97 protein-coding genes and 2 pseudogenes (2 of these 99 cut by a window edge) are annotated in these 115,343 nt (G+C 58.2%); 43 read left to right on the forward strand and 56 right to left on the reverse strand.

The window, feature by feature from the left end; all coding sequences use genetic code 11:
- Positions 1-35 carry the final stretch of an acyl-CoA dehydrogenase gene (locus QRN61_RS15835; RefSeq protein ID WP_150370538.1) on the forward strand. 1,093 nt of this gene lie to the left of the window's left edge, so only the last 35 of its 1,128 coding nucleotides appear in the window; the start codon falls outside the window, past its left edge; the stop codon is at positions 33-35.
- A gap of 15 nt (positions 36-50) precedes the next feature.
- The gene (locus tag QRN61_RS15840) at positions 51-824 is read left to right on the forward strand and encodes an enoyl-CoA hydratase (protein ID WP_097089717.1); all 774 of its coding nucleotides are present in this window, start codon (positions 51-53) and stop codon (positions 822-824) included.
- 106 nt (positions 825-930) lie between these two features.
- Here QRN61_RS15840 and QRN61_RS15845 read toward each other — a convergent pair whose 3' ends face one another.
- The 14 genes from QRN61_RS15845 to arnB form a co-directional block, all read right to left on the reverse strand.
- Positions 931-2,082, reverse strand: a complete 1,152-nt coding sequence (locus tag QRN61_RS15845) for an acyl-CoA dehydrogenase family protein (protein WP_150370539.1) — start codon at positions 2,080-2,082, stop codon at positions 931-933.
- A 3-nt stretch (positions 2,083-2,085) separates the two neighbouring features.
- Complete coding sequence (locus QRN61_RS15850; RefSeq protein WP_150370540.1) at positions 2,086-3,192, reverse strand: enoyl-CoA hydratase/isomerase family protein; 1,107 nt, start codon at positions 3,190-3,192, stop codon at positions 2,086-2,088.
- A 254-nt stretch (positions 3,193-3,446) separates the two neighbouring features.
- Positions 3,447-4,136: an HPP family protein gene (locus tag QRN61_RS15855; RefSeq protein ID WP_150370541.1), complete on the reverse strand. Its 690-nt coding sequence runs from the start codon at positions 4,134-4,136 to the stop codon at positions 3,447-3,449.
- Between the two features lie 154 nt (positions 4,137-4,290).
- Entirely contained in the window at positions 4,291-5,469 is a 1,179-nt protein-coding gene (locus QRN61_RS15860) for an MFS transporter (RefSeq protein WP_027611958.1), read from the reverse strand.
- Positions 5,470-5,611: 142 nt separating this feature from the next.
- Positions 5,612-6,130 carry a GNAT family N-acetyltransferase gene (locus QRN61_RS15865; RefSeq protein ID WP_115990575.1) on the reverse strand — a complete coding sequence of 173 codons (519 nt, stop codon included), beginning with the start codon at positions 6,128-6,130 and terminating at the stop codon, positions 5,612-5,614.
- A gap of 80 nt (positions 6,131-6,210) precedes the next feature.
- Entirely contained in the window at positions 6,211-7,809 is a 1,599-nt protein-coding gene (locus QRN61_RS15870) for an ArnT family glycosyltransferase (RefSeq protein WP_150370542.1), read from the reverse strand.
- A complete protein-coding gene (locus QRN61_RS15875) occupies positions 7,806-9,185 on the reverse strand; it encodes a UDP-glucose dehydrogenase family protein (RefSeq protein ID WP_097089726.1) in 1,380 nt (459 codons plus the stop codon). Before QRN61_RS15875 ends, QRN61_RS15870 begins: the two co-directional genes overlap by 4 nt.
- The gene (arnF, locus tag QRN61_RS15880) at positions 9,182-9,595 is read right to left on the reverse strand and encodes a 4-amino-4-deoxy-L-arabinose-phosphoundecaprenol flippase subunit ArnF (protein ID WP_150370543.1); all 414 of its coding nucleotides are present in this window, start codon (positions 9,593-9,595) and stop codon (positions 9,182-9,184) included. The genes QRN61_RS15875 and arnF overlap by 4 nt, the downstream gene beginning before the upstream one ends.
- The gene (gene arnE / locus QRN61_RS15885) at positions 9,592-9,936 is read right to left on the reverse strand and encodes a 4-amino-4-deoxy-L-arabinose-phosphoundecaprenol flippase subunit ArnE (RefSeq protein ID WP_027611953.1); all 345 of its coding nucleotides are present in this window, start codon (positions 9,934-9,936) and stop codon (positions 9,592-9,594) included. Before arnE ends, arnF begins: the two co-directional genes overlap by 4 nt.
- A complete protein-coding gene (gene arnT, locus QRN61_RS15890) occupies positions 9,933-11,582 on the reverse strand; it encodes a lipid IV(A) 4-amino-4-deoxy-L-arabinosyltransferase (protein WP_096796056.1) in 1,650 nt (549 codons plus the stop codon). Before arnT (QRN61_RS15890) ends, arnE begins: the two co-directional genes overlap by 4 nt.
- Positions 11,579-12,463: a 4-deoxy-4-formamido-L-arabinose-phosphoundecaprenol deformylase gene (gene arnD / locus QRN61_RS15895; RefSeq protein WP_150370544.1), complete on the reverse strand. Its 885-nt coding sequence runs from the start codon at positions 12,461-12,463 to the stop codon at positions 11,579-11,581. Before arnD ends, arnT (QRN61_RS15890) begins: the two co-directional genes overlap by 4 nt.
- Complete coding sequence (arnA, locus tag QRN61_RS15900) at positions 12,463-14,454, reverse strand: bifunctional UDP-4-amino-4-deoxy-L-arabinose formyltransferase/UDP-glucuronic acid oxidase ArnA (RefSeq protein WP_150370545.1); 1,992 nt, start codon at positions 14,452-14,454, stop codon at positions 12,463-12,465. Before arnA ends, arnD begins: the two co-directional genes overlap by 1 nt.
- A complete protein-coding gene (gene arnC / locus QRN61_RS15905) occupies positions 14,451-15,482 on the reverse strand; it encodes an undecaprenyl-phosphate 4-deoxy-4-formamido-L-arabinose transferase (protein WP_123586304.1) in 1,032 nt (343 codons plus the stop codon). Before arnC ends, arnA begins: the two co-directional genes overlap by 4 nt.
- On the reverse strand, positions 15,479-16,627 hold the full coding sequence (gene arnB / locus QRN61_RS15910; protein WP_103367174.1) for a UDP-4-amino-4-deoxy-L-arabinose aminotransferase: 1,149 nt from the start codon (positions 16,625-16,627) through the stop codon (positions 15,479-15,481). The genes arnC and arnB overlap by 4 nt, the downstream gene beginning before the upstream one ends.
- A 439-nt stretch (positions 16,628-17,066) precedes the next feature.
- Here arnB and QRN61_RS15915 point away from each other — a divergent pair, with 439 nt between their 5' ends.
- Positions 17,067-17,957, forward strand: a complete 891-nt coding sequence (locus QRN61_RS15915) for a site-specific integrase (protein ID WP_027611947.1) — start codon at positions 17,067-17,069, stop codon at positions 17,955-17,957.
- On the opposite strand, the gene QRN61_RS15920 is transcribed toward QRN61_RS15915, so the two are convergent.
- The 6 genes from QRN61_RS15920 to pmrG all read right to left on the reverse strand — a co-directional run bounded on the left by QRN61_RS15920 (position 17,958) and on the right by pmrG (position 25,883).
- The gene (locus tag QRN61_RS15920) at positions 17,958-19,016 is read right to left on the reverse strand and encodes an ABC transporter ATP-binding protein (protein ID WP_150370546.1); all 1,059 of its coding nucleotides are present in this window, start codon (positions 19,014-19,016) and stop codon (positions 17,958-17,960) included. It lies immediately after the preceding gene.
- Positions 19,013-20,608, reverse strand: a complete 1,596-nt coding sequence (locus QRN61_RS15925; protein ID WP_285374140.1) for an ABC transporter permease — start codon at positions 20,606-20,608, stop codon at positions 19,013-19,015. The genes QRN61_RS15920 and QRN61_RS15925 overlap by 4 nt, the downstream gene beginning before the upstream one ends.
- Positions 20,609-20,611: 3 nt before the next feature.
- Positions 20,612-21,625 (reverse strand): iron ABC transporter substrate-binding protein, encoded by a 1,014-nt coding sequence (locus QRN61_RS15930; RefSeq protein ID WP_285374141.1) that lies wholly within the window; start codon positions 21,623-21,625, stop codon positions 20,612-20,614.
- Positions 21,626-21,811: 186 nt separating this feature from the next.
- Complete coding sequence (locus tag QRN61_RS15935) at positions 21,812-23,329, reverse strand: ArnT family glycosyltransferase (protein ID WP_285374142.1); 1,518 nt, start codon at positions 23,327-23,329, stop codon at positions 21,812-21,814.
- Positions 23,326-25,047, reverse strand: a complete 1,722-nt coding sequence (arnT, locus tag QRN61_RS15940) for a lipid IV(A) 4-amino-4-deoxy-L-arabinosyltransferase (RefSeq protein ID WP_285374143.1) — start codon at positions 25,045-25,047, stop codon at positions 23,326-23,328. Before arnT (QRN61_RS15940) ends, QRN61_RS15935 begins: the two co-directional genes overlap by 4 nt.
- A gap of 293 nt (positions 25,048-25,340) precedes the next feature.
- Positions 25,341-25,883 (reverse strand): lipopolysaccharide core heptose(II)-phosphate phosphatase PmrG, encoded by a 543-nt coding sequence (pmrG, locus tag QRN61_RS15945; RefSeq protein WP_285374144.1) that lies wholly within the window; start codon positions 25,881-25,883, stop codon positions 25,341-25,343.
- Between the two features lie 451 nt (positions 25,884-26,334).
- On the opposite strand from pmrG, the gene QRN61_RS15950 reads away from it, so the two are divergent.
- Entirely contained in the window at positions 26,335-27,645 is a 1,311-nt protein-coding gene (locus tag QRN61_RS15950; RefSeq protein ID WP_285374145.1) for a sensor histidine kinase, read from the forward strand.
- On the opposite strand, the gene QRN61_RS15955 is transcribed toward QRN61_RS15950, so the two are convergent.
- The 5 genes from QRN61_RS15955 to QRN61_RS15975 form a co-directional block, all read right to left on the reverse strand.
- Positions 27,603-28,154: a PqiC family protein gene (locus QRN61_RS15955; RefSeq protein WP_285374146.1), complete on the reverse strand. Its 552-nt coding sequence runs from the start codon at positions 28,152-28,154 to the stop codon at positions 27,603-27,605. The genes QRN61_RS15950 and QRN61_RS15955 overlap by 43 nt on opposite strands.
- Before the next feature lie 16 nt (positions 28,155-28,170).
- Positions 28,171-29,826 (reverse strand): PqiB family protein, encoded by a 1,656-nt coding sequence (locus tag QRN61_RS15960; protein ID WP_285374147.1) that lies wholly within the window; start codon positions 29,824-29,826, stop codon positions 28,171-28,173.
- 118 nt (positions 29,827-29,944) lie between these two features.
- Entirely contained in the window at positions 29,945-31,246 is a 1,302-nt protein-coding gene (locus QRN61_RS15965; protein ID WP_285374148.1) for an NAD(P)/FAD-dependent oxidoreductase, read from the reverse strand.
- Positions 31,243-32,331 (reverse strand): polyamine ABC transporter substrate-binding protein, encoded by a 1,089-nt coding sequence (locus tag QRN61_RS15970; protein ID WP_115989802.1) that lies wholly within the window; start codon positions 32,329-32,331, stop codon positions 31,243-31,245. Before QRN61_RS15970 ends, QRN61_RS15965 begins: the two co-directional genes overlap by 4 nt.
- A gap of 156 nt (positions 32,332-32,487) precedes the next feature.
- A complete protein-coding gene (locus tag QRN61_RS15975; RefSeq protein WP_027611935.1) occupies positions 32,488-33,846 on the reverse strand; it encodes a glutamine synthetase family protein in 1,359 nt (452 codons plus the stop codon).
- 161 nt (positions 33,847-34,007) lie between these two features.
- Here QRN61_RS15975 and QRN61_RS15980 point away from each other — a divergent pair, with 161 nt between their 5' ends.
- The 5 genes from QRN61_RS15980 (at position 34,008) to QRN61_RS16000 (ending at position 39,590) form a co-directional block, all read left to right on the forward strand.
- Positions 34,008-34,904, forward strand: coding sequence for a helix-turn-helix domain-containing protein (locus tag QRN61_RS15980; protein ID WP_285374149.1), 897 nt, complete (start codon positions 34,008-34,010; stop codon positions 34,902-34,904).
- A 94-nt stretch (positions 34,905-34,998) separates the two neighbouring features.
- Complete coding sequence (locus QRN61_RS15985; protein WP_210557110.1) at positions 34,999-35,508, forward strand: sigma-70 family RNA polymerase sigma factor; 510 nt, start codon at positions 34,999-35,001, stop codon at positions 35,506-35,508.
- Entirely contained in the window at positions 35,508-36,470 is a 963-nt protein-coding gene (locus QRN61_RS15990; RefSeq protein ID WP_285374150.1) for a FecR domain-containing protein, read from the forward strand. The genes QRN61_RS15985 and QRN61_RS15990 overlap by 1 nt, the downstream gene beginning before the upstream one ends.
- Positions 36,471-36,537: 67 nt before the next feature.
- Entirely contained in the window at positions 36,538-38,940 is a 2,403-nt protein-coding gene (locus QRN61_RS15995) for a TonB-dependent receptor (RefSeq protein ID WP_150370554.1), read from the forward strand.
- Between the two features lie 134 nt (positions 38,941-39,074).
- Positions 39,075-39,590: a cupin domain-containing protein gene (locus QRN61_RS16000; protein ID WP_285374151.1), complete on the forward strand. Its 516-nt coding sequence runs from the start codon at positions 39,075-39,077 to the stop codon at positions 39,588-39,590.
- A gap of 259 nt (positions 39,591-39,849) precedes the next feature.
- Here QRN61_RS16000 and QRN61_RS16005 read toward each other — a convergent pair.
- Positions 39,850-40,094, reverse strand: a pseudogene (locus QRN61_RS16005) (IS3 family transposase); the annotation flags it as partial.
- 1,173 nt (positions 40,095-41,267) lie between these two features.
- Between QRN61_RS16005 and QRN61_RS16010 the strand changes: the two are divergent.
- The 4 genes from QRN61_RS16010 to QRN61_RS16025 all read left to right on the forward strand — a co-directional run bounded on the left by QRN61_RS16010 (position 41,268) and on the right by QRN61_RS16025 (position 48,436).
- Positions 41,268-42,308, forward strand: a complete 1,041-nt coding sequence (locus tag QRN61_RS16010; protein ID WP_285374152.1) for a fimbrial protein — start codon at positions 41,268-41,270, stop codon at positions 42,306-42,308.
- A 452-nt stretch (positions 42,309-42,760) separates the two neighbouring features.
- Entirely contained in the window at positions 42,761-43,885 is a 1,125-nt protein-coding gene (locus QRN61_RS16015; protein ID WP_285374153.1) for an efflux RND transporter periplasmic adaptor subunit, read from the forward strand.
- A gap of 17 nt (positions 43,886-43,902) precedes the next feature.
- The gene (locus tag QRN61_RS16020) at positions 43,903-47,013 is read left to right on the forward strand and encodes an efflux RND transporter permease subunit (RefSeq protein WP_285374154.1); all 3,111 of its coding nucleotides are present in this window, start codon (positions 43,903-43,905) and stop codon (positions 47,011-47,013) included.
- Positions 47,014-47,029: 16 nt separating this feature from the next.
- A complete protein-coding gene (locus QRN61_RS16025) occupies positions 47,030-48,436 on the forward strand; it encodes an efflux transporter outer membrane subunit (RefSeq protein ID WP_285374155.1) in 1,407 nt (468 codons plus the stop codon).
- A 263-nt stretch (positions 48,437-48,699) separates the two neighbouring features.
- Here the strand turns inward: QRN61_RS16025 and QRN61_RS16030 are convergent, their stop codons facing one another.
- The 5 genes from QRN61_RS16030 to QRN61_RS16050 all read right to left on the reverse strand — a co-directional run bounded on the left by QRN61_RS16030 (position 48,700) and on the right by QRN61_RS16050 (position 55,142).
- Entirely contained in the window at positions 48,700-49,329 is a 630-nt protein-coding gene (locus QRN61_RS16030; RefSeq protein ID WP_285374362.1) for a response regulator transcription factor, read from the reverse strand.
- Between the two features lie 167 nt (positions 49,330-49,496).
- Positions 49,497-51,920, reverse strand: coding sequence for a fimbria/pilus outer membrane usher protein (locus tag QRN61_RS16035; RefSeq protein WP_285374363.1), 2,424 nt, complete (start codon positions 51,918-51,920; stop codon positions 49,497-49,499).
- 151 nt (positions 51,921-52,071) lie between these two features.
- Positions 52,072-52,791, reverse strand: a complete 720-nt coding sequence (locus tag QRN61_RS16040) for a fimbrial biogenesis chaperone (RefSeq protein ID WP_285374156.1) — start codon at positions 52,789-52,791, stop codon at positions 52,072-52,074.
- Positions 52,792-52,843: 52 nt separating this feature from the next.
- A complete protein-coding gene (locus QRN61_RS16045) occupies positions 52,844-53,434 on the reverse strand; it encodes a fimbrial protein (RefSeq protein WP_285374157.1) in 591 nt (196 codons plus the stop codon).
- Between the two features lie 232 nt (positions 53,435-53,666).
- Positions 53,667-55,142, reverse strand: coding sequence for an aldehyde dehydrogenase family protein (locus QRN61_RS16050; protein ID WP_285374158.1), 1,476 nt, complete (start codon positions 55,140-55,142; stop codon positions 53,667-53,669).
- Between the two features lie 84 nt (positions 55,143-55,226).
- Between QRN61_RS16050 and QRN61_RS16055 the strand changes: the two genes are divergently transcribed.
- Complete coding sequence (locus QRN61_RS16055; RefSeq protein ID WP_285374159.1) at positions 55,227-56,147, forward strand: AraC family transcriptional regulator; 921 nt, start codon at positions 55,227-55,229, stop codon at positions 56,145-56,147.
- Here QRN61_RS16055 and QRN61_RS16060 read toward each other — a convergent pair.
- The 4 genes from QRN61_RS16060 to QRN61_RS16075 all read right to left on the reverse strand — a co-directional run bounded on the left by QRN61_RS16060 (position 56,144) and on the right by QRN61_RS16075 (position 60,528).
- A complete protein-coding gene (locus QRN61_RS16060; RefSeq protein WP_285374160.1) occupies positions 56,144-56,893 on the reverse strand; it encodes an SDR family NAD(P)-dependent oxidoreductase in 750 nt (249 codons plus the stop codon). The genes QRN61_RS16055 and QRN61_RS16060 overlap by 4 nt on opposite strands.
- A gap of 140 nt (positions 56,894-57,033) precedes the next feature.
- A complete protein-coding gene (locus QRN61_RS16065) occupies positions 57,034-58,878 on the reverse strand; it encodes a GldG family protein (RefSeq protein WP_285374161.1) in 1,845 nt (614 codons plus the stop codon).
- 4 nt (positions 58,879-58,882) lie between these two features.
- Positions 58,883-59,608, reverse strand: coding sequence for an ABC transporter permease subunit (locus QRN61_RS16070; protein WP_285374162.1), 726 nt, complete (start codon positions 59,606-59,608; stop codon positions 58,883-58,885).
- A complete protein-coding gene (locus QRN61_RS16075; protein ID WP_285374163.1) occupies positions 59,605-60,528 on the reverse strand; it encodes an ABC transporter ATP-binding protein in 924 nt (307 codons plus the stop codon). Before QRN61_RS16075 ends, QRN61_RS16070 begins: the two co-directional genes overlap by 4 nt.
- Positions 60,529-60,773: 245 nt before the next feature.
- Between QRN61_RS16075 and QRN61_RS16080 the strand changes: the two genes are divergently transcribed.
- The gene (locus QRN61_RS16080) at positions 60,774-61,721 is read left to right on the forward strand and encodes a hypothetical protein (protein WP_285374164.1); all 948 of its coding nucleotides are present in this window, start codon (positions 60,774-60,776) and stop codon (positions 61,719-61,721) included.
- A gap of 37 nt (positions 61,722-61,758) precedes the next feature.
- Here QRN61_RS16080 and QRN61_RS16085 read toward each other — a convergent pair whose 3' ends face one another.
- On the reverse strand, positions 61,759-64,947 hold the full coding sequence (locus tag QRN61_RS16085; RefSeq protein ID WP_285374165.1) for an ATP-binding protein: 3,189 nt from the start codon (positions 64,945-64,947) through the stop codon (positions 61,759-61,761).
- Positions 64,948-65,181: 234 nt separating this feature from the next.
- Here QRN61_RS16085 and QRN61_RS16090 point away from each other — a divergent pair, with 234 nt between their 5' ends.
- From QRN61_RS16090 to QRN61_RS16110, 5 genes are all read left to right on the forward strand, one after another.
- Entirely contained in the window at positions 65,182-66,048 is an 867-nt protein-coding gene (locus QRN61_RS16090; RefSeq protein ID WP_285374166.1) for an EAL domain-containing protein, read from the forward strand.
- 39 nt (positions 66,049-66,087) lie between these two features.
- Complete coding sequence (locus QRN61_RS16095; RefSeq protein WP_285374167.1) at positions 66,088-69,717, forward strand: transporter substrate-binding domain-containing protein; 3,630 nt, start codon at positions 66,088-66,090, stop codon at positions 69,715-69,717.
- A gap of 71 nt (positions 69,718-69,788) precedes the next feature.
- Positions 69,789-69,941, forward strand: coding sequence for a hypothetical protein (locus QRN61_RS16100; RefSeq protein ID WP_285374168.1), 153 nt, complete (start codon positions 69,789-69,791; stop codon positions 69,939-69,941).
- 21 nt (positions 69,942-69,962) lie between these two features.
- Positions 69,963-70,208, forward strand: a complete 246-nt coding sequence (locus tag QRN61_RS16105) for a LysE family transporter (protein ID WP_285374364.1) — start codon at positions 69,963-69,965, stop codon at positions 70,206-70,208.
- A gap of 92 nt (positions 70,209-70,300) precedes the next feature.
- Entirely contained in the window at positions 70,301-70,789 is a 489-nt protein-coding gene (locus QRN61_RS16110) for a hypothetical protein (protein ID WP_285374169.1), read from the forward strand.
- A gap of 293 nt (positions 70,790-71,082) precedes the next feature.
- Here QRN61_RS16110 and QRN61_RS16115 read toward each other — a convergent pair whose 3' ends face one another.
- Positions 71,083-72,027 carry an alpha/beta hydrolase gene (locus QRN61_RS16115; protein WP_285374170.1) on the reverse strand — a complete coding sequence of 315 codons (945 nt, stop codon included), beginning with the start codon at positions 72,025-72,027 and terminating at the stop codon, positions 71,083-71,085.
- Positions 72,028-72,166: 139 nt separating this feature from the next.
- On the opposite strand from QRN61_RS16115, the gene QRN61_RS16120 reads away from it, so the two are divergent.
- Complete coding sequence (locus QRN61_RS16120) at positions 72,167-73,060, forward strand: LysR family transcriptional regulator (RefSeq protein ID WP_285374171.1); 894 nt, start codon at positions 72,167-72,169, stop codon at positions 73,058-73,060.
- A gap of 154 nt (positions 73,061-73,214) precedes the next feature.
- Here QRN61_RS16120 and QRN61_RS16125 read toward each other — a convergent pair.
- The 9 genes and pseudogenes from QRN61_RS16125 to QRN61_RS16165 all read right to left on the reverse strand — a co-directional run bounded on the left by QRN61_RS16125 (position 73,215) and on the right by QRN61_RS16165 (position 80,591).
- Positions 73,215-74,089 (reverse strand): annotated as a pseudogene (locus tag QRN61_RS16125) (DNA-binding protein).
- Between the two features lie 509 nt (positions 74,090-74,598).
- Complete coding sequence (locus QRN61_RS16130; RefSeq protein ID WP_285374172.1) at positions 74,599-75,210, reverse strand: dTMP kinase; 612 nt, start codon at positions 75,208-75,210, stop codon at positions 74,599-74,601.
- A gap of 95 nt (positions 75,211-75,305) precedes the next feature.
- Positions 75,306-75,770, reverse strand: coding sequence for an SRPBCC family protein (locus tag QRN61_RS16135; RefSeq protein ID WP_285374173.1), 465 nt, complete (start codon positions 75,768-75,770; stop codon positions 75,306-75,308).
- Positions 75,771-75,873: 103 nt separating this feature from the next.
- Positions 75,874-76,260, reverse strand: a complete 387-nt coding sequence (locus tag QRN61_RS16140; RefSeq protein WP_096796037.1) for a nuclear transport factor 2 family protein — start codon at positions 76,258-76,260, stop codon at positions 75,874-75,876.
- Positions 76,261-76,319: 59 nt separating this feature from the next.
- Positions 76,320-76,700 carry a nuclear transport factor 2 family protein gene (locus tag QRN61_RS16145; RefSeq protein WP_027611809.1) on the reverse strand — a complete coding sequence of 127 codons (381 nt, stop codon included), beginning with the start codon at positions 76,698-76,700 and terminating at the stop codon, positions 76,320-76,322.
- 69 nt (positions 76,701-76,769) lie between these two features.
- Positions 76,770-77,513 (reverse strand): SDR family oxidoreductase, encoded by a 744-nt coding sequence (locus QRN61_RS16150; protein WP_027611808.1) that lies wholly within the window; start codon positions 77,511-77,513, stop codon positions 76,770-76,772.
- 32 nt (positions 77,514-77,545) lie between these two features.
- Entirely contained in the window at positions 77,546-78,649 is a 1,104-nt protein-coding gene (locus QRN61_RS16155) for an alkene reductase (protein WP_027611807.1), read from the reverse strand.
- 119 nt (positions 78,650-78,768) lie between these two features.
- Positions 78,769-80,052 (reverse strand): cation:dicarboxylate symporter family transporter, encoded by a 1,284-nt coding sequence (locus QRN61_RS16160; protein WP_097089773.1) that lies wholly within the window; start codon positions 80,050-80,052, stop codon positions 78,769-78,771.
- A gap of 113 nt (positions 80,053-80,165) precedes the next feature.
- Positions 80,166-80,591, reverse strand: a complete 426-nt coding sequence (locus QRN61_RS16165; protein WP_039762906.1) for a VOC family protein — start codon at positions 80,589-80,591, stop codon at positions 80,166-80,168.
- 154 nt (positions 80,592-80,745) lie between these two features.
- Here QRN61_RS16165 and QRN61_RS16170 point away from each other — a divergent pair, with 154 nt between their 5' ends.
- The gene (locus QRN61_RS16170; protein ID WP_139053987.1) at positions 80,746-81,624 is read left to right on the forward strand and encodes a LysR family transcriptional regulator; all 879 of its coding nucleotides are present in this window, start codon (positions 80,746-80,748) and stop codon (positions 81,622-81,624) included.
- Between the two features lie 176 nt (positions 81,625-81,800).
- Here the strand turns inward: QRN61_RS16170 and QRN61_RS16175 are convergent, their stop codons facing one another.
- A complete protein-coding gene (locus QRN61_RS16175) occupies positions 81,801-82,652 on the reverse strand; it encodes an SDR family oxidoreductase (protein WP_285374174.1) in 852 nt (283 codons plus the stop codon).
- 99 nt (positions 82,653-82,751) lie between these two features.
- Between QRN61_RS16175 and QRN61_RS16180 the strand changes: the two genes are divergently transcribed.
- Positions 82,752-83,177 (forward strand): winged helix-turn-helix transcriptional regulator, encoded by a 426-nt coding sequence (locus QRN61_RS16180; RefSeq protein ID WP_285374175.1) that lies wholly within the window; start codon positions 82,752-82,754, stop codon positions 83,175-83,177.
- A 37-nt stretch (positions 83,178-83,214) separates the two neighbouring features.
- On the opposite strand, the gene QRN61_RS16185 is transcribed toward QRN61_RS16180, so the two are convergent.
- Positions 83,215-84,150: an AraC-like ligand-binding domain-containing protein gene (locus QRN61_RS16185; RefSeq protein ID WP_027611804.1), complete on the reverse strand. Its 936-nt coding sequence runs from the start codon at positions 84,148-84,150 to the stop codon at positions 83,215-83,217.
- 563 nt (positions 84,151-84,713) lie between these two features.
- On the opposite strand from QRN61_RS16185, the gene oxdA reads away from it, so the two are divergent.
- From oxdA to QRN61_RS16225, 8 genes are all read left to right on the forward strand, one after another.
- Complete coding sequence (gene oxdA, locus QRN61_RS16190) at positions 84,714-85,769, forward strand: aliphatic aldoxime dehydratase (RefSeq protein ID WP_285374176.1); 1,056 nt, start codon at positions 84,714-84,716, stop codon at positions 85,767-85,769.
- Between the two features lie 87 nt (positions 85,770-85,856).
- Positions 85,857-86,723, forward strand: coding sequence for a transporter (locus QRN61_RS16195; protein WP_247267499.1), 867 nt, complete (start codon positions 85,857-85,859; stop codon positions 86,721-86,723).
- 80 nt (positions 86,724-86,803) lie between these two features.
- Positions 86,804-87,328 carry a group I truncated hemoglobin gene (locus QRN61_RS16200; RefSeq protein WP_097089780.1) on the forward strand — a complete coding sequence of 175 codons (525 nt, stop codon included), beginning with the start codon at positions 86,804-86,806 and terminating at the stop codon, positions 87,326-87,328.
- A 215-nt stretch (positions 87,329-87,543) separates the two neighbouring features.
- Positions 87,544-89,058: an amidase gene (locus QRN61_RS16205; RefSeq protein ID WP_103367106.1), complete on the forward strand. Its 1,515-nt coding sequence runs from the start codon at positions 87,544-87,546 to the stop codon at positions 89,056-89,058.
- Positions 89,059-89,107: 49 nt separating this feature from the next.
- On the forward strand, positions 89,108-89,740 hold the full coding sequence (nthA, locus tag QRN61_RS16210) for a nitrile hydratase subunit alpha (RefSeq protein WP_115989790.1): 633 nt from the start codon (positions 89,108-89,110) through the stop codon (positions 89,738-89,740).
- A gap of 19 nt (positions 89,741-89,759) precedes the next feature.
- Positions 89,760-90,413 (forward strand): nitrile hydratase subunit beta, encoded by a 654-nt coding sequence (gene nthB / locus QRN61_RS16215; protein WP_103367104.1) that lies wholly within the window; start codon positions 89,760-89,762, stop codon positions 90,411-90,413.
- The gene (locus QRN61_RS16220) at positions 90,410-90,850 is read left to right on the forward strand and encodes a nitrile hydratase accessory protein (protein ID WP_285374177.1); all 441 of its coding nucleotides are present in this window, start codon (positions 90,410-90,412) and stop codon (positions 90,848-90,850) included. Before nthB ends, QRN61_RS16220 begins: the two co-directional genes overlap by 4 nt.
- A gap of 57 nt (positions 90,851-90,907) precedes the next feature.
- Complete coding sequence (locus QRN61_RS16225; RefSeq protein ID WP_285374178.1) at positions 90,908-91,585, forward strand: energy-coupling factor ABC transporter permease; 678 nt, start codon at positions 90,908-90,910, stop codon at positions 91,583-91,585.
- Between the two features lie 122 nt (positions 91,586-91,707).
- Here QRN61_RS16225 and QRN61_RS16230 read toward each other — a convergent pair whose 3' ends face one another.
- Together QRN61_RS16230 and QRN61_RS16235 are read right to left on the reverse strand one after the other, a co-directional pair.
- Complete coding sequence (locus QRN61_RS16230) at positions 91,708-94,764, reverse strand: efflux RND transporter permease subunit (RefSeq protein ID WP_285374179.1); 3,057 nt, start codon at positions 94,762-94,764, stop codon at positions 91,708-91,710.
- Positions 94,761-95,870 carry an efflux RND transporter periplasmic adaptor subunit gene (locus tag QRN61_RS16235; protein WP_115989786.1) on the reverse strand — a complete coding sequence of 370 codons (1,110 nt, stop codon included), beginning with the start codon at positions 95,868-95,870 and terminating at the stop codon, positions 94,761-94,763. Before QRN61_RS16235 ends, QRN61_RS16230 begins: the two co-directional genes overlap by 4 nt.
- Positions 95,871-96,040: 170 nt before the next feature.
- On the opposite strand from QRN61_RS16235, the gene QRN61_RS16240 reads away from it, so the two are divergent.
- Positions 96,041-97,501: an efflux transporter outer membrane subunit gene (locus tag QRN61_RS16240; RefSeq protein ID WP_285374180.1), complete on the forward strand. Its 1,461-nt coding sequence runs from the start codon at positions 96,041-96,043 to the stop codon at positions 97,499-97,501.
- 240 nt (positions 97,502-97,741) lie between these two features.
- On the opposite strand, the gene QRN61_RS16245 is transcribed toward QRN61_RS16240, so the two are convergent.
- From QRN61_RS16245 to curR, 4 genes are all read right to left on the reverse strand, one after another.
- The gene (locus QRN61_RS16245) at positions 97,742-99,013 is read right to left on the reverse strand and encodes an OmpP1/FadL family transporter (RefSeq protein WP_150370617.1); all 1,272 of its coding nucleotides are present in this window, start codon (positions 99,011-99,013) and stop codon (positions 97,742-97,744) included.
- Between the two features lie 197 nt (positions 99,014-99,210).
- A complete protein-coding gene (locus tag QRN61_RS16250) occupies positions 99,211-99,837 on the reverse strand; it encodes a TetR/AcrR family transcriptional regulator (protein WP_096796019.1) in 627 nt (208 codons plus the stop codon).
- Positions 99,838-99,929: 92 nt separating this feature from the next.
- A complete protein-coding gene (locus tag QRN61_RS16255) occupies positions 99,930-100,589 on the reverse strand; it encodes a carbonic anhydrase (protein ID WP_027611791.1) in 660 nt (219 codons plus the stop codon).
- A gap of 67 nt (positions 100,590-100,656) precedes the next feature.
- Positions 100,657-101,241: a TetR family transcriptional repressor CurR gene (gene curR / locus QRN61_RS16260; RefSeq protein ID WP_097089858.1), complete on the reverse strand. Its 585-nt coding sequence runs from the start codon at positions 101,239-101,241 to the stop codon at positions 100,657-100,659.
- 196 nt (positions 101,242-101,437) lie between these two features.
- Between curR and QRN61_RS16265 the strand changes: the two genes are divergently transcribed.
- The 11 genes from QRN61_RS16265 (at position 101,438) to QRN61_RS16315 (ending at position 114,601) form a co-directional block, all read left to right on the forward strand.
- Positions 101,438-102,115 (forward strand): type 1 glutamine amidotransferase domain-containing protein, encoded by a 678-nt coding sequence (locus QRN61_RS16265; RefSeq protein ID WP_103367097.1) that lies wholly within the window; start codon positions 101,438-101,440, stop codon positions 102,113-102,115.
- A gap of 96 nt (positions 102,116-102,211) precedes the next feature.
- The gene (locus QRN61_RS16270) at positions 102,212-103,336 is read left to right on the forward strand and encodes an alkene reductase (protein ID WP_285374181.1); all 1,125 of its coding nucleotides are present in this window, start codon (positions 102,212-102,214) and stop codon (positions 103,334-103,336) included.
- A gap of 241 nt (positions 103,337-103,577) precedes the next feature.
- Positions 103,578-104,138 (forward strand): GTP cyclohydrolase I FolE, encoded by a 561-nt coding sequence (folE, locus tag QRN61_RS16275; protein ID WP_097089804.1) that lies wholly within the window; start codon positions 103,578-103,580, stop codon positions 104,136-104,138.
- A gap of 106 nt (positions 104,139-104,244) precedes the next feature.
- Positions 104,245-104,787 (forward strand): DUF3833 domain-containing protein, encoded by a 543-nt coding sequence (locus QRN61_RS16280; protein ID WP_285374182.1) that lies wholly within the window; start codon positions 104,245-104,247, stop codon positions 104,785-104,787.
- Positions 104,788-104,819: 32 nt separating this feature from the next.
- On the forward strand, positions 104,820-105,125 hold the full coding sequence (locus tag QRN61_RS16285) for a DUF6482 family protein (protein ID WP_027611785.1): 306 nt from the start codon (positions 104,820-104,822) through the stop codon (positions 105,123-105,125).
- Positions 105,126-105,139: 14 nt separating this feature from the next.
- On the forward strand, positions 105,140-106,678 hold the full coding sequence (locus tag QRN61_RS16290; RefSeq protein ID WP_285374183.1) for a cryptochrome/photolyase family protein: 1,539 nt from the start codon (positions 105,140-105,142) through the stop codon (positions 106,676-106,678).
- A 159-nt stretch (positions 106,679-106,837) separates the two neighbouring features.
- Complete coding sequence (locus QRN61_RS16295; protein ID WP_285374184.1) at positions 106,838-109,027, forward strand: ATP-binding protein; 2,190 nt, start codon at positions 106,838-106,840, stop codon at positions 109,025-109,027.
- Positions 109,028-109,086: 59 nt separating this feature from the next.
- On the forward strand, positions 109,087-109,530 hold the full coding sequence (gene tspO / locus QRN61_RS16300) for a tryptophan-rich sensory protein TspO (RefSeq protein WP_027611782.1): 444 nt from the start codon (positions 109,087-109,089) through the stop codon (positions 109,528-109,530).
- A gap of 206 nt (positions 109,531-109,736) precedes the next feature.
- Positions 109,737-112,142: a glucose/quinate/shikimate family membrane-bound PQQ-dependent dehydrogenase gene (locus QRN61_RS16305; protein ID WP_285374185.1), complete on the forward strand. Its 2,406-nt coding sequence runs from the start codon at positions 109,737-109,739 to the stop codon at positions 112,140-112,142.
- A 105-nt stretch (positions 112,143-112,247) separates the two neighbouring features.
- The gene (locus tag QRN61_RS16310; protein WP_285374186.1) at positions 112,248-113,534 is read left to right on the forward strand and encodes a carbohydrate porin; all 1,287 of its coding nucleotides are present in this window, start codon (positions 112,248-112,250) and stop codon (positions 113,532-113,534) included.
- Positions 113,535-113,698: 164 nt separating this feature from the next.
- Complete coding sequence (locus QRN61_RS16315; RefSeq protein ID WP_285374187.1) at positions 113,699-114,601, forward strand: bestrophin family protein; 903 nt, start codon at positions 113,699-113,701, stop codon at positions 114,599-114,601.
- Between the two features lie 50 nt (positions 114,602-114,651).
- On the opposite strand, the gene QRN61_RS16320 is transcribed toward QRN61_RS16315, so the two are convergent.
- Together QRN61_RS16320 and QRN61_RS16325 are read right to left on the reverse strand one after the other, a co-directional pair.
- Complete coding sequence (locus tag QRN61_RS16320; RefSeq protein WP_103367089.1) at positions 114,652-114,894, reverse strand: hypothetical protein; 243 nt, start codon at positions 114,892-114,894, stop codon at positions 114,652-114,654.
- Between the two features lie 151 nt (positions 114,895-115,045).
- Positions 115,046-115,343: the 3' portion of a LysR family transcriptional regulator gene (locus QRN61_RS16325; protein WP_096796010.1), read on the reverse strand. The gene runs 641 nt beyond the window's last position; the window shows 298 of its 939 coding nt (coding positions 642-939); its start codon lies beyond the right edge, outside the window; it ends in the stop codon at positions 115,046-115,048.

Below are 115,343 nucleotides of genomic sequence, written 5' to 3' on the forward strand. Positions count from 1 at the left end.
ACATTCAGCGCATGGTTATTTCGCGCAATCTCTGACAAGGAATCTTGCCCATGACTTACGAAACGATTCTGCTGGAAAACCACGGCCGCGTCGGCCTGATCACCCTCAACCGCCCGCAGGCGCTGAATGCCCTGAACGCGCAACTGGTCAGCGAAGTGAATCATGCCCTCGACGGCCTGGAAGCGGATGCGAACATTGGTTGCATCGTCATCACCGGTTCGAAGAAAGCCTTCGCCGCCGGTGCCGACATCAAGGAAATGGCCGAGCTGACCTACCCGCAGATCTACATGGATGATCTGTTCAGCGACAGCGACCGCGTGGCTAACCGGCGCAAGCCGATCATCGCTGCGGTCAACGGCTTTGCCCTCGGCGGCGGCTGTGAACTGGCGTTGATGTGCGACTTCATCCTGGCCGGTGACAACGCCAAATTCGGTCAGCCGGAAATCAACCTCGGCGTGCTCCCAGGCATGGGCGGCACCCAGCGCCTGACCCGCGCCGTGGGCAAAGCCAAGGCCATGGAAATGTGCCTCAGCGGGCGGATGATCGATGCGGTGGAAGCCGAACGCTGCGGCATCGTTGCGCGGATCGTGCCGAGTGATGAACTGCTCGACGAGGCGCTGAAAGTCGCCGCGGTGATCGCCAGCAAGTCGTTGCCGATTGCGATGATGGTCAAGGAAAGCGTCAACCGTGCGTTTGAGGTCAACCTGACTGAAGGCGTGCGCTTCGAGCGCCGGGTGTTCCATGCGGCGTTTGCCACGCAGGATCAGAAGGAAGGCATGGCGGCGTTTGTGGCCAAGCGTGCGCCGGAATTTCAGGGCAAATAATGCGCTGAGCTGACTAACGCCTTCGCGAGCAAGCCCGCTCCCACATGGGATTTGTGTACGACGCAGATCCAATGTGGGAGCGGGCTTGCTCGCGAAGCTTTTGGCGTTACAACTGATAGTTCTTCAATTCCCGGGCAATCACCATCCGCTGAATCTCGCTCGAGCCTTCATAGATCTGGGTAATCCGTGCATCGCGGTAGTACTTCTCGACCGGATAGTCCTCCAGATACCCATACCCGCCATGAATCTGAATCGCCGAGGAGCAGACCTTTTCGGCCATTTCCGAGGCGAACAGTTTGGCCTGTGATGCCTCCGACAGGCACGGTTTGCCCGCCGTGCGCAGGCGCGCCGCGTGCAGGATCATCAAGCGCGCCGCGTTGATTTGCATGTGCATGTCGGCCAGCAGGTTGGCGATGCTCTGGTGTTCGTTGATCGGCTTGCCGAACTGGATGCGATCGCGGGAATACACCAGCGCCGCCTCAAACGCGGCCCGGGCGATGCCCAAGGCTTGCGCGGCGATGCCGATGCGGCCGCCTTCGAGGTTGGACAGGGCAATCGCCAGACCCTTGCCGCGCTCGCCGAGCAGATTGGCCTCGGGAATGCTGCAGTTGTTCAGGGTCACCGCGCAGGTGTCGGAGGCGCGAATCCCCATTTTGTGTTCGGTGCGATCGACGATGAAACCCGCAGTACCGGTGGGCACCAGGAACGCGGAAATGCCTTTCTTGCCCAGATCCGGATCGGTCACCGCAAACACGATCGCCAGTTTCGCCCGTTTGCCATTGCTGACGAATTGCTTGGCGCCGTTGATCACCCACTGGCCGTCGCGCAGTTCGGCGCGGGTGCGCAGGTTGTGCGCTTCGGAGCCGGCCTGCGGTTCGGTGAGGCAGAAGCAGCCAATCGTCTGGCCACTGGCGAGATCCGCCAGCCAGGTCTTTTTCTGTTCTTCGCTGCCGTAATTCATCACCGGCCCGCAGCCCACCGAGTTGTGGATGCTCATGAACGCACCGGTGGCGCCGTCACCGGCAGAGATTTCTTCCACCGCCAGCGCATAGGCCACGTAATCGACGTAAGTGCCGCCCCATTCCTCGGGCACCACCATGCCGAGCAGACCGAGTTCGCCCATCTTTGCCACCAGCGCGTCGTCGATCCAGCCGGCCTTTTCCCAGGCTTGCGCATGCGGTGCGATTTCGCCACGGGCAAAGTCCCGGGCCATGTCGCGGATCATCACTTGTTCTTCAGTCAGTTCGAGATCGTGCATGGCTCAGCTCCCGCTCTCAGTAAAACCGTGAAAGAAACTCGCGACATGCCCGGCGTCCAGCGCAGCAAGGGTCGGCGGGTTCCAGCGTGGTGTCTTGTCTTTGTCGATCAGCAGGGCGCGCACGCCCTCGATCAGGTCGCCGCGTTCGAACCACTGGCGATCCAGATGCAGTTCGAGGGCGAAACAGTGTTCCAGGCTCAGGTGCCGACCGCGACGGAGCATTTCCAGGGTCACGGCCATCGCCAGTGGCGAGCGGGTCTCCAGCAGGTCAGCGGTGCTCGTCGCCCACTCATGGCTGTCGGCGACGGTGACTGCGCGCAGTTGCTCGACAATGCTCGGCACGTCCGGCAGGGCGAAGAAATGGTCGATGGCCGGGCGCAGTTTCTCCAGCGGCGCATCGGCGAGGGTTTGCACGCCGTTTTTCGCCAGCAGGCCCTGCAGATCCTTGAGCGGCGTGTCGCGCCATTCCAGATGATCGAGTTGTTCGTCGAGGCTCGGCAATTTGCTGCTGTCGACAAACCAGTCGGCCAGCCCGCAGTACAACGCATCGGCCGCGCGAATCTGCACGCCGCTGACGCCTAGATAGATCCCCAGTTCACCAGGAATCCGCGAGAGGAAATAGCTGCCGCCGACATCGGGGAAATAACCGATCGCCACTTCCGGCATCGCCAGCCGGCTCTTTTCGGTGACCACCCGCAGATCGGCACCTTGGACAAGGCCCATGCCGCCGCCGAGGACGAAACCGTCCATCAAGGCCAGCACCGGTTTGCGGTAATGATGAAGCGTCAGGTCGAGGGCGTATTCCTCGACGAAGAAATCTTCGTGCAGCGTGTCGCCGCTTTTGAAGCTGTCGTACAGCGAACGGATATCGCCACCGGCGCAGAACGCCTTCTCACCGGCACCGCGCAGCACCACGGCGTGCACGCTGGCGTCAGTCGCCCAGGCATCGAGTTGCTGCTGCAACTGACGAACCATGTCGAGGGTGATGGCGTTGAGACCGGCGGGGCGGTTGAGGGTCAGGTGACCGATGTGATTGCGAACCTCGGCCAGCACTTCGTCTGGCGTGGCATCCATGGACGGCGTCCGCGGGGATGAAGCCTGAGCAGTCATCACTAACTCCCTGCTTTTATTGTCTTTATTCGAGAAGCTCGCGCGCGAGCGTTGACGGATCGTAACAGTGCAAATTTGCCGTGTACAACGGGGATATGTGCAGGGGGAGTTTGCGTTTTTGCAGCAGGTTGAGGATTGCTTTCGTGGCGAGGGAGCTTGCTCCCGCCGGGCTGCGAAGCGGCCCGACACGGCGAGTTTACGACTGCTGCGCAGCCGAGCGGGAGCAAGCTCCCTCGCCACAGAGATTCAGGTGCTTAACGGGTGAAAACTTCACCGATGCTGCGGCGTTTGGCGTGCAGCTCGCTGGCGTGGATCAGTTGTTCGAGGTCTTCGGGAGTGACGTCGATAAACGCTTCCATGTCGGCCAATGCCAGTTTCAAGTCCTCGGCGGTAATTGATTGGCTGTCGACGGGAGCCTGCGGCGGCGCTGGCTCGGCCGGGCGTTTCGGATAGCGGATGCGCGTCAGGTTGTTGTAGGCCAGCGCGCTGAGCAGCATGCAGGCGGCGGCGAGCATCACCGGTTCCATGGCTTTCCAGTCCATGGCGATGGTGGCCGGATCGGCCAGCACCAGCGTCAGCGCCAAGGCGCCGGCCGGTGGATGCAGGCAACGCAGCCAACACATCAGGATCAGTGCCATGCCCGCCGCCAGGCAGGCGCTGCCGAGGGTTCGGCCGAGGACGTGGGCCACCAGCAGCGCGACCACGCTGGCGCACAGGTAGCCGCCGATGATCGACCAGGGTTGCGCGAGGGCGCCCGATGAGACGGCAAACAGCAACACCGCTGAAGCGCCCAACGGCCCGATCAGGTGATACGCGACCTCAATGCCGAACACCTGACTGCACGCCCAGACGCTGAACAAGGTGCCCAGCGCCATGCCGATGGCGGCGCGGCTCCATTCGGTGGGGCGGGTGTTGATGGCGGCGGGCAACCAGCGAGCGAGCATGTGAATCGGGTCCTTGCAGTAAATTCGGGGCAAAAAAAAGGACTTGTCCGTTTCGGAAAGTCCTCGAAGCGTTCCAACTATTGGGGGAGGAACGCGCACAGTGTGCCGTGCAAAGTCGATGCTGACAAATTCATATAAATGCTGCTTCAGTGCATTATTTTTGAATTGTCGCCACGCGGCGTCCACTGACAAAACACAGATACCCACCCAGCCCCGCCAGAGCGCTCAGGGCGTAGAACATGCTCGGCGCCGGCGTGTGCATCAGCAGGAACCCGCACATCACCGGACTCAGCGCACCGCCCAGTGCCGCGAGGTTCTGCGCGCCGTAGTAACTGCCGCGCAGCTCTTCGGGAGCGAGGGTGTCGACGAAGAGGAAATCCGCCGGGTAAATGATCATCTCGCCGAGGGTGAAGATGAACATCGCCACGCACCAGCCGACCAGACTGTCGGCCATGCTGAAACCGATCAGGCCAACGATGAACAACGCGGTGCCGCCGGCAATCCAGAACCGCAGGTGCTCACGCTTGAGAAAGCGCCCGATCTGGTATTGCAGCAGGATCACCGTGATCGCGTTGCAGGCGAGCAGGGCGGCCATGGTGTCGAGGGTCTGCTCTTGCGTGTGGGTCACCAGCAGATACTGCGACAGGTACAGGGTGAAGCGCCCGTGAACCAGGGTGCTGAGCAGGCAGCCGAGGGTGAACAGGATCATCGTGCGGTCGTTTTTCAGGATGATCAGGGTGTTCAGGAAACTCTGTGGGGGGCTGGCCTGCGACTCCGGACTGGCCTCACGGGACACGCCCAGCAGCAGAAAAACGCTGCCAGCGGCAATCAGCCCCGCGACGATAAATGGCGCTGAAGGCTGAACCCCGGCAATCACCACGCCGATCATCGGGCCGACGGCGTAGCCGATATTCGTCAGCGTGTAGTTCAGCGAAAACGCCTTGACCCGCTGGCCGACCGGCAGGTTTTCACTGAGCATCGCTTTGGAACAGATCAGGAACAGCGCCGACGCCGTTTCACTGATGATCAGCACCAGCGTGACCAGATACAGATTCTGCGCGAAGGTCAGCAGCATCAGGCCGACACCGCTGGAAAGCATGGTCAGGATCAATAGTTGGCGCTTGTCGAGTCGATCGATGATGTAGCCGCCGTACAGCGACAACAGCGTGGCACTGAACACGGCGATGCCCAACAGCAGACCGACATCCTGTGGGTTGAGGCCCAGTTTGTTGCTGAGAAACAAGGTCAGCAGCGGGCTGATCAGGGCACGGCTGATGACGATGCTCAGCGAAGTGATCATCAGTCGGCGGATCAGGCGGGAGTAGGTGGCCACGGCAGTGCAAATGTCCTTATTTTTATGATGAGAAACCTTGTGGGAGCGAGCCTGCTCGCGAATACCGAGTGTCAGGCGCCAACCCAGTTGACTGACAGGACGCTATCGCGAGCAGGCTCGCTCCTACAAGGGATTTGTCCTGTCAGGGCAATATCAGGTGCATGGCGCAGCGTCGCTCGGCGGCAAAGCCATGCTCGATTTCTTTCTGCAGAGCATCGAGCAAATGCGCTGCGTGCTCACCGGGTGCGACTTCCACAAACCCCATCCGCTGATAAAACGGCGCATTCCACGGCACGTCGCGAAACGTGGTCAGGGTCACGGCGCGCATTTGCTCACGGCGGGCATGTTCAATCGTGGCCAGCAGCAGTTGACGGCCCACGCCTTGACCCTGAAACGCGAGGCTGACCGACAGTTCTTCAATGTGCAGTTGGTTGTCGAAATCCAGCGCGCGGATAAACCCTGCGAGTTGCGCCGAGGTGTTTTCGGCGACCCAGACGTAGGCATTGTCGATGGCTTGGCGGTGTTGCGCGGCGCTTGCCACGTCGGTGTCGGCAAGCCAGGCGAGGGTCGGATCTGTGCGAAACAGCTCGGCGGCCGAGCGTTCGATGGCGGGGAGGGCGGCGGCATCATTCTGCCGCGCCCGGCGTACAACAAAACTCATGGTAAACAGTCCCTGTAGAAGCTGCCGCAGGCTGCGATCTTTTTCCTGAAAGCGCAAAAGATCGCAGCCTCAATCAGTTCCTACAAGGGCTTCAGATACAACAGCACGTAATCGTTCTTGTCGAAACGCCCGGTCAGCACCGGTTGCAGGCTGGCCAGCGAGGTACCTTGCAGCGATTGCAGGTCCTTGCTGTCCATTATCAGCCAGGCCGGGGCTTTGAGGGCTTCGAGTTGCTGCACCGTTTCGGTGAACTGCGGTTGCAGATCCTGCTCGACGTTGACCATGAACTTGATCGCCTTGGCGTCTTTGCCCATGCCGTGCAGCACCAGCGGGGCCGGGTTCTGCTGCACCTGCGCGAAGGCAGCACGACTGAACGCCTGCGTGTCGTACAGACGTCGCTCCACCGGTTCGAACACCGCGGCATACACCGTCCACAAGGCTAACACCGAGCACAGCGCCAACACTTCGGCGCGCCGGCGCGGCATCAACAGGCGCGACAGTGCGAGCAATTGCAGAACGCCGAGTACGATCAGCACCAGAGTGATGCCGTCGAGTTGCTCGGGAAAGCGGCGTTTGGCAACCAGCAGGGCCACCATCAACAGCCCCGGCGTCACCAGCCAGATACATTGAATCACCCCACGCAATACACGGAACACCCGACCGTGCAGCACCTGAAACGGGTATGCGGCGATGATCGCCGCCATCGGCAACATCGGCAGCAGGTAACGCGCCTTCTTCGCCTGTGGAATCGACAAGCCGACCATGACGATCAGCCCGGCGGCGGCGCAATATTGCACCAGACGCAACGCTGGCCCGCGCTGATGCGGTTTGCTCAGCCAGGTCGCGGCCAACGCCAGGATCGCCAGCGGATACGCCAGTGCGTAATTGCCCATCGAGCTGGTGAAGTAATACAGCGAACCGCTGACGCCTTCGCTGCCGTCCATGCGCCCCATGAACTGCATACGAATCACGTCTTGCAGGAAGGCTTCGCCACCGCTGAGTTTCGCCAGCCACAACAGCAGGCTGACACACGCTGCGAGTAACACAGAAGCGATCACGCCGAACACGAAGAGGCGTTTCCACTCACGGTTGAGCAGGTAGTAACTGCAGAGCATGCCGGTCGGTACCACCAGGCCGATAGGCCCGCGAATCCCGAAGCCCAGCAACAACAGGACAAAGATCAGCGGCCAGCGCCGGCGCGAGCCGAAGTGGTCGTGCGCATAGCCCAGATAAAACACCGACAGCGCCACGGCGGCGAGCATCAGGTCTTGCGACACCGCGCGCACTTCGGTGACGAAGGTGCTGGTGAGCATCAACAGCGCGATGCTGATCAGGGCCCAGCGCTGCGAATGCACCGCCAGCAAGCGATACATCAACGTCACGATCACGCCGCCGGCAATCGCGCTCGGCAGCCATGCCGTCAGGGTGTTGACCGCGCCGAAGGGCAAAGACAACAACCAGATGAACAGCGTCGAAAGCGCCGAATAGTCGGCGTACGGCTCACCGTAAGTGGTCGGGAATACCGTTGGCCCGTGTCGCAACATTTCCTGGGCAAACAGTACGAAACGTGAATCGAAGCCAATGGGAGCCTGTCCGTAAACCCCGGCGATGAACAGCAACAGCGCCAGCAGCCCTGCGATCAGGGACTGCCGGCGGATGACAGGCGACAACGTGATCAAGCGACGTCCGCTTTGTCAGACCATTGCTGCAGCGGCATCGGCAGTTTGCGCGAGTCGCCACGGCCGATCGGGAAGTACTTGAAGCCGTTGCGTGCCAGACGCTCGGCGTCGTACAGGTTGCGGCCGTCGAAGATCACCGGGGCTTTCAGGCGTTGCTCGATCAGGTCGAAGTCCGGCGCCTTGAACTGCTGCCATTCGGTGCAGATGATCAGCGCATCGGAACCCGCCAGCACCGATTCCGGGGTGCCCATCAGCATCAGTTTTTCTTCGTTCGGATACAGATGCTGGGTTTCCTGCATCGCTTCCGGGTCGAACGCGCGAACGCTGGCGCCAGCAGCGAACAACGAATCGAGCAGGACACGGCTCGGCGCGTCGCGCATGTCGTCGGTGTTTGGCTTGAACGCCAGGCCCCACAGGGCAAAGGTCTTGCCGCGCAGGTCACCCTTGTAGAACGCGTTGATACGGTCGAACAGCTTGTGCTTCTGCCGCTCGTTGATCGCCTCGACCGCTTGCAGCAGGTCACTGGAGCAGTGTGCCTGCTCGGCGCTGTGGATCAGCGCGCGCATGTCTTTCGGGAAGCACGAGCCACCATAACCGCAGCCCGGGTAGATGAAGTGGTAACCGATGCGCGTGTCGGCACCGATGCCCTGACGCACCGACTCGATGTCGGCGCCCAGGTGTTCGGCCAGTTCGGCAATCTGGTTGATGAAGCTGATCTTGGTCGCCAGCATGCAGTTGGCGGCGTATTTGGTCAGCTCGGCGCTGCGCAGGTCCATGAACATGATGCGGTCATGGTTGCGGTTGAACGGCGAGTACAGGTCGCGCATCACATCTTGCACTTCGTCACCTTCGCAGCCGATGACGATGCGGTCCGGACGACGGCAGTCGGACACCGCCGAACCTTCCTTGAGGAATTCCGGGTTGGAGACGATATCGAACTGCAGCTCACGACCGGCCTTGTCCAGCGCGGCCTGAATGTGCGCACGCAGGGTGTCGCCGGTGCCGACCGGTACGGTGGATTTCTCCACCAGGATCAGCGGCTGCTCACGATGGCGCGCCACGGCGTCACCCACCGACAGCACGTATTTCAGATCGGCCGAACCGTCTTCACTGGACGGTGTGCCCACGGCGATGAACGCAACGCGACCGTGTTGTACGGCGAGTTTTTCATCGGAAGTGAAATGCAGGCGGCCGGAGTCCAGGCCTTCGCGCACCAAGCTCGACAGGCCCGGTTCGAAGATGCTGACGTGACCCTGGCGCAGCAGTTCGACTTTCTTCTGATCGATGTCCATGCACACGACGTCGTGACCGACTTCGGCCAACACGGCGGCCTGCACCAGGCCAACATAACCGCTACCAAATACTGTGATTTTCATGGAGCACTCCTGAATTCGGGCGCACGAGACGGACGAGTGTTAATAGTGATGACCCCGAGCATGACCAGTGCCACGCCCAGCGATTTAGTGAAACTGAACGATTCGTTGAACAGCGGCAGACTGGCCGCCAGCAGGTACACCAGCGCGTAGCTGATGCTCAATAGTGAATAAGCCCGGCCCAGCGGCAGATCGCGCAAGGCCGCGAGCCAGCAGAGCATCGACAGGGCGTAGGCGAAAATCGCCGCCACCACCACGGCCAGTGCCGACAGATCGACACTGCCGGTGCTCAGCGCCGTCAGCCATTGTTCCGGTTGTGGCAGGCGCGTCATGCTCCAGCGCATGCCCAGTTGGGCGCCACTGACCAGCATTACGCTGCCCAGAGCAAAACCGATTCCACGCGCCTGTTTCATGACTGTTGCCCCAGCAAAACCACGCCGCCGATCACCAGCGCCACGCCCAGCCAATGCTGGCGGTCGATGGGCTCGCGAAAGACGAAGCGGGCAATCAGGGTGATCAGCACGAAGTTGAGGCTGAGCATCGGGTAAGCGATGCCCACTTCAAGACGTTGCAACACCAGCAGCCAGACCAGCAGCCCGCTGCCGAGAGCAAACAGCGCCAGCCACAACCATGGCGAACGCAGTTTGTCGGCCCAGGACGAATCAACGCCGCGCCAGCTCTCCACGGCGAATTTCTGCGCGACTTGCCCCAGGCACGTCAGCAGACACGCCGTCAGTAACAGCAACCAACTCATGACGGATCCTTGGGCAGCACCATGATCACCAGATTGCCCGACTCATAACGGGTACCGTCCTTGGGCAGCAGGTCCAGCTCTTCGAGCTCGTCCTGACCCTTGACACGCATCAGCACGCCGACCGAGCCGCTGCGGCGCGCTTCACGTACCCATTGTTGAACGTTGTCCTTGGTGAGTCGGCGCTCGGCGCCTTCCGGGTAGGACAGACCGTATTTGAGTTCGCCGACCGTGTTGTACAGCGCGACCTCTGGTTGTTTCATGCGCCAGGCCAGCGCTGCCGCCGCACCCAGATCATTGCTCAGCAGATGCGTGGCGCCGGACAGCTCGGTGACGTGGTGCCGGATGAACTGATCCGGGGTTTTGTTGGCCACCACCGACTTGGGCAACGCCGCCGGCAGGATCCCGGCCAGCAACAGACTGCCCAGCGCCGGTGCCGCCCAGCACTGCAACGGCAGGAACGCTTGCGCCAGGTTGGCGATGATCCAGCCGATCAGGGCGATGAACACCAGTACCAGGCTGTGCAGTTCGTGGTCGTACACCGGTTTGTTCAATTGCAGGTAAACCAGTGCGATCAGCGTGACCACACCCAGCAACAGGTTCAGCAGGCCGTTGATACCCAGCGCCCGACCTTGTTCCAGACGCAGACGATCAGCCAGCGCATTGCCCAGCAGCAGTGCCAATGGCAACAGGCACGGCAGAATGTAGGTCGGCAGCTTGCCGTTGCTCAGGCTGAAAAAGCCCAGCGGCAGCCACAACCACAACAACAGAAAGACCATGTTCGGCTGGGCCCGGGTTTGCCAGGCTTGCTTGAACGCGGTCGGCAACAGGCCAACCCACGGCAGACTGAACGCCACCAGCAGCGGCAGGTAGAACCACCACGGTGCATCGTGCTGCGCATCGTCACCGGCAAAGCGGCGGATGTGTTCGTGCCAGAAGAAGAACCGCCAGTAATCCGGTTCCTGTGCGTGCACCGCCAGCGCCCACGGCAAGCTGACGATGATCGCGATGGCGATCGCCACCGGGCCGAACACCAGCAGTTCGCGCCAGCGTTTTTGCCAAAGCATCCACGGCAACGCGATCAGTACCGGCAGCAACCAGGCGAGAAAGCCCTTGGTCATGAAACCCATGCCGCAGGCCAGCCCCAGCAGCGCCCAGGCGCCCAGACGGTGCCCGGTGCTTTTGCTGTCGAGCGCAAACCACAGCGCCACCAGGCTCAGGTTGACCCAGAAGGTGAATTGCGGATCGAGGTTGGCGTACCCGGCCTGACCGGCGACGACTGTAAAGCTCATGTAGAGCAGGGCGCAGATGAAGCTCTTGCGCGGATCGTTCCATAACCTGCGCGCGACCAGGTAGGCCAGCAGCACACTCAAAGCCGTGCTGAGGGCCGAGGCGAAGCGTACGCCGAACAGGTTTTGTCCGAACAGTTCCTGGCCGATGGCGATCATCCAGTAGCCGGCAATCGGTTTCTCGAAATACCGCAGCCCCATGAAATGCGGCGACACCCAGTTGCCACTGAGCAGCATGTCCTGGCTGATCTGTGCGTAACGGGTTTCGTCGGGGATCCACAGGCCATGGGTGCTCAACGGCAACAGATAGGCCAGCAGACAGAGGCCGACCAACAGTGGCAGTGCCCAGCGTCTGGTCATGCGCCTTGCACTCCCAGCCAGCCTTCACGGCCTTCGAGCACACCGCGTTGCACGCGGCCCACGGGCAGGGTGTTGAAAAACTCGGGCAACAAGTCGCCCAAGGGTTTGAAGTCAATGTGGCGCTGGCGTGCATCGGCCAGCAATTGACGAAAGTCCTGAGCCATCAGAATCCCTTCTACTTCGGCATGAATGGTGTAGACGTTAAGTGCTTGCGACTGGAACCGGTCGAGGATAAAGGAGTTGAAGTCCTTCGCCGCCACGTGCGGGCCGACGACTTCGTCGAAGGTCGGCAGGTCCACCGGAATCTGCGGAGTCCCCAGCGAACCGTCCGCCAGCAGCGGACGGAACAGGCTCTGCCCGCGACAATCGCTGTTGTAGCGAAAGCCGAAGGCCTGTTTGGCCTCGATCACGCGCTCGTCCGCACGCCAACCGGCGGCGGCCGAACACTGGATCTTTTCGCCGAGGATGTCGCTCAACGTGTCGACGCCCTGACGAATCTGTTCGATCAGTTGGGCATCGCTCCAACGCCCAGCGTTGGCCTGCCAGCCATGGTGATCCCAGGCGTGCAGGCCGACTTCGTGACCGGCGTCCCGGGCCTGACGCATCAGGTGCCCGAGATCACGGCCAATCGGTTTGCCGGGCCAGGCAGTGCCGGCCAGCAAAATGTCCCAGCCGTAGAGGCCGGCAGCGTTGGAGCGCAGCATTTTCCAGAGGAACTGCGGGCGGATCAGGCGCCACAGATGCCGACCCATGTTGTCCGGGCCGACACTGAAGAAAAACGTTGCCTTGACCTGCGCCTCGTCGAGCATCTCCAGCAGCCGCGGCACACCCTCTCGGGTGCCACGGTAGGTGTCGACATCGATACGAAGACCTGCCTGCATTACTTCTTGTCCGCGATTTCGAGCATGGCTTCACGCAGGAAGAAGTCCAGGGTGTTGCCGATGGTCTCGCGCATTTCCACGGTCGGCTCCCAGTTCAGCAGGCGCTTGGCGTTGGCGATGCTTGGCTTGCGGTGTTCCACGTCCTGGTAACCGGCACCGTAGAACGCCTTGCTTTCCACGTCGCGGAAACCGGCGAACGGCGGGAAGTTGTGGCGCAGCGGGTGCGCTTCGAACTGACGCAACAGCTCTTCGCCCAGTTGACGGATGCTGGCTTCGTTGTCCGGGTTGCCGATGTTGATGATCTGGCCGTTGCACACGTCGTTGTCGTTGTCGATGATGCGCGCCAGTGCCTCGACGCCGTCAGCGATGTCGGTGAAGCAACGCTTCTGCTCGCCACCGTCGAACAGACGGATCGGCGTGCCTTCCACCAGGTTGAGGATCAGTTGGGTGATGGCGCGGGAGCTGCCGATACGGGCCGAATCCAGACGGTCCAGACGCGGGCCCATCCAGTTGAACGGACGGAACAGGGTGAAGTTCAGGCCCTTGGCGCCGTAAGCCCAGATCACGCGGTCCAGCAGTTGTTTGGAGACCGAGTAGATCCAGCGCTGCTTGTTGATCGGGCCAACGATCAGGTTCGAGCTGTCTTCGTCGAAGTTCTTGTCCTGGCACATGCCATAGACTTCCGAAGTCGACGGGAAAATCACGCGCTTGTTGTACTTGACGCAGTAGCGAACCAGTTTCAGGTTCTCTTCGAAGTCCAGCTCGAATACGCGCAGCGGGTTGCGGGTGTATTCGATCGGGGTGGCGATGGCCACCAGCGGCAGGACCACGTCGCACTTCTTGATGTGGTACTCGATCCACTCGGAGTGAATGCTGATGTCGCCTTCGACGAAGTGGAAGTTCGGGTGGCTGCGCAGACGGTCGATGGCGTCGGAGCCAATGTCCAGACCGTAGACTTCGTAGCGGTCGTCACGCAGCAGGCGCTCGGACAGGTGGTTACCGATGAAGCCGTTGACACCGAGGATCAGCACACGAGTGCGACGTGGCGCACGACCGGATTCGGCGCCGCGCAGCAGCGAGCCATCGACCAGACCCAGTTCATTGGCCAGTTGCGGGCCGCTGAGGTACAGGCCGTTGTCGTTGCGCTGACCGGCGTTGATCACCAGCGAGTCCTGACCGCAGGCAATGCGCAGCGGATCGACGCTGATCACGCGGCCTGGCGCCTGGCCTTCGTTGCCCTTGACGACTTCAGCGCTCCAGACGATCAGTTTGTGTTCGCCCACGGCGCAGAACGCGCCCGGGTAAGGACGGGTGACGGCGCGCACCAGGTTGAACAGTTCTTCCGCCGGTTTGGCCCAGACCAGTTTGCCGTCCGCCGGGGTGCGACGACCGAACACGGTGGCTTTCGATTCGTCCTGTGGGGTTTCAGTGATCTTGCCTTGCAGCATGTTCGGCAGGGTGTCGCGCAGCAGATCGCTCGCGGCGGTGCGCAGTTTGGCGTGCAGGGTCAGGCCGGTGTCGCTGCGGTCGATGGCAACGCGCTGCTGGGCAACGATGGCGCCGGCATCAGCGCGCTTGACCATGCGGTGCAGGGTAACGCCGGTTTCGGTTTCGCCGTTGACCAGCACCCAGTTCGCCGGAGCGCGGCCGCGATAGCGTGGCAGCAGCGAACCGTGCAGGTTGAACGCGCCTTTTTTGGCCAGGGCCAGCAGTGGTTCGCTCAGCAGATTGCGGTAGTAGAAGGAGAAAATGTACTCCGGGTCCAGCTTGGCGATGCGCTCGATCCACAGCGGGTGGTTGGCGTCTTCCGGGGCGTGCACCGGGATGCCTTTGTTGGCGCACAGCTGTGCAACCGAGGCATAGAACGCGTTTTCTTTCGGATCATCGGCGTGAGTGAACACTGCTGAAATGTCATAGCCGCTGTTGAGCAGGGCTTCAATGCCGGCGCAGCCAATATCGTGGTAAGCGAAGACAACAGTTTTTGCACTCATGAGAGAACCTGATCGGAAGTGGAAGAAGTAGCGGTAGAAGAAAGACCATCAACGGTGACGGCAGGGGCCGGAGCGGCCGGCTGGCTGCGCAACACCTTTTCGATGAAGAAACGTGGACGGGCGCGCACATCGCTGTACATGCGGCCGAGGTATTCACCCAGCAGGCCCATGCCGATGAATTGGCCACCGGTGAACACGAACAGCACGGCGAACAGCACGAACATGCCGTCACCGGCCCAACCGGCACCGAAGGCCAGACGCAAGACAATCAACGCAATCGCGAACAGCACGCCCAAGCCGGCCATGGCGAAGCCGACGATGCTCAGCAAGCGCAGCGGGGTGGTGGTCATGCAGGTGACCAGATCGAACATCAGGTTGATCAGGCGCATTGGGCTGTATTTCGAGTCGCCGTGTTCACGCTCGGCGTGGGCCACGACGATTTCGGTGGTGTGACGGGCGAAGCTGTTGGCCAGGATCGGGATGAACGTGCTGCGTTCGCGGCAGGCGAGCATCGCGTCGATGATGGTGCGGCGGTAGGCGCGCAGCATGCAGCCGTAGTCGCTCATGGCGACGCCGGTGGAGCGTTGCACGGCGAGGTTGATCAGCTTCGACGGGTAGCGGCGCAGCGCCGAGTCCTGACGATTGCCGCGCACGGTGCCGACCACGTCGTAACCTTTTTCGGCCTCGGCCACCAGCCGGGGGATTTCTTCCGGCGGGTTCTGCAGATCGGCGTCGAGGGTGATCACCACGTCGCCCTTGCACTGTTCGAAACCGGCCATGATCGCGGCGTGCTGACCATAGTTGCGGTTGAGAATGACCGCCACGAACGGGCTGTTTTCACGCCCGGCGGCTTCTTCGAGCATGTTCGCCGATTCGTCGCGGCTGCCGTCGTCGACCAGCACGATTTCAAAATCGTGGTGCAATTGGCGGCAGGCCGCCTCGGTACGACGCAGCAGCTCGGGCAGGCTTTCCTGTTCGTTGTAGACCGGGATGACGATCGACACGCTACGGATTGGATAAGGTTTCACAGGCGTTTTTCCATGATTTGAGCGATGGCACCGACCACCCGGTCAAGGTCTTGACCGGTCATGTCGGGGAACAGCGGAATCGAGCACAGCCGCGCCGAGTTCCATTCGGTGTTGGGCAGGTACAGGTCGGGGTCACGCTGGCGATACCAGGTGTGCAGGTGGGTGGCGATGAAATGGATACCGGTGCCGATGCCCTGATCCTGCAACGCCTTCATGAAGGCTTCGCGATCCATGCCGCAACGCTCGCTGTCGATGCGCAGGATGAACAGGTGCCAGGCGTGTTGCTGGGCATAGGCGGGCAGGGCCAGCGGTTGCACCGGCAGGCCTTCGAACTTTTGCAGGTAGCTGGTGGCCAGCTCGGTGCGCCGGGCGTTGATTTCGTCCAGACGTTGCAGCTGCACCAGGGCAATCGCGGCGTTGATGTCGGCCAGGTTGTACTTGAAGCCCGGTTCCATCACTTGCGCCTGCGGCTTGCGGCCACCGGTCAGACGGTCATAGGCGTCAACGCCCAGGCCGTGGAATTTGAGCATGCGCACGCGGCTGGCGAGGGCTTCGTCGTCGGTGACGAACATCGCGCCTTCGGCACAAGTCATGTTCTTGATCGCATGGAACGAGAAGATCGCCGTGCCTTGCGAACCGACGTGGCGCCCCTTGTAGCGGGTGCCGGCGGCGTGGGCGGCGTCTTCGATGACCGGGATGCCGTGCTTGTCGGCCAGGGCATACAGCGGATCGAGATCGAATGCAGCGCCGGCATAGTGCACCGGAATGATTGCCTTGGTTCGCGGGGTGATGGCCGCTTCGATGCGCGCAGCGTCGGTCATCAGCGTGTCCCGGTCGACATCGACAAACACCGGTTTGGCGCCCAGCAGGGAGATCATGTTGGCGGTCGAGACCCAGGTCTGCGACGGGGTGATGACTTCGTCGCCCGGGCCGATGCCCAGCGCCAGCAGCGTGATGTGCATGCCGCCGGTGGCCGAAGACAAGGCCACCGCGTGTTTGCAACCCACGTACTGCGCAAACTGCTCTTCGAGTGCCTGGTTTTTCGGCCCCGTGGTGATCCAGCCCGAGCGCAACACCTGCTCGACAGCGGCAATTTCCTCATCGCCAATACTTGGGCGGGAGAAGGGGAGAAACGCCTGACTCATGGGCACCTCATTACAAAAAAAATAAAGGATGGATTCACGCGGTTATTGGATCCAGCCTCAGCGTAGACACAGAAAAGCGCTCTTGCATCAATAACTTGGCAAAAAAAGCATGACGTCGGGGATTTATTGACTTTTCACGATTTGCCCGGCAGGTTGGGGCATAGCCACTACCGAACCTATGGGAATTAAGGTTATGCCGGTTTTTGTGAAAGGAACATGAAAAACCGGTTGGCGAATCGTTTATCTGTCACTTATACAGCCGCTGTTCAGGCTTCTGCCGTCCATCGCAGTTTTTTGTCGGACAGTGCCGCTCAAGTACCTTCTTTACTTCAAGTACATTGCATTTGTTAGTTGTTGTAGTGCTGTACGTTTTTTACTCAAGGTTTAACGTTTGATTGATTTAGTTGCTGCAACCCCCGACGCTCCAAAAACCAACCCGATGAGCCTGTACCTCGCGCGTTTGGCGCCCTCCAGCCAACTGACCATGCGCTATGTGCTGCAAGATGCGGCCGATCGCCTGGGCTTTGAAGACATGAATGTCGAAGAGATTCCCTGGCATGCCTTGCAACCGGAAGATGTTGTAGCGCTGGTCGCTGCATTACGCGCAGACAACTACGCACCGAACACTTCTTCGTTGTATGTGAATGCGGTGCGCGGGGTGATGAATGAGGCCTGGCGCATGAGTCTGATCAGCCAGGAACATCTTTTGAAGATGCGCTCGGTCAAGGGCATCGCCGGCACGCGGCTGTCTCAGGGGCGCAATCTCAAGCGCACGCTGATTCACGAATTGATGGAAGTCTGCGCCGCCGACCCACGCCCGCAGGGCCTGCGTGATGCAGCAATCATCGCGCTGCTGTACGGCACCGGTATGCGCAAGTCGGAATCGGTGGATCTGGACCTGAATCAGGTCGACTTCAGCGAGCGCAGCCTGTGCGTCACCGCCAAGGGCAACAAGCAGTTGATCAAGTACGCGCCGGCATGGGCGTTCAGCAAGCTCGACGCGTGGCTCGAACTGCGCCGTTCACAGCTCAAGGAAGGCGAGAGCGACGATGCCTTCCTGTTCAACCGCATTCGCCGTGGCAGCCACATCACCCGCGAGCGCATCACCAAGCATGCGATCTACTACATCGCTCGCCAGCGCGGCACGCAGGTCGGGGTGAAGATCATGCCCCACGATTTCCGTCGCTCGTTCATCACTCGGGTGATCGAGGAGCACGACCTGTCGATCGCGCAGAAACTGGCGCATCACAGCAACATCCAGACCACCGCCAACTACGATGTGCGCGATGACAACGAGCGGCGGCGGGCGGTGGATCGCTTCGATCTCTGATCAGTTCAGGCCAAACACATGCGCCGCACCGAGTACCGACAGCTGCACCGCGCTGCCGGCGGGCGGCGCGTGCATGCCGGAGCTGCGCACCAGAATCGAACGGGGCGGATCCTGAGTCGCGGATGAGCTCAGTTCAACCGTCAGGGTGCAGGTGTTGCCGGCAAAATCGCGGTCGGTGACCAGCGCAGGGCAGCTTTGACCGTCAGACGCCACCTCGGCGATCTGCAATTGTTCAGGACGCAGCATGATCTGTGCAGCGCCGCTGAAGCCGTTGCTGTTCACCGCCACCGAACCCAGATCGCAATGCGCCCAACCCGCCTCGATTCGCGCGGGCAGGACCACCGCTTCGCCGAGAAAGTGCGCGGTCTGTTCATCCTCCGGATAGCGGTAGAGATCCATCGGATGCCCGGACTGCACCAGCCGGCCGCTGCGCATCACCGCCAATTGATCGGCAAACGACAACGCTTCACTCTGGTCGTGGGTCACCAGGATGGTAGTGACGCCGGCGTCTTCGAGCAGGCGTGCGACCATTTTGCGCATGGCACTGCGCAAACCGGTGTCGAGGGCGGAAAACGGCTCGTCCAGCAGCATCAGCCGTGGCTGTTGCGCCAGTGCACGGGCCAGCGAGACCCGCTGTTGCTGGCCACCGGACAATTCGTGGGGCCAACGGTTGGCCATGTTGGCGTCGAGGGCGACGCTGTCCATCAACTCAAGGATGCGCTGGGTGCGGGCCGCACCGGTCAGGGCCAGGCCGAAACCGATGTTCGCCGCCACCGTCATGTGCGGGAATAACGCGCCGTCCTGCGGGACGTAGCCGATCTGCCGTTGATAGGCCGGCACTGCGTGGCTGCGGTCGACCAGCGTCTGGCCGTTGAGCGTAATGCTGCCGCTGTCGGGAAACTCGAAGCCGGCGATCATCCGCAACAGCGTGGTCTTGCCGGAACCGGAGGGGCCGACGATCACCGTGCGGCTGCCGGTCGGCACGTTGAGGCTGACGTCGTCGAGCGCCTTCTGCGCGCCGAAGGTTTTACTGAGGTTGAGCAGTTCGAGAGCGTTCATCGGCCAGCGGTACGCCTGGATTGGTGATAGAGAATGGCCGTCAGCGGCAGTGAAAGCAGGATCATCAAGAACGCGTAGGGCGCGGCGGCGGCGTAATCGATTTCGCTGGTCATCGCCCAGAAACCGGTGGCGAGGGTGCGTGTGCCGTTGGGCGCGAGCAGCAGGGTTGCGGTCAGTTCATTGGTGATTGCCAGGAACACCAGTGCCGCACCTGCCGCCGCGCCGGGGGCCGCCAGGCGTACGGTGATCAGCCACAATGCGCGTATCGGCGAGCGGCCAAGGCTTTGCGCGATGTTTTCCAGCTCGACCGGGGCCTGTGCGAAACCGGCGCGCAGGCTGACCAGCGCCCGGGGCAGGAACATCAGCAGATAGGCCAAGAGCACCGTGATGGTGGTCTGGTAGATCGGCCGGGCGAAATGGATGGTCACGGTGACCAACGCCAGCGCAACGACAATGCCGGGCAGGGAGCTGGTGATGTAGTTGCAGCCTTCCAGCAAGCGCTGCAGTTTGCCCGGCGAGCGGATCGACAGCCACGCGATGGGAATCGCCGCGACACTGGTCAGCAATGCGCCGGCCACTCCGTAAGACAAGGTTTGCAGCAGCGCCGGCAGCAACTCGTCACCTTGCCAGACCTGCACACCACCGGCCACCAGCCAGCGGCACAGCGTGAGCAACGGCACACCGAGCGCGAGCAGGCAGGTCAAGGTTTGCAGCAATAAAGCCAGGGTTGTCACGCCTCGGCCCAGTTGCACGCTGCGCTGGTCCCGGGCGCTGCCGGAACCGACTCGCGCATAGCGGGCGTTGCCACGTGCGGCAGATTCGGCGGTGAGCATCGCCAGACAGCACAGCGCCAGAACGCCAGCGAGCATGTTGGCCGCCGGGCCGTTAAACGTCGATTTGAACTGATCGAAGATCGCCGTGGTGAAGGTGTCGAAACGGATCATCGCGTACAAGCCGTACTCGGCCAGCAAATGCAGACCGACCAACAACGCGCCACCGCAGATTGCCAGGCGCAATTGCGGCAACACCACCCGAAAGAACACCGCCCACGGCTTGAGTCCCAAGGATTGCGCGACGTCTTCAATCGCCGGATCGAGACGGCGCAAGGTCGCGGCAATCGGCAAATACAGAAACGGGAAATAGGCGATCACCGACACCAGCACACCGGCCGGCAGACCGTGGATCGACGGAATCAGGCTGACCCACGCATAACTGTGGACGAACGCCGGCACGGCCAGCGGAGCCACCGCCAGCACTGACCACAGGCGTCGGCCGGGCAGGTTGCTGCGTTCGGTCAGCCAGGCCAGGGTGGTTCCGAGCAGGATGCACAGCGGCAGGGTGATCAGCACCAGCAGCACGGTGTTGATCAGCAATTCGCCGACCCGCGGGCGAAAGATCAGGGCTTCGATGGTCGCCCAGCCGGTGTACCACGCCACGCCGATCACGAACGCAATCGGCAGCAGGGACAACAACGACACCAGCACCGCCGAGCTCACCACCCACGAACTGCCACGCCCGGCCAGCGTGCGGGGCGGGTGAAGGAGGCTGGCGGCGGCCGTCGCAACGGCCGGTGCAGGCAAGGTTTCGGGCATCACTCAGAGCAATCCGGCCTGGGTCATCAACTCGACGGCTTTTTTGCTGTCGAGGGTCGACGCATCGACTTTCGGCGCGTCGAGGGTTTTCAGCGGAGTCAGCTTCGGATTGGACGGCGCGTCTTTACCCACGGCGTATTCGAAGGAGGTGCCGGTTTCGAGAACTTCCTGACCTTCCTTGCTGGTGATGTATTTGACGAACTTCTGCGCTTCATCCTGATGCTTGCTCGAGGCCAGCACGCCAGCGCCGGAGGTGCTGACGAACGCGCCCGGATCCTGATGTTTGAAGTAGTACAGCTTGGTGTTTTTGCTGTTTTCGCCGGTCTTGGACTGATCAACGAAGCTGTAATAGTGATAGATCACGCCGCTGTCGATCTGTCCGGCGTTCACCGCTTTGAGCACCGCACTGTTGCCGCGATAGATCGTGGCGTTGGTCTTCATGCCCTTGAGCCATTCCAGGGTGGCAGCTTCACCTTTCTGTTGCAGGACGGCGGCGACGATCGCCTGGAAGTCCGCGCCAGCCGGGGAGGCGGCCCAACGGCCTTTCCAGGCCGGGGTGGCGAGGTCGAGCAGGGATTTGGGCAAGTCCTTTTCAGTCAGTTTGCTTGGGTTGTAGACGAACACGGTGGAGCGGGCGGCGATGCCGACCCAATTGCCGTGGGCCGGACGGTAGGCGGAATCGACTTGCTCAAGGGTTGTCGGCGCCAACGGGGCGAACAGTTTGGCGTTGTCCACCAGCACCATCGCCGGCGAGTTCTCGGTGAGGAATACGTCTGCCGGCGAGGCGGCGCCTTCCTGCACGAGCTGGTTGCCCATCTCGGTGTCATCGCCGTTGCGAATGGTCACCGGAATGCCGGTTTCCTCGGTGAAGCCGGCCACCCAGGACTTGGTCAGCGTTTCATGCTGCGCGTTGTAGACCACCAGACCCACCGAATCGGCGGCAAAAGCCTGCCCGGTGCCGAGCAACGCAGTGGCCAGCAATGCGCGCTTGAAGAAGGATGGAAGGCGTGGATTCATTCGGGCAGCTCCTGTTTTCAGACGTTATGAGCAAACCCTCGCAGGAAACAATGCGAACGATTTGCAAGTGTCGAGTCGCGGCAATGTAGGGTGGCAAATGAGAAAAAAACGTCAAAGAAGCCGTTAATACTTGTCATTGCCATTCAAATTTACCGCGACTCTCTCCTTTTGTCTTAACGTCATTGCTCAGGAGTGGGGAATGTAAGCCACGCTCTGGTCTGCGCGTCCGTGGAATACCTGTTCGCCACGGGTCGGGGTGGTGGTGATGACCTGATGATCAGCCTTCAGCGCATCGAGTGGCACGGCGTCACCGGAACGGTATTGCGCCACGAAGATCGTGCGTTGCGGATCCCAGTGTTCGCCGCTGGTGCGTTGCAGCCAGGCGATCAGCGTCGCTGTGTCGCCATTGTGCGGGAAGTCCTCGATCGTTTCCGGCACGTAGTAGAACGGTGCACCACCGGTTTGCAGATACATCGGTACTTTGTTGTCGACCTCGATCATGACCATGCGCCATTGATTCAACGGTGCCTGCTGACTGGCCTGTTCGCGTACCTGTTCGCCGAAGCGGATGACACCGCCGCCGCTGTTGGTCCACGGGTAGAGCACACCCAGTACCGCAGCGAGCAACACAGTAGTGACAGCGAAGCCGATCTTCAGCCCACGGCCTTCGCTGTTGCGGGCGGCCATGCGCCGGGTCACCCACCAGGCACCCAGCAATTGCGCGAAGGGCACCAGCGGCAACACGTAATAGCTGCGGCGACTGCCACTGGCGGTGAAGAACAGCATCAGCAGCGCGAGCCCTTGAATCAGCCAGCGGGTATCCGGTTCGATGTGCTTCCAGTTGCGCGCGGCCACCCACAAGGCGATCAACCAGCACGGTGCCCAGGGCAGGGTGTAAACCGGCAGGTAGATCAAGTAGGTGTAAATCGGCCCGAACTGATCGAACGGCTGGAAAAACCGCACGACGTTTTCACGCAGCACCAGGCCGAGGCCGCTCTGTTCGTAGTTGGGCGCACCGTAGAGGTGAGACAACAGGAACGGCGTCATGTAAAACGCGCCGGCGATCAAGAGCGCGCCGAACAGTCGCAGGTTCAGGTGACGTTTCCAGCGGTGTTCGCTGAGCAGGTGCGGCAGCAGCACCAGCCCCGGCAGGATGAAACCGATCAGGCCTTTGAACAGCGAGGTCAGCGACAGCAAGCCGAAAAACACCACATAGCGCCAGAAGCGGGTGTCATCCGGGCCGCGCCAGTACCACCAGACGGCCGCCAGCACGCCGCAGACGGTGAGAATGTCGGCGGTGGCGACTCGCGCCCAGAACACGAAATAGAAGGTGGTCGCCAGCATCCAGCCGGCGATCAGCCCGGTGCCTTTGCGGAAAAGTTGCTCGCCGAGCAGGTACACCAGCCACACGCTGAACCACGCGGAAATCACCGATGACAGGCGCAACGACCAATGCCCCAGTCCGCCGGTGAACCAGGAGGTCGCGGTGATCAGCCAGTACGACAGCAGCGGTTTGTCGTAATAAGGACTGCCCTTGAGATAGGGGTCGAAATAATCGCCGCTTTGCAGCATCTGCAAGGCGATGTTGGCCCAGCGGGTTTCCGGCCCCCACAGCTCGCGACTGCCCAGGCCGAGCAATAACAGCAGGGCAGTCGCCGTCAGCAGGAGCAGCAACGCGCCCCGGTCTTTTTTGTCTGCGGTCATGGTTTGCTCTGGGCAAAGATAAAGATTTCCAGGTTGCCGCGCCGGAAGTGCTGACCATCGATCGGCAGCAGCTCCAGTTGTTGCTCGTCAGAGGTGCTGTTGACGCGCATCACCACGCCCACCGAGCCTTTTTTGCGCGCTGCGGTCATCCATTCGCCTACGCCGTCGAGGCTGACCTTGCGTGACGCCATGGCCGGGTCATCGAGGCCGTACTTGAGCTCGCCAACGGTGTTGAACAGGTCGACTTGCGGGCGGCGCAAACGCCATGACAATGCGGAAGCGGCTCCCAGGTCGTTACTCAGCAACGAGCTGGTTTCGCTCAGTTGCTGCTGATGTTCGGCAATGAACTGATCCGGCATCTTGCTGTTGACGATGGTCGCCGGCATCGCGGCCGGCAGCAATGCGACGAGCAGGCCGATGCCCAACGCCGGCATTGCCCACAGCGTCAGCGGGCGCAAGGCTTGCAGCGATCCGGCAATCAGCCAGCCGAGCAGCACGATATAGCCCAGCGACAGGCTGAACATTTCGGTGTGTTCGTAAATTTCACGGGTCGCTTGCAGATAGATCAGCGCGACCAGAGCGGCAATGGCCAGCACCACGTTGACCACACCGTTGATGCGCAAGACACGGCCGTTCTGGCGTTCGAGCCAGCCCATCAGAGTGTGCCCCATCAGCAAGGCCAAGGGCAGCAGGCACGGCATGATGTAGGTCGGCAATTTGCCGCTGCTCGCGCTGAAAAAAGCCAGCGGCAGCAGGAACCACAAGGCGAGGAAGGCGATTTTCGGATCACGCTTTTCGCGCCAGGTACGCAGCAGCGTCGAAGGCAACAGCAGTGCCCACGGCAAGGTGGCCGCAAACAGCAGCGGCAGGTAGAACCACCATGGTCGTGCGTGCTGTGCGTCTTCACCGGCGGCGAAGCGGCGGATGTGTTCGTGCCAGAAGAAGAACCGCCAGAAATCCGGTTCACGCGCATGCACGGCCAGTGCCCATGGCACGCTGACCAGCGCGGCCACCGCCACGGCAACCAGTCCATAACGCACCAGTTCACCGAAGCGCCGTTGCCAGATCATGTAGGGCAGGGCGATCAGCACCGGCAGCATCAGGGCGAGGAAACCTTTGGTCATCAGGCCCATGCCGCAGGCAAATCCCAACAAAGCCCAGCCGCCCAGACGCGCGCGCGGGGTGCTGCTGTCGATGGCAAACCAGATCGCCACCAGACTCAGGTTGACCCACAAGGTGAACTGCGGATCGAGGTTGGCATAGCCGGCTTGTCCTGCGATCAGGCCGAAGCTCATATAAAGGAGGGCGCACGCGGCGCTGATTCGCGGGTTGTTCCACAGGCGCCGGGCCAACAGGTAGGCCAGCCACACGCTAACCCCGGAGCTGAGTGCCGAGGCGATGCGCACGCCGAACAGGTTTTCACCGAAAATCGCCTGGCCGATAGCGATCATCCAGTAGCCGGCAATCGGTTTTTCGAAGTAGCGAATGCCCATGAAGTGCGGCGCCACCCAGTTGCCGCTCTGCAGCATTTCCTGGCTGATCTGCCCATAACGGGTTTCATCGGGAATCCACAGACCGTGAGTCATCAGCGGCAGCAGATAAAACACCACGAATGCCAGCACCAGACCGGGTATCGCAAAGCGTTCGATCAGGGAGCTCTGGTGGAGGCGCGGCAAATTCAGCGCTGCATGGTGCAGCGATTTGTTCTCAGACGTCATGACTGGACCTTGGTGCAGTACAAAGTGTGCGTTTCAGTGACGGCCCGGCAATTTCCGTAGCAGGCGCGGCACTGGGTTGAATGAATGCAGAGGCGAGCACGGCCGATGGGCGTGTCCTGCATTCAGAGAACGGGTCTGCTTCCAGCGTTAAGTTCTCCTCGAGAAGACAAGCTTTAAAATTAATTTTTTCCAGTTCGGGAAAGTAAAAAACATTTCTTATTACAAATTTCATACACGCCAATACCTGTGCCAGAGCATTGGCCGAGCCGTTTGTTCTCGACTAAGTTTGATGATTACTTGGCCAATCGTTGCCAGCCTTCGGGATTCATGAGGCCAATTACTTCAAGTTTTCCTTGCGCATCTATCCGGGCCAAAACAGTGCTGCCATATTCGGCGGCGACCGCGCGCGGGTAACCGGTCTGCCGTTCGAAATCGGCAATGCAGCCGCTGTGGGTTACCAGAATCATGTTCTGTCCCGGGGTCTTGTGCGCCACCAATTCATTGCGCATCGTCGGGCCACAGGTTTCCAGCCATTCCGCCGCCACGGCATCGTGGCCGAGCATGTAATGCGCAGTCTGCAGGGTGCGCGTCAACGGGCTGCTGAAGAACTGGGTCTTTTCCAGGCCCAGTTGCGTAAAGCCACGGCCTACCTGGGCTGCAGCAATGCTGCCAGCCTGGGTGATACCGTCTGCCGGCCCCAGACAGGGATTGGTCGAGCGGTCGCAACGTTCGGTGTGGCGAACCAGTGCGACGACCTCACCGGCCTGCCAGGCCTTCACCCATTCCTGGGTAGCCGACGCACTCGCATAGCGCAGGTTGGCGGGCGAACGTTGCATCCAGACGAAGCCGCAAATCAGTGTAATCAACAGCAAACCGACAGCAATGATTGCCCAGGTGCGCGGACGAGACAGATCCCATCGCCTGGACGCTGATTGTACGTGTACTAATTCAACCACGACGTTGCCCCTTGTCATTCCCGAGTTCCACTCAGTACACGCGCAGTGCAACGTAAGCTCCAGGAGGTTAGTTACTTTACGGTGGTCTACTTGAATGGCTGCTGAACACTACGTTCAGAGTCGTGGCGGAGCAGTGAAGAACATGTGAAAAATTTGCGAGGTCCGGCGTGTGTTAACTAAAACGGCTATTTGATAAACAAACTCAAATACCCGTTTTGTTTGCTTTAAACACTTAACAACAACGCCGGGCAAGGCGAAGCTGCGAATATTGGTCAACGTCTTCGCGCCGCCCCTTGCAGCCCTGACATCAGCCCTGGAGTCATTGAACCGGATGGACCTCAAGCAAAGCCTCGCCAATCGGATTGTGATTGTGTTCGCCTTGATGAGCGCGGTGGTGGCCGGTGTCTTCGCGATGGGCATTGTGGCCACGGTGCATGTCGTCGAGCACAAGCTGACCATGACCGCCCTCAGCGGTGGACTGCGCCGGTTGTTGGCGATGGACGACATCAATCAATGGCGCCACGAGCCGGAAAAGAGTGAGCTGTTTTTTTTCGAGAACGGTCCGGGGCCCATGGCACTGACGCCGCAATTGGCAGCACTGCCCCAGGGGTTTCAGGAGATCACCTTCAACGGTGACGATTTCTACGCGATGGTCGAGGCGGTCGGTGGCCGCAAATATGTGCTGTTGCGCAATCAGGAAAGCTTCGAACAGCGTGAACACCTGCTGTTCGTGGTGGTGATAGTCGGGTTCATCCTCAGTGTCATGCTGGCCGTCGCGCTCGGCAGGTTGTTGGCGCGGCAGGTCATGGCGCCGGTGATTCGCCTGGCAGGGCAGGTGCGGCATCGTGATCAGTTGATCGCGTTGGCGCCGGCCCTGCATCCGGACTACGCCGATGATGAAGTAGGGGAGCTGGCCCTGTCTTTCGACCAGACACTCGGCCGGTTACGCGAAACCCTGAATCGGGAAAAGCTCTTCACCAGCGACGTCAGCCACGAACTGCGCACACCGTTGATGATTCTGGCCAGCTCCTGCGAGCTGTTGCTGGCCAACCCTTCGCTGGATCCGCGTTCCACTCAGCAGGTCAAACGCATTGCCCGGGCCAGCGCTGAAATGCGCCAACTGGTCGAAACCTTCTTGATGCTGGCGCGCAAGCCGGAAGAGCTTGGCACCGAATCCACTTGCACACTCAAATCGATCGCCGACGCCCAGGTGGAAATCTGGGGGCGACTGATTCGTGAAAAGGGTCTGGAATTCATCTACGAGCCGCAACTGGCGGGCACCACGCGTTATGACCTGACGTTCTTGCAGTCGGTCATGGGCAATCTGTTGCGCAACGCCTGGCACTACACCGATCAGGGCTTTGTAAGGTTGACCCTGCTCAAGGACAGCTTCGTGGTCGAGGACAGCGGCATCGGTATTCCGGAGGAGAAACGTCACGCGATGTTCCAGCCATTCGTGCGCGGTGACGAGCAGCGCGGTGAAGGCCTTGGGTTGGGATTGTCGCTGGTGCAGCGGATCTGCAGCCATCAGCGCTGGCAGGTTCAGTTGGTGACTCGCGAACCCAACGGCTGCCGCTTCACCGTCACGCTGTCGGCGGCTCAGGAGGCCGACGGGCAGACGCGAGAATTACCCGCCGCTTGATTGATCAATGCAGCCAGGCGTTTGACGTTGTTCTGTTGCGCGGCCACCAGGTCGTCGATGCTCGGGCCGGACGGAGTTTGCAAGGTTGAATGGCAGGTCAGCAGAGCATTGTCCGCCGCACCGCTGGGACGCAGGCGCCATTTGACGTCGATCAGTCCGTACTGGCCGGGGATCGAGTCGAAACGCTGCACATCGATGCGCACCGAGACGTTGCCGCGACTGCCGGTATTGCTCAGTTGATCGTTCAAGGCACTGCGCAGCTCATCCGCCAGACTCGCTCCCCACCACTGGGTTTCCAGAATCGCCAGGCCATTGTTGCCCTGACGGATGACGATTTGCGGGCGGTCAACTTGCGGCGGCACGCTGATCCCCTCGATCGGAATCTGCGCGCCCGAGCGGGACGCCGGCAGTTGCACCGGGGTCAGGGTGTGAAAGTTGATCGGCTCGCTGCGGCAGGCGCCCAGCAGCATGAACGCAGCGAGCACGGTGATCTTCAGCGGTAAAGCCATGGGGGAGCTCCTGTGCTCAATTGCGCGGCGGTCCTTTCAGATCCAGCGGCGCCGCGTTGTCGGGACGACCGCGAATCAGCGATTCCGGATGGCGACCGAGATAATCCGACAGCTCACGCAGCGAACGCGACATGCGCCCGAGTTCGTCGAGGGTCTCGGTGAGTTTCTCGCGCTGTGGCGAATCTTCGGCCAGGGTCGAGCTGGCGGACTGCAAGGTCTTGCTGACGTCGGCCAGGGTGGTCTGCACGCTTGGCAGGGTTTTCGCGTTGAACTGGGTCAGGCCTTTGCGCAGCTCGACGAGGTTGCTGTCGAGGTTGCCGGCAATCCGTTCGACCGGCAGTTTGTTGAGCTTGTCGACCACCGCTTCGAGTTTTTCCTGCAACTGTTCGAGGCTGCCGGGCACGGTTGGCAAGACCACCGGCCGAGCCGTCGCGTCGAACGCAACTTTCTCGGCTTTCGGGAAGAAGTCCAGCGCAATGTACAACTGCCCGGTCAGCAGGTTGCCGCTGCGGGCTTGGGCGCGCAGACCATTGTCGACGAAGGTGCCGAGCAAACGAATGCCGGCGGCTTCGTCGTCGGGGTCATGCTTGAATTCGGTGAGCATTTTCTTGTAGGCCTGACCGAGGCGCTGCGGGTAAATGACGATGCCGACGTTCAGCGGGAAGCTGCGTTTCTTCGCGTCGAAATCGAGATTGATGCCGACCACCCGGCCAATTTCCATGCCGAGAAATTCCACCGGCGCATCGACCTTGAGCCCGCGCAAGGACTGCTCGAAACGCAGCACCATGTATTGCGCCTTGCCGTTGGGCGGGGCGAGGGCGGCCTGCTGATCGGCGAACAGTTCGAAATCCTTGTCGTCGGCGGCGGCAACGTCGTTGGGGCTGTAATCCGGGGCGCGGAAGGCAATGCCGCCGACCAGCATGGTCGATAGCGATTCGGTTTTCACCGCAAAGCCGTTGGCGCCGACATTGATGTCGATACCGCTGGCGTTCCAGAACCGGGTGTTTTCGGTGACGAACGCGTCGTTCGGCGAATGGATGAACACCTCTATGTCCACGCCTTTGCCCTCGGGATTGAGGGTGTAAGTAACCACCTGACCGACCGGAATCTTGCGGTAGTAAACCGGCGAACCAATGTCCAGCGAGCCGAGATCCGGCGCGTGCAGCATGAAGCGCTTGCCTGGTTCGCCGTAGGTGATCGGCGGTGGATTTTCCAGGCCCTTGAAGTGTTTGGCGCGGCTGTCGGACTGGCCGATGTCGGCGCCGATGTAGTCGCCGGAGAGCAGGGTGTCGATGCCCGACACACCACCAGCGCCGATGCGCGGGCGCACGACCCAGAAGTGTGAGTCTTCGCGGGTAAAGGTTTCGGCCTGCTTGGCCAGTTTGATCGTGGCGTCGACGCTCTTCTGATCGCCGCTCAACTCGACGTCAGTCACCTGACCGATCACCACATTGCGGTATTTGACCTCGGTCTTGTTGGCGGTCAGGCCGCTGCCGGTCTTGAAGTTGACGACGATGGTCGGGCCTTCCTGCATCAGGTTGTGCACCACCAGCGAAATACCGACCAGCACCGCGACGATCGGCACGATCCACACCAGTGAAATACCGAAGCGACGCGTCTTGATCGGCGCTTGGCCCGGTGCTCGTGGCTCATCGGCGGCTGACGACTTCATCCATGTCCTCCTCGGTTTGGTGGATGCTGAGCGTCAGGAACGCAAAAGCACTTCATCAATATAGAAGTGCTTGGCGATAGAGCAAATAAGCGAGGAGATGGTTACGTGGTAGATGCGCTCAGCCGAGGATTTCACGCAGGCGATACCAGAACATGCCCAGTGCCAGCAGCGGCGAACGCAAGGCCGGGCCGCCGGGGAAGGTCATGTGCGGTACCGCGCTGAACACGTCCATGCCCTGACTGTGGCCGGCGTGAATCGCTTCGCCCAGCAGCTTGGCGCACCAGTGCGTGACGTTGAGGCCGTGCCCGGAGTAACCCTGAGCGTAGAACACGTTCGGCTGCTGCTTGAGCCGGCCGACCTGCGGGAAACGGTTGGCGGTGATGCCGATCTTGCCACCCCATTGATAGTCGATGCGCACGTCCGCCAGTTGCGGGAAGACCTTGAGCATCTTCGGGCGCATGTAGGCGGCGATATCCGCCGGATCGCGCCCGGAATAATGACAGGCGCCGCCGAACAGCAGGCGTCGATCCGCCGAGAGCCGGTAGTAATCGAGGCCGACTTTCTGGTCGCACAACGCGAGGTTGTGCGGGATCAATTGCGCGGCACGCTCCTCGGACAGCGGCTCGGTGGCGATGATGTAACTGCCGGCGGGCAGGACCTTGCCGCTGAGTTGCTGTTCGAGTTCATCCAGATGCGCGTTGCAACCGAGCACCATACTGCCGGCGCGAACGCTGCCGGTGGCGCAGCGCACTTCAACGGTTTCGCCATGAATGATCTGCAGCACCGGGCTTTGCTCGAAGATTCGCACACCGAGGGACGCCGCCAGACGCGCTTCGCCTTGCACCAGATCCAGCGGGTGCAGATGACCGGACCCCATGTCGATCAGACCACCCGCGTAGCCGTCGGCGTTGACCACTTGCTGACGGACCTGCTCCGGGCCGACCAGACGGGTTTCATGTCGATAGCCAAGTTCGCCAAGGCTGACTTGCTCCTCCTTGAACGCAGCGAATTGCGCCGGAGTGTTGGCCAGCTCGCAGAAGCCCCAGCGCAGGTCGCACTCGATGGCGTTCTCGGTGATGCGCTGGCGCACCAGTTCCACCGAGTCGATCCCGGCGCGCTGCAAGTAACGCACGCCGTCATTGCCGACATAGCGGGCAAAGCTTTCGACCTCGTGACCGATGCCGCGAATCAACTGACCGCCGTTGCGCCCGCTGGCGCCCCAGCCAATGCGTCGGGCTTCAATCAACACCACCGACAGCCCGCGCTGCGCCAGTTCAATCGCGGTGTTGACCCCGGTGAAGCCGCCGCCGATCACGCAGACATCGGCGCTGAGATCACCGTCGAGTGCCGGCCAGGGCGTACTGGCCCGGGCCGAAGCTGCGTAATAGGAGCGGGCGTGTTCTTTGCTGTACTGATTCATTTGTTCGACTTCACTTTGCTCCAGGACCGGGTCATCAGACGCATGATCGACTGGGGCGGGGTAGAGGAGATGTAGAGCTTGTCCAGCACCGCCTGGGACGGGTAGACCTCGGGATTGTTCACCAGCGCCTGATCCATGTACTGCTTGGCGGCCGGGTTCGGGTTGGCGTAACCGACCGAAGCGCTGACCTTGGCAATCACTTGCGGATCGAGCAGGTAATTGATGAAGGCGTGGGCTTCCTTGGTGTTGCTGGCGTCGGCCGGGATCGCCAGCAAATCGAACCACAGGTTGGCGCCTTCCTTCGGAATCGCGTAAGCGATATTCACCCCGTTCTTGGCTTCCTTGGCGCGGTTGGCCGCCTGGAATACGTCGCCGGAGTAACCGAAGGCTACGCAGATATCGCCATTGGCCAGATCGGAAACGTATTTCGAGGAGTGGAAATAGGTGATGTACGGGCGAATGCTCAGCAGTTTCGCTTCGGCCTTTTTATAGTCTTCCGGGTTTTCGCTGCGTGGGTCCATGCCCATGTAGTTGAGGATCGCCGGAAACACTTCGTCCGCCGAGTCCATCATCGACACGCCACACTGGGTGAGTTTCTTCAGGTTTTCCGGCTCGAACAGCACGGCCCAGGAATCGATGTGATCGATGCCGAGCACAGCCTTGACCTTGTCGACGTTGTAGCCGATGCCGTTGGTGCCCCACAGGTAGGGGACCGAATGCTGGTTGCCCGGGTCGTTCTTTTCGAGTAGTTCAAGCAGCTTGGGATCGAGATTCTTCCAGTTTGGTAGCTGCTCGCGATCGAGTTTGAGGAACGCCCCGGCCTTCACCTGACGCGCGAGGAAGTGGTTGGACGGCACCACCACGTCGTAGCCGGTACGGCCGGCGAGCAGCTTGCCCTCCAGGGTTTCATTGGAGTCGAAAACGTCGTAGATCACCTTGATCCCGGTCTTGGCCTGGAAGTCGGCGAGGGTGGTTTCACCGATGTAGTCGGTCCAGTTGTAGACGCTGACCTGTGGCTGGGCCAGGGCTGCGGTGCTGCACAACAGCGCCAGTACGGCGGGAACCATGGATTTCAATAGACGCATATCGACACCTCTTGGAATTATTGGAGTTTTTCGGGTGAGCACGCCCCCTTGTGGGAGCTGGCTTGCCAGCGATAGCGGTGGGTCAGTCGATAGTGATGTCGACTGTGCCGACGTAATCGCTGGCAAGCCAGCTCCCACAGGGTTTGTGGGTGTTGGTCAGACGCTCAGCAGCAGGAACTCGCGCTCCCAGGAGCTGATCACGCGCTTGAAGTTTTCATGCTCGGCGCGTTTGACTGCGACGTAGCCGCGCACGAACTTGTTGCCCAGGTAACGCGCAACGGTGTCGCACTCTTCCATTTGCGTCAGCGCGTCTTCGATGGTGATCGGCAGGCGCAGGTTACGGCGTTCGTAGGCGCGGCCCTCGACGGCGGCACTCGGTTCGATGCCTTCGACCATGCCGATGTAGCCACACAGCAGGCTCGCGGCGATCGCCAGATACGGGTTGGCATCGGCGCCCGGGAGGCGGTTTTCCACGCGCATGGATTCCGGCCCGGAGGTCGGCACACGCAGGCCGACGGTGCGGTTTTCTTCGCCCCACTCGACGTTGACCGGTGCCGAAGTGTCCGGCAGGAAGCGGCGGAACGAGTTCACGTTCGGCGCGAACATCGGCAGCACTTTCGGGATGTACTTCTGCAGGCCGCCGATGTGATGGCGGAACAGCTCGCTCATTGTGCCGTCGGCATTGGCGAAGATCGGCTTGCCGGTGGCGATCTCCACGACGCTCTGGTGCAGGTGCATGGCGCTGCCGGGTTCGTCGCCAATCGGCTTGGCCATGAACGTGGCAGTGACGTTGTGCTTGAGCGCCGCTTCGCGCAGGGTGCGTTTGAACACGGTGATCTGGTCGGCCAGATCCAGTGCGTCGCCGTGACGGAAGTTGATTTCCATCTGGGCCGGGCCGTCTTCGTGGATCAGTGTGTCCAGATCCAGACCTTGCAGCTCGCACCAGTCGTAGACGTCTTCGAACAGCGGATCGAATTCGTTGGCGGCATCGATCGAGAACGATTGCCGACCGCTTTCAGCACGGCCCGAACGGCCCAGCGGCGCCTTGAGTGGCAGGTCCGGGTCTTCGCAGCGCTGGGTCAGGTAGAACTCCATTTCCGGCGCCACGATCGGCTTCCAGCCCTTGTCGGTGTACAGCTGCAGAACTTTCTTCAGCACGTTGCGCGGCGACAGTTCGATCGGGTTGCCGAACTTGTCGAAGGTGTCGTGGATGACGATGGCGGTCGGCTCGATCGCCCATGGAATCACATACACGGCGTCGCTCACCGGTTTGCAGACCATGTCGATGTCGGCCGGGTCGAGCAGGTCGTAGTAGATGTCGTCGTCGACAAAATCCCCGGTTACCGTTTGCAGCAGCACACTTTCCGGCAGGCGCATGCCTCGCTCATGCAGGAACTTGTTGGTCGGTGCGATCTTGCCGCGGGCGATGCCGGTCAGGTCGCTGACCACACATTCAACTTCGGTAATCTTGTGATCTTTCAGCCACGTGAACAGCTGATCGAAAGGGGCATTCATAAAGACCTCGTTATTGGTTTTATAGACGCCGGGGAGGGCGGGTTTCATCTTCCGCCCCTTCCCCTGTGGCGCGTTGACGACTATCTTGGGCGTGCCTTGCCGTTCCATCTATCCACTTTAAGCAGCACCAAAGCGCACCAAAAGAGTGCGCAAGGTCTCCCATGACAACGTGTAATCCGCTTCAGGTTCAGGCTTTCAATACCGCTGATGTCAGCGAACAGATCCGCGCCACGCCGGGTTGGGTCCAGCATTACCAGCAGATGTCTCCCGGACATTTCGCCGGGCAGATCCGCTATCTGGACCTGGAGGGTGTGCAGGTCTACGAAGAACAGATGAACACCCGCGTCGAGCAGACATTCAGCGCGCCGTCGGGTGCCTTGGCGTTCTGTTTCGATCGCAGCGATAACGCGCTGTATCTGCTCAACGAAGACAGCCGCAACATCTGGATCACCCCGGAGAACTACCAGGAAATCGCCGTGGTGTTCGGCCCGGAATTCGTCCGTCAGCACGGTCTGGATGTGGCGAGACTCGAAGGATTGTTCATGGCGCCGCTTAACTGCGGGCAGAACGCCTTGTTCAGTCGCTGGTTAAGCTCAACTCTCACGAAGTTGTCGCAAGCTATTGATCCGTTTGATAAAGACTCACTGACTCAGCAGTTACTCGAAGACTGCCTGTTCATCCTCGATAACGCACACACCCGTCTTGATCGCGGCGGATTACAGCGGCGTAGCGAAGAACGGATGATCATGAAGCGAGTAGGGGAGTGGGCGGCGGATTCGCCGGAAGACACCGTCAATCTGCTCGAACTGTCGAAGGTCGCAGGGGTGCCGTTGCGGCAATTACAGCAGGCGTTCAAGGCCTACACCGGGATGACCCCGAGTCACTGGCTACGCCTGCGTCGACTGAACAGTGCACACCGCGAATTGCTCAGGCGCCGGCCCACGGAAACCACTGTGGCCGAGGTGGCGATGCACTGGTCGTTCTGGCATCTGGGGCGTTTTTCCAGCAGTTATCGGGCACTGTTCAAAGAGCTGCCGAGCGAGACGCTGAAACGCTAGAGATTGCCGTCACGGGCAAAAAGATCTTGTGTCCCAAGCGAAGTTAAATAGAATCAGTCTCATTTGAATCTAACTTCGCGCAGGGTCTCTTGAGATGATTGAAGCCGCCACGCCATCCGAGCAGAGCCTGCACGCGCTGTACCGCGATCACCGAGGCTGGCTGGAAACCTGGCTGCGTCGACGCATGGGCAACGCGTGGGATGCGGCTGATCTGAGCCAGGACACCTTCATGCGCGTGCTGTGCAGCGCGCAACCGATTGCCGACATGCGTGAGCCCCGCGCCTATCTGCTGACCGTGGGCAAACGTCTGCTGAGCAACTTCTACACCCGCCGCAGTCTGGAAAAAGCCTACCTCGAAGCCCTCGCGCAACTGCCGGAGGAGTGCGTGCCATCGCCCGAGCAGCGTTGGCTGCTGCTGGAAACCCTGCAAGCGCTGGATGAGTTGCTCGATGGTTTGCCCCGAGCGGTACGTCGGGCGTTTTTGTGGAGTCAGCTTGAAGGCCTCGGTTACCGCGAAATCGCCGAGCGCCTGCAAGTGTCCGAGCGCACCGTCAAACGTTACATGGCGCAGGCCTACGAGCATTGTCTGCTGGTGGAGCTTTGATGCGCGTAGCCCCCAGCGATGAAGCCCGCGAAGTCGCCCGCGCCGCCGCGCACTGGCTGGCGTTGATTGAGTCCGGCGAAGCGGGCGCTGACGATCATGCGCAATTGCAGGTCTGGCGCAACAGCGATAGCCGGCATGAACACGCGTGGCAGAAAATCCAGCGCTTGCGCGAACGGTTTTCCGCTCTGCCTTCTGCGTTAGCCATGGCTACGCTGGATCGTCCGGATCCTGCGCGTCGGGCCGCGCTGAAACGCGCGCTCGGCATCGCGGCACTGGTGCCGGCGGCCTGGCTGCTCAGTCGGCAACTGCCGCTGGATGTCTGGCGCGCGGATTTGCAGACGGGCACCGGTGAACGCAAAAAATTGCCGCTCGCCGATGGCAGTTCGTTGCAGCTCAATACCGACAGTGCCGTCAATATGGATCTTGCTGCCGGTCAGCTCACGCTGGTGCGGGGAGAGATGGCCCTTGATGTACCAGGCAACTTAGCGCTGATCATCAATCTGCCGTTCGGGCGGATCATCGTCAGTCACAGCGAGATTTGCGTGCGTCTCAATGAGCGTGACTGCAATGTGTCGGTGGTCCGTGGCTCGGTGCAGTTGCAACCGTCAAACGGGCCAGCGCTGATCCTCAATCAGGGCCAGCAGATCAGGCTGCAGGCGTCTGGTGCGGGTGTTGTCCGAGCGTTTGACGCCTCGATGCCGAGCTGGCGCGACGGTGTATTGATGGCGCAGAACCAGCCACTGGGGGATTTTCTGCGCGAATTAAGCCGTTACCGCCCTGGCGTGCTGCGCTGGGATCCGGAGCTGGAGGCGTTGCGCATCACCGGCAGTTTTCGCCTGGATAACACCGATCAAGTGCTCTCGCTGTTGGCGGCCAGCCTGCCGATCGAAGTGCAGAAACGCACGCGCTTTTGGGTCTCTCTCGTTCCGCGAAAATTATCCCAGTCCAAAAAAACAGTCTGAGACCTGTCCCTTTTTTTCGCCTCGCTGGTCATTCCAGGCAAGTGAACCAAATCGAGAGCTTTTTCCTATGCCTGCAGTATTTCCAGGTCGTTTGCGTCCGTTGTTGCAGTTGAGCCTTTTGTTGAGCCTGAGTGCCAGCCCCCTGTTGATCCCCAGCAGTTGGGCGGAAAGCGCCGACCGCCGCGGTTATCAGGTGCCGGCCGGCAGCCTGGGTGCTGCGCTGACCCGTTTTGCCGGACTGGCCGGGGTCAATCTGTCGGTAGATCCTGCCCTGGTCAGCGGGCGGAACAGCAATGGTTTGTCGGGTGAGTTCGGCGTGGAGGAGGGCTTCACCCGGTTGTTGCTGGGGTCCGGTCTACAGCTGCAACCGGCGGGCGAACGTGCTTACACAGTCATTCCGGCGCCAGACGGCGGTAGTCTGGAACTGGCACCTACTTCGATTCTTGGATCGACGGGTAGCACGGATTCCGAGGTTTTTGCCGGTGGGCAGGTGGCGCGCCGTGGTTCGCAAGGACTGCTGGGTTCCAGGGATTTCATGGAGACCCCGTTCAGCATGACCACATACACCAGCGAAACGGTGAAAAACCAGCAGGCCCGCACTCTGGGCGATCTGATCGCCAGCGATCCCTCGGTGCGTGCGACCAACCCGGCAGGCGGCCGTTATGAGCAATTCACCATCCGCGGTTTCAGCCTGTTCAACAGTGATGTTTCCTACAACGGGCTCTACGGGGTTCTGCCCACTTACACGATCGACATGGAAATGGCCGATCGCGTCGACATCCTCAAGGGCCCGAGCCAACTGATCAACGGGATTTCGCCGCGGGGCAGTGTAGGAGGGGGGATCAACGTGGTGCCCAAGCGCGCCGGCGATCAGCCGAATACATCGCTGACGGCCAGTTACGCCTCGAACAATCAGCTCGGCGGCGCCGTCGATATCGGTCGTCGGTTTGGTGAGGACAACCAGTTCGGCCTGCGTTTCAACGGCGTCAAACAATCGGGTGACACTGAATGGGATCACCAGAGCGTCGATCGCGACATGGCCGTGCTGGGCCTGGATTTTCGTGGTGAGCGCCTGCGGCTTTCCACCGATATCGGTCACACCGAGCGCGATACCGATGCGCCGCAAGAACGTGTGCAGGTCGGTGCAAACGCTAAAGTTCCGGATGCTGATGATGTGCGCGACAACTACGCGCAACCCTGGAGCCAGGCGCGAACCAAAGATACGTTTGGCACGCTCAATGGCGAGTTCGACGTCAGCGATTCGGTCATGTTGTATGGCGGCGTCGGCGCACGTAAAAGTAATCACGATTTCCTTCGGCATGCGGTGTCGGTGACCAACGACGCCGGCGATTTCAGCGTTCAACCGCGGGATTTCACCCGTGACGAAAATGTCCGGACCGCCACGGCGGGTGTACGCAACTGGTTCCACACCGGACCGGTCAGCCACGAGGTCAACCTGGCGGCCAGTTACTTCTACATGGATTTCGAAAATGGTGGCGCGCGGTATGCAGCAGGGCGCAGCAATCTGTATGACCCGGTGGAAACCGCAAAGCCGCGCACGCCAACACGCTACGACGCCAGGGTCTACACGGAAAACCGCTTCAGCGGCGTCGCACTGTCCGATACGCTGGGGTTCTTCGATGATCGCCTGTTGCTGACCCTGGGCGCCCGCTGGCAAAGGGTTCAAGTCGACGACTGGAGCGGTGATGTGAAGGGCGACACAGCCTATGACGAAGAAAAACTCTCGCCATCGGGCGGCATTCTGTTCAAGGCGACGGACAAGCTCTCGCTCTACGCCAACTACATGGAAGGCCTCAGCCAAGGGAAAATTGCGCCATCGACGTCGATCAACGAGGATGAAATCTTCCCGCCTTTTATCAGCCGACAAGTCGAAGTCGGGGCCAAATATGACGCGGGTTCGTATGCGCTTACAGCGTCTGTGTTCCGGATCAAACAGCCTGCTTATGAAACCAACGCCTCGACACGAGTCTTCGGCCCGAACGGCAAACGACAAAACGATGGTGTGGAATTGAGTGTGTTCGGCGAACCGTTCAAAGGGTTTCGATTGCTCGGCGGCGTGATGTACATCGACAGCGAACTGACCCAGACCACCAATGGAACCTTTGACGGTAACCGCGCGCCCGCGACCCCTAAATACAACGTCAATCTCGGCGCAGAGTGGGATGTACCCAATGTGCAGGGGCTGACGCTGACAGGCCGTGGAATCTATTCGAGTTCGCAGTATCTGGATCAGTCCAACCAGAAGGAAATCGACTCATGGGAGCGATTCGACGTGGGGACGCGCTACGCCTTTAAACTGGACGACAAGACCATCACCGTACGCGCCAATGTCGAGAACGTATTGGATAAACGCTATTGGAGTTCGGCGGGCGCATCAGATGACAGCGAACCCGGTTTGACGCTTTCGACGCCACGGACTTATCTGCTATCGGCAACGGTGGATTTCTGAATTGCTTTCTTGAATAAAAGGGTCGCTTAAAAGAAGGGTAAAATCTTCTAAATTCAGCGATCTTCTGTTAACTACACTAAATAGCCGTTTAGTAGAGCTATCGTAAAATACGCCGCCATCCACCGGAGCAGAGCATGTCTCAACGCACAGTAAACGCACAGGCCTTGATTCAGGCGCTGGATCTGCAATCTCACGTGGAAGGCGGTTACTTTCGCAGAACCTATCAGGCCGATCATAGAGAGATGCTCGATACCGTCGGTGGCCCACGGTACCTGATGACATCGATTTACTACCTGTTGACCGAGCAATCACCAGTGGGCCAGTTTCATTTCAATCATTCCGACATTGTGCATTTTTTCCATCTGGGCGATCCCATCGAGTACAGCATGATCCATGCTGACGGCTCGCTGGAAACGCTGGTAATGGGCAACGACATTCTGGCGGGACAGCATCTGCAAATGCACGTGCCTGGCGGAATCTGGAAAGCTTCGCGACTGCTCGAGGGAGAACATGGATTTGGATTGGTCAGCGAAGCGGTGTCGCCGGGATTTGATTTTGCGGATATGGAGATGGGTGATCGACGCAAACTGATTGCGCAATTTCCACAGCACCGAATGCTGATTGAAAAACTGACGCGGAATGCTGATTGAAGGTCGCCAATTGCAGGCAAGGCCGAGGTTTTGAAAAGAGGACTCAGGGTAAAACTCTGGATTGAAATCTGGCGTGCAACCGGGCTAATCCAGAAACATCTTGTTACGTGTAATGTATATTATGTTAAACCACGTATTACGCTACGCGCCTTCCTGCACAAACGTCTGTCTCACTCCAACAATCTCTCCAGCACCCTATAGATCTCACTCGCGACTGCGGAAAATCGATACTTTTCCCACGAAACTCTTAGCCAACCGGTCAATTAATCCCGGACACGAAGTTAAGTTTTTTCTCGGTCTGAGCTGGGCCCGTCCGTTGTTGAATTGGTGCGGTCTAATTCAGTTGCACTGATGCATCAGCTAATGACGGATATCGCGGTGCGCCTCTTGAGCTTTCATGTAGCCCACCGTCAGTATCCATTCATTTTTCGAGCTGCGAAACACACGCTCTATCGGCGAGTTATGCCAGCAATTTCCACTATGGGCTTTGCTTTGGCGCATGCGTGCGCCTGCATTGTCTTGATCCGTCACGAGGTGACCGAATCACAGCTGATTTTAAAGATTTTCTTTATAATTTGATTCCACAACTTGACTACTTTTAGTCAAACGCTGTCAAGTAATGCTCGATAAACTCACGTAACTCCCCTCGCCGTAGTGGTTTTTGCAAAATGCCCCGAAGCGGAATTTTATGGGTTTTCGCCCAAAGTAAGAGGCTTTGGCGTTGTCGGGAGTTTGCATCAGCGATAGCGATTATCGTGGCAACTGACCGGTATTTTGTAATCGCTTGCAGAGAATGCGCATCGACTTCGGAATCTAGCGCGTCGTAAAGCAGATACTCATAACGTCTACCCTCATCCAACAATGCCATTACCTCGCTAACTTGGTTGCATAAGCTGAGGGTGTAAAAACCCAATTTGTTGAGTGCGTCTGCGTAAACGAATAGCGAACTCGAATTTTTGCTGAGTATGACAACCTTTCCCCTGCTCGTGCGCACTGACTGCTCCTCAAAAAAAGGAAAGAAATTAGCGCCCGCCGAAGCATCTGCCTATCAGACGAGTCTTATTTTTGTCCAGATTCATCTGATTGGTTGCAAACACAGGAAACAGGAACAATACACCCTAACTTACATCCCCTCGCCTTTAATTGAAATCAGGGTAGCTTTCGGCTTCCACAAGTCTGGTCGATGTGGCAGCGCGCGCATTAGGTTTGCGATAATCCGCGCCTCACCCTCCTCCCCGCATCATTTGATGGTGGCGGCCTCAATTCGGATTTAAAAGCACCTCCTGAGCCGACATATTTTCAACAATTTATGCAGTTTCCCAGGCGGTAAGCAGAGAAATTTGGTCTCGCCACTGTAATCAATCGTGGAAATTCCACCTATTATGGGGGGCGTTTGCTTGCGTAACATAGATTCAATACGTCATGTAGGGAAAATCCTACAGCTCCAATAGAATTCTCTGTGTGGGTAGAAGGATTCTGGCGGTTGGTGGCAAGTGTGGATCAAGTAAAATTATTTTTTGAATTTGCTTACCCTGCGCGCATTTTCTTGGCAACTTCCGCGATGGTTGTCGCTTGCTTGCAGCACGACAGCAAATTCGGCACGAGTGAGACCTCAAAGCTGAATAGAGGTTTTTCTATAACATTGAGACCATTTCTTAAGGGTGGATTGGGCTGATAATGCATATACCCAGTGTTAACAAAGTAAAATTACAATTTTTGCTCCTATTGTTCTTTTCGCTTTTTTGTTTATGCAGTGAGGTGCAGGCTACCGAGTGTACGTATAATAGTTCCCAAGTAAGTTTACCGCCAATAGTGGGATTCGCTACAGGCGACGGTTCTGGAAAAATTATTTCTAAAAATTGGCACGAGGTGTTTACGCCGATCGCACTTGATTGCGTAACCAGTCCGACCGCAAAGGAAAGCCTTCAAAGTATCATAAGAAGTACTGCGACAGATACTGGGAAGCGCATTACATTTGAAGGCAAGAGCTATATAGCATATGCAACTGGACATCCTAAAATCGGCGTTATTGCAGAGGTTGGGGATGTTACCCCGTACACACCTCTAACTAGCTCATTTCAAGTAATCGCCGAGGTAGTTAGAGCGAGCGGGACGCGGTTTACTTTAGGGTCAAAAGTTAGAGTTCGGCTTGTGGCGTTAGATTATTTACCGCCGGGATCATATGTTTTGTCTGGAATTCCGAATCTCTCCTGGCACGGCGTCAGAAATAAAGTCACCCAAACTTATATTGGGGCTGGCGTTGTTTCTGTTTCAGGCTCTAACGTTTTGGTTGAAAACAAGGCGTGCGAACTCAAGACCCCAGGAACTGTAATTCTGCCGAAGATAGACATGAGCCGAATTAGTTATTCGCAGGGGGTTGATTTCAACATGACTTTAATTTGTGCTGGTGCTGGCTATCCTTTCATGGTGAGTTATGAGATGAGCGATGTTGGAAACTTGAAAAATTCTACAAGCATATTGACCCCAGGGGGAGGGGCTGGAATGGCCAAAGGGATCGCGCTGAAGATATATGACGATTCAAAAGAGGTGTCACTTTCTCCTCCTGCGAGTTTAATTAATGTGCGTACTTTTGGCAATATTCCCGAAGAAGGCGGGACTGTCACAAAAAACATGAAAGTTCGCTATGTTACTACTACAGCTACAGCCATGCCTGGTCGAGTTACTGGAGGGGTTACCATAACGCTGTCTTATAAGTAATATTTCACCCTCCCCTTCGATGACTTGGAGTTAAATCAAAAACGCTATATGGCTTATCTCAGGCCGCATTATGGCTATATAAAGCAATGACACGGCTTGCCAGCAGTCTAATTCGTTGAACTGCGCTGACCTTGTGGCCGCAAATCGAAGCGGCATCTTGAGTGATTTATACGCCTTGCCAATATGTCAGAGACCATTCATGGGCCTTTATGGACGTTTGCGAAAGAACCTTGGGGTTTGGCGCATGGAGCCTGCCAACCCTCGCCCGTTATCATTTTATCGTCATTTCAAACCCTCCACCGAGTGAGCGATATCGGCTTGCCTCAAGCGGTTAACAAGGGATCCGGAGGACTGGGCGCTCTGTCCCACATTCTGATTCTTCATCGAAACGATCCGGTTATTCCTCGCCTTTGAGTGAGGGATATTTCTGCAAATCAAGATAAGTAAAACATATGAATAGAACACTCAAACGATGGGCGGGTGGCACTGTGCTGCTGGCGTGTGGCAGTGCCCTTTCCGTCACCATACTTTGTGCGAACTCGAACATTGCACAGGGCGAAACGCAAACTGTAAGCCCGGCGATAAAAGTTGCAGTAGCGATGGTCTCCCAGGATGAGCAAGTCGACATGCTCAGTGGCATTGGCGAGCTTGAAGCCACTCGTCAGGTCAAGGTAACCGCCGAATTAAGCGGGCGCGTTACGGCCATCAGTTTTCGTGCCGGAGATGTTGTCAAAGCGGGCCAGGTCTTGGTCCAGCTCAACGACGCTCCGGAACGAGGTGAGCTGGCGCGCCTGAAAGCGCAGTCAATCAATGCCAAATTGCGCCTGCAACGTACGCAACACCTGGTTCCTCAAAAGGCCGCTACACAGGAGCAGCTTGATCAAGCGCAGGCTGATTACCAGGTAATTCAGGGCGATATCACCCGTGTTACTGCACAAATCGATCAAAAACGAATCAAGGTCCCCTTTTCGGGCGTGCTGGGTGTGCGCACGGTCAACCTTGGTGAGTTTGTCCACTCAGGTACGGCGCTGGTTTCTCTGACCGACGCCGACACTCTGTTTGCCAATGTAACCCTGCCAGAGCGTGACATCGCGAAGTTGAAACCCGGTCAGGCCATGCAGGTTGCTGTTGATGCCTATCCCGGTCGTACCTTCTTCGGCAGGGTCAGCGCTCTTGAGCCACGTATCGACCCAGGTACAAGAACGATGCTGGTGCAGGCCACGATCCCAAACTCAGAAAAACTGCTGACGCCCGGCATGTACGTGAAAGCCAGCATCGTATTGCCAACCCCTGAACGAGCCCTGAGCGTTCCGGAAACCGCCGTGAGTTACAACACCTATGGCGACTTCGTCTATGCCGTGGAAGGTAACGATGAAAAAACGCTAAGTGCACGCTTGGTTCAGGTCAAGACCGGTCAACGTTCGCACGGGCGTGCCGTACTGCTTGACGGGGTCAAGGCCGGAGACCGGGTCGTGACTTCCGGTCAATTGCGCCTGAGCAATGGCGCTCACGTCGAAATCATCTCTCAGGACAGCGTGTCGCTCGAAACGGCACCCAAAACTGACGTAGATAAGTAACAGGCGAACTAACTGTCATGAAGTTTACTGATCTTTTTGTCCGGCGCCCGGTATTGGCGCTGGTGGTGAGCACCCTGGTTCTATTACTAGGGTTGCTTGCCGTCAATCAATTACCCGTTCGGCAATATCCGCTCACTGAGAGCGCCACACTGACCATCACCACTCAGTACCCGGGCGCCTCGCCGCAGTTGATGCAAGGGTTCGTGACTCAGGCGATCGCGCAGTCGGTGGCCACTGTCGAAGACGTTGATTACATGATGTCGACCTCGACTCAGGGCCGCAGCGTGATCGTCGTGCGGATGAAGCTCAATGCCGACTCGAACAAGGCAATGACGCAAGTGATGGCCAAGGTCAACGAGGTCAAGTACCGGCTGCCGGCCGAGGCCTATGACCCGGTCATCGTGAAGTCTTCCGGAGAGGCGACTGCTGTTGCTTACGTCGGATTTTCTAGCCCGACCCTATCAACTGCGGCGTTGTCGGATTACGTGACACGTGTGGTGCAGCCGCAGCTTTCGTCCATTGAAGGTGTCGGCAGCATCGACCTCAATGGTGGGCAGAAGATGGCCATGCGGATCTGGCTGGACGCCAACCGCATGGCCGCTCACGACATTTCGGGCGCCGATGTCGCGCAAGCGCTGCGTGATAACAACGTACAGGCGGCCCCGGGCCAAGCCAAGGGGCTTTACGTCGTCTCCGACATTCAAGTCAACACCGACCTGGTCAGTGTGAGTGAATTTCGCGATCTGGTGGTCAAGTCCACGCCCGTTGGTATTGTTCGTTTGAACGATATTGCCACCGTCGAGCTGGGCGCAGCCGCCACGGACACCAGCGCCACCATGGATGGCGTCAACGCGGTGTTCTTCGGACTGAACGCGGCCCCGAATGCCAACCCTCTGGTGATCGTCAAAAAGCTTAACGAACTGCTGCCGGGTATCCGTCAAAGTCTACCGGCCGACGTCAAAGTCGCCGTGCCTTTCGAACTGGCGCGTTTTATCAAGGCCTCTATTGACGAAGTATTGGGGACGCTGCTGGAGGCGATCATCATAGTCGTGGTGGTGATCTTCCTGGCGTTGGGATCTGTGCGTGCGGTCATCATTCCGGTCATTACCATTCCGCTGTCGATGCTCGGTGCCGCGGCATTCATGGCGATGTTCGGTTTCAGTATCAATCTGTTGACGCTGTTGGCCATGGTCCTGGCGATAGGTCTGGTGGTGGACGACGCCATTATTGTGGTGGAAAACGTTCATCGGCATATCGAAGAGGGACACTCCCCTGCCCGTGCTGCTTTGATTGGTGCACGCGAAGTGGCAGCGCCGGTGATTGCCATGACATTGACACTGGCCGCAGTCTACGCGCCGATCGGCCTGATGGGCGGTCTGACGGGCTCGCTGTTCAAGGAGTTCGCGTTCACGCTGGCAGGCTCAGTAATGGTGTCGGGTCTTATCGCCTTGACGCTGTCGCCGGTCATGAGTTCGTTTTTGCTCGACAGCAAAATGAGCGAAGGTTGGATGGCCCGTCGCGCAGAGCAATTTTTTCACCATCTGGGTGAGGCTTATTGCCGTGTGCTGGATATTTCCCTGCACCAACGATGGATCACCTGCATCGTTGCCTTGGTCGTGATCTTGAGCGTGCCGGTGCTGTACAGCCACACCAAAAGCGAACTCGCACCGCTTGAGGACCAGTCCACCGTACTGACCGCGATCAAGTCCCCACAGAATGCCAGCATCGACTACGTCGAAAAGTTCGGTCAGAAGTGGAACGAGGTAATGGTCACCCTGCCGGAGCAAAGCAACCTTTGGTTGATCAACGGGATCAATGGAGTTTCCAACAGCATCGGCGGCGTGAACTTCGTCGAGTGGGAGAAGCGCGAACGCAATGCCGATCAGATCCAACTCGACATGCAAAGCCGCGCCAACGACATTGAGGGCAGCAACGTTTTTGCCTTCCAGCTGCCATCGCTGCCCGGTTCCACGGGGGGCTTGCCGGTACAGATGGTGCTCAAGAGTGCCAGCGACTACAAAGTCGTTTACGAAGCCATGGAAGAGCTGAAAAGCGCCGCTCGAAAAAGTGGCCTGTTCATGGTCGTGGACAGTGATTTGGACTACAACAACTCCGTCATCCGCATCAAGGTAGACCGATCCAAGGCTAACAGCCTGGGTGTGACCATGAAAGCCATCGGCGACACGCTGGCCGTACTGGTGGGTGAAAACTACGTCAACCGCTTCGCAATGGATGGTCGCTCCTATGATGTTATTCCGCAGAGCTTGCGTAATGAGCGTCTGTCGCCTGAAGCGCTGTCGCGTTTTTACGTGACCAGTGCCAGCGGCGGACAAGTACCGCTGTCCAACTTGGTGGAAGTCTCGACAGGTGTCGAACCGAACCAGTTGACGCAATTCAACCAGTTGAACTCCGCGATTCTGCAAGCGATTCCCAAACCAGGCGTGAGCATGGGGGAAGCTGTGCAGTTTCTTGAAGAACAGACCAGCAAACTGGCCCCTGGATTTACCTGCGACTGGCTGTCGGACTCACGTCAGTACCATCAGGAAGGTGCCGCGTTGTACATGGCATTTTTGTTCGCCATCATCGTGATCTACCTGGTGCTGGCGGCGCAGTACGAAAGTCTGCGCGATCCACTGATCATCCTGATCAGTGTGCCGATGTCTGTCTGTGGTGCGTTGATTCCTCTTGCCCTGGGCATGGCCACGATGAACATCTACACCCAGATCGGCCTGGTGACGTTGATTGGACTGATCAGCAAGCACGGCATCCTTATGGTCGAGTTTGCCAATGAAATCCAGATTAAAGAAGGCCTGGATCGTAGCGCCGCAATTCTGCAGTCGGCGAGGCTGCGTCTGCGACCGATCCTGATGACCACCGCAGCCATGGTGACCGGTCTGATCCCGCTGCTGTTCGCCTCGGGTGCCGGGGCGCACAGTCGCTACGACCTGGGGCTGGTGATTGTCGTGGGTATGCTGGTAGGGACTGCCTTCACCTTGCTGGTCTTGCCGACCATATATTCCCTTATTGCCGTGGACCATCGTGCTGCGGCCAACAACCCCCGCACGCTTGAATTGGCAAGTACCGCCGAGGTGCCGACCAGCGCAAACCCGGGAGCCGATCATGCTTGATCGAGGAACCTTTCCCATGCGTATGCTTTATCTCCTGCTGTGCCCGGCCGTGATGGCCGGATGCACCGTAGGTCCTGACTATAAACCGGTCAGCAACAAGCCGATCACCCTTACACAGCAGTTGCCCTCGCAGCTGTACTCTGCAGATCGTCTGCAACAGGACTGGTGGCGCCAATTCAAGGACAGTCAACTAGACGCCTTGATCGAGCAGGCACTGGCCAGCAACTACGACATCCGAATTGCGCAAACCCGAATGAGCGAAGCGCGTGCGATGCTCGATGAGCGCGAACTCGACAAGTGGCCGACGGTGACCGCCGGTGCAGACTATTCACGCAGCATGTCCCAGGTCAACGCCGGCCCTATTGGTGAGCGGAACCTCAGCAAAACCTACAGCGCGGGGCTGGATGCGCAGTGGGAAATCGACCTGTTTGGCCGATTGAAACGACTAACGCAAGCTGCTGAGGCTCGCAGCGAGGCGGTCGCGGACGATACGCTGCAAGTGCGTATCGTGGTGGTCGCAGAAGTGGCCAATAACTACTTCCAATGGTACGGCGCTCAGCAACAATTGAGTGTGGTGCGTGCCAACCTGGCCAACCAGGACGCGGCCGTGACGGTGGTGCGTAGTATGGTCGAACACGGTCGCGGTAATCCCGACGAACTGGAAAGCGCAGAAGCATTGCGAGCGAGCATCATGGCGTCTCTGGCGCCGCTGCAAACACGCAGCGACTTGGCGCGCTTTCGTCTGGCGGTGTTGGCCGGTGTACGCCCTGATCAATTGGTAGCGCTGGAAAAAGCGACTCCTCTGCCGCCACTGGGCACGCGTTTGCCCATCGGTGACATCGGCGATCTTCTGCGCCGTCGACCCGATGTGGCGAGCGCTGAGCGCACGTTGGCAGCGACCAACGCCGACGTGGGCGCGATCACCGCCGAACTCTACCCTCGCATCGACCTGGGTGGTTTTCTGGGTTTTGTTGCCTTGCGCGGCGGCGATTGGGGGCGTGGCAGCAGTCGAGCGTTCAGCGTCGTACCATCGGTCAGTTGGCCGGCGCTGCACCTGGCAAGCGTGAAAGCACGACAACGAGCCGCTCAGGCCCACTACCAAGGTGCTCAGGCACAGTATGAGTTGGTCGCCTTGCGTGCCATCGAAGAGATTGAAGCGGCGTTGACCACTTACAGCCAATCGCAGGAGCGGCTTCGCCATCTAGCCGAGTCCGCTGAGCACAGTACGCAGGCTGCTTCGCTGGCCGGCATTCGCTATAAAGCGGGACAAGCATCGTATCTGGTAGAACTTGACGCGCGGCGTAACTTGTTCGCCTATCAGGATGCCCTCGCCCAGGCTGACACCGCGACGTTCCTCGATGTGGTGTCGTTGTACAAGGCACTGGGCGGTGGCTGGCAGGCTCCGCAACCTGCCAGCAACTGAGACCTGCGCCAGAATTGCCATTTCTAACTTTTCCATTAACCGCCAAAAAAACGTGTACGACGCCTTGTTCGGCGTCGTACACGGGGGCTGAGAGTATCAAAAATGGGAGTTCGCTTCCCCAACCTGCCTTTCACTGAATGTTGGCACTGAGCGCGCGATCTATCCGCGCAAGGCAAGTAGCTGACTGAAGCTTGGGGGCGTTTGTGGAGGTTGAACTACAGCTGTTACGTAGCCATAAAAAGCACGCATTGCGCGTGCTCCTGTCACACCAAGCCGTTACGCTTGGCGAGTTCTCCGAGGGCAATCAGGTTTTCCACGCTCAGCTTGCGCTGCAGGCGAACGCGATACGTGCTGACGGTCTTGTGATTGATCATCAATTCATCGGCGATGTCTTGATTACCCATTCCTCGTGCCAACAACTTCAGCACTGTGATTTCACGATCCGACAATTGTGCGATCAATAGAGCCTCCTGGCTCGCTGCCTGGTTATTGTCGCGAAGTTGATGAATGGTGTTGGCGGGGAAATAGCTGTACCCGGACAGCACGGCTTTCACCGCGCTAACCAGATCATCGAGGCTTTCATCCTTGCACACGAAACCCGCCGCCCCCGCCTGCAAAGAGCGCATGGCGAAGTTGCGGGTGTCACCGGAGGTAAGGATCAATACGCGAGTGGAAATGCCGATAGCCTTTAAGTGAGCAATCACTGCGAGGCCGTCCATTTTAGGAATACTCAGGTCTAGAATAACCAGATCCGGGAGAAGTTTGCGGATACGATCGACGGCATCGACGCCATTGTCGACTTCCGCCACGATTGTATATCCCTCTCCTTCGAGCATTACACGAACCGCCATCCGCATCAGTGGATGATCGTCGACTATAACTATACTACCCATTGTCGAATATCCTTCGATATTAATATTGGCAATTGGTGCGGACTGCCTTGAAGAATACACTGATTTCACAAATGGCGCTGCGATACAGGCGTCAGTCATATACCAACGTTATGAGTACAGATCAATTATGCGCTGCAAAAGCAGTGAAAAATACTCTACGGCGCTGGCTAATTAATGCATTTTTCATCAAATTTTTCATACATCAGATCTTTATTCGCCTTCGGCACATCATATAAAACATCGCAACTTCCCTTGCTCCACTTGACATTGAAGGCTCCCTTGTCAGGTATTCCGAATACCAATAAGCGAGAGGCGTTATCGACACTACCAAGCAATCGCCCATTTTCTCCGTAGGCCTGTGCGCCGAATGGCAGCTTCTGGCCATCCCCCAGGCGCAAGTCGAATTGGATTCGACGGCCGGATTCTGCTTCGAATCGGCGCTTGACCACTGCGCCCCGCGTTGGCACAACCTGGCCGGAGGTTTCGGCAATTTCAATCCCGCTACCAAACGTCGAAGTTTCCAGGTTGATCCAGTTGTAGCGATAGGGCTGGGCGAACGGGACGACGGCATAACCCTTGCTGTCAGTGCGCACTGCGTTGGTGGAATCGACGCCAATACCTTCGGTATTCGGCACTTCAACCAATGCAAATGTCTCGCCCACCGGCTGTCCGAAGGTCACCCCCCCGCCGTGCACTACTACCGAACCAGATGCGCCAAGGTCCAAGTGCTTGTTGTCGCGGCCTTGCCCAAAGTTGCCACCCACTTTCGCCGTTGGTGTGTCCCAGTTGAGACCCACACTGGTGGAGCGCCCCGCTGTTTTGCTTTGGCTGGCCTGGGCCGAATAGTTCAGAGTGTTATGTTCATTCAGGCTGCCGGACAGACCGGTTTGAATGGACGAGTCCCCTTGATTCGATGCGGTAATGTTTGAGTACATGCGCTGCGTGCCACGGCTGCCGCCAAACGGAATGCTGATAGACGCCGTCATCTGGTTGTCAGCGCCCTGATGGCTGCCCTGTTGTTCGGTGCGGGAAACGGCGAAGCTGTAACTAATATCCGAATAATTGCTACCGTAACCGAACTGCCAACGTCGCGTACTGCCCTGCCGATTCCAGTAACTGGTTTCGCCCAGACTCAAGAACAGCGACCCACGTCCCGACAGAGACTGGTTGACATTCATGTCGAACCGGCTCTTCTGTCGCCCGTAATTGCGTGCGCCAACCTGCTTTTGATCTTCGACATGCTGGCTTAAGGTGCGATAGGACTCTGTGGAGTAACGGTAACCGACCATCGTAAACGTGGTATCGGTCTGGCTCAGTGTCTTGGAATACAGAAACCGCGCACTCTGACCGACATCCTTGCGCCCTGCCTGGTTCTGAGAACTGCTGTTGGTCACGTCGAACGACAACCCGCCCCAAGGGGAGTTGACGCCTACCCCGAGGTTCAACGCTTTGTAGTCGGCCGCTGCGATCAGACCGCTGTAGCCGGTAAAGTTATCGGTGGCACCGTAAACCAGAGTGCCCTGGGTGAACTTGGGCGCAGCCTTACCGTCAGCCTGATACTCACCCGCCGCCAGGCTGTATCGCATGGAGCCTCGGCGCGCCATGACCGGCAGGTAGGAATAGGCCTGTGAATACTGACGCTCACGCCCATCCGCTTCAATGATTTTGATGGTCAGGTCGCCGTTCGAACCACTGGGGTAGATGTCAGCAATCTCGAACGCCCCCGCCGGCACGGTCGTGGAGTAGATGACGTAGTTGTTCTGGCTGATCTCGACCGTCGCGTTGGTCTCGGCGATACCTCGTACAACCGGTGCGAAGCCCACCTCATCATCCGTCAGCATGCCCAGTTCCGAGTGAATCTGTGCACCACGAAAACGCACACTGTCGAAAATATCGCCTTGGGTAAAGAGCTCACCTGCCGCCAGCTTTCCTTTCAAGCTGCGGACATCACGCTCAACGTAGGTGCGGTTGCTGCTGAATTTTTCACGCACGCCCGTTGACCCGGAGATCGACGACTCGTTACGAAATCGCCATGCCCCAACGTTGAAGCCATTCCGCAAACCCACATAACGATAGTCATTGCTATAGCCGCTGCTGATATTGCGGCTGAAGTTGGTCTGGTAGTTGGTATAGAAGGCCGTCACCCCGTCATCCCACAACGAAGGGTCGACATAGCCTCGGGACTGATGGCGGATATAGGCTTGCGGCATGCTGATCTGCAAGGCCAACGCAGTCACATCAAACTCGACATTGGCACCGGGAACCATGGCGGCTACATCAATAACCGTAGCGTCATCACTTTTCGCCGGAATCAGTTTTTCTTTCGCGAGACGGTCGATGTCCACGCCAATGGCTTTAAGCACGCCCAGTTGAACAACAGGCACGACTTCACCACTTTTACCAGTGGTGGAAAACTCAATGCTTTGGCGCAATATCAACGTCTGATTGAGATACACGTCAACATTATAATTTCCCGGAGCCACGGAACTGCCCTGTTCAAAGTATTTCAACTCGACGGCAGCACCCTGCTTACTTAGGAAAGAGCTATTAAACTCTACCGAATAGGCAGCCGTAGGCACGAAAACTCCCATCAAAATTAAACTTGACGACCCCAGGCCTCCGAGGGTAGTGACGGCACGTTGATCCCATGAACGAAACATCCGTATGTATTCCCGCTTCACAACTCAAACATTAGCGACTTAGAGGCAATGAACGGCAGCCGATAAGACGTGCTGATCAAAATCAACCAGATACTTTCATTGTGTGTTGCTTTGGTGCGCCGTAATCATCGAGCGAGTTGAATTCAACAACTGCTTCGGTTTGGGAAAAGGAGGCACTTCCCCCCGTTACCAGAAACTTGTCTTGTCCACCCGGCGCGAGCATCTTTGATTGCACCGCATAAGTCTTGCCTGCAAGTTTCAAAGATACCGAGCCAAAAGAAACGTGGTACTCAGATGGGTTGTTTGCCAGTAGCCAAAGTTTTCCACCCTCGCCAACCATTCTCCACTTCAGGTGATTGACTGACTCTTCCTGGGTACCCGACAAGCCTGCAGGACGATAAAAAAGCTTGATGCGCTGACGCACAGCTATTTGCAGCGTGTTCTCCTCTTCCGACATTTGCGGAATTTCCTGAACGCTGAGCCAGAACACCGATTCTTTATCCGAAGGAAGCCCTTGGCCAGAGTAGAAAATTCGCAAACTTTGCTGCTTCTTGGCCCCCAGTCGACTAAGTGCCGGGGTCAAGGCAAATGGTACTTCCTGATCGGAAGACGATGCGTCGGGGTCCACCCAAGACTGCACCATGATGTCTTTGTCACCATCATTTTTGACCATGATGGACGTTTCCTTGAGTTTCTGCGGATATATAATTCGCGTCCCACCCAAAGTAATACCGGCACTGGAGACGCCGCTGAAAAGCATAGCGAGTCCCGCCAGCGCACATGTCGCAATCGGCATTTTCATATTAAAAACCCTTAAGTTGGAGAGGTACTTTCGCACCTCATCCAGATGAAAATTATTCGTAAGTCAAGGTAAACGGCAATTCGCCGTTCGCTGTACCTGGAGTAATCGCTTCTTCGTTAGCCATATATGCCGCACGCATATTCAGGTTGGCTGTGTACTTGAAATCAGGATCGGTACCGGCTTTCACCAGCGCCGCGTTAAAAGTACCGTTACCCGCAAGATTGATCAGATTGTTGCTGCTGTCGTACAGAGCTATACCAACGCCTTTGGCAGTGCCCGTGGTTTTCAACAGATTGTTGTTTTTGGTGTCTACACCGGAACCGGAACTAGGGTCGAATTGAACTTTTACGGTGGTTAGACCGGTAGCAGTATTACCGCAATCAAGATTGATATTGATCGCAGTACCCGCCACGATTCCTGTAGGTGCACCGTTCAAAGAGTCGATACTGACTTTGCCCAGTTTGACGTCAATAACCTGTTTGCCTTTTCCGCCGGTTACAGAGGTGCCCGCACCTTGAGTTGCGCTGCAGGAGGCCGCAGTAATTTCACCAGTAAACTTGATGGTGCCATCCGAGGCCAATGCCGAAGTTGCGAACATGCCAACAATGGATGAAGCAAGAAGATGTCTGAGTGCAGTAGACACGAGTGGATTCCTTTATTTGTACGTTCGAGAGCAGATGAATTAACTCTTGCAGCAAGAGCCAGAACGACTGTCGCATATCCAGTTTCGTCGCCCAATTGCAGAAATCCGCCTACCCGTACTGATAAATCCACGAACACTGTAGGAATATTCCTACGCAACTCGTCGATTTTTGTTTGCACTGTTCAAAAAAAAACCGCCTTCCGAAGGAAAGCGGTTTTTGTTCAGCGATTATTCAGAGAGGTGAAAACCAGATATCAGGCAGTTCTGCCTGTACGGTAATGGTTTTGATCTGAGTGTAAGCATTTAGTGCTTCGCGGCAGAACTCTCGGCCGATGCCACTGTTTTTATAGCCACCAAACGCGGTACCGTCCGTAATGTTTGAATAGCGATTGATCCAAACGGATCCGGCCTCCAGACGCGATGCAGTCTCCATCGCGTGTTTCAAGTTGCTGGTATAGATACCGGAAGCCAATCCGTATTCCGTGCCATTGGCCTGGGCGATCATGGTTTCATAGTCGTCCCAAATGATCAGGGACAACACCGGGCCAAAAATTTCTTCCTGGCAGATTCTCATCTCATTACGGGCGAGCAGTATCGTCGGTTGAATGAAGTAACCGTGTTCACACCCCGCCACCACTGCCCGAGCCCCCCCCACAAGTAGTTCGGCGCCCTCCTCCTGCCCCAGTTTGATGTAGTCCAGCACGCGCTCGCCCTGACGCGCATTGACCAGGCAACTGACGCGCGAGTCCTCGGCCAGCGGTGAACCGATTTTCACACGCCTGAATGAAGCGATCAGTTTCTCGCTAAAAACGTCGGCAATGTCCGCATGAACAAATAAGCGAGTGCCGGCCAGGCAGGATTGTCCATTGTTATGAATGGCGGCAAACGTCGCGTTGTCGATCACCGCATCAATGTCCTCAATATCAGGGAACACGATATTGGCACTCTTGCCACCGAGTTCGAGTGTTGATGGCACAAGCCGTTTGGCGGCAACGCCGGCAATGATTCTGCCGACTTCGGTGCTGCCGGTGAACGACAGTTTTCTGACCAGCGGGTGCTCGCTCAGTGCCGCACCCACTACCTCTCCCAGGCCTGTGACCATATTCATCACGCCGGCCGGGAAAATCTTGTTGATCAGCTTGGCCAGCTCGAGCGTCGACAACGTGGCGTTTTCATCAGGCTTCAATACAACGGTATTGCCTGCCACCAATGCCGGAGCAAGTTTAAACGCTGCCATGATGGCAGGCGCATTCCAGGGAATGATCTGACCGCACACACCCAACGGCTCACGCCGGGCGATGGCGTAACCGCCTTCGATTTCGCGTCCGGAGTCTTCATAGGCCATCACCACCGAAGCGAAGTAGCGATAGTGGCGTACAGCTGTCAGATAATCTTTGCGCACTTCGCTGACGCACCGACCGACATCAAGCGCATCGATGATTGCGAGGCGTTCGCTGTTGCGCTCGATTTCATCCGCCAACAGATTGATCAGTCGGGCGCGCTGCTGCTGACCCAGATTGCGCCAGGCCGGGAAAGCGTTTTGAGCAGCAGCCACTGCGCGATCTACATCCGATTCCGTGCAATATCGAATGTAAGCCAAGTTATTGCCAGTTGCGGGGTCGACTGCGGCAAAACAAAATTCTTTTCCGCCTGTTTCTAACACTCCATTAATAAGAGGGCCGTAAGTTTTATCAAGCTCTACTTTCATTTAAACCTCATCGCTTTGCGTAACAAGCGGATAAATCATGATATAAATTCGCCAATACTTTATTCATCGTCCAAAAGGCTGCGTATGGATCCTCTTTCCGACGTCTTATCTTTATTGAGAATTCGTAACTATCATTCCGCCTCACTTTCATTGGGCGGCGACTGGGCTTTTAACTTCCCTATCAGAGAAGGCATCAAATTCACTGCAGTGGTTAAAGGCAACTGCTGGTTACAGGTCGAAGGTGAGCCGACACCCCAAAAACTTCTCCAAGGTGACTGCTTTTTGATGACACGCGGCGTGCCTTTCACTCTGTACAGCGACCTTTCGCAACCGGTTCTCGATTCGGATGGCTATTTTCTAACCCTGGCAGCGGATGAACTTGCCCTCAATCATGGCGGCGATGACGTTCAACTGGTCGGTGGCCGCTTTGACTTCACGGGGATACCCACCCAATTACTCCTCGGCACCTTGCCCTCTCTGGTTCATGTACAAGGTAACGAGCCTCAGGCGTCAATTCTGCGCTGGGCACTGGAGCGCTTTACCTCCGAACTGCATCATCAGCGTCCGGGCCGGTCGCTGATGAATGAGCACTTGGCGCACATCATGCTCGTCGAAGTCCTGCGTACCCATCTGGCAACGCTGAACAGCAGCGGTATCGGCTGGTTTTTCGGCCTGGCCGATCGCAATCTCAGCCTTGCATTGGGCGCGATGCACGGTAACCCTTCGCACCGCTGGACTGTTCAGGACCTTGCGCAGTTGGCCAACATGTCGCGCTCGGCGTTTGCGCTTCGCTTCAAGCAAGTAGTTGGCAGCGCGCCAATGGAATACCTGACCCACTGGCGGATGTTGCTTGCCAGTGATCGCCTGAAGAATTCCAGCGACTCGGTATCGACCATCGCCTTTTCCTTGGGTTATGAATCCGAGAGTGCTTTCAGTACCGCTTTCAAGCGTGTGATGGCTCAATCGCCACGCCATTACATGCGCGGGCATTCAACTCCGGATTAGTGCAGTCCACCACCGATGATCAGCAGTTCGCCAGTGATCCAGCTGGCGTCTTCCGAAGCAAGAAACGCAACGGCAGGAGCAATGTCTTCAGGCTGGCCGATGCGGCCCAGCGGCGTGATGGCTTCGATTTTTTTCCGAAATTCATCTTCGAAAAAACCGCTGGCATGAACGCCTTCGGTCACGACCAGGCCCGGGTTAACGGAGTTGACCCGGATCTTTTTCGGCCCGAGTTCATTGGCGAGGGTCTTGGTAATCGCGTCAACTGCGCTTTTCGACGCGGTATAAACCGTCGAATTGGCAGGCGTGAACGAAGTCACACTGGAGCTGATGTTGACGATACTGCCGCCCTGAGGATTGAACACCGCTACAGCCTCCTGGGTGCAGCGGATCAAACCCAATACGTTCAAGTTGAACTGCCGGTGGAACTCTTCTTCGGTGATTTGCGCCAGAGCGCCTGTGGCATAGACACCGGCATTATTGACCAGGATATCGAGATGGCCGTGTTCATGAACAATGGACTTGAACAACGCCTTCAGTTCCAGCGGATCGGCGACGTCAGCCTTGATTGCAGAAGCTCGTCCGCCTGTTTCAAGGATCTGTGCGACAACCCGATCTGCTTCTTCCTGGCTACGGGTGTAATTGACAATGACGGTTGCACCGTCGCCGGCCAACTGTTTGGCGACGGCCGCGCCAATGCCTTTGGACGAGCCGGTGACCAGCGCGATTTTCTTGTGCAGTTTTTTCATGATGAATGATCCTCTCTGGCGTCGATCAGATGGTGCAGGAGAGCAACTCTCGCCTGACTGAATCCAGCTTATGGACGTTGGCCTGATCCAGTAATAGTTGGCACTCCAGAATAGTTTTGCCATCGTCCAGACTTTAGATCTCAGGTCTTTTTGCGCGTCCTGACATGCCAGCGCCACAGGACAAATGAAAGAAACAGAAACGAGATCAACAACGGCACCAGCACAATGTTGATCAACCGCAACACCTTCCCCAACCGCTCTACTTGGGTATTGAGCTGCAGCGCCACTTCGCGCATTTGCTGCTCAAGTGAGGTTTTTTCGGCTGTGAACCTGTCGACTGCCTGCTTTTGTTCGGCCGTCAAAGGCAGGTTCGGATCACGCCCCTCGGCAAGTAACGTCAACTGTCTTTCAGTCGAGTCCAGCGCCTGCTGCAAGTTGCTGTTCATCTGCCGGAAACGTGTCTGCGCCTGCTGTTTCAATTGTTCAATCACGGTGAATGTACGGCTGTAGTGACCGCGAGAGCGCAGGCTGATCAACGCGTCCGAACCGGACAGGCTATCGAGTGCATTGAGTACGAAGGCCGCGTTGTCAGCCCAGGGTTCCACCGCAAGGTGTTCACCTTGTGACTCGACATCGGCCCACAGGTTGTTGCTCAGCAGATCGGTGTCCGCTACGACAACGACATTGATCTGATCGCTATGAGTAAGGGCTTTGTCGTCCGGTTGATGCACAAATGCCGATTCGGCAGCTCCTTGAATCCGTACGGCAATCATGTGGGCTTCTGCTGAGGGGACGAAGGACCTGGCCAGCTCGGCTGGGTCCTTAAGGTGGTCGAGAATCGAGGTCTCGACCAGCATGGTTTGCTGCGAACTGTGCAGCAGCGGCGTGAGTGTGGTTTTCGCTTCTTGCACGGCATTGAGAATGCCGCTAGTGGACAGGGTAATACTACCGAGACCCGCAGTGATGACATCCTCAGGGTTTATAGCGCCGGATGTCAGCTTCAGGGCCGTTGGTTGCCATACGGGCTCAGCCCCCCCCTGTTGCAGCAAGACGAACTGACCGAATTCGCCATCGCCCAGTATTCGTCCCGGCAAAAGCCGCACGCCCCAGGCTTTGAGCAAGGGCGTCAGATCCGAAGATTTGTCCTTGCTGGGGATACCGAAATACTGGTCACCACGATCCCATTCGCTATAAGGATCCACGAACACCAACAGCCGCCCGCCCCGCAGCACGAACTGGTCGACTGCTCGCAGCGTGGATTGCGCGAGATGCTTGGGATGAACCAGCATCAAGACCTTCAGGTCCTCGGGGATTTGCTCTGTTTGCGGCGCCAGTTCCTGAACCTCGAAGACTTTGCGAATTTCCTGCGCGATCAACCATGGCGCCTGACGCTTGCGAGTCTGAGAATTGAAACCGCCCATCAGCGGCAGTGTCGAAATCAGACCGATTGATGGACGTTGTGGCCGCGCCAGCGATTGCAGGAGACGACTGACATCGTACTCAAGGAACGATTGCTGATTGAGCACAAACATCGGAATGCTGGCGTGATGATTCTGCCCGTCGACCATGGCCAGACCAAAGAACACCGGGGCAGTGCCGGCGCCAAAGTCCAGCGGTTCCAAGCCCAACTCGGTAGCCTTCACCTCCTGCTCAGAAAAAGCGACCGGGTCGATGACGTGCAGCCGTAAACGTTCATCCGATACGCGTTGATACTCCTGCAGCAATGCTTCGACCCGTGCGGCGTAGCTGCGCAACACCACAATGTCCTTCGCCGCCTGGCTGGAGAAATACAGATAGAGATCGACCGGTTCCTTGAGATCCTGAATGATCTGACGGCTGCCGGCACTGAGGGTGTACAAACTCCGTTCGGTGAGGTCCAGGCGCATGTCCGACAGGCGCGGCGCGATGTCCAGGTTGATCAACCCGAATAACCCTGCGATCAGCGCAAGCCACAGACACGTAGAGACGAAGCGGTTGAACACCATGGCATCAGGTCGCCTTCTTCAGTTCGACCGTCAGTACGGTAATGGCCAGCCAAGCGATGATCTGGCTGATGAAATACAGTAGATCTCTCGGCTCGATCACACCTTGAGTGAGGCCACCGAAATGCGCCATGACACTCATGGACGCCACACGATCCAGCCAGTACACCGACACCCATTCGCGAAACAGGTCGAGAATCACGGAGGAGCCACAGGCGATAAAAAACAGACACACCGCAGCCCCCAGCAGAAACGCAAGCAGCGGACTTTTGGTCAACGCCGACGTGCAACCGCAGATCGCTAGAAAACTCCCCGCCAACAAGGCGCTAGCCAGGTAGCCACAAAGAATGGCCCCGTTGTCCGGTGCGCCCAGGTAATTGACCGTCAGGACCAACGGGAACGTCAGTAAAAGCCCGGCAATGGCGATGACCCACGACGCGAAAAACTTGGCCAAAACCGCACCGGGCACACTCACAGGCAGCGACATCAACAATTCAATGGAGCCTGATTTGCGCTCTTCTGCCCACAGGCGCATGCCCAGTGCAGGCAGCAGCAAAATATACAGCCACGGCAAGTAATCGAAAAAAGGATTCAGATCGGCTTGATTACGCTCAAAAAATCCGCCGCTGTAAAACGTGCAGATACCGCTGAGCAACAAAAAAGCAACCAGATAGATGTACGCCGTCGCGGTGCCGCAGGCACTGCGCAGCTCACGGTTGAACACCGCCCTCATGGTCGGCTCTCCCGCGTCAGTGAGCGGAACACTTCACTCAAAGAGCCGCGTTCGATTTCCTGACGAAAGACGTTCCAGCCTTTTGCATTAATCAGACTGTTGATCTGCGGAACAATCACCTGACCGGGGCGAGCCAGCACCCTCACACTATTGGTGACATGATCCCTCTCGACTCCTGCAACCCCGGGAAGAACGGCCAGAGACATCAGGTCCAGTGGTTGTTTGGCGAACAATGTCACGGCTTGGTGATAGCGCGATCGGCTCTCCAGTTCTTGCGGTGTGCTGTCGGCCAGCAACTTGCCTTTGTTGAGTACCAACGCCCGACTGCACAAGCTTGTGACCTCCTCCAGAACATGCGTCGAAATGAGCACGACCTTGTTCCGGGCCAGTTCCTTGATCTGCTCACGCACCCGGTGCTTTTGATTTGGATCGAGCCCGTCAGTAGGCTCATCGAGAATCAGGACAATAGGGTCGTGCAGAAGGGCCTGGGCAAGTCCTACACGGCGCTGAAACCCCTTGGACAGGTGTTCAATAACCTGCCCATACACTTCCATTAGTTCAAACCGTTCCAGCATGGCCGTCACGCGCTGCTTCTTTTCACGTCCACTGTAACCGCGCATATCAGCAATGAAACCCAGGAAACCCTGCACCGTCATTTCGCTGTAGCATGCATTACCCTCGGGGACATAACCGATCAGCCGCTGGACATGCCGTGTGTGACGGCGAATGTCCAGGCCGCACACTTTTGCGGCTCCTGACGTCGGCGAGACAAACCCGGTCAGCATCCGCAACGTGGTGGATTTACCCGCTCCGTTGGGCCCCAACAAACCAAGTACCTCTCCCGCTTTTACGTGAAACGACAATTCGTCCACAGCAACGGTACCGCAGAACCTTTTGGTCAATCTGGCTAGTTCGATCATGACTTCCACAACAGTTGAAGAACTTGTTTCACCGTGGGCCGCGGTCCACCAGTGACGATGAGAAGTACGATAACCGCACGCAAACGGCTATAGAACAGCGCATCTGTTGAATCCGAAAAGTCTTAGGCTCATGACGATTTATCGTTGGCCAATTACGGATTATCTGACAGGGTCAAAGAGGCAAGCTGCGTATTCTGCGAGTCAGTTGATCGGCCCCGATCATCATTGCGGAGTCATGTGAACCGATGCTATTGCGAACGATAGAAGTGCCTGATGCCCAGGGTGAGCTGCACAATGCCCCACTGCTTTGCGGTTTTCTGGCGACTCATAACGATCAAATGTTTCTGCTCTACAGCCTGAATGAAAAGCTGCATGACGATTTGGTCCGGGTGTACCTGACGGCCATCGAGAAGGACGCTGACAGCGTCAGAATGTGCAGCGCGACGGCCGATGACTTCAAATGTGCCGCCCAAGCGCTTAAGAGCGTTCTTCGTGATGCCAACTCAAGTGACGGGCAGCAGACCGACGATTCCTATCGCATCGTCGACCTCAGTAAAGCCGACTTCACCTGCACCCCCACACCCACCCATCATAGTTTGAAAATCAGCGAGGCCTGGTTGCTGAGGTTGTTGGAATTCAGCCCCAGCGGCGTGGTAAACGATGGTGATCGGCCTGTAACCGTCGATACACCCGCCGTTGCGGTACAGGCAGTCAAGGCAGAACTCAATCTGAGCCTGCAGGGTACGGAATATGGCCTGGCCACCCCGACGGCAAGCCCTTACCAAAGGCCCCACCTCGAAGCCATGCAATCGTTGCTCGACAAACTTTCTCCAACGTCCAGGTCGAGCAATATTTCAGCCGACAGACCGGCACCCTCGACCCAATTGACGGCCGTAGCAGCGGTCAGTGCCGAAGCCATACAAAGTGAATTGCAAGCGATGCCCGAAGAACAAAATATCCGCGCGCGCGCAGATCAGAATCTCAAGACCCTGCTGGCCAACGTCCAGGCGCACACTGCAACCCTGCTTGGGAAGTACGCCCGACTCGAACAGCAGCAGCGTCAACAAGAGCAAAAGGAGCGCGAGTTATCGCTACGCGAATCGTCAGTCCTTCAGCGGGAGCAGGAGCTGATGGAAGGGATTACCGCGCTGCTCGCGGCTGAAGAGCAACTGAACAGCCTGATCAATGCCTGATTGGCGGGCAGTATGAAGCCCGGTGAGACCTGGCCTGTCAGCTCCGGGATTGTATGCCCTGCGCCTTCAGCGCGGCCTCGAGGCGCTCGATAAAACCGCTGATGGCCGTGGTCATGACGCTTTGCTCAGTATCGTGAATCGCGGCTTCCAGCGATTTGCTCGACGCTATCAGGGATCTCGACCGGGTCACTGCCAGCGCGCTGCGAATACGGTGCAGCAAGTGCGTAATGGCGGCCGTATCGTAGCTCTGTGTCGCCCTTTGCAAGTCGTCCAGATCTTGGCGAATGATTTGCGCGAACAACGTGCGCATCTGGTCGGGTATCTGCAACTGATCCACTTCAGGAACCGTCTCACGCTCCTGAGCGGCAGGCTGCCCGGCCAGCTCCTTCAGACAGAAATACAGCCCCTCGATCGAAACGGGCTTGCTCAACCAATTGTTCATCCCCACCCGAATACAGTGCTCGCCCTCCTCGCGCAAGGCGTTGGCAGTCACTCCGATGATGGAGAGTTGAAGATCAAGCTTGCGCACTTCTTCAGCCAGGGCATAGCCGTCCATGACCGGCATGTTGACGTCGGTCAGCAGCACGTCGAATTCCTGTTTTTCCAGTTGTTCGAGAGCTTCCCGCCCGTTGGGCGATACAGTCACCGTGCAGCCGATATTCTCCAATTGTTCTCGCATTAACGTCTGATTGACCGGGTTGTCTTCAGCCAGCAGCACTCGCAGTCCCAAATCCCGGTTCGCAGGCTGATGCGCATACGGATCGGCCTGGGGTATTTCACCGGTGATCGCCATTGATACGGCTTCAAGGATCGCCATGACGCTGTGTTGATTGACCAGTATGTCTTTACCGATGCATTCGGGCACCAGGTGAAAATCATGCCGGGCAAACACGGTCGCCGCAGACCATTCAGGTTGCAGCCCACTCTGCGACATCACCTCCACCACGGCGTCTGGGGTTTGATCCTGTGGGTCATCCTGAATCGATGTGTAGGCACCGTTATGTTCCAGCCAAGCGCACAACGCGTCGGTCAGTTCGGGGAACGGGCTGCGCACCTCAACCAGTTTGCCGACCAGATGCTTAAAACGCGGACGGCTGTCCTGCCCTTCAATCCCGTCGACCCACACCGACAGACTGAAGACGCTGCCTTGGCCCGGAGTGCTCTGAAGTGACAGTGTGGCCCCCATCAATTGGCAGAGTTTCAGGCAGATGGATAACCCCAGTCCCGCCCCCTTGAGCGCATGACGCTGATGGTTCACCTGATAGAACGGCTCAAACAAACGATCCTGCTGAGCCTGCGAAATACCGGGGCCGGTGTCTTCGACTTGCCATATCAGTTGCCAGCGGCCATCCGCGCAGGCGTCGCCACGAAGATAGACGCCGATGTGCCCACTGTCAGTGAACTTGATTGCATTGTTCAACAGGTTTGCCATGATCTGCCGCAAGTGAACGGCGTCACCTTTCAATCGTGCAGGCAAGCCCGGGTCGATACAGCAGTAAAGCGCGATACCTTTTTTTTCCGCAATGTCGGAGAAACTGCGCACCAGCCCTTCAAGTGTGAACAATGGGTCAAATTCAGCGGATTCCAGCAGCAATTGCCCCGATTCGATCCGGGACATGTCCAGAACATCGCTGATGATGCTCAGCAGCAGATCGGACGAACTGTCGATGGTGTCCAGGTAAGCGCGCTGCCGTGGGGTCAGCTCCGTCATTCCGAGCAACTCAAGCGTTCCCAGCACCCCGTACAACGGGGTTCTGATTTCGTGACTGACGTTGGCAACGAAGCGACTTTTCTCTTCATTGGCAGCATTCGCCGCCTGGCGGGCGAGCACCAGCGTAGCGGACGCTTCACGGTGTGCGGTGATGTCAGTGAAGGTGCACAACAGGACTCGTTCATCCTGGAAGTGAGTGGGCGCGTAACGTACGTGCAGAGCGCGCTCCGCAATGATCAGGCACCCTTCCCCTTCCTGGGGCTCGCCAGTATCGAACAACGGCCAGTGCTGCAGCAGTCTGGGGATGTCAGGCGCAGCCCCCAGCCATTCAGTGAACAAGCCGTTACAGGTCAACCTTTCATTGCCTTTGAGAACGCACAACGCCAGCGGCACGGTCTGCAACAAAGAGTGGTTGAAATCATGATTGTGGCGCAGTTCGCTGTACTCGCTGCGTGCCGGGATCACAATACGCCTGCGATACCAACTGGTGAGCCACCAGCCACCGAGTACGCAAGATGCAAGCAAACCCAGCAGCCCCGAAAGTTGCCATCTCGCGTTCCCGATCAACTGCGCGAAGCTGACGCGATACAGTGCCTGCCAACTGAGCAGTGCACCGGAACTGCGTTTTATGACCAGCCCGGAAGACGTGAGGTGAAAGCCATCTTCGTACGCCAATATTTCCGAATCGTCAGCACCGAGCAGCAGACTTCTGCCAGGCGCCATCAGATCAATGGAGTCGAAGCTCAGCGCATCGAAAAACTGGCGCTCGATACGCACACCCGCATCATCGGGGTCAAACAGGTTCACGAGTGTCGCGGCGATCAGGTTTCTGGACGGCTGCGAGACACCTTTTCCTGACTCGTGGAAGGGAACGGATACATAAGCGACCAGTTGTTCGGTGTCAGGTTCGCGGTCAGCCTCGGTAGCGGCCCAATGGACAAAAAGATCTCTATCCCTGGAAGGGTGTTTGATGAGCGTCTGTTGCACTTGGCGCAGGGCGGTACCGGCATCACGGGGTGCAGCCGGTCCATTGCCCGGCGCGGCTTCGATAGCAGGTAGCGCAATATTGATTTGCTGATCGGGGTCGAACACAAACATCTGTGGCGAGTGGGCGGAAGATTGGCGCCAGAAATCACTGTAGACATCCGCCACGCTCATGCCAACGGCGATCGCCTGATCGACCCGCGAAGCCTCGTCGTACTGGTGTTTCACGATCAGGGAAAAAGGCAGCGCAGACGGCGAAGACTGTGCAGTGTAAATCACCAAACCATTGCTTTCCTGTCTTGCGACCGGAGGGTCTGCCATGTCTTTATGGGGGGGGGTGTAGTGAGGCGTGGTACTGGCACTGATGGCCCGAAGGAGGAATACTTCCTGATCGTAGGCTCGTCCGACAAAATTCAGAAAATGGTAATTCGCTTTCACTAGTTCGCCGCGAAAAACTTTGTAGGTAACCCAATAACCGGTCGCCACAAAAAACACCCCTAGCAGCAGTGACAGGGTCAAGCCGAAGTGCATGCGCAAGGACACTTTGGCCAGTCGGCCCACAGTTGATAGGTGAAGAGGCATAAAGTCCGTGAGGTATTTATTTCGGGAAACATCAGGGGCAACATTGAGGCTTTGTGCGGCCCTTGGCACTGAACAAAAATCATAGCATGTAGGATTAGTCCTACATTGCAGATAGATCTTACTGATTATGCGCAGCAGACGGAGGCTTCATTCTAGGCGGGATTGAATGACTCCGAGGCGAACATGCCCAGCACCTCCCTGACAACTCCCAAAAACGCCGTAATTCACTGCATTTCCCCCAGCAACCAGATGCGTACCGCTCAGCGTATGGCGGCTGTTTCAGACGTGCGTATGTCGGAAGACATGGTCCGTCGAGCACTGCCCAACAAGGAGTTTTTGCCCTTCTATCAGCCCAAGGTATGCATCGACACGCACGAACTGGTCGGTGTAGAGGTACTGGCACGCTGGAAACATCCCACACTGGGGCTGATTTCACCCGCGCAGTTCCTGCCGGTAATGGAAAGGCTGGGGTTGCTGGACGAGCTGTTCAGTCAGCTGTTGGATCAGGCTTTGCGACAACGCCTTGCCCTGCTGGCCCTGGATGTGGAAATCAACTTGGCCTTCAACGTCCACCCTGTTCAATTGCAAAACGCAGATTTCACCCAGTGCATTCAGAAGTCCCTGAGTCGTCAAGGGTGCCCGGCACGTGCAATCACCATTGAGCTCCTCGAAACAGGTTTGATCACGCCCGACGGCCAGTGTTTCAAGAATCTTCTGCAACTACGCTTGATGGGCTGTGGCCTTTCGATGGACGATTTTGGCAGCGGTTTTTCTTCATTGCAGCGGTTATGTGAACTGCCCTTCAGTGAGATCAAACTGGATGCCTCCTTTCTTCGACAAATCAACAGTAATCATAAGACCCGCACCATCATTGCCAATACCATCAATCTTGCCAAAGCCATGGGAATAAAACTCGTGATTGAGGGTGTGGAAGAACTTGATCAGGTTCGTCAACTCAAGGAAATGGGCTGCAGCGTGGCACAGGGTTTCTTCTTCGCCCGCCCCATGTCTGCGGAGCAGTTTGTCCGCTATTGCCTGTGCGGACAGTAATTACTCAAAGAGTTTTCCAACAAAATGATTAATTGAATCATGCCTGTCAGAAGCAGCTTCTCTCGTGTGCTTTGTTTTCTACTTATCTTCCCTTCTTTCGGTATGACTGGCAGCGCTAATGCGGACTCGACCATCAGGCCAACTCTACTGCACCTAAACAGTCAACTGGCGCCAGAACCCCTGCGTCTTAATCTCACAGAATCGGACTGGGCCTGGCTGCGCGAGAAGAAGCATCTGACCGTGGGTGTGATTGCTAAATCTGCGTTGCCGTTCGAGGTGGTTTACAGCAATGGAAACTACGAAGGCATCAGTGCCGATGTCGTAGCCATGCTCAAACAGCAGTTGAGCATCGAAATCAGTGTCAAGCCGTTCTCCAGTCGTGAGGACGCGCTCGATGCGTTGAAAAAACATCAGGTCGACCTGATAAGCCGGGCTGGTGAATACGCGAGTGTGGCAGGAACTACCCAGCTCAGTTTGCCCTACGCGCATAACGTGCCAGCGCTGTATCGCCGTCAGAACGATGACCGTCAGACTCCCCATAAGCTGCGAGATTTGCACGTCGCAGTGGTCGGTGATTATTTGCCAGCAGAAATATTGGCCAGCCTCTTTCCGCAAGCACACATCATTAGCTACCCAAACGATGTCCAAGCCATGGCCGCCGTAGCCTTTCAAGATGTCGACCTGTACTTGGGCGATTCTTTGACTGCTCATTACTTGATAAACAACAGCTTCTTCAGTTATCTGAAGTTTGCGCGCTTCGTCAAAATCGAATCGCAGGGTTATGGCTTTGCCTTGCGCTCCGACGACCACCGCCTAATGCATATCCTCAACACTACGATGAACGCTATCGGCACGACTAGACTTGAGCGAATCGTCAAACGCTGGATCGGTTGCGGCAATATCATGCCGCAAGAGCAAGTGATACTGACTACACAGGAAAAGCGCTGGTTGGCGCAGCATCCTGTTGCACGCCTGATGATCAACGATGACATGGCCCCTTCAGCCTTTTTTGATGTCGAGGGACATTTCAATGGCGTCATTTCTGACTTATTTGAGGTCATCACCCAGCGCACCGGTCTGCGATTTGAAGTCCAGCGCGTCTCTGGCTTTCAGGAGATTCAGGACGCTTTGCGCGAAGGACAGACCGACCTAGCAATTTTGAGCCCGAGTCCTGCGCGCCAAACAGAGTTTAGGTTCACCCACCCTTTCGCCAACAGCTCATTCAGCCTGGTGACATCCACTCGCAGACAGGGCCTAACCAGCCTCACCGCACTGTCCGGGAAGCGACTGGCTATCACTCGCGGTCATGTAATGATGGATATTCTTCGCCGAGATTACCCCGCCATCACTCTGTTGACGCCCCCCAACAATCTCGACGCGATGCGCATGGTCGCCAGCGGCGAAGCGGATGCTGCATTAATGGCGCTCTCAATGGCCCGTTACTACACCGCTCGCCTTTACGAAAAGGAATTGAGGGTTTCCGGCATTCTGGACGACGAGATGGCCACCGCCAGCTTCGCCATGCGCCGCGGTGACCTCGAACTGCACTCCATCATTGACAAAGCATTGCTGAGCCTTTCACCCGATGAGTTGAATGCGATCTCCAGCCGATGGCGGGCGAACGCGGCCATGAGTGGGCAAACGTGGCGCGATTATCGTCGCGTCATCATGGAAATAGTCAGTCTGGCACTGCTGGTGTTGTTTGTTTCTGTGGTGCGTATCTTTCAGCTTCGCCGTCAGATCCAGCGACGACGCACCGCCGAAAAAGCGCTTAACGATCAACTGGAGTTTTTGCAGACGCTGAATCACGCCATGCCGGTTCCGGTCTATGTTCGCGATGATCAGGGACGTTTGCTGTCATGCAGCAGCCGCTACGAGCACATCATGAATGTAAGCGAAGCGCAGTTGCTGGGCAAAACTGCCCTGCAGATGCCGACCGAACATTTTGAGGTCGCGCAGGCGCTGCATAACAGCTACCTGCGAGCCATGGAGACCGGGCAAGCCATCGAACAACGTTACGAGGTGATTATTGCGGACAGGCCGCAGATCATCGATCACTGGATCCAGCCGTTCCGGGACTCTTCCGGCAGCATCAAGGGCGTCATCTGTGGCTGGCAGGATGTGACCGAACACCATCAACTGGTCGACGACCTCAAACGTGCGAAGGAACGGGCCGATGAGGCCAGCCGTGCGAAGACACAGTTTCTTGCAACCATGAGTCATGAAATCCGCACGCCGATGAGCGCTGTCATCGGCACTCTTGAACTGGCATTGAAACGCGCCGATCAGGGTGTGCTGGATCGTTACCACATAGACCTGGCATACACCTCGGCGAAAAACCTGCTGGAGTTACTGGGCAATACGCTGGACATCGTGCGGATCGAATCGGGCCATCTGAGTATCAGCCTGCGTCGCTGTACCCTGAAGGAAATGGTCGAGCCAGTGGCAAGGGTATTCGATGGGCTCGCACGGCAGAAAAACCTCGAACTGTTGCTTGACATCGATGCCGGAGCCACTCGGGAGGTGCTGATTGACCCATTGAGGTTCAAACAGGTGCTGTCCAATCTGGTCAGCAATGCAATCAAGTTCACTCATCAGGGCCAGGTTGCGATCAAAGTCAGCACATCGGTAGAAGGGCCACACCTGATGGGCGCGCACTTGCAGGTAACCGACACAGGCATTGGTGTCTCCGATGAAGATCTCAGTCTGCTGTTCCGGCCGTTCGCTCAGGTTGCACAATCAACCTTGAATACGCTGGGCGGCAGCGGGCTGGGGCTGGTGGTGTCGCGCTCTCTTTGCGAAATGATGGGGGGACGGCTGGAGATGCAAAGTACCTTGGGCCGTGGCACCACGGTGGATATCACCCTCATGCTCAAAGTACTGGATCCGGTTCCGTTACGCGAAGCCCCCCCACCCGATTCGCTCGAAAACGACGTCGTTCAACGTGCACGAATCCTGATCGCTGACGACAACAGTCTCAATCGTCAAATGCTGCACGCACAGTTGGAATTTCTCGGACACACTGTGACAGAAGCGTGTAACGGCCTGGAAGCCCTCGAACGCTGGCGTCAGCAAGGCTTCGATTGCCTGATCACCGATTACCATATGCCATTGATGGACGGTGTCGACCTGACTTTGGCGATACGTCACGAAGAACGGTTGCGCAACGCGAAACCGTTGATGATCCTCGGCCTGACCGCAGATGCGCAGCGTGAAGAGGTTGAGCGATGCATCAACGCCGGCATGCGGGATTGCCTGATCAAACCGGCGGGGCTGGATGTGTTGCAGGATTGTCTCGCACCACTGCTGACAGGCAGGCGCGAAAAAAAAACTTCCTCTGTAACGGTTGAGCAAGCGCGGTTCGACACCCTGTCGCCACTTATCGATATTGGGGTGAGCGATCCGGACATCATGAAACAACTGTTGGCCGAGATTTCCAGGAGTAACCAACACGACCTCATCGAACTGAGTGGTCTGCTTGAGAGTCCGGACGAGGTCGAACTCTCTCGATTGCTGCATCGCATCAATGGCACCGCGGCACTGATGAGAAATCATTACCTGGCGGAACTTTGTAAAGGGAAAACGCCGGGAGGTCCTGCGAACATGCTGGAGCGGGCAAGAATGGTCGAGCAAGAACTGCAACGGATTCAGAACAAATTGAAATTGTGATCGGTATTGAACCAGAACTTGCTGGCCATTTTCCCTTATGCAGAGTGTTTTCAAACTGGAGGATTCTCCCGATGGATATTTCGACACTCCTTATCTACACCGTTGCCGCCAGCGCGGTGATGACGGTACCAGGTCCGTCCCTGCTGCTGGCGCTCAACAACGGCGCAACGCATGCCATGCGTGTCGCAGCGTTCGGAATCGCTGAGTGGCGCTTTCGGATCTGATCCTCATTGCAGCGGTCGGCTGTGGCCTGGGGGCATTGCTGCAGGCATCCGAGCAGGTCCGGCCTGGTCAAATGGCTCGATGCGGCCTATCTGCTTTATCTGGCCTGGGTAATTTGGCGCACGCCGACGCGGGCGTTGCAATATGCCCCGTGCACAGCAGTGGCCAGTGGTCGCAGCACATTTATGCGAGCACTTCTAGTGGGGTTGTCGAACCCAAAAGGGGCTGTTGTTCTTCTCGGCGTTCTTGCCGCAATTCATTCCCCCTGACGAACCTGTCGTCAATCAATACATGATTTTAGCGCTGATCAGCGCGGCAATCGATTGCGTGATTATGTCCGTTTACGCAGTCGGCGGACCTCATGCTATGGGCACTTACCGACATCGTCCTGAAGACAATCTACCTGCGACGACACTTCGAGCTGCTGGACGACGCAGGCCTGGAATACAACCTACTTGCTAGCCTTTTCAAGGGGCGGGATACCCCGACAATTCAGTCAGGGTCTTCTATTCGGGACATGACGGCTGCAGAACAGGCAGATGCCGAGTCACTAATCCGCAACAACCATATCGCCGAATTTAATTACATTGCCCTAGTGGCTGAGGTGAAGGACGTTGAGGTCATCAAGGCCAAGTTTTACACGACCGTTGTGGGTTATGAAAAAATCCAGCTGTTCAGGCTGATCAATGATGAGCACGACGACAGCGTCATCCGGAAATTTATCAACGAGTCCTATCACATCGAGAATGAGTACGTGATGCAGCTCAACCCGCATAAATTCGAGAGCATTCCGGAATATGTCATCGAGGAGTGTGTCGCGCTGCTTACGCCCGCTCCCACCGTTGCGTAAGTCAGTACCACGGATCTGATCCCAACTGACACTTGGGGGCTTTTTGACCAGACGGGAATCCCACAGAATTCGGAGATCTTACCGTTCGATTTGTTCCGAATTCTGTAGCCTCTCCCTCGTTGCTTGCATTGAAGCTGAAACCGTACCCAAAGCTATAAAGGCCCCGTTTCCTTCGGGTCGACTGCTGCCCTTCACGAGAGACAGCAATCGGCCAGAAGCAGACGACCAATGCCGCGTGACCGACTTTTACGCTCATGCACACGCCGCGGAAAAGCGGCGGGTGCATAAGTCCATCAGACGGCCAAGTGCGTCTTAAAGAACGGCACGACCTTTTCCAGCGCCTTCGCGGTGGCTTCCGGCTGGTCATACAACTCGTAGTGTGAGGTATCCGGCAGCACGAGCAGTTCCTTGGCTTTCGATGCCGCGCGGCCGTAAATTTCCTGGCCGTCGCGATAGGCGCCGAAACCGCCAGGTCTGTCGCCGATCACGACTAACAACGGCTGGGTCAGTAACATTTCGGCAAGGTGGAACGCATCCCAATCCAGTGCGGCCGCTCGACGCGAGAATAGAAAGCTCGTCAGTCCGTGAGCGGCTTGGCCCCGCGACGTCTTGTAGTAATCGGTGGCCTCCAGGACATCAATGTCCGTGACACCTGCCTGCTTGGCCGCGTCTACCGAAGGCGGCAGCACGTCATCCACACGTGACTTGCTGCCACGCGCTTCGATGGTTCTCTGTAGGGCGATAGCCTCCAGCGTACCGATAGGATCATAGCCACCGAAGCCCTCGCGGCTCATTCTTCCGAAATTGACTCCGGTAATCGAAACCACCGCCTTTATCCGGCGTTCGGACTTCGCCGCGCTGATGGAATAGCCGCCACCACCGCACACGCCCAGCACGCCGATGTGATTGGCATCCACGTAGGGCAGCGTGACTAGGTAATCGGTCACTTGGCGGAAGTCCTCCACTCGCTGGCCCGGATCTTCGATGAGGCGTGGCTCGCCGCCGCTCGCGCCCTGGTAGCTGGCATCGAAGGCGATCACCACGAACCCCTCCTTCGCAAGCGCGGCGCCGTACACGTTGCCCGAAGTCTGCTCCTTGCAACTGCCGATGGGGTGCGCGCTGATGATGGCCGGATATTGTTTTGTCTTGTCAAAACCCGGTGGGAAATGGATGTTCGCGACGATGTCCCAGGCCATGCCCGGATTGCGGATGTTGACGGTTTCAATGGCGTTGGCCATGGCTGACTCCTCGTAGAGTTGTCGATGGATTCGTGATTTCACGCGCTCGCCGGTTGTCGGCGTGACGCACACGATAGGACTTAGCCAATCTGTTGATAATCCGTCAAAATACGAATTCCATCATAAGGCTGACTAATCAATGAACGGGCGTCGACTGCAAGATCTAGTGGCCTTCCTTGCAGTGGCCGAGGAGGCCAGCTTCACGCGCGCCGCGGCGCGTCTGGGCATCTCGCAATCGGCGCTGAGTCAGGTCATCCGCGGGCTGGAGGAAAGACTTGGCCTACGGCTGTTCGCGCGCACCACGCGCAGCGTTTCGCCCACCCCGGCCGGCGAACGGCTCCTGGCTCTGATCGGCCCGTCAATGGGTCAGATCGAGTCCGGGCTGGAGCAGATCACTGCACTCCGAGACAAGCCCGCCGGGACGATTCGCCTGACCGCTGACGAGTATGCAGTACACAGCGTGCTGCAACCGGCGATTGCGCGCTTCCTGCCGGAGTATCCGGACATTCGCATCGAACTGACCATTGACTATGGCCTTAGCGACATTGTCAGCGGACGCTTTGATGCCGGCGTTCGTCGCGGCGGCCTGGTGGCGAGGGATATGATCGCGGTGCGGATCAGTGGTCCGCATCCGATGGCTGTGGTCGGTGCACCGGCGTATTTTGCCCGGAAGCCGCCGCCCAGACATCCACACGACCTCACCGAGCATTCCTGTATCAACCTGCGCTTGCCCACACACGGCGAACACTTCGCTTGGTTATTCGCCAAAGCGGGAAAGGAGCAGCGCGTGAAAGTGGAAGGTTCATTGGTCACGAACAGCATCGCCTCCGTACGTGATGCTGCTATGGCCGGACTCGGCCTCGCCTACCTACCGCAGGCGTACTTCCGCGAATCGCTGGAATCCGGAGATCTGGTCGAAGTTCTAGGGAGCTGGCGTAAAACCTTCGAGCCTTACCATCTTTATTACCCAAGCCGCCGCCACGCTTCGCCCGCGTTTTCATTGCTTGTCGATGTGTTGCGCCACAAGGAATAGCGGCGATTTGCGGTGTACGCTTTGGGTTGAAAGCTGCCGCTTGGGAACGACAGCTTTTGGCCGGTGGCGGTCGTTTGTGAGCGTCCGCTTTTGGCCGGTGGCGGTCGCTTGCCAACGTCCGCTTCCGATAGCTGCCATTTGGGGCGCAGGTGAATTAAGCCTTGGGATCATGTAATGGGGTACGTTTTCTAACTCGTGGTTTGCGCTTCGCCTCGGGCAACTGGCGCATATGGCTCAGTTGCTGCTCCAATGTTTCTGCTCGAGCCAGCTGCGCTGCGGCAAGTTGCTGAGCTTGGCTGAGCTGGGTTTGGAGCGACTCAAGTCGTCGCACCGATTGTTCGACTTGCCGCCCAGCATCCTCGAGCCGGACTGCCATGGCTTTGCTCTCCTCCCTCGCGCGGTCTACCTCACGGTGCGCACGATTCTCTACCCACGCAGATAGCTGTCTTGGTCGGCACGATCCTGTTCATGTTTTTGTCGCAACGCCTGCAGTTCTTGCTGAAGTGCCTGGTTTTGCTGCTGGGTATCGTGCCGTTCGAGCAACAACACGTCACGATGCTGCTGCAGCTCCTCAATCTGCGTCTGCCGTTGAACCAGCAACAGTTCCAAGTCAGCTAACCGGGATTCGGCCGCCTGACGCCCAGTCACGGCCTCTATCACCTGTTGCCGCGCCTTTGCCGAGTCCTGACGCGCTTGATCCTCGACCAGTGCGAGTCGTTCGCGCTCAACTTCCAGCACTTGGCGTTGCTCAGCCAGGCCCTGTTCGGCCGCACCTTGCGCCAGTCGGATAGCTTGCTGCCATACGGCAACGAAGGCATGCGAGACCTCACCCGGTAATGCCGGCAGTCGCGTTTCTCCATTCAGGCGTTCAGACAAACGCGCCCACCATATATCCAGAAGCCCTCCGACCCGCGTTGGACTACCTTGACCCAGTTCCAGGCGCACCCGCTCGACTGTTGGCCGCTCACCGCGGGCCAAGACTGCATCCGCCGCCGCGAATACTTCATTTTCTGGCACCCCTACTGCCATGGCCTGCCTCCGCGTATATTAGGTCTGATAATTAAATGTTATCCGTGCCAAATGCTGCAGACGAGGCTCGCCGCGGTTCGATCGTGCCCTGCTGCTGGTCTGGAGCGACGGCGCCGCTCGGAAGCGATCAGCCTGACGGTCGAGGACATGCGCCGATTGAATGCCAGAACCTAGATGTACGTCCCCGACTGGACCAAGACCGAGACCGGCCAAAGCCTCGATGACGCAGAACTTCACCTCGTGGGTTTCGAGAAGATGGCGAGCGCCTTAAAAATCGCGCTCCATGGTGACCTGAGCCAACCGTTCCGGAGGTCATGACGACGAGGCTGAGGCGAACGGTGAAACAAGGCCTGTGTACACCATACGATGAACAATCACGTTAATTGTCAGAGCATTGAGCCAGTAATCCAAGGCACGTGAACTGCTTGTGAACTTCTGACATCGCCCACTTGTTAAACCACGTATTACGCTACGCGCCTCCTGCACCAACATCTGTATCACTCCAACACTCACCCCAGCACCCTATAAATCTCAGAAACCACCTGCATCGTAGCGTCTTCGATTGTTCCCTCATTACGGCACAGAACCCAACCGTGCTCCTTGACCGCTTGCTCGAACATCTCCGTACATGCCACATGCTCTGCGTACTTCTGAATCACAGTGCCGCCCAATCCTCGCGATCTCGTTGCAGCCCTTGCCCATGAAATGTCCGGGTCGGTGACGACGCCAACATGCAGGTCAGGCACGCGCACATCTCGATCCAGGTTCAACTGGAGAATCTCGGCAAACGGGATAGATCGGCGAAACGCGGCATCTGACGGATACCAGCGATCGATCAGGATGATGCTGTCCAGCGGCTGCTGCGTCAGTACGTGTCGGGAAATCCAGCGCCGACTATCAGCCAGGCGCTGGCACACAGCCCATTCCAGATCCTGAGAAGGATTTCTGGCAAGCGTGTTGATCAGGGCCATGGTTTCACCCCGGAAAGGATCGCTTTTTCTCTCGCAAAGCCGGATGACTTTCTTGTTGCCGGCTCTCAGCACTTTCGTAACGGCCTCCAACAGTGTGGTTTTACCGGTGCCTTTGGGCCCATCCAGAGAAACAAACAGCGGACGATTCATTGTTCACATAACGATGGATTTACGGAGGGGCACTGTAACCGCATTCCTGGCATTCCAATGGCTGAATTGTCATTTCCAATGGCATGGCCCTGCCCTCACCCTACTTCACCGCCCTCCTCAGCTTGTTGCTGGAGAAATGACTGGAGACTGTTGTGGCCGTCTACGATCAGTCCTCTAACAAGCGACTCATGGTGTTCGGCAGTAGTGAGATCTTGCAGATCGAAGCTTGCAGACCAACGGATGAACGTCTTTGACTGTCCAGTCAGCGAGGCTAATTGAACAGTAGCTACATAGTTGTCCAACGGTAACGGAGCCTCCTCGAAGCGATAAGACAGCATCGTATTGCGATCATCGACCGACAAAAGACGCTCCCTGACCACCGCACCGTCGACCAACGTGAGTTTGCGAATACAGCCAACCAATCCATCGGGCTGGTTGTCCTCAATGCTGCTTTCCAAAATGGAGGGATGCCATTTACCAATCTCACCAAACCTCTTCAACACGCTCCAGACGTGCGCTATATCGCCGTCCAGAACAGCGGAGAACTCAACCATCGACATCGTGTACACCCTCAAAATCAACTATTTTGGAACCTGACCTCTGCGCACGTCAGAGGTGGATGAAATCCGGTCCCGGTATGGATCAACCGGGATCGGAAGACGCTCAACCTTCGAACTGGTGATAAACCTTGGCAATGACCTTCCAGGCCCCGTCGATTTTGATCAGGGTCAGGTAATCGTTGTAATCAGCGCCGATTGCATCCTGTTCCATATCGACACGAACCACGGCGGTGGTTGGCGTGATCGCCAGTACGTCGAGTCGGGTGATGATGTTCGGGGCATCGCCGTTCTTCTCTACGAAATCAAACAGATTCCTGATCGGGCCGCCCAGCAGTTCACCATTGGTGAATCCGTACATCACAGCGTCTTTATGGAACGCCTGCGCAACGCTCTGTGCACTGCCCACACGCAGCCCTTCAACATACTGATTGGCAATAGCGATGACAGCGTTGTACTCAGCGGTGGGTACTGCCTTGATGTTTTTCGACATGGGTCTGTCCTTCCAGTAAGGACGAGGCGCGACGCACCTCGCCAATTGCATTCAACGGCTCAGGCGCTTGGGTGGGTGTGGTAGATCTTGCTGACAATCGTCCACTGACCTTCAACCTTTAGCAGGTTGAAGAAGTCGGTGAAACGGAATCCTGAAACATTGTCGGTATCGACCCGGGCGCTGGCTGCCGTGCCTACGATGTCGATGCGAACGATCGCTGCTTGCGCTTCCGGAGACGGGCGGAACGCGTTATCGATGACGTCGTACAGGTTCTGGATCGCACCGCCGACGAGCTTGCCTTCGTCGACCCCGAACATGGTGGCCTGCTGGTTGAATGCGGGCTTCATCAAGGCGCTGTCAGCTTTGGCACCACCTTCGTTGTACTGGCTGAGCACGTCGACGATTGCGTTGTATTCCTGAACATAAGTTGGCGTGGACATAAGGTATTCCTGAGTTGGTAAATGGCTGATGAAAGCAAGGAAGGTTTACGGACGAGGCGCGGTAAACAGTCACCAGTCCTGGCGCGTCGGGGAGATGATCAAGTCGTTGACAGTGACGTTTTCCGGTTGGTTGAGCGCGTAAATCACCGCACCCGCGATATCGTCGGGGGCGATGGCAATTCGGTTGAGCGCTTGGGCAGCCTTGCGCCCTTCAGGATCACTGACCTTGTCGGCCCAGCCGGTATTGATGACACCCGGGCTGACCGTGTTGACGCGGATGCCGTGCTGCACACCGAGCTCCTTGCGCATGGACTCGGTCATGGCCTGAACGAAAAATTTTGTTGCGCTGTAAACACCGGCCGCCGGTCCGACCTGATGACCGGCAACAGAGTCCATATTGAGAATCTGCCCGGACTTGCGCTCCAGCATGAAAGGCAGCACCGCCGCCGTAGTGTTGAGGTAGCCTTTGATATTCACGTCGATCATCTTTTCCCAGTCCTGTACCGCCAGGTCGACCCAGTTGGAAAAAAGCATCAGCCCGGCGTTGTTCACCAGAATGTCTACGGCGCCGTAGGTCTCATGCGCAAATTGCGCGAGCGCTTGGGTCTGATGCGCCTGAGTCACGTCGGTGGTAAAAGCGACCACTTCGTTACCGCCCGCCCGCAACTCGGCGACAAAGCTTTCCAGACCCTGTTCATCCAGTGCAGCGGCCACTACGCGCACGCCTTGGGCGACAAGCGCGCGGGTGGTGGCGGCGCCGATGCCGGAAGACGCGCCGGTAACGATCGCTACTTTGTTATGCAGATAATTCATGCTCATTACCTCTTATCGATAAATGCCGTCGTTCAGGCGTTCGCGGTTGGCCAGTCGATGTAACCCTTGGCACCGCCGCCGTAGTAACTCTCGCGTGGCGCGATGGTGAGCTCGATCCCGCGACGCAAACGCTCCACGAGGTCGGGGTTGGCAATGAACAAACGACCAAACGCCACCGCATCGATCCGCCCCTGCGCACGACGCTCTAGCGCCATCGGCAGGTCGTAGTTGTTATTGCCAATGAATGGCCCTTCGAACTGCGCACTCAGCGCGTCCAGATCCACGCCTTCCGGGACCGTGCGGGAGGTCGCCGTGGCGCCTTCGACAAAATGCAGATAAGCCAGATTGAATTGATTGAGCTGCTGAATCAGGTAACCGTAAGTCGCCATGACATTGCTGTCGGGAGGTGTATTTCCGGCATCGGGTGTAACTGGCGAGAGGCGAATACCGACCCGATCGCTACCCCAGATCGAAATCACGGCTGCGGTGACTTCCAGCGTCAGTCGAGCCCGGTTCTCGATGGAGCCGCCATATGGGTCAGTGCGTTGATTGGTGGAATCGCGCAGGAACTGGTCAAGCAGATAGCTGTTGGCGGAATGCACTTCCACACCATCGAAACCGGCTCGCCGGGCATTCTCTGCGGCCAGTTTGTACTGCTCGATGATTCCTGGAATCTCCGAGGTTTCCAGTGCACGAGGCATCGACACCTCGACAAAGCCTTTCTCGGTGTAAGTGCTGCCTTCGGCCTTGATCGCCGAAGGCGCTACTGGCGCTTCTCCGTTGGGTTGTAGCTCGACACTCGAAAAGCGCCCCACGTGCCACAACTGACTGACGATTTTGCCGCCCGCCGCGTGCACCGCGTCAGTGACTTTTTTCCAGCCAGCTACCTGTGCCTCCGACCAGATACCCGGGGTCATGGCGTAACCCCGCCCCTGGGGAGAAATATTGGTCGCTTCGGCGATGATCAAGCCTGCACTGGCGCGCTGGGCGTAGTAAGTCGCGTGCATTTCATTCGGTACGCCGTCTTCGGCCATTCGGCTGCGTGTCACAGGTGCCATGACAATTCGGTTAGCCAATTGGAGTGCGCCCATTTGCATGGGCGAAAAAAGGTCGGTATCAAACGTGTTAGCCGTCATAAAATCCTCGACTGAATAGACCGGTCGTCTAGTGGAAGGTTAAAAAAATACGCCCCTCTGTCAGCAGGCGTTTGCTGGTGATAGTGCTGTTTCAAAAGCTGCCATCGTGTTCACGACTGTTACCGGCAGCGTTGCACCTGGTCACACAGGTGGTCGTCTGTATGACCCGTTCGTGAGGGCTCTAGCGCGACTTTCTCCCACTTGCTGATAACCAGCGGCGCAATCGCATTGCCCAGTACATTGAGCGTGGTGGTGCCGCTGTCGATAATCCTGAAAATGCCGGCGATCAATGCCACACCTTCCAACGGAAGACCGGCAGAGGCCAAGGTGGCTGACAAGATCACGATTGCAAACCCAGGCACACCTGCGGCGCCCTTCGAGGTCAGTACCATCGTCACGACCAACAGAATCTGCTGTGACAGAGACAGGTCTATCCCATAGAGTTGCGCCACAAAAATGGTCGCCACACCGAGAAAAATCGATGCGCCATCGAGATTGAACGCATACCCCACCGGCACCACAAAACTGACGATCCGACGCGGTACACCGTAGCTTTCCAGTTTGGTCATCAGTTGCGGCATAACGGCGGCTGAGGCGGCACTGGAAAACGCCAGAATCAACTCATTACGGAAGTAGCGGATCAACTTGAAGATGTTTTCGCCAATCAAATAACAAATGCCACCCAGTACCACTAAAGCGAACACCATCAGCGCCAGATACACCACCCCAATCAACTTGAGCAGCGGCAGCAGCGAGGCAAAACCAAACGTCGCGACGGTCGCGCCGATCATGCCAAACACCCCTATCGGCGCGTAGGCCATCACAATGGAAACCACCTTGAACATAGCATCGGAAAGGCTCTGCACGACCGCAATAAATGGCGCGCTTTGGTCTTTGGGCAAAGCATTCAACGCCAGCCCCAACAGCACAGCGAAGAACAGTACCGACAGCAACTTCGCTTCTGACATTGCCACTATCACGTTGTCTGGAACGATGTTCTGCAAAATCACCAGCGCCCCTTTGGACGGCTCAAGCGTGATCGATGCAGCGCCATGCGAAAGGCCTGAAATATCGGTTCCTCGTCCTGGTTCGAAGAGGTTGGCAAAACACAGGCCTATGACGATGGCCAGCGCGGTAATCGCAAAGAAGTAGCCGAGCGACTTCACCCCCATACGGCCGAACGATTTGCTGTCACCGCCGCCCGCGATCCCCAAAATCATGCAACAGAACACGATCGGAACAACCACCATCTTCATCATCTTGATAAAGATGTCACCGAGCGGTTTGAGGATCTCCGCACTCACCCATGTCTGATAGTGCGGATGCGTATTGAAGTACCAACCTGCAAGCACGCCAAGCAATAGCCCGGCAACGATTTGCCACACCAAGGGAATACGTTTCATGTCTAGCCTTCTTGTTGGAATGAAAGGTCTGCGTCTATTCGCAGTTGCTAGAGTCATGAGCTTCCAGCTCACTTGAGATCGAATGGCACAAACGGGTTGTGCCATGCGTGTTCCTATTTAGCGAAGAGCTGGCTCATATCCTTGAACGCCTTGAACTCAAGAGCGTTGCCGCACGGGTCAAAGAGAAACATGGTGGCCTGCTCGCCTACCTGGCCTTTGAACCGAATGTACGGTTCGATCACAAACTCGGTACCAAAGGACTTCAAGCGTTCGGCCAGCGCCTCCCATTGTTCCCAACCCAAAATGATGCCGAAGTGCGGAACAGGAACATCGTGTCCGTCGACCGGGTTGCTGTGAACGCTCTCTTGTGAGGCTGTTTTCGGATGTTCGTGGATCACCAGTTGGTGACCATAAAAATCGAAATCGACCCATTGCGTGCTGGAGCGCCCTTCTTCAAGACCAAAGACCTCACCGTAGAAGGTGCGCGCCGCAGCCAGGTCATAAACAGGGATCGCGAGGTGAAATGGCGAGAGGCTCATCAGAACTCCAAATATTTTTTGTTGGTTGGCGAACATTTCCACCGTCATCAGCTCTCTGGGTTCAGCCGGTGCCGGGGATGGAAAACATCCTAGGACGGAAAACCAAACATAAAAATCAATATATATTTCTCAGAAACACAATTAATATTTGTGAATGATCAAAGAACTGAAAACACTCATTGCGGTGGCGCGGGAAGGCACATTCGCCGCTGCCGGGAACAAGATCGGCCTGACCCAGGCCGCTGTCAGCGCGCAGATTCAGCGCCTGGAAACCGAACTCGGTTTTGAGATTTTCGACAGGAAAGGACGTTCGGCCCATCTCAACAAAATGGGTCACCAGATACTTCTGCAGGCGCAGGAGTTACTCAGGCTATACGACAATCTGGGTTCCACTGCGCTGGGCCAACCTACCAACATACTCATCAACATCGGTGCGATCGCATCCGTGCAACGTTCCTATTTGCCCGATGCGCTGGCGAAGTTTCACCAGCAGTGTCCGCAATGCCGCACACGTGTCATTCCAGGGCTTTCAATGGAGATGGTGAACCTCGTAGACGCCGGCGAAATCGACATGGCTGTCATCATTCGACCGCCCTTCTCTCTTCAAAGTGACCTGCGCTGGACGACGCTGGCGCGAGAGCCCTACCGACTGATCGTGCCACGCGAGCTGGAGGGAAATGACTGGTCGGAACTGCTGTCCAGCCAGCCATTCATTCGCTATGACCGATCATCTTTCGGCGGCCGGCAGGTTGATCGTTTCCTGCGACAGATGCATTTCACCTTGCAGGAAGTTTGCGAACTGGATGAACTGGAGGCCATCATCAAACTGGTGGAAAAAGGTGTAGGCATAGCGCTGGTGCCACAGACAGAGCCCCATCAGGAATGGCCCGAAGGTGTACGAGCGATCGATTTGGGACAACACACCTTTCACCGGGATATCGGGCTGGTACATCGATCTCGACAGAGTTTCACCGAGCCTGTGCGAATTTTGGCTCAGCTTATAAGTGATCAGGTAACCGCCGTTGCAGAATAATAGTCGCCAAGCGCGGATCGAAATGCTGTGCAGCGACGACGCCAGCAATGATTGAAGAACTCAGCGCCTGACGGCGAACCACCTACGGCGCTGTGTTTTTCAGACCTTGCTTCAGGTAATCAGAACTGCCTGTCTGCCTGATCATGATCATGATCATTGCTGCTTGGCAGCATTCGTCAGTGCGTCTTCAGCGCACGTTCGACGCTGATAGCAAGCGGCGTGGTTGGTCTCCCGATGAGTTCAGCCAAAGCGCGCTCGTTGCTGTAGAGCGCTCCCTGTGAAGCGCTGACGTCATAGGAAGCCAATGCTGCGGCGAGCTCCTTCGGCAAGCCGGCACCTTCGAGTGCGGCGGCGTAGTCGGCTTCCGGGAGGTTGCGATAAGGGATGTTCTTGCCGGTCTGCTTCGAGATTTCTGCCGCCAGATCGGTGAGCGTCCATGAGTTATCGCCGACCAGTTCATAGGTCGCGTTTTCATGGCCATCAGCAGTCAACACCACGGCGGCGGCTTCAGCCAGATCCTCGCGTGTCGCTGACGAAATCCGGCCTTCGCCTGCACTACCAAACAGCGCGCCGTTAGCCAGTGCCATACCAGCGAAACCGGTGTGGTTTTCTGTGTACCAACCATTGCGCAACAGCGTGTAGAAAAGTCCGGACGCCTTGAGGGCAGCCTCGGTTGCGCGGTGTTCGTCGGCAAGTTGCAACACGGACGAATCGGCGTGCAACACACTGGTGTAGACAATGCGCTGGATGCCCACCCTCTTCGCCGCCGCGATGACATTGGTGTGCTGCGCAGCACGTTGCCCGATTTCGCTGGAGGAGATCAACAGCAAGGTTCCCACTCCGGACAACGCCGCATCCAGCATCTCGGCCTTGGAATAGTCGAACGCCCTTGCCGCAACGCCCAGCCCTTCTGCCTGTTCCGGCTTGCGCGCCAGGGCAAGAATACTGCTCGCGGCAACTCGCTGCTTCAGGTGCTCAATGACGAGGCGGCCCAGTTGGCCGGTGGCTCCGGTAACGGCAATGCTCATGCGGTGACTCCTTGGTGAACGGAAGAGTTGAAGAAACAGCCATGAGCGAATATAAGAAATTAGATTACTTAAAGTAAGTACGTACAAAAAGGTAAGTGCATGAATACGAACGCGCCTTCGAAATCATCAGAAAAGCCGTCTGCAGTCCCATTGTCCGAACGATTGAGGCGCGGCGACGTGCTCGCGCCAGAGTGCCCGTCGCGTGAAATCCTGAGCCACCTGACAAGCCGCTGGGGTGTGCTGGTGCTGATTGCCCTGCTGCCTGGCACGCTGCGGTTCAGCCAGTTACGACGCAAGATCGGCGGGGTCAGCGAACGAATGCTGGCGCAGACGCTTCAGTTGTTGGAAGGCGATGGGATGGTGGCGCGTCACGCCTATGACGTCGTGCCGCCACATGTCGAATACACGCTGACGCCTATGGGGATGGAAGCCGCAGTACGGGTGCGCGAATTGGCCGATTGGGTGGAAACGCACTACGCAACCGTGCTGCGTCAGCAAGAGATGGCAGCCGTGGATAAAAGCTGAATGTCTTTCGCTTGAGAAGCGTTAAAGCCCGTCCATTTCACTCTCGTCGCAGAAGAGTATGGGGAGCAATGCCGAAGGTCTTGCGAAAAGCGTGGCTGAAATGAGAGAAGTCCGAGAAGCCGAAATCCAGCGCCGCCTGGGAAATGCTACGGACTTGACCACGCTCGATCGCGTCGCGGCTGGCGAACAACCGTGCCTTCCAGATTTCCGCGACCGGCGATTTCTGATGGCGGGCGAAAGCGCGCGTCACTGTGCGCGTGGAGACATGGTGAGCTTGAGCAATGCGCTCGAGTGAAAGATCCGCCTCGGTCAGATACTGATGGATGTAATTCATGATTCGGCCGTACAGGTCCAACTCGTCATGTGTCTGCTTTAAATCCTGAAGCTCCAGGCTGACCACCAAGAGGTCGAGCAACGTGCTGGAATAACGACTGGACAGGCCTGGTTTTTGGAAGCCTGAAGCCATGCTCGCGGCCTGGCGCAACATTTCGCGTAACGGAATTACCCCTGGGCGACGATCATCCAGAACCATGGCGGTGCACTCCGCTATTCCCGGCAGCCGCTGGCTGAGCAATTGTCGCGGAATGCGCACAAGGTGGTTATCGGTACCACCGAAGCTGAATCTGAAGGGCTGGGATGCGTCATAAAGGAACAGATCGTCCGCCGCCAGCTTCGTCCGCCGGTCAGCCTGCTCCAGTTCGCCATAACCGCTGCGGGTAAAGCCCAACCACAAATCGTCATTCGGGTCGCTGCGCAGGTGCTGGGCGGTCCGCTCCCAATAATGCAAGGGTGCGGACAACGTGCAGATGTCCAATGCCCCCATGCCATGCACCTCCAGCGCCCCGTCGAAATCGCTCTGCGCCAGCAGTTTGCTGTCGGCGTCCAGGCAATGGTGACACACCACCTCCTTCCAGTAATCGAACCGTTGGGGCGCCGTGACGGCAAGCGTTGAATACTGACATGTCTGGCTCATTGCATGGACCTCGCGGCGGCGGTTCAACAAAAAAGCGTGGTAACGTTTTTTGCGAGCTCAGCAATTATCAGGCCATCTGCTCAGTCTCACGCCCAGCGCTTAGCCGCGCCGCCAGATCGCCCTCCGCACACTTGGCAGACAGTGCCTCCCCCAGCACTTCCCCTGCAACTTTCCTGAGCATTTCGTCCCTTGTTTCACAAGCCCCGCACCATCACTGCGCATCGATGAGCTGGCCATTTACGGCTGTCCTTTTTAACCAAACGGTTGTCCATTCGAGCCAAGCACATCCCATCTCCCCTCGATAATTTTCACTCCATGCCGTGTCCCTCCCGACACCAATGACGAGGTGCCTCATGCAACGACGAGAACAGCAGCGACTGTCCGATTCGTCCTGGTTTTTACAGCGCTGGGACATGGCACCCGAAGAGTTCGCCAGTTACCTGGTGCAACTCGGGACCTTGGCGCTGCAACGCCGATGGCGTGGTCCTGATCGCAAAACAACAACATCCACTGGCCTGTAGAACAGCGAACCGTCCGTTTGAGACGGGAATAAAGGAGCCCCCATGGAATCTGCAATCGATAAACATCTGAAATGTCCGCGGACTTTGTCGCGTCGCGTCCACGACGAATACCAGCCACCCTTCCCCATGTTTGTGGGACGGGCTGACGAAAACGTGAAGCAAGTCGTGATGGCTTACCTCGGGGTGCAATTTCGCGAAGAACAACGCGCCGCCGCCCTGCAGGCCATACGCTACATTGACGCCAGCTTCGCCCTCGCCGATGGCCCCGGGCATTACGACCTGACCTACCACCTCGACAATCAGGGGTATGGAAACTTCATCGCCGTGGGCTACTGGCGTGATCCCGTCGCCTATCACCGTTGGCTGCTTTCACCGCCGGTGGCGAATTGGTGGGGCGACGATGCGCGCCTGAGCGAGGGGCTGGGATATTTCCGCGAGGTCATGGCCCCGCGCGCCGAGCAGTTCGAAACACTGTATGCCTTCAAGGACGATTTGCCAGGTGTCGGTGCGGTCATGGACGGCATCAGCGGCGAGATTGAAGAGCACGGCTACTGGGGCTCGGCGCGCGACCGCTTTGCCATCTCCCAGACCGACTGGATGCAGCCGACCAGTGAACTGCAAGTCATTTCAGGCGATCCGGCCAAGGGCGGCAGGGTCGTCGTACGTGGCCACGACAACCTGACGCTGATCCGCTCCGGACAAGACTGGGTCGAAGCCGGCGAGGAAGAACGCGCGCTCTATTTCAACGAGATGCTGCCGCCCCTGCAAGACGGCATGAACTTCCTGCGTGACGAGGGGCAGGCGCTGGGCTGCTATAGCAACCGTTTCGTACGCAATATCGACCTCAATGGCAATCTCCTCGACATCGCCTATGACATCGGTCACTGGCGATCGCTCGACAAGCTGGAGCGCTGGGCAGAATCCCACCCCACTCACCTGCGCATTTTCACCACGTTCTTCCGCGTGATCGGCGGTCTTTCGAAGCTGCGGCTGTATCACGAGGTCTCGGTGGCGGATGGTAGCCAGCAACTGTTCGAGTACATCAACTGCCACCCGCAGACCGGGATGATGCGCGACGCACACGTGTCGCCCGCCTGACTCCATCGCTGACTCCACTTTTAGCCCTGCGCGTTGCCTGACTGGCGATAGCGGGGCTCTTTTTGCCCGAAAAAAGGATCTTCGATCATGAAACGGTTCCGCTACCTGGCACTTGCAGCCCTGCTCCCCAGTCTTTCCTCCCACGCGCTCGAGGTCGATCCTGGCGACTACGAGCCGCTCCCCGTGGGCGCGACCATCGGCGTGGTCTACTACCAGCATGCCAGCACCGACAAAGCCTATTCCAACGGGCACAAGACCAGCTCCGATTTCAACCTGACATCCGACGTCGGCATTTTGCGTCTGCTGCACGTCTACCAGTTGAGCGAGCGGCTGACCATCGAGCCGCAATTCCTGTTGCCCTTCGGCCATGTGTCAGGCGGTGGTGATGCGTCTGCGCTGGGCGACGCCAGCGGCATCGGCGACCTCATTCTTACTGCGCCACTCAAGTACCGTCTCAACGACGCCAACGACACTCTCGGTGCGACCGCTTACCTGTACGTGCCGACTGGCAACTACGACAAGGACGACGCGCTCAACCTTGGCGAGAACCGTTGGAAATTCGATCTGCAGGCCGCTTACGTCAAGCACTTCACAGAAAAGTGGGCCATCGACCTCGTCGGTGACGCCATCTGGTACGGGGACAACAACGACTACGGCGCCAGCTCTGCCCGTCGCGAGCAGGACGTTTCCTATGGCGCCCAGTTGATGGGGCGCTACATGCCCGACGAGACGACGGCGCTGGCGATCGGCTTCGGCCACAGTTGGGGCGGGGAAAACCAGGTCGATGGTGTCAACCAGGACGACAGGATGGAAACCACCAACGTCCGCCTCACGGCCAGAAAGTTTCTGACCGCCAGGGACCAATTCCAGGTGCAACTTGGACGCGACCTTGCGGTGGAGAACGGCCCCAAAGAGGACTTTCGCATGAACCTGCGCTACGTCAGGGTTTTCTAGCCCCCTCCTCTGCGCAGCCCGTATCAAGCGTGCCAACCGGCTCATGAGATGCCCCTGATCTTAAACGGAGTAACCCGACAATGACCGACCAGCAACCCACCGCAGAACAACAACCTTCCCTCTACACCCGTCTTGGCGGCTATGACGCGATTTATCAGTTCGCAGGCGCCGTGTTAAGAAAAACCATGGGCCACCCCGCCATCGGCCACATCTGGGCCCATATGTCGGAATCGACGTTCCAGAAGGAACACATCAATTTTGTCGACTTCCTTTCCGAGCACTGGGGTGGCAGCGCCAAATACAGGGGCAGAGACATGGTCACCGCGCATCGCGGGATGGGGCTGACCGAGGTGCACTGGCAAGCGGTGCTCGATTGTCTGGAGGCCTGCTACGACGACTACGGCCTGGCCCCGGACCTGCGCAAGGAGGTCAATGACTTCCTCATCAAGTTCAAACCGGCGGTGATTGGCAGCCCCTCCTATCGGGATGTGGTACTCGCGCACCCGGAAATGGACCCGGCCAAAGGCATGAAGAGCGTCGGGGTTGTCTGGCCGAAACCCGGGAAGTCGTCCCGAAAACCGACCACGGCCGAATCCGAAGACTGACTCGCTCGGCAAAAACCGGCGCCACCGCAATACGGCGTCCCGCTCAACCAAGTGAATGTCCTCCTCAACCAAGCGCCGCTCAATGTGCGCAGATAGCTTGATACCAGCCCGGTCGCGACATCGCCAATCGTGCGCACCGTAACCGGGCTTCTCCGAGACGACGTTTGAACAGACATTGCCAACCCAGCAGGTTGGCACAGGACACAGGACACCCCATGGCCATCATCCGCCCGACGCTCGAACAAGTGCAGGATCTCGCCAGCCGCCTGCATATACAGCTGACTCCCGAGCAAGCCAGCGAATACCTGGCGCTCATGCAATCCAGTTTTGATGCCTACGATCTCGTCGATGAGTTGCCAGACTTCATCCCCCCGGTGTGCTACGAGCGCAGTGCCGGTTACCGCCCATCAAGTACGGACAATCCGCTGAACGCCTGGTACTACAGAACCGAGGTAATGGGCGCCAGTTCGGGCAAGCTTGCCGGCAAGACGGTTGCGCTCAAGGACAATATCTCTCTGGCTGGTGTCCCGATGATGAACGGTGCCGCGCCACTGGAAGGATTCGTACCGTCGTTTGATGCCACTGTGGTGACACGTCTGCTCGACGCTGGCGCCACCATCCTCGGCAAAGCCACTTGTGAACATTACTGCCTCTCCGGTGGTAGCCATACCTCGGATCCAGCCCCTGTGCACAATCCTTATCGCCATGGATTCACCACCGGCGGCTCGTCTTCCGGCAGCGCAGCGCTGGTGGCGTCGGGTGAAGTCGACCTGGCTGTCGGTGGCGACCAGGGCGGCTCCATCCGCATTCCGGCAGCCTGGTGCGGCATTTACGGAATGAAGCCCACCTTCGGTCTGGTGCCCTATACCGGCGTCATGGCGATCGAGGCAACTTTCGACCATGTCGGCCCGATGACGAGCAACGTCCGGGATAACGCTCTGATGCTTGAAGTGATGGCCGGCATCGATGGCCTCGACCCGCGCCAGACCGCTCCTGAGGTCGATGCCTATAGCGATTATCTGGAACGAGGCGTGACCGGGCTGCGGATCGGAATTCTCCAGGAAGGTTTCCAACTCGCTAACCAGGACCCGCGCATCGCAGAAAAGGTGCGCAGCGCTATCGCCCGGCTCGAGGCGTTGGGTGCGCGGGTCGAGGAAGTCTCGGTTCCCGAACACAACCTGGCGGGGGCATTGTGGAGCCCTATCGGCTGTGAAGGCCTGACCATGCAAATGATGCACGGCAACGGCGCGGGTTTTAACTGGAAGGGGCTTTACGACGTGGGCCTGCTGGACAAACAGGCCGGTTGGCGTGACCAGGCCGACGCACTGTCGCCATCACTCAAGCTGTGCATGTTCGTGGGTCAGTTCGGTCTGGAGCGCTACCACGGTCGCTACTACGCCAAGGCCCAGAACATTGCACGCTTTGCCCGGGCCGCCTATGACCGGGCGCTGAATACCTATGACCTGCTCGTCATGCCGACCGTGCCGATCACCGCCCAGCCACTCCCTGAACCGGGCTCTTCCATCACCGAAACCGTCACACGTGCGTTGGAGATGCTGGGCAATACGGCCGCTCAGGACATTACCGGGCACCCCGCCATGTCGATCCCTTGCGGCCTGGTGGACGGACTGCCCGTGGGGCTGATGCTTGTCGGAAAACATTATGCCGAAGGCACCCTGTATCAAGCGGCAGCGGCATTCGAGGCCTCTGTCGATTGGCGGACGCTGTAAATCGGCGCATCGCGCTGAACGTGAGTAGCAAATTCAGAGGGGTCAAAACATGAGCCATACGCACGAACATCATCACGATCACGATCACACCGAGCCCCCCGAGGCCATCGCCCTGCGCGTCAAGGCGCTCGAATCCCTGTTGATCGAAAAGGGTCTGGTCGACCCGACCGCCATGGATGCGCTGGTGGACACTTATCAGCACAAGGTCGGCCCGCGCAACGGCGCTCAGGTGGTCGCCAAGGCCTGGTTCGATCCCGATTACAAACACCGACTGCTGGAAGATGCCACCGCGGCGATTGCCGAATTGGGTTTTTCCGGCGTGCAGGGCGAAGACATGGTGGTGGTGGAGAACACCGCGGCCGTGCACAACGTGACGGTCTGCACGCTGTGCTCCTGTTACCCCTGGCCAACCCTGGGTTTGCCCCCCGCCTGGTACAAATCCGCGCCCTATCGCTCACGGATAGTCATCGACCCACGCGGCGTACTGGCCGAATTCGGTTTGCTTGTTCCCGATGACAAGGAAGTGCGGGTCTGGGACAGCAGTGCCGAGTTGCGCTACCTGGTACTGCCGGAACGTCCGGCGGGCACAGACGGCTGGAGCGAGGAACGCCTGGTCGAGCTGGTGACGCGTGACGCCATGATCGGTACCGGCCTGGCCAAGACACCGGGCGACGCAGCCTGACCCCGCGAAGGAGAAAACCATGAACGGTGTACACGACTTAGGCGGTATGCACGGGTTCGGCCCGGTGCTCACCGAAGACAATGAACCGGTGTTCCATCACGACTGGGAACGCAGGATCTTTCCGCTGTTTGCCTCGCTCTTCGTCGGCGGCTACTTCAATGTCGACGAATTCCGCCATTGCATCGAACGCATGCAACCGGCGGAATACTTGCAGTCGAGTTACTACGAACACTGGCTGCACGCCTTCGAGACCCTGCTGCTGGAAAAAGGCGTGATCAGCGCTGGCGAACTGCAGGGCACGGTCAAACCGACCTCGCCGACGCAGCCGCCAACGGTGCTCACACCAGACATCGTCGAGGCGGTGACTCTTGGCGGCGCTTCATCCAGGGCGAAAGAGCCTGTCGCCGGTCGTTTCCGGGTCGGTGACCGAGTGCGGACGAAAAATTTCAATCCAACCACCCACACCCGACTGCCACGCTACGCGCGCGGCAAGGTCGGGACCATCGAGATTGCGCACGGTGCGTTTGCCACCCCGGACACGATGGCCCACGGTCTGGGCGAACAACCGCAACAGGTCTACGCCGTGCGCTTCAGTGCGACAGAACTGTGGGGCGTGGCGCGACCGGACAGTGTCTGCATTGATCTGTGGGACAACTATCTGGAGGCCGTATGAACGCCAGCAAGCTTCACATCCCGCCCATCACCGGGCTATCTCTCGACAATGAAGGCCCAGTGTTCGACAAACCCTGGCAGGCCCAGGCTTTTTCCCTGCTGCTACACCTGCACCAAACCGGTCTATTTCCCTGGAAGGACTGGGTGCAGACATTCAGCGATGAGATCAAGGCAAGCCCGGCGCAGCCCGGAGAAAGCATCAACGACGCTTACTACCGGCAGTGGATTGCGGCCACGGAAAGGATGGTTACCGCGCTCGGTTTGACCGCTTTCGAAGACATCACCCGGCGCACCGAAGAATGGCAGCAAGCCTACGAGAACACGCCCCACGGACAACCGGTCACGCTGCTCAATGCGAGTTGCCCACCGCCCCATAGACACGAGCACGAACACCTGCCACGGCGCGAGCCGGTAGCGATAAGCCGAGCCGCAAACTGACCGCAGTCATCCGTTTTTTTACTATCGAGGTCGCGAAGCGGCCAAGGAGCAATCGTCATGCATATCGAACCTGATCTGGTGGAAGCCGGAAAACTCTGGCTGAGCTATGTCACTGCCGCAGGTGTCGGCGCCTACACCGTCAAACTCGCTGCGCAAGCCATCGGTGAGCGTGGGGTCTTTTCGCTGCTGGCTCGGACTGTCACTGCCACGGCCCTGGTCTTCAGCTTCTTCGAGCTGCTGCCGCACTATCCGGTCGGTGTTTCCGAGGTGCATCTCATCCTGGGGTCAACGCTATTTCTGCTGCTTGGCGCTGCACCTGCTGCGGCGGGTCTCGCCCTGGGACTGCTGATTCAGGGCCTGTTCTTCGCGCCATTCGACCTGCCGCAATATGGCATGAACGTCACCACGCTACTGGTACCGCTGTGCGCAGTCGCTGCCCTGGCCAAACGCATCATTGCGCCCGACACGCCGTATGTGGAACTGAGCTACAGACAAGCGCTGGGGCTGTCGACCGCCTTTCAGGCAGGCATTGTCGCCTGGGTGGGGTTCTGGGCTTTCTACGGAAAAGGCTTCACAGCCGAAAACGCCCTGTCGATTCTGACCTTCGGCAGTGCCTACATGACCGTGATCACCCTCGAACCGCTGCTGGACCTGGCCGTACTGGCCGTGGCCAAGGCCAGCCGTCGTCTGCGGGGTAGTTCGCTGCTCGAACGCCGTCTGTACCAGGCCGCCTGAGTCGACGCACTCCAGTCCAGATCGGCCTGCCCCGAGCATTCGAAGAGCGTAATGCTCGGGGAATCAACCGCAAGAACCGCCCCGCGACTGCCGTAGCAGCCGCGAACGCTGAAGATGGCTTCCTATGGCTTACTGATCTTGAACCAGATGGAGTACATCGCCGGCAGGAACACCAGCGTCACGATGGTTCCGACGAACGTGCCGCCGATCAGTGTGTAAGCCAGCGTGCCCCAGAAGACCGAGTGCGTCAGTGGAATGAACGCGAGGATGGCCGCCAGCGCAGTCAGCAGTACCGGGCGAGCACGCTGTACCGTGGCTTCGATCACGGCGTGAAACGGATCAAGTCCCTCTTGTGCGTTGTGATGGATTTGTCCGATCAGGATCAGTGTATTGCGCATCAGAATCCCCGACAGGGCGATCAACCCGACCAAGGCGTTGATACCGAACGGCTGCTGGAAGAGCAGCAGTGTCGGCACCACACCCATCAGCCCGAGTGGCGAGGTGAGGAACACCATGATCATTGCCGATACCGAACGCACCTGCAGAATGATGATCAGCAGCGTGACGGCGATCATGATCGGCAGCAGTGGCAAGATCGCTTGGCCCGCCTTGCCCGACTCCTCGATCGCCCCCGATTGCTCGATACGATAACCCTCCGGCAGCGTGTCGATGACCGGCTGCAGCGCCTTCGTGATCACGCTTGAAACGTCCGGAGGCTGCAAGCCTTCGGCAATGTCGCCGCGTACAGTAATGGTCGGCGTGCGGTCACGACGCCGCAGGACGGGATCCTCCATGCGCACATCCACTGTCCCCACTTGCGACAGCGGAATCCGCTGGCCCGCCGTGCCCACCAGCGTAAAGCCTTGTATTTTTGCAGGGTCGAGCCGGATGTCCCCCGCCGCTCGCCCGGTCACTTGTACCGAACGGATGTCCTCACGAACGGCCGTGATCGGTACCCCGGCAAGCAGAAACTGCAACTGCTGCGCGACCGCACTGGAGGTCAGCCCCACCGCCTGCAAGCGGTCTTGGTTCAGGGTGAAATGCAGCGCGGGTGTCAGCGGCCCCCAGTCAGTATTGACGGTTCGCATCAAGGGGCTCGCCTGCATCACCGTCTGCACCTGAGCGGCAATCTCACGCAATGTCGAGGGATCGGGCCCCATCACCCGGTAAGCGACAGGAAACGGTGAATACGGACCAAACACCAACTGCGTCACCCTGACCCGCGCTTCTGGAGCCAGCCCTTCGGCGACGGCCTCGCGCAGACGGAGCTTGAGGACTTCCCGTGCCTCCTGACTCTGCGTCAACACCACAATCTTCGCGAAAGACGGATCAGGCAGTTCCGGCGCCATGGCCAGATAGAAACGCGGCGCACCCTGTCCGATATAGGCCGTGACGATTTTTGCTTCAGGCTGCTTTTGCAGCCAGGCCTCGACTTTGGCGGTGGTGATACTCGTCTGCTCGATGGAGGTTCCATAGGGCATTTGCACTTCAATCAACACTTCGGGACGGTCCGAGGTGGGGAAGAACTGCTTCTTGACCAGGCTCATGCCGACAACGGCCAGGACAAACGTTGCGATAACGGTACCGGCGACCAGCCATTTGCGGGCAATGACGCGCGTCAAGATCCGGCGGAAGCGGTTGTAATTGGGCGTGTTGTAAATGGCCGCGTGACCACCTTCGACCTGTTTGATGTCCGGCAACAGCTTCACGCCCAGATAGGGGGTAAAGGCCACCGCAACCACCCATGAGGCAATCAGGGCAATGCCTACGATCCAGAACATGTTGCTGGTGTACTCGCCAGCGGTCGATTGCGCGAAGCCGTTAGGCAGAAAGCCGATAGCGGTCACCAGCGTGCCGGAAAGCATCGGTGCGGCAGTGTGACTCCAGGCATACGCGGACGCTTTGATACGGTCGTAGCCCTCCTCCATTTTCACCACCATCATCTCGATCGCAATGATGGCGTCGTCCACCAGCAGTCCAAGCGCCAGGATCAGCGACCCCAAGGTGATCCGGTCAAAGTTCTTGCCCGTTGCCGCCATCACCACAAACACCACGGCGAGCGTCAGTGGCACCGCTGCGGCCACGACAATACCGACGTGCCAGCCCATGCTGAGAAAGCACACCAGCATCACCACCAGCAAGGCGACGAAGAACTTGATCATGAACTCGTCGACGGCTGAACTGATATTCACCGACTGATCGGTGACCTTGCTGAGTGTCATGCCCAGTGGCATGCCTTCGTTGATCCGGGTGGTCTCCACGTCCAGTGCCTTGCCCAGGTCCAGGCCGTTCCAGCCCTCGCGCATCACCACACCCAATAACAGCGCTTCCTCACCATTGTTACGCACAAGGAAGGTGGCCGGATCTTCGTAACCCCGCTCGACCGTCGCAACGTCCGAGAGCTTCAAGGTACGTCCCTGAATCGCCAGCGGTGTGTCACGAATCTTCTGCAATTTGTCGAAGGCGCCGTCGAGACGCAGGAAGACTTCTGGCCCCTTGGTTTCAATCGAGCCGGCCGGCGTCAGCACGTTCTGATTGTTCAGCGCGGCAAAAATATCCTGCGGGGTCACCCCCAGCGTGGCCAGCCGATCATGGGAGAAAGAGACAAAGATGCGCTCGCTCTGCTCACCTATGATGTTGACCTTTTTCACGCCTGGCACATGCAACAGGCGCTGGCGCAGCGATTCGGCATCACGTACCAGCAGGCGCTGCGGCTCGCCTTTGGCTTTCAAGGCAAACAACGCAAAGGTCACATCTGCAAACTCATCGTTGACCATCGGGCCAATCACGCCGGCCGGTAGCTTGATCGACTCATCGTCGAGTTTTTTGCGCGCCTGGTAGAACTCCTCCTGCACTTGGGAGGGCGGTGTACGATCAAGCAGTGTCACCACGGTGAAGGCCAGACCCGGACGAGTGTAGGTTTCCGTACGGTCGTACCATTTCAACTCCTGCAGGCGTTTTTCCAGCGGCTCGGCGACCTGGTCCTGCATTTCCTGCGCGGTCGCGCCCGGCCACGCCGTGATGACCGTCAGCTGCTTGACCGTAAACGGCGGGTCCTCCGCGCGCCCGAGCTGGAAAAACGCGAGGATCCCGGCAACACCGATCAGGAAGATCAGGAACACCGTGATCGAACGCTCGCGAACGGCAAGCGCCGAAAGATTGAAGCGCCCCTGGCTCATGGACGGCTCCCGGCAACCTGGACGTCAGCCTGTTGAGCCAGTCTCACCTCCTCCCCCTCGCGCAGAAGATGTGCGCCTAAAGCGACAACTTGCTCACCGACCTTGAGTTCACCGTCGACACGCGCAATGTCATCGCTCACGCCCAATATCTGCACAGGCCGCCAGTTCACCTTGGTCGGGTTGCCAGCAATCACCCAGAGGCCGGGGCCTTTGCCTGGGTCATAAACCGCCGCCAGCGGCACTTGCAACACCTGTGCATTTGCGCGGCTGCCAGCGATCTGCAGCGTAACGGTCGAACCGAGCGGCGCATTGGCCAGCGCGCCCTCCAGCACATACCGCGCCTCAAAGGTGCGCGTCATGCGATCGGCCGAATCAGACAGCAGCCGCAGTCTGGCTGTCACAGCACCCGAGGTGTTGCCATAAAGTGTGGCCTGCGCGGTCGAACCTGCCGCCGGACGTAGCGTCTCGGGCAGGTGCACGATGGCTTCGCGCTGCCCTGCCCGCGCCAGTCGAACCACGGCTTGCCCGGGGCTCACCACTTGTCCTGGCTCGGCCAGCGTCTCCACCACCACGCCATCGGAATCAGCAAGCAACACCGCATAACCGGACGCATTGCGAGCGACATCAGCCTGCGCTTGCGCCGCGCTCAACTGAGCTTTGGCGGTATCTGCGGCGGCTTTGATCTGATCGTAGGCCGAGGCCGAGATGGCACCGGCGGCGACCAGATCGCGATACCGGGCCTCGTCATCCGCGGTCTGTATGGCTCGCGCCCGAGCGGCCATGACCGACTCTTGCTGCGCCCGCGCCTGCAGCCCGAGATCAATCGGGTCGAGACGCATCAGTGGTTGACCTCGTTTGACCGTCTGGCCTGTGTCAACCAGGCGCTCGAGTATTTTGCCCGAGACCCGAAAACCAAGGTCAGCCTCGACGCGGGCGATCACCACCCCCGTGAAAGCACGTGAAGCCTCGGACGCCGCCGAAACCGCAGCGGACCTCACCAACGGGGCATGCGTACGGGGATCGTCAACCACGGATGAGTCGCCACACGCCGTCAGGACGAGCGGCAACAGACAAACGGCAATCGGTACAGCTAGAGGCCGGCGCATAGGTTCCGTTACTCAAGAATAGGACATGCCGGCATTTTCATTAAGGTGACCATTAATGTCAACGGTCACACATTTTCAGTTGTCGGCGCACAATGACAAGATATCGTTGACCTTAAAGCCGTGACCGTAATTTAATATGGTCACTTATCATCTTCGTCGCAGGTACCTCAATGCCTCCTGTTCGCCCTATCACGCTTTTGGTGGCCGCCAGTTTGATGGCAGGCTGCGCGGTCGGTCCCGACTATCAACGGCCTGCCCTCGCGCTTCCCGATCGTTACCTGAGTCAGCCTGCAGCCGGACAGACGCCGGCAACGGCGCCGGCCCGGCTGATCAACTGGTGGGAGAGTTTTAACGATCCCGTGTTGACCGGTTTCGTCACCCAGGCGCTGGAACAGAACCTCGATCTGGCACAAGCAGCGGCGCGGGTCACACAGGCACGGGCAGGATTGGGGGCCGCCAATGCCGCTCTGTTGCCCTCCGGGAGCATTGATGGCCAGGCCGCACGCGCCTATCAATCCGTCGAAACGCCGCTCGGCCAGGTGTTGAACTCAACGCCTGGCTATGATCGCTACGGAAGTTCCTACGAGCTCAACCTCAATGCCGGCTGGGAGATTGATGTCTTTGGCGGGTTGAGACGCGAGCGCGAAGCCGCACTCGCCGAATACCAGGCCTCCGAGGCGGGCGCGACCGCCACACGCCTGGCCATTGCAGCGCAGACGGCCGATATCTACATCACCCTCCGTGGGTTGCAGGCGCGACTGGAGATTGCCAACCGTCAAGTCGAAACCCAGCAGGGACTGCTGGAGAAAGTCCGCCTGCTCTACGGCAAGGGCCTCGCTGCCCGCTATCAGGTTCAACAGACTGAGGGCGCGCTGGCGCAAGTCCAGGCGAGCGTGCCAGTGCTGCAGACCGGCCTGGATGCCGCCATGAATGCGCTGGACGTGATGCTCGGCACCCCGCCGGGGACTCACCGCACGCAACTGGCCGGTACGGCGAGCATTCCTGTTGTGCCGCCGATAAATGCCTCGGGAACGCCGGCCGATCTGCTGCGCCGCCGGCCGGATCTGATCATCGCCGAGCGCCGCCTGGCAGCCTCCAATGCACGCATCGGCGTGGCGATTGCCGAGTACTACCCGAAACTTTCGCTCAGCGCATTGCTCGGTAGCGCCACGACTGTTTCCGGCGGCAACCTGTTCACTGGCGGCGCCAGTCAGTCGGCGGCGGTCCTTGGGTTGCGCTGGAGACTTTTTGACGTAGGCCGAATAAACGCGCAGATCAATCAGGCCAAAGGACAGGAAGCCGAAGCGCTGGCCGCTTATCGTCAGTCGGTGTTACGCGCCACCGAGGATGTCGAGAATGCCTTCTCCGCCCTGGTGAACCGCAACCTTCAGGCCACCACGCTCGCGGGAGGCGAGGCTTCTCTGACACAGGCTCGCCAAGCGTCTTTTATTGCCTACGGAAAAGGCACCGCGAGCCTGATCGATGTGCTTCACGCCGACGAAACGTTGCTCCAGGCTTCCGATGCCCGTGCGCAAGCGCGGACAGAATCGGCGCGGGCTGCGGTCGCGGCATTCAAAGCGCTCGGCGGCGGCTGGCAAGTTCCTGAAACCCTGCCTGTTGCGTCGCGATGAAGCTCGCCAGCTTTGCAAAGAATTTGGCTCGACAGTACGCAGCAAAAGGTCGATCGCGGTTTTGACGTGGGCCACGCCACGGCGTTTTCATCAGAACCTGATGGCCAAAGTCATGGGGGTTTGACCTACAAAAAAGGGCCAACCTCTCTGCGAGAATCGGCCCGATCAACATGCCCTTGCGCGTGTGGGGTCGGGAGGCAGCACGCACTCCCGCCCCCACATTGTGAGTACAGTCCTCAGCTAAAAACGGTAGCTGACAGACGTACCGAGCCCGCTCGCACTGTTCTTGTACCTGGCGCTGTAGGCACCTCTGGATGGCGAGCTGTCGTTGACCTTCACGCTCTCCTCCCAGAGGTAGGAATAAGCGAAGTCGATGGTGACATTTTCCACCGGCGTCCAGCCCGCACCGAAGCTGATAACCTTTCGATCGCCCGTAGGAATACGGGGGCCGCGATTGGTATTGTTGGCGGGTGATTGATCTACCGAAAACCCGCTACGCAACACCCACTGGCCATTCAATTGATAGGCGGCACCGATGGCGTGTGCCCACGTGTCATGCCAGTTCTGCTCTTCGCTGATCGTCCCCAATTGACCGCTCAGCAACGGCGGCAGGCCGCTGTTTTCGATCGTCAGCTCCTTGAAGCGACTCCAGCGCGTCCAGGTGCTACCGACATAGAGCGTCCAGTCGTTATTGAATTGATGCGTGGCCGAAAAATCCACCGACTCCGGCGTATCCACATCCAGCGATGCGTCATAACTGCGGCCGCTGACGCCCAGCACGCTGAAGATGCCATCGGTGACCTTGGTTTTCGCATCCAAGTGGTAACTGACTTTGGAGTGATAAGTCAGCCCCAGGCGGGTCTGATCTGTCGCCTGCACCAGCACACCGGCGTTGAAGCCCAGCGCGGTGTCATCGCCCGTGCTTTTGAGCTTGCCGTCATTGCGCCCCGGGGTTAATGGATTGGGCACCATGCCCGATATCTCTCCACCGATACGGTTGATGGTCGGACCGAAACCGATCGAGACTTTTTCGTTAAAAGCGTAACTGATGGTCGGTTGGAAAGTCAGCGTGGTGACTTCGCTCTTGTTGGCGTAATAGCGTCCGGCAAACCCACTGCCGTAGTCGGTGATCAACCCGAAAGGTACATAAAATCCGACGCCGAATGCCCAGTGCTCATCGATGGGTTTGACGTAATAGCCCATCGGTACGGTGGTCGTGGGCACCATGTCGCCGTCTTCGTTGCCAGCGAACGTACTGCGAGTCCGGCTGATATCGGACTTGGCGAACAATGTCGCCGCCCCCACGCTGACCTGCTCTTGTTTAAGTCGCGCCATGCCCGCCGGGTTGCCGTAGATCGTACTGGCGTCTTCGGCCGATGAAGATCGCCCGGCAAACCCGGACCCCATCCCGCTGATGCTTTGTTCGTTGAGTGCAAAGCCACCGGCCAGCACATTCGAAGACGCAAGCACGACGGCCAGGCCCACGGGGCTCTTGAGCATTATTCTTTTCATTGTTGGGACTCTATGGAGATCACTGGAATAGAACATCGAACTACAGCGAAGCCATATTATCCATGTGACCAATTCAGTCAATGGTCACGAAGAGCAAAATGTTGCGCCCTCCCGGCACTCATTGGCCGGGAACGGAAAACGTCATGTGGGGGATGTGGTTTTGACTCGAATCGACTGACAGATTTGACCAGCGACAGTCAGGGCATGAGGCTGCGCAGGATGAGGTTGGAGGTCAGCGTGGGCGCTTGCTCGATGAAATCCAGATTGTGCTGCAACAGCAAGGGGTTGACGAAAGGTCGCAGCGCCAGATCGATCGCCTCGACAGTCTCGTCCAGTGGAGTCTTGCGCTCGAACTCCCCCGCTTCTCGTCCTTGCCGCACGATGTCGACAATAAAGTCTTTGATCAGTGCTTCATACACCTGGGCACTGTGCCAACGCTCCGAAGCGGAAAACGCCGCGATGTCATAAAGCTTGCGGTCGTTGAAGAACAGGTTCACACCCGTGGCAATGACGGTTTTTACCAATCTGCGCAAACGCTCGGTCGCCGAAAGAGATTCTTCGTTAACGGCCTGCTCAACCGCTGCAACGATTTGCCCCAGACAATTGGCGCAAATGGCCTCGCCAATCGCCTGTTTCGAGTCAAAAAACTTATAGATGTACGCCTTGGAAAAACCGATGGCCTTGGCCAGGTCGGAAACCGTGGTTTTCGCATAGCCATACTGGCTGAAGTGCTCATTGGCCGCGGCGACAATCTGGTCACGAATGTCGTGCTCGGCCGGGCCACGAGTGTTTGGCGAGGAGGCAGATATTGATAGCTGATTCATGACAGCAGCTTACTCATCCTATGGCGGGCTGACAACTTGTGACCACACAGGAATAAGGTCACAAGTCTGGCGATTTCAGATGAGGCCAGCCGTTACATCTGCTTGCCGTTACGCGCAGTGATCGCCACGGTAGTCGGCGAATCAGCCAGGGGAACAAAGCGTCGGGTTGAACCATCCAGCGCATCGATGCACCCCGCCTCGATGTCGTAGACCCATCCGTGCAGATTCATGCGCCCTTGCTCGAGCGCGAGGGCCACGGAGGGGTGCGTGCGCAGGTTCGCCAGTTGCGCGATCACATTTTCCCGAACCAGACCATCGAGCTTCGCGCGCGGTGTGTCGAATTCATGCGCCGCGTTGATCGCTTTCGCAGCGTCCGCGTGACGCAGCCAATTGGCGACCGCAGGAAGATGATCCAGACAGGTGCAGCGCGATATCGCGCCCATCGCTCCGCAGTCCGAGTGCCCGCAGATCACAATGTCCTGTACGCCGAGCACGGCGACTGCATATTCGACGGTAGCCGACACGCCACCGGGTTCGGGACCGTACGACGGCACAATGTTGCCGGCGTTGCGGATCACGAATAGTTCACCGGGTTCGCGCTGTGTAAGAAGCTCAGGCACCACACGACTGTCCGAGCAAGTAACGAATAACGCCTTCGGATTTTGTGAGGTCGCGAGTTGCTTGAACAGCTCGACACGTTGCGGATACACCTCACGCTGAAAGCGCAGAAAGCCGTCGATAATGTCACGCATGAAGTTCTCCAAATCCTGATGCCGGATGCTTGCAAAAGTACTCGATATGAAAGGGTCGTGGGTGTTTTCAGCGCTGCAATAGCCGCTTCGTCATCACCATCGACGTCTGCAACGACTGCCCCGTGCGCTGCAGTTTGTTCAACAGACTCGCCCCCAACCAGAGTTGGTACAGGGTTTCTGCCAGTTGCCGAGCGTCAGTCTGCGGCAAACTTTTATCCAGCTGCCCTTCTTCCAGGCACGTCGTGATGCGCGCAACGATGCGCTCGGCGCCGTCGCGCAAGGTCAGGCGCATCGACTCGGACAGGTCGGCGACTTCCGCGCTCAACTTCACAACCAGACATTCATCACCATGGCCTTCCAGGGTGCAGCGGTTCTGCCAGCCCTGCCAGTAATCCATCAGCCGCTCATAGGCACTGAGGCCGGGCAGGGTCAGGCGTCGCTCCATATCTGCGAGGTAGCCGACAAAGTAGTCTTCCAGCAACGCCTGGCCGTAGAGTTCCTTGGATTTGAAGTAGTGATAGAACGAGCCCTTGGGCACACCGGCGGTCTGCAGGATCTCGCTCAGGCCAACGCTGGTGAAGCCCTTTTCGGCCATCATGCGGTGGCCAGTGTCGAGCAGGTGTTGGCGGGTATCGTCGTAGGTCGGTTTCATGGGGCGCAAAATACCAAACATTAGACCAGTCGTATATTTCTGATGGGCAGGAGTTTGCCACAGTGATGGCTCGGAAACACGGGCGTAAAAATTTACTAGACGACCGGTCTAATATAAATCTATTCTGTGGCCGTCACTCCTTCCGAGGTGTCGCAGACGAACCCGTCGAGGACACCAGACCAATACAGGGCGCTCTATGAAAATCTTGATGGTTCTGACTTCCCACGATCAGCTTGGCAACACCGGCAAGAAAACCGGCTTCTGGCTCGAAGAGTTCGCGGCCCCCTACTACGCCTTCAAGGATGCCGGCGCGCAGATCACTCTGGTATCGCCGGCCGGCGGCCAGCCACCGCTCGATCCGAAAAGCGATGAGCCCGATGCGCAAACCGCTGAAACCGATCGCTTCCGCAAGGACCCTGCTGCTCAGCAGGCGCTGGCCAATACCGGGCGCCTGGCGGATGTCAGCGCCGAGGATTTCGATGCCGTGTTTTATCCCGGTGGCCATGGCCCACTGTGGGATCTGGCCGAAGACAAACACTCGATTGCGCTGATCGAAGCGTTCGACCGCAGCAACAAACCTCACGGTTTCGTCTGCCATGCGCCGGGCGTTCTGCGTCACGTGGTGGCTGCAGATGGCAAACCGTTGATTCAAGGCCGGGACGTCACCGGTTTCACCAATGCTGAAGAAGCCGCTGTAGGCCTGACCGATGTCGTGCCGTTCCTGATCGAAGACGAATTCCAGCGTCTCGGCGGCCGCTACTCCAAGGTCGCTGACTGGCAGGTTCACGTGGTGACCGATGGCCAACTGGTGACGGGTCAAAACCCTGCCAGCTCGGCAGCCGTCGCCGAAAAACTGCTTAAACTGTTGGCCTGAGCCCTCCAGCGTCCAGACACCGTGCGCATTCCGCACGGTGTTTTTTTTTACCGCATTACTAGTCGACTGGTCTAATAAGGCCAAAACAGGAATCACATGAAAAACAGCCCTTACTTCACCCCCGTCAAACTGGGCCTGCACACCCTGAAGAACCGCATCGTCCTGCCGCCCCTCACCCGCCAGCGCAGCACACAACCGGGCAATGTCGCCAACGCATTGATGGCCGAGTATTACCAGCAACGCGCCGGCGCCGGTCTGCTGGTTACCGAAGGCACGCAGATCGAACCTCGCGGTCAGGGCTACGCCTGGACTCCCGGCATTCACACCCCTGAGCAAATTGCCGGATGGCGCACAGTCACCGAAGCGGTGCATGCACAGGACGGCGTGATATTTGCCCAACTCTGGCACGTCGGACGTGTGTCCCACACCGCGCTGCAACCCGGTGGCGCGGCCCCGGTTTCAGCGTCTGCCATCGCCACCGAGCGGGTCAGCGTGTTCATCGAAACTGCGCCGGGCGCCGGCGAACTGGTTACACCATCCGCGCCGCGAGCGCTGAGCACCGATGAGGTCCAGGAACTGGTTCAACTCTATATACAGGCGGCGCGCAATGCGATGGACGCCGGCTTCGACGGGATCGAACTGCACTGCGCCAATGGCTATCTGGTGAACCAGTTCATTTCTGCCCACAGCAATGTGCGCACCGATCAATACGGTGGCTCGCTGCACAATCGCCTGCGCTTTCTGCGCGAACTGGTGTCGGGTGTCGCCGAGTGCATCGGTAAAGAGAAAGTCGGTGTGCGTTTCGCGCCGCTGTTCACCACCACCGATGAAGCGCGCACCTATCTGGGCATGGTCGAAGAGGATCCGCACACCACTTACATCGAAGCGATCAAAGTGCTTGAGGATGTGGGCATCGCCTACCTGTCCATCGCCGAAGCGGACTGGGACGACGCGCCCGCGATGCCGCAAACCTTCCGCCGTGCAGTGCGCGATACCTTCAGTGGCGCGATCATTTATGCCGGGCGCTACAACGCAGAATCCGGTGCGCAATTGCTTGAATCGGGACTGGCGGATCTGGTGGCTTTCGGTCGTCCGTTCATGGCCAACCCGGACCTGCCGGCGCGCATCGCCAATGACTGGCCGCTCAATCCACTGAATCCCGCGACGGTCTATGGCGGCAATGCCGAAGGCTATGTGGATTACCCGACCTACAGCGAATAATTCCGCGAATTCGCCCAGCGCTCCCACTCACCGGGAGCGCTTCCTCTTCTCTCCCGCTACACCCGCGACCTCGCGCGCTGCGCTGCGAGGTTTTCGCATCTGCACAAAAAAGATTGCCGATTGATTGTCAGGTTTATTTTTTCAGCCTATCTTGAATAAAACCTATACAAAGCACTTCTTTACGTACAACTCTTCCGCTACGGATCGGCCCCCATGCACAGCACTGCCGCGAGCACCCTGAATGAACCCACTACTAGCCAGCCATTACCGCGAAATCCTCGTCGGTGTCGGTGAAAATCCCGAACGCGAAGGTCTGCTCGACACGCCCCAACGTGCGGCCAAAGCGATGCAGTATCTGTGCAACGGCTACTCGATGAGCCTGGAAGACGTCACCAACGGTGCCCTGTTCGAATCGCAAAGCGATGAGATGGTCATCGTCAGTGACATCGAGCTCTATTCCTTGTGCGAGCACCATATGCTGCCTTTCATCGGCAAGGCACACGTGGCGTACATCCCCACCGGCAGGGTGCTGGGACTGTCGAAAGTGGCGCGCGTGGTAGACATGTTCGCCCGCCGTCTGCAGATCCAGGAAAACCTCACCCGGCAAATCGCCGAGGCGATCCAGCAGATCACCGATGCCGCCGGCGTGGCCGTGGTCATTGAAGCCAGGCACATGTGCATGATGATGCGCGGCGTCGAAAAGCAGAATTCGATCATGACCTCTTCGGTGATGCTCGGTGCCTTTCGCGACAGCTCCACGACGCGTCAGGAGTTTCTGCAATTGATCGGGCGGCGAAGTTGATTTCCGACCTTCGACAGGCGCGATAAACCTGTACACAGCAACCCCACTGTACAAGCACGATATTCCTACTTTCACCCCTATACCTGTGCACTCAGGGAGAACGGCAATGGCCCGACTTGTGCTCTTACTGGCTCTGGCACTCGGCGTTGCGAGCTGCGGCAGCGTGGATGTCAGCCACTATGCCGATCAACAACCGGCGCTGGATCTGCAACGCTTTTTCAGCAAACCCGTGAAAGCCTGGGGGATGTTTCAGAAGCGCTCCGGGGAAGTGGTCAAGCGCTTTGAGGTCAACATCGTCAGCCATCGTGAAGGCGACAACCTGATTCTCGATGAGCGCTTCCTGTACAGCGACGGCACGCGCCAACGCCGCGTCTGGACCCTGACGCCCGAGGGCCAGGGACGCTGGAGCGGGCGTGCGGGTGATGTGGTGGGCGTCGCCACAGGTCAGGTGGCCGGCAATTCGCTGCACTGGCGTTATCGCCTGAATCTGCCAGTTGATGGCTCGACCTATGAAATGAGCATGGACGACTGGATGTACCAGATGGACGAGGACACGCTGATCAACCGCACCAGCATGTCCAAGCTCGGGGTTGAAGTCGGCCAGGTGACCTTGTTTTTCCGTCGCCAGGGCACGGGAGAAAATCAATGAACAGTGCTGAATTGATAGGCAAGGAGTGAAGCATGAATCTGCAAACCCTGACCGAACGTGCGGCCAACAGTGAAATACGTGAGCTGGAGCTGCTGTCGCTTGAAGGTGGTTTTTATCTGGCCCGCATCCGTCTGGATCACGGCCAGTTCACCTTGCTCGACGATGCAGCCAAACCGATGCATCTGCGCTCGATCACCCATCTGCGTGACCTGCTGCAGACTGTGCCGGCATTCCCCTGCGTGCTGGTGCAGCAATGCGTGCACGACGAAATGTGCGGGCGTGATAGCGGGCCCGTCGAAGAGCTGCGGATTCCGTTTTCGTTGGCCACATCGCTATGAAACGGATGCTGTGAATGAACCAGAACCGTCGGTTGTGCCTGGTACTGGGCGATCAGTTGTCCTTCGATCTGGCTTCCTTGCAGACGCTCGATAGCGAGCGCGACACTGTGCTGCTGGTCGAGGTCATGGAAGAAGCCAGCCATGTGCCGCACCACCCGCAAAAGATTGCCCTGATCTTCAGTGCCATGCGCCATTTCGCCCAGGCCCTGCGAGATCAGGGCGTTCGAGTCGAATACGTGACCCTGGATGATCCGCACAACAGCGGCTCGGTGCCGGGGGAATTACGCCGCTGGCAACAGCGGTTGCAGGTCGAGGAAGTGCACGTCACCGAGTGCGGGGACTGGCGCCTGGAGAAATCGATCAGGGACTGTGGCCTGCCCATCCATTGGCACGCCGATACGCGTTTTCTGTGCAGTCGCGATGAGTTCGCCGCCTGGGCTGCCGGTAAAAAGCAGTTGCGCATGGAGTTCTTCTATCGCGAGATGCGCCGCAAGAGTCGCTTGCTGCTCAATGGCGACGGCACGCCGGTGGGCGGCGCGTGGAATTTCGATGCCGAGAATCGCAAGGCCCTGCCCAAAGGCGTGAAAGCCCCCTACCCGATCCGCTTCAGCAACGACGTCATCACTGGCGAAGTGCTCGCGCTGGTGAAGGCGCGCTTCAGTCAGCATTACGGTGCACTCGACGACTTCAACTACCCGGTCACCCACGCCGACGCGCAGGCGCTGTGGGAGTATTTTCTGGATTCTGGCCTGGCAGGATTCGGCGACTATCAGGACGCCATGGCCAGTGACGAACCGTTCCTGTTTCATGCGCGCATCAGTGCCGCGCTCAATATCGGCCTGCTGGATTTGCGGCAGTTGTGCAGTGACGTCGAGTCCGCCTATTGGGCCGGCAGGATTGCCCTGAATGCCGCTGAAGGCTTCATTCGGCAACTGATCGGCTGGCGGGAATATGTGCGCGGCGTGTACTGGCTGAAAATGCCGGACTACGCACTCGGTAATGTATTCGGCAACGACCGGCCACTGCCTGAGTTCTACTGGACCGGCGCTACGCAGATGAACTGCATGCGCCAGGCTATCGGCCAGAGTCTGCAGCACGCCTACGCGCACCACATTCAGCGGCTGATGGTCACCGGCAATTTTGCCCTGCTCGCCGGCATCGCGCCGAGCCAGATCTGTGAGTGGTACCTGGCAATCTATATGGACGCCTTCGACTGGGTCGAGCTGCCCAACACCTTGGGCATGGTCATGCATGCCGATGGCGGTTACCTCGGTTCCAAACCCTATTGCGCCAGTGGCCAATACATCAATCGCATGTCCGACTACTGCCGAAGCTGCGCCTACAAGGTCAGCGAAAGTACCGCGGACAATGCCTGCCCGTTCAATGCGTTGTACTGGCATTTTCTGATGCGCCACGGCGAACAACTGCGCGGCAATCAGCGCATGGCGATGATGTACAAGAACCTCGACCGCATGCCACCAGCCAGACAGGAGGCGCTGTGGCAACGCGGGCAAAACCTGTTGGCGCGTCTGGATAACGGCGAATCGATCTGAAATGAGTGCTCGCATGCGTGAGTGGTGAAACTTAAGCACAGCGCGCCCGGTCAACGGATGATTGGCGCTCAAGTCCCCTGCGAGCGCGACGTTCACTGCTCGCGTTGTGCCTACGCGCTCTATGAAGCCAGCCCCTGAACATTCAATAAAGCAGGTCACATGGATACCCTTGAACACCTTAGTCGCGAAGCGCTTGAATCAGAGGTAAGGCGATTGCGCGCGGCGCTTCAGTGCCCTCAGGTCGACACGCAGGACGTTGACCTCGATCGCGACATGGCGGCGCAACTGCAAGCCAGTCGGGATGCGCTCGCCCGCAGCGAGGCTCGCTTCATCACCATTCTGGAAACCATCGAGTCGGCGTTCGCCATCGTCAAGGTCAAATTCGACGCCGAGGATAAACCCGTCGATTACTACTTCGTCGAAGCCAACCCGGCGTTCGAACACCAGTGCGGGGTCAACCTGCGCGGCAAATGGGTGACCGAGTTCGCGCCGAATCTGGAAAGCTTCTGGTTCGAAACCTACGGCCATGTGGCCAAAACCGGAGAGCCGGCGAACTTCGAAAATTACGCCAACACCTTCGAACGCTGGTTCGACGTGCGCGCGGTGCGTGTCGGCGATCCGGCCGACCGGCAGATCGCGATCCTGTTCAACGACGTCACCCAGCGGCGCGACGCCGAGGAGCGTTTGCGTGCCAGTGAAGCGCTGGCGCGGGAGAACGTCGAGCGTGTGCAACTGGCGCTCGCCGCCGGTGCGATCATCGGCACCTGGCACTGGGACCTGCTCACCGACCGTTTTGCCGTGGACGAAGCGTTCGCCCGGGTGTTTGACCTCGACCCGGCGCTGGGCCGCGAAGGGCTGAGCCTCGAACAAGTCATGGTGACCGTGCATCCCGAAGACCAGGATGGACTGACCACCGCGATCAACGAAGCCATCGGCCGTGGTGGCGCCTACTCCCACCAGTACCGTGTGCGCCGCACAGACGGCAAATATCAGTGGATCGAAGCCAACGGCCGTGTTGAGTGTGCCGATGATGGAACGCCGCTGCGCTTTCCCGGCGTGCTGATCGATGTCGAGGAACGGCGCAATGTCGAAGCGGAGCGCGACCGCGCCATCGCCGCGTTGCGCGCGCTCAACGATACGCTGGAGCAGCGCGTGTCATCGCGCACTTCAGAGCTGATGCAAGCCGAAGAGAAACTGCGTCAGTCGCAGAAAATGGAAGCCGTCGGCCAACTGACCGGGGGCCTGGCGCATGACTTCAACAATTTGCTGGCCGGCATTTCCGGCGCGCTGGAGTTGATGGGCGCGCGCATCAGCCAGGGCCGGCTGAATGAGGTCGACAAGTACATGGTGACCGCCCAGGGCGCGGTGAAGCGAGCCGCCGCCCTGACCCACCGTCTGCTGGCGTTTTCCAGACGCCAGACCCTTGATCCACGGCCAACCGATGTCAACACGCTGATGACCGGCATGACCGAGTTGATCCAGCGTACGGTCGGCCCCAGTATCGTTCTGGAAACCCTCGGCGCGCCGGGGCTCTGGCCAACGCTGGTGGATGCCAGCCAGTTGGAGAACGCCCTGCTCAACCTGTGCATCAACGCGCGCGATGCGATGCCGGATGGCGGGCGCATCACCATCGAGACGGCCAACCGTGCGCTGGACTGCGAGACGGCGCGCACCCTGGACATGCCCGAGGGCGAATACCTGTGCCTGTGCGTGACCGATACCGGCACCGGTATGACCGCTGATGTCATCGCCAAGGCCTTCGACCCGTTCTTCACCACCAAACCGCTGGGCCAGGGCACGGGGTTGGGGTTGTCGATGATCTACGGTTTCGCCAAGCAGTCCGGTGGCCAGGTGCGCGTGCATTCGCAGGTCGGCCAGGGCACGGAGATGTGCATTTATCTGCCGCGCTACCATGGCGAGCCCGTGCCGAATCAGGATCACAAGGACAACACGCCGGCAGCCTTGCCCAAGTCTGGCGAGACAATTCTGGTGGTGGACGACGAGCCTACTGTGCGTGCGCTGCTGACTGACGTGCTCGGCGATCTCGGCTACACCTTGATAGAGGCCTCTGACAGTGTGGTCGGGCTGAAGATGTTGCGCTCGGACATACACATCGACTTGCTGATCACCGACGTCGGCTTGCCGGGTGGCATGAATGGTCGGCAACTGGCCGATGCCGGCCGGGAAATCCGCCAGAACCTGAAGACCCTGTTCATCACCGGGTACGCAGAAAACGCGGTGATTGGCGCCGGTCAATTGGGCCCGGACATGCAGGTGCTGACCAAGCCGTTTGCCGTCGACACGCTGGTGGCGCGGGTCAGCGACCTGATGGCGATGAAATCCGAATGAGCGACCGTTGCGGCGCTGTAATCCCAGAGAGAGTGGCTGCGGCCAAGGAGTGAAAAATGGTGACGTTTCTGATTTTTCTGATCGCGTGCGGCGCTGCGGCGACTACCGGGGTGATTTTCAAGCCCGGGCCATGGTACGAAGGGCTCAATAAACCCGGATTCACCCCGCCCAATTGGGCGTTTCCGGTGGCCTGGACAATAATCTATCTATTGCTGGCCTGGGCCGGTTATCGCTTGAGCCTGATTCCTGGCAGTCAGACGGTACTGGCGCTATGGGCCGCGCAGATTGCCTTGAACACGTTGTGGACGCCGGTGTTCTTCGGCGCGCATCAGGTGGCCGCCGCCATGGTGATTCTGCTGCTGTTGTGGCTGGTGGTCGCGGTGATGGTGTTTATGGCGTTGCGCCTGGATTTGATCACCGGGTTGATCCTGTTTCCGTATCTGGCCTGGTTGTGTGTGGCGGCGGCGTTGAATTTCTCGATTCTGCGCAATAACCGTGGTTGATGACGGCAGCTGTCATAACTCCCATTTTTTCTGACAAAAAGGCTCTTTTTCAGGCATTCAAAATATCTTTCCAGGCCCTTGAAAGCGCAGGTCCCCGCTCAGGACGGGGATTTCGCAATGAACAACAGTTCATTACTGAATTAGTGATTTAACTAGGTAGTTACCTATCTATATAATGCACGCCTCATTTCAACGGGACATTCAACGTGAAGCAGAGTCAACGCCTCTCGGGCATATCAAAATTCATTCTGGTCGGGCTGGGGGTGATCATCGCCCTGCTCGGCCTGGCACTTGCGGCTGGCGGAGTGAAGCTGGTCAGCCTGGGAGGGTCGTGGTACTTCCTCGTGGGCGGTCTGGTGATGGCCGTTTCCGGTCTGCTGATCGCTCGCTTCAAGACGGCCGGCGCCTGGCTGTTTGCAGCGTTTCTGGTGGGGACAGCGATCTGGGCGGTGAGCGATGCCGGGCTGGTGTTCTGGCCGGTGTTCTCGCGTCTGTTCATGTTCAGCGCCGTGGGTCTGGCGGTGACGCTGGTCTATCCGCTGCTCAAGCGTGCCAACGGTGATGTTCCGGGTCGTGGCGCTTACGCCGTTGCCGCTGTCTTGGCCGTAGGGCTGGCGGTGGCTGCCGGCAACATGTTCGTTGCGCACCCGACCGTCGCTGCCACCGGCACTGGCCCTGGCCTGACCCCGGTTGAGCCAGACAAGGCGCAAAAAGACTGGGCGCACTACGGCAATACCGAAGGCGGCAGCCGCTTTGCTGCGCTGGACCAGATCAACCGCAACAACGTCGACAAGCTGAAAGTAGCCTGGACCTACCACACCGGTGACGTCGCCGAGAGCGATGGCAACGGTGCCGAAGACCAGCTCACTCCGCTGCAGATCGGCAACAAAGTGTTCATCTGCACCCCGCACAACAACCTGATCGCGCTGGATGCCGACACCGGCAAAGAGCTGTGGAAGAACGCGATCAACGCCAAATCCAAAGTCTGGCAGCGTTGCCGTGGCATGGCCTATTTCGATGCGACCAAGAGCATCGCTCAGCCAAGCAATTCGAGCATCATCGAAGCCAAGCCTGCGCCGGCCGCCAACTGCCAGCGCCGTCTGCTGACCAACACCATCGACGCCCGCCTGATCGCGGTCGATGCCGATACCGGCGAGTTTTGCCAGGGTTTCGGCAACAACGGTCAGGTCGATCTGAAGGCTGGTCTCGGCGACGTGCCGGACAGCTACTACCAGCTCTCCTCCGCTCCGCTGATGGCCGGCACCACTGTGGTGGTCGGCGGTCGCGTAGCCGATAACGTGCAAACCGACATGCCGGGCGGCGTGATCCGTGGTTTCGACGTGATCACCGGCGCCATGCGTTGGGCCTTCGACCCGGGCAATCCGCAGGACAAACAGGCACCGGCCGACGGCAGCACGTATGTACGCAGCACGCCGAACAGCTGGGCGCCGATGTCCTACGATCCGGCGACTAACACCGTGTTCCTGCCGATGGGCAGCTCGTCCACTGACATCTATGGTGTCGAGCGCAGCAAACTCGATCACACCTACGGCGCCTCGATCCTCGCGCTGGACGCCACCACCGGTGATGAACGCTGGGTGTTCCAGACCGTGCACAACGATCTCTGGGACTTCGACCTGCCGATGCAGCCGAGCCTGATCGACTTCACCAAGGACGGCAAAAGCGTTCCGGCGCTGGTCATCGGCACCAAGGCCGGGCAGATCTACGTGCTCGATCGTGCCACCGGCAAACCGTTGACCGAGGTTAAAGAAGTCCCGGTCAAAGCCGCGAACATCCCGAACGAACCGTACTCGCCAACCCAGCCGAAATCGGTGGGCATGCCACAGATCGGTGCCCAGCACCTGACTGAGTCGGACATGTGGGGCGCCACCCCGTACGACCAGTTGCTGTGCCGGATCGATTTCAAATCGATGCGTTACGACGGCCTGTACACCGCGCCGGGTACCGATAAATCCCTGAGCTTCCCGGGTTCGCTGGGCGGCATGAACTGGGGCAGCATCTCCACTGACCCGGTGCACGGCTTCATCTTCGTCAACGACATGCGCCTGGGTCTGTGGATTCAGATGATCCCGTCGCAGAACAAGGCGCAGGCCTCGTCCGGTGGTGAAGCGCTGAACACCGGCATGGGCGCGGTACCGCTCAAAGGCACGCCGTATGCGGTGAACAAAAACCGCTTCCTGTCGGTGGCCGGCATTCCTTGCCAGGCGCCGCCGTTCGGCACCCTGACCGCGATCGACATGAAGACCCAGAAAGTCGCCTGGCAGGTTCCGGTCGGCACCGTTGAAGACACCGGTCCCCTGGGCATTCGCATGCACCTGCCGATCAAGATCGGCCTGCCAACCCTGGGCGGCACCCTGTCGACCCAAGGTGGCCTGATCTTCATCGCTGGTACTCAGGACTTCTACCTGCGCGCCTTCAATAGCGCCAATGGCGAAGAAGTGTGGAAAGCGCGTCTGCCGGTCGGCAGTCAGGGCGGCCCGATGACTTTCGTTTCGCCGAAGACCGGCAAGCAGTACATCGTTGTAACCGCTGGCGGCGCGCGTCAGTCGACCGATCGCGGCGACTACGTGATGGCTTACGCCTTGCCGTAAACCGCAGTGCCCGTGTTGAGCACGGGCGCTTTCTTTTTGCGCGCGGCACCTGAGGGTGCCGCGCCGCTTTCCGATATTGCTACCGCTTTGAGCAGGAAGATCTCCATGTTTGGTTTTACTCGTAACGGCTGGGTCAACGGCGTGCTGTTGGGCCTGACCTGCACCACCCTGCCCGCCTTCGCCGATACCGATTCGAACCTGTTGACCCGCAACACCCTGACCGGTGACTGGGGTGGCCTGCGCCACCAGATGGACCAGGACGGGATCAAGTTCACCGGCGATTACACCGGCGAAATGGCTTACAACGCCGATGGCGGCCTGCACCGTTCCGGCCGTTACTCGCAGAACATCAAGCTCGGCGCGCAGTTCGACCTGAGCAAGTTGTATGGCGTAGAGAACGCCGGCAAGGTTCAGCTGACCATCAACGACCGCCGCGGCAACAGCGCCTCGGAAGATCTGGTTGGCAACCGTCTGCCGATCCAGGAAAACTACGGCGGCCTCTACACCCGCCTGACCGAACTGAGCTATGAGCGCAGCCTGTTCACCCCGGCGCTCAACGTGAAGCTGGGTTACATGGCCATGGGCAACGACCTCGGCGGCCTCGACAGCGGCATTCTGTGCAACTTCATGAACGCCGGTTTCTGCGGCCATCCGCTGAACATGTCCGGCGGCAGCGGCTGGACCAATTACCCGAACGCACACCTGGGCGTGCGGGTGAAATACGACTTTTCGCCGTCCTGGCAACTGCGCGTGGCCGCGTTCAACGTCGATCCGGAAAGCAACGGCAACTCCAGCCGTGCCTGGCATCTGGGCCCGAAACACACCACCGGCACCGTGGTGCCGATCGAGCTGGTGTACAAGCACGCGGGCCAATTGCCTGGCGAATACAAGCTCGGTTACTACTACGACAGCTCCGACGTGAAACGCGTCGGCAGCGACAAGGAAGTCTCCGGCCGTGGCGGTCACTACCTGCTGATCGATCAGGCCGTATGGAGTTCGCCAACGTCCGAGGGCCGCAGCCTGCATGCGTTCGGCCAATACTCGGCGGCCAGCGAAGCGGCTTCGCCATTCAGCAAGTGGTACGGCACCGGTCTGGTGCTGTACAAACCGTTCGAAGGTCGCCCGCGTGACACCGTCGCTCTGGGCTACGGCCGCGCCGTGCCTAACTCGCGCAGCCGCGACGTGCAACAGGACGCTGCCATGGCCAATGGCACGCAGTTCCCGAACCTGGACAGTGGCGAGCAGTTGATCGAACTCGGCTACGGCTATCAGGCCACGCCGTGGCTGACGCTGCGCCCGAACATGCAATACATCATCGAACCGGGCGCGTTTTCCGGGCAGGACATCGACAATGCGTTGGTGTTTGGCTTGCAGGTGAAAGCCTCGCTCTGACTTCTGGCAGAACTGCAGGCAATAAAAAACCCGGCGTAATGACCGGGTTTTTTATTGCCTGAAAATTGTCGTAACCAAGAAGCTCACTCGACACCGAACCTTTACCCCCGAACCAGCGTCGGAGCTAGGGCGTTAACGCTTACCGCTCGCCACGAGGTTTCCGTTTGAAAGCAGCCATCGTCAAAAAATACCGTTTGATCATCAAGACCATGGGCTACGTGGGCTGGTCGCTGTTCTGGTTGTTGCTCTGGGACATCGCCGTCACCGTCGACTTCATGTTGTTCCTGAACGCCAAGATCAACCTGCCGCTGATGCCGCTGACGCTGCTCGGTTCAGCGCTGGTGGTGCTGATCAGTTTCCGCAACAGCAGCGCCTACAACCGTTGGTGGGAGGCGCGCACGCTGTGGGGCATGATGATCAACAGCTCGCGCAGCTTCGCCCGGCAGGTGCTGACGCTGCTGGATGATCCCGACAACGAAGTGAACCCGGTGAAGGCGACGCTGTTGCGCCGCCATGTGGCGTACGTCAATTGCCTCGCGGCGCATCTGCAGGGTCAGCCTTGCCCGGAGGAAGTCCGCGCGTTCATCCCGGCGGATGAGTTCGCCCGCAGCGGCACCACCAACAACTTTGCCAACGACATCCTCACCGGTTCCGCGGCGTTGCTGGCCAGGGAATACAAGGCCGGGCGCCTGGACAGCATTCGGCTGGCACGGCTGGAATCGACGATGGTCGATCTGTCCAACAGCCAGGGCGGGATGGAACGGATCGCCAATACTCCGCTGCCCTACCCCTACGTGTATTTCCCGCGCCTGTTTATCTCGCTGTTCTGCCTGATTGTGCCGGTGGGGCTGGTGGAATCGCTGGGTTGGTTCACCCCGCTGGCCTCGACGGTGGTGGGCTTCATGCTGCTAGCCATCGAACGCATCGGTACTGACCTGCAAAGCCCGTTTCGCCATAGCGAGCACCAAATCCAGATGGAAGCCCTGTGCGAAACCATCGAGAAAAACCTGCAGTCGATGCAGCGTGATTCGCTGGGGGACGTACGCAGGGTTGAAGAAACGGCTTGAACAACGATCTGAGGGATGCCAGGGCGTAAAGCCCTGGCGAGTCGCAGGTTTTACTTCTTCTTTTTCGCCGGCTTGTCAGCCTTCTTTGCATCCTTGGCCTTTTCCGGCTTGCTATCGGCTTTTTTCGCAGACTTTTTCGGTTCGGCGTCTTTCTTCTTGTCTTTCTTGTCGGAAGACTTGGAAAGCGCCGAAGCTGCCGCTGATTTCTTTTCCGGCGAAGACTTTTTGTCTTTCAAGTCCTTGCTGGCTTTCGAAGCGTCGTCTTTTTTGCTTTTCTTCTCGTCTTTAGCCACGTTGACCACCTCTCGGAATGTGCCGGTATTGGCACCGGGCCTGTGCGAATGAACACAAGCTGATCGTTAGGCGTGGGCGTTCGGGCGGGGTTCAGATTATTTAGAGTTGGAGAGCGTTTAACCAAGAGGCCAGCAATTTTTGAAGTGGATTTCAATCAGGCCGGCAAATAGCCCATGGAGGCGCAGGGGTAAACTTTGACTCGATCCACTGTTTGAAAGCTATTACCACGGCGCTGGGAAACTTGGCTGACGGCCTGACCAGGTAAACCCCACCAGCGGTGTCGAGTTGCCAGTCCGGAAGAACGTGAAGCAATTTTCCTGCAGCAATGTCATGGCGCATCAGCCATTCGCCTGCGCCGAGTATCCCTGAATCAGCGCAAGCGGCGGCAAGTAACGATTCGCTGTCGTTGGCCGTGAGGTTTCCTTTTGGCGCGATTGTTTGCAACTCG

The sequence above is a fragment of the Pseudomonas sp. lyk4-TYG-107 genome, assembly GCF_030209055.1.
Lineage (GTDB): Bacteria > Pseudomonadota > Gammaproteobacteria > Pseudomonadales > Pseudomonadaceae > Aquipseudomonas > Aquipseudomonas putida_A.

Excerpts from the sequence above, each read along its gene's own strand:
- QRN61_RS15840 (WP_097089717.1), top strand. The coding sequence starts at position 51 with ATGACTTACGAAACGATTCTGCTGGAAAACCACGGCCGCGTCGGCCTG.
- QRN61_RS15845 (WP_150370539.1), bottom strand. The coding sequence starts at position 2,082 with ATGCACGATCTCGAACTGACTGAAGAACAAGTGATGATCCGCGACATG.
- QRN61_RS15850 (WP_150370540.1), bottom strand. The coding sequence starts at position 3,192 with ATGACTGCTCAGGCTTCATCCCCGCGGACGCCGTCCATGGATGCCACG.
- QRN61_RS15855 (WP_150370541.1), bottom strand. The coding sequence starts at position 4,136 with ATGCTCGCTCGCTGGTTGCCCGCCGCCATCAACACCCGCCCCACCGAA.
- QRN61_RS15865 (WP_115990575.1), bottom strand. The coding sequence starts at position 6,130 with ATGAGTTTTGTTGTACGCCGGGCGCGGCAGAATGATGCCGCCGCCCTC.
- QRN61_RS15875 (WP_097089726.1), bottom strand. The coding sequence starts at position 9,185 with ATGAAAATCACAGTATTTGGTAGCGGTTATGTTGGCCTGGTGCAGGCC.
- arnF (WP_150370543.1), bottom strand. The coding sequence starts at position 9,595 with ATGAAACAGGCGCGTGGAATCGGTTTTGCTCTGGGCAGCGTAATGCTG.
- arnE (WP_027611953.1), bottom strand. The coding sequence starts at position 9,936 with ATGAGTTGGTTGCTGTTACTGACGGCGTGTCTGCTGACGTGCCTGGGG.
- arnT (WP_096796056.1), bottom strand. The coding sequence starts at position 11,582 with ATGACCAGACGCTGGGCACTGCCACTGTTGGTCGGCCTCTGTCTGCTG.
- arnD (WP_150370544.1), bottom strand. The coding sequence starts at position 12,463 with ATGCAGGCAGGTCTTCGTATCGATGTCGACACCTACCGTGGCACCCGA.
- arnA (WP_150370545.1), bottom strand. The coding sequence starts at position 14,454 with ATGAGTGCAAAAACTGTTGTCTTCGCTTACCACGATATTGGCTGCGCC.
- arnB (WP_103367174.1), bottom strand. The coding sequence starts at position 16,627 with ATGAGTCAGGCGTTTCTCCCCTTCTCCCGCCCAAGTATTGGCGATGAG.
- QRN61_RS15915 (WP_027611947.1), top strand. The coding sequence starts at position 17,067 with ATGAGCCTGTACCTCGCGCGTTTGGCGCCCTCCAGCCAACTGACCATG.
- QRN61_RS15920 (WP_150370546.1), bottom strand. The coding sequence starts at position 19,016 with ATGAACGCTCTCGAACTGCTCAACCTCAGTAAAACCTTCGGCGCGCAG.
- QRN61_RS15925 (WP_285374140.1), bottom strand. The coding sequence starts at position 20,608 with ATGCCCGAAACCTTGCCTGCACCGGCCGTTGCGACGGCCGCCGCCAGC.
- QRN61_RS15930 (WP_285374141.1), bottom strand. The coding sequence starts at position 21,625 with ATGAATCCACGCCTTCCATCCTTCTTCAAGCGCGCATTGCTGGCCACT.
- QRN61_RS15935 (WP_285374142.1), bottom strand. The coding sequence starts at position 23,329 with ATGACCGCAGACAAAAAAGACCGGGGCGCGTTGCTGCTCCTGCTGACG.
- arnT (WP_285374143.1), bottom strand. The coding sequence starts at position 25,047 with ATGACGTCTGAGAACAAATCGCTGCACCATGCAGCGCTGAATTTGCCG.
- pmrG (WP_285374144.1), bottom strand. The coding sequence starts at position 25,883 with ATGCAACGTTCGCCCGCCAACCTGCGCTATGCGAGTGCGTCGGCTACC.
- QRN61_RS15950 (WP_285374145.1), top strand. The coding sequence starts at position 26,335 with ATGGACCTCAAGCAAAGCCTCGCCAATCGGATTGTGATTGTGTTCGCC.
- QRN61_RS15955 (WP_285374146.1), bottom strand. The coding sequence starts at position 28,154 with ATGGCTTTACCGCTGAAGATCACCGTGCTCGCTGCGTTCATGCTGCTG.
- QRN61_RS15960 (WP_285374147.1), bottom strand. The coding sequence starts at position 29,826 with ATGAAGTCGTCAGCCGCCGATGAGCCACGAGCACCGGGCCAAGCGCCG.
- QRN61_RS15965 (WP_285374148.1), bottom strand. The coding sequence starts at position 31,246 with ATGAATCAGTACAGCAAAGAACACGCCCGCTCCTATTACGCAGCTTCG.
- QRN61_RS15970 (WP_115989802.1), bottom strand. The coding sequence starts at position 32,331 with ATGCGTCTATTGAAATCCATGGTTCCCGCCGTACTGGCGCTGTTGTGC.
- QRN61_RS15975 (WP_027611935.1), bottom strand. The coding sequence starts at position 33,846 with ATGAATGCCCCTTTCGATCAGCTGTTCACGTGGCTGAAAGATCACAAG.
- QRN61_RS15980 (WP_285374149.1), top strand. The coding sequence starts at position 34,008 with ATGACAACGTGTAATCCGCTTCAGGTTCAGGCTTTCAATACCGCTGAT.
- QRN61_RS15985 (WP_210557110.1), top strand. The coding sequence starts at position 34,999 with ATGATTGAAGCCGCCACGCCATCCGAGCAGAGCCTGCACGCGCTGTAC.
- QRN61_RS15990 (WP_285374150.1), top strand. The coding sequence starts at position 35,508 with ATGCGCGTAGCCCCCAGCGATGAAGCCCGCGAAGTCGCCCGCGCCGCC.
- QRN61_RS15995 (WP_150370554.1), top strand. The coding sequence starts at position 36,538 with ATGCCTGCAGTATTTCCAGGTCGTTTGCGTCCGTTGTTGCAGTTGAGC.
- QRN61_RS16000 (WP_285374151.1), top strand. The coding sequence starts at position 39,075 with ATGTCTCAACGCACAGTAAACGCACAGGCCTTGATTCAGGCGCTGGAT.
- QRN61_RS16010 (WP_285374152.1), top strand. The coding sequence starts at position 41,268 with ATGCATATACCCAGTGTTAACAAAGTAAAATTACAATTTTTGCTCCTA.
- QRN61_RS16015 (WP_285374153.1), top strand. The coding sequence starts at position 42,761 with ATGAATAGAACACTCAAACGATGGGCGGGTGGCACTGTGCTGCTGGCG.
- QRN61_RS16020 (WP_285374154.1), top strand. The coding sequence starts at position 43,903 with ATGAAGTTTACTGATCTTTTTGTCCGGCGCCCGGTATTGGCGCTGGTG.
- QRN61_RS16025 (WP_285374155.1), top strand. The coding sequence starts at position 47,030 with ATGCGTATGCTTTATCTCCTGCTGTGCCCGGCCGTGATGGCCGGATGC.
- QRN61_RS16030 (WP_285374362.1), bottom strand. The coding sequence starts at position 49,329 with ATGGGTAGTATAGTTATAGTCGACGATCATCCACTGATGCGGATGGCG.
- QRN61_RS16035 (WP_285374363.1), bottom strand. The coding sequence starts at position 51,920 with ATGGGAGTTTTCGTGCCTACGGCTGCCTATTCGGTAGAGTTTAATAGC.
- QRN61_RS16040 (WP_285374156.1), bottom strand. The coding sequence starts at position 52,791 with ATGAAAATGCCGATTGCGACATGTGCGCTGGCGGGACTCGCTATGCTT.
- QRN61_RS16050 (WP_285374158.1), bottom strand. The coding sequence starts at position 55,142 with ATGAAAGTAGAGCTTGATAAAACTTACGGCCCTCTTATTAATGGAGTG.
- QRN61_RS16055 (WP_285374159.1), top strand. The coding sequence starts at position 55,227 with ATGGATCCTCTTTCCGACGTCTTATCTTTATTGAGAATTCGTAACTAT.
- QRN61_RS16060 (WP_285374160.1), bottom strand. The coding sequence starts at position 56,893 with ATGAAAAAACTGCACAAGAAAATCGCGCTGGTCACCGGCTCGTCCAAA.
- QRN61_RS16065 (WP_285374161.1), bottom strand. The coding sequence starts at position 58,878 with ATGGTGTTCAACCGCTTCGTCTCTACGTGTCTGTGGCTTGCGCTGATC.
- QRN61_RS16070 (WP_285374162.1), bottom strand. The coding sequence starts at position 59,608 with ATGAGGGCGGTGTTCAACCGTGAGCTGCGCAGTGCCTGCGGCACCGCG.
- QRN61_RS16075 (WP_285374163.1), bottom strand. The coding sequence starts at position 60,528 with ATGATCGAACTAGCCAGATTGACCAAAAGGTTCTGCGGTACCGTTGCT.
- QRN61_RS16080 (WP_285374164.1), top strand. The coding sequence starts at position 60,774 with ATGCTATTGCGAACGATAGAAGTGCCTGATGCCCAGGGTGAGCTGCAC.
- QRN61_RS16085 (WP_285374165.1), bottom strand. The coding sequence starts at position 64,947 with ATGCACTTCGGCTTGACCCTGTCACTGCTGCTAGGGGTGTTTTTTGTG.
- QRN61_RS16090 (WP_285374166.1), top strand. The coding sequence starts at position 65,182 with ATGCCCAGCACCTCCCTGACAACTCCCAAAAACGCCGTAATTCACTGC.
- QRN61_RS16095 (WP_285374167.1), top strand. The coding sequence starts at position 66,088 with ATGCCTGTCAGAAGCAGCTTCTCTCGTGTGCTTTGTTTTCTACTTATC.
- QRN61_RS16100 (WP_285374168.1), top strand. The coding sequence starts at position 69,789 with ATGGATATTTCGACACTCCTTATCTACACCGTTGCCGCCAGCGCGGTG.
- QRN61_RS16110 (WP_285374169.1), top strand. The coding sequence starts at position 70,301 with ATGCTATGGGCACTTACCGACATCGTCCTGAAGACAATCTACCTGCGA.
- QRN61_RS16115 (WP_285374170.1), bottom strand. The coding sequence starts at position 72,027 with ATGGCCAACGCCATTGAAACCGTCAACATCCGCAATCCGGGCATGGCC.
- QRN61_RS16120 (WP_285374171.1), top strand. The coding sequence starts at position 72,167 with ATGAACGGGCGTCGACTGCAAGATCTAGTGGCCTTCCTTGCAGTGGCC.
- QRN61_RS16130 (WP_285374172.1), bottom strand. The coding sequence starts at position 75,210 with ATGAATCGTCCGCTGTTTGTTTCTCTGGATGGGCCCAAAGGCACCGGT.
- QRN61_RS16135 (WP_285374173.1), bottom strand. The coding sequence starts at position 75,770 with ATGTCGATGGTTGAGTTCTCCGCTGTTCTGGACGGCGATATAGCGCAC.
- QRN61_RS16140 (WP_096796037.1), bottom strand. The coding sequence starts at position 76,260 with ATGTCGAAAAACATCAAGGCAGTACCCACCGCTGAGTACAACGCTGTC.
- QRN61_RS16145 (WP_027611809.1), bottom strand. The coding sequence starts at position 76,700 with ATGTCCACGCCAACTTATGTTCAGGAATACAACGCAATCGTCGACGTG.
- QRN61_RS16150 (WP_027611808.1), bottom strand. The coding sequence starts at position 77,513 with ATGAATTATCTGCATAACAAAGTAGCGATCGTTACCGGCGCGTCTTCC.
- QRN61_RS16155 (WP_027611807.1), bottom strand. The coding sequence starts at position 78,649 with ATGACGGCTAACACGTTTGATACCGACCTTTTTTCGCCCATGCAAATG.
- QRN61_RS16160 (WP_097089773.1), bottom strand. The coding sequence starts at position 80,052 with ATGAAACGTATTCCCTTGGTGTGGCAAATCGTTGCCGGGCTATTGCTT.
- QRN61_RS16165 (WP_039762906.1), bottom strand. The coding sequence starts at position 80,591 with ATGAGCCTCTCGCCATTTCACCTCGCGATCCCTGTTTATGACCTGGCT.
- QRN61_RS16170 (WP_139053987.1), top strand. The coding sequence starts at position 80,746 with ATGATCAAAGAACTGAAAACACTCATTGCGGTGGCGCGGGAAGGCACA.
- QRN61_RS16175 (WP_285374174.1), bottom strand. The coding sequence starts at position 82,652 with ATGAGCATTGCCGTTACCGGAGCCACCGGCCAACTGGGCCGCCTCGTC.
- QRN61_RS16180 (WP_285374175.1), top strand. The coding sequence starts at position 82,752 with ATGAATACGAACGCGCCTTCGAAATCATCAGAAAAGCCGTCTGCAGTC.
- QRN61_RS16185 (WP_027611804.1), bottom strand. The coding sequence starts at position 84,150 with ATGAGCCAGACATGTCAGTATTCAACGCTTGCCGTCACGGCGCCCCAA.
- oxdA (WP_285374176.1), top strand. The coding sequence starts at position 84,714 with ATGGAATCTGCAATCGATAAACATCTGAAATGTCCGCGGACTTTGTCG.
- QRN61_RS16195 (WP_247267499.1), top strand. The coding sequence starts at position 85,857 with ATGAAACGGTTCCGCTACCTGGCACTTGCAGCCCTGCTCCCCAGTCTT.
- QRN61_RS16200 (WP_097089780.1), top strand. The coding sequence starts at position 86,804 with ATGACCGACCAGCAACCCACCGCAGAACAACAACCTTCCCTCTACACC.
- QRN61_RS16205 (WP_103367106.1), top strand. The coding sequence starts at position 87,544 with ATGGCCATCATCCGCCCGACGCTCGAACAAGTGCAGGATCTCGCCAGC.
- nthA (WP_115989790.1), top strand. The coding sequence starts at position 89,108 with ATGAGCCATACGCACGAACATCATCACGATCACGATCACACCGAGCCC.
- nthB (WP_103367104.1), top strand. The coding sequence starts at position 89,760 with ATGAACGGTGTACACGACTTAGGCGGTATGCACGGGTTCGGCCCGGTG.
- QRN61_RS16220 (WP_285374177.1), top strand. The coding sequence starts at position 90,410 with ATGAACGCCAGCAAGCTTCACATCCCGCCCATCACCGGGCTATCTCTC.
- QRN61_RS16225 (WP_285374178.1), top strand. The coding sequence starts at position 90,908 with ATGCATATCGAACCTGATCTGGTGGAAGCCGGAAAACTCTGGCTGAGC.
- QRN61_RS16230 (WP_285374179.1), bottom strand. The coding sequence starts at position 94,764 with ATGAGCCAGGGGCGCTTCAATCTTTCGGCGCTTGCCGTTCGCGAGCGT.
- QRN61_RS16235 (WP_115989786.1), bottom strand. The coding sequence starts at position 95,870 with ATGCGCCGGCCTCTAGCTGTACCGATTGCCGTTTGTCTGTTGCCGCTC.
- QRN61_RS16240 (WP_285374180.1), top strand. The coding sequence starts at position 96,041 with ATGCCTCCTGTTCGCCCTATCACGCTTTTGGTGGCCGCCAGTTTGATG.
- QRN61_RS16245 (WP_150370617.1), bottom strand. The coding sequence starts at position 99,013 with ATGAAAAGAATAATGCTCAAGAGCCCCGTGGGCCTGGCCGTCGTGCTT.
- QRN61_RS16250 (WP_096796019.1), bottom strand. The coding sequence starts at position 99,837 with ATGAATCAGCTATCAATATCTGCCTCCTCGCCAAACACTCGTGGCCCG.
- QRN61_RS16255 (WP_027611791.1), bottom strand. The coding sequence starts at position 100,589 with ATGCGTGACATTATCGACGGCTTTCTGCGCTTTCAGCGTGAGGTGTAT.
- curR (WP_097089858.1), bottom strand. The coding sequence starts at position 101,241 with ATGAAACCGACCTACGACGATACCCGCCAACACCTGCTCGACACTGGC.
- QRN61_RS16265 (WP_103367097.1), top strand. The coding sequence starts at position 101,438 with ATGAAAATCTTGATGGTTCTGACTTCCCACGATCAGCTTGGCAACACC.
- QRN61_RS16270 (WP_285374181.1), top strand. The coding sequence starts at position 102,212 with ATGAAAAACAGCCCTTACTTCACCCCCGTCAAACTGGGCCTGCACACC.
- folE (WP_097089804.1), top strand. The coding sequence starts at position 103,578 with ATGAACCCACTACTAGCCAGCCATTACCGCGAAATCCTCGTCGGTGTC.
- QRN61_RS16280 (WP_285374182.1), top strand. The coding sequence starts at position 104,245 with ATGGCCCGACTTGTGCTCTTACTGGCTCTGGCACTCGGCGTTGCGAGC.
- QRN61_RS16285 (WP_027611785.1), top strand. The coding sequence starts at position 104,820 with ATGAATCTGCAAACCCTGACCGAACGTGCGGCCAACAGTGAAATACGT.
- QRN61_RS16290 (WP_285374183.1), top strand. The coding sequence starts at position 105,140 with ATGAACCAGAACCGTCGGTTGTGCCTGGTACTGGGCGATCAGTTGTCC.
- QRN61_RS16295 (WP_285374184.1), top strand. The coding sequence starts at position 106,838 with ATGGATACCCTTGAACACCTTAGTCGCGAAGCGCTTGAATCAGAGGTA.
- QRN61_RS16310 (WP_285374186.1), top strand. The coding sequence starts at position 112,248 with ATGTTTGGTTTTACTCGTAACGGCTGGGTCAACGGCGTGCTGTTGGGC.